Annotated in this window: 107 protein-coding genes, 5 tRNA genes and 1 other RNA gene (2 of these 113 only partly in view); 61 read left to right on the top strand and 52 right to left on the bottom strand. The window is 51.9% G+C overall.

Annotated elements, in window-relative coordinates; genetic code table 11:
- The 6 genes from EL111_RS04355 to ffs form a co-directional block, all read right to left on the bottom strand.
- Positions 1-496: the 5' portion of a M15 family metallopeptidase gene (locus EL111_RS04355; protein WP_123794862.1), read on the bottom strand. It extends 191 nt beyond the left edge of the window; 496 of the gene's 687 nt are visible here — the first part of the coding sequence; its start codon is at positions 494-496; the stop codon falls past the left edge of the window.
- A 288-nt stretch (positions 497-784) separates the two neighbouring features.
- The gene (gene hutG, locus EL111_RS04360; protein ID WP_123794861.1) at positions 785-1,699 is read right to left on the bottom strand and encodes a formimidoylglutamase; all 915 of its coding nucleotides are present in this window, start codon (positions 1,697-1,699) and stop codon (positions 785-787) included.
- Positions 1,700-1,708: 9 nt separating this feature from the next.
- Complete coding sequence (gene gltS / locus EL111_RS04365) at positions 1,709-2,923, bottom strand: sodium/glutamate symporter (RefSeq protein ID WP_123794860.1); 1,215 nt, start codon at positions 2,921-2,923, stop codon at positions 1,709-1,711.
- 102 nt (positions 2,924-3,025) lie between these two features.
- A complete protein-coding gene (locus EL111_RS04370; protein WP_123794859.1) occupies positions 3,026-3,745 on the bottom strand; it encodes an IclR family transcriptional regulator in 720 nt (239 codons plus the stop codon).
- Between the two features lie 547 nt (positions 3,746-4,292).
- A complete protein-coding gene (gene dld, locus EL111_RS04375; protein WP_123794858.1) occupies positions 4,293-5,984 on the bottom strand; it encodes a D-lactate dehydrogenase in 1,692 nt (563 codons plus the stop codon).
- A 191-nt stretch (positions 5,985-6,175) separates the two neighbouring features.
- Positions 6,176-6,272, bottom strand: an RNA gene (ffs, locus tag EL111_RS04380) — signal recognition particle sRNA small type.
- Positions 6,273-6,549: 277 nt separating this feature from the next.
- On the opposite strand from ffs, the gene EL111_RS04385 reads away from it, so the two are divergent.
- The 7 genes from EL111_RS04385 to pepP all read left to right on the top strand — a co-directional run bounded on the left by EL111_RS04385 (position 6,550) and on the right by pepP (position 11,231).
- A complete protein-coding gene (locus EL111_RS04385) occupies positions 6,550-7,431 on the top strand; it encodes a DMT family transporter (RefSeq protein WP_123794857.1) in 882 nt (293 codons plus the stop codon).
- Positions 7,432-7,702: 271 nt separating this feature from the next.
- Complete coding sequence (locus tag EL111_RS04390) at positions 7,703-8,134, top strand: type II toxin-antitoxin system RatA family toxin (RefSeq protein ID WP_123794856.1); 432 nt, start codon at positions 7,703-7,705, stop codon at positions 8,132-8,134.
- Positions 8,127-8,399, top strand: a complete 273-nt coding sequence (locus tag EL111_RS04395; RefSeq protein WP_123794855.1) for an RnfH family protein — start codon at positions 8,127-8,129, stop codon at positions 8,397-8,399. The genes EL111_RS04390 and EL111_RS04395 overlap by 8 nt, the downstream gene beginning before the upstream one ends.
- A 79-nt stretch (positions 8,400-8,478) precedes the next feature.
- Entirely contained in the window at positions 8,479-9,060 is a 582-nt protein-coding gene (gene pth / locus EL111_RS04400) for an aminoacyl-tRNA hydrolase (protein WP_123794854.1), read from the top strand.
- Between the two features lie 71 nt (positions 9,061-9,131).
- Positions 9,132-9,335, top strand: coding sequence for a dioxygenase (locus tag EL111_RS04405; RefSeq protein ID WP_123794853.1), 204 nt, complete (start codon positions 9,132-9,134; stop codon positions 9,333-9,335).
- A gap of 1 nt (position 9,336) precedes the next feature.
- Positions 9,337-9,729, top strand: a complete 393-nt coding sequence (locus tag EL111_RS04410; protein ID WP_123794852.1) for a VanZ family protein — start codon at positions 9,337-9,339, stop codon at positions 9,727-9,729.
- 191 nt (positions 9,730-9,920) lie between these two features.
- On the top strand, positions 9,921-11,231 hold the full coding sequence (pepP, locus tag EL111_RS04415; RefSeq protein WP_123794851.1) for a Xaa-Pro aminopeptidase: 1,311 nt from the start codon (positions 9,921-9,923) through the stop codon (positions 11,229-11,231).
- A gap of 327 nt (positions 11,232-11,558) precedes the next feature.
- Here pepP and EL111_RS04420 read toward each other — a convergent pair whose 3' ends face one another.
- The gene (locus tag EL111_RS04420; RefSeq protein ID WP_123794850.1) at positions 11,559-12,527 is read right to left on the bottom strand and encodes a bile acid:sodium symporter family protein; all 969 of its coding nucleotides are present in this window, start codon (positions 12,525-12,527) and stop codon (positions 11,559-11,561) included.
- Positions 12,528-12,664: 137 nt separating this feature from the next.
- Here EL111_RS04420 and rpe point away from each other — a divergent pair, with 137 nt between their 5' ends.
- The 3 genes from rpe to EL111_RS04435 all read left to right on the top strand — a co-directional run bounded on the left by rpe (position 12,665) and on the right by EL111_RS04435 (position 14,935).
- Positions 12,665-13,342 carry a ribulose-phosphate 3-epimerase gene (gene rpe, locus EL111_RS04425; RefSeq protein ID WP_123794849.1) on the top strand — a complete coding sequence of 226 codons (678 nt, stop codon included), beginning with the start codon at positions 12,665-12,667 and terminating at the stop codon, positions 13,340-13,342.
- Positions 13,343-13,408: 66 nt separating this feature from the next.
- Positions 13,409-14,026 (top strand): riboflavin synthase subunit alpha, encoded by a 618-nt coding sequence (locus EL111_RS04430; RefSeq protein WP_123794848.1) that lies wholly within the window; start codon positions 13,409-13,411, stop codon positions 14,024-14,026.
- A gap of 45 nt (positions 14,027-14,071) precedes the next feature.
- Positions 14,072-14,935: an ATP-binding protein gene (locus EL111_RS04435; protein ID WP_123794847.1), complete on the top strand. Its 864-nt coding sequence runs from the start codon at positions 14,072-14,074 to the stop codon at positions 14,933-14,935.
- 287 nt (positions 14,936-15,222) lie between these two features.
- On the opposite strand, the gene EL111_RS04440 is transcribed toward EL111_RS04435, so the two are convergent.
- Positions 15,223-15,651: a Spy/CpxP family protein refolding chaperone gene (locus EL111_RS04440; RefSeq protein WP_123794846.1), complete on the bottom strand. Its 429-nt coding sequence runs from the start codon at positions 15,649-15,651 to the stop codon at positions 15,223-15,225.
- A gap of 295 nt (positions 15,652-15,946) precedes the next feature.
- Here EL111_RS04440 and EL111_RS04445 point away from each other — a divergent pair, with 295 nt between their 5' ends.
- Positions 15,947-16,834 (top strand): peptidoglycan DD-metalloendopeptidase family protein, encoded by an 888-nt coding sequence (locus EL111_RS04445; protein WP_123794845.1) that lies wholly within the window; start codon positions 15,947-15,949, stop codon positions 16,832-16,834.
- 383 nt (positions 16,835-17,217) lie between these two features.
- Here EL111_RS04445 and EL111_RS04450 read toward each other — a convergent pair whose 3' ends face one another.
- From EL111_RS04450 to purL, 3 genes are all read right to left on the bottom strand, one after another.
- A complete protein-coding gene (locus tag EL111_RS04450) occupies positions 17,218-17,397 on the bottom strand; it encodes a hypothetical protein (RefSeq protein WP_123794844.1) in 180 nt (59 codons plus the stop codon).
- Between the two features lie 217 nt (positions 17,398-17,614).
- Complete coding sequence (locus tag EL111_RS04455; RefSeq protein ID WP_231998417.1) at positions 17,615-17,974, bottom strand: hypothetical protein; 360 nt, start codon at positions 17,972-17,974, stop codon at positions 17,615-17,617.
- A gap of 295 nt (positions 17,975-18,269) precedes the next feature.
- The gene (gene purL / locus EL111_RS04460) at positions 18,270-22,160 is read right to left on the bottom strand and encodes a phosphoribosylformylglycinamidine synthase (RefSeq protein ID WP_123794843.1); all 3,891 of its coding nucleotides are present in this window, start codon (positions 22,158-22,160) and stop codon (positions 18,270-18,272) included.
- Positions 22,161-22,526: 366 nt separating this feature from the next.
- Here purL and EL111_RS04465 point away from each other — a divergent pair, with 366 nt between their 5' ends.
- Positions 22,527-22,865 (top strand): P-II family nitrogen regulator, encoded by a 339-nt coding sequence (locus tag EL111_RS04465; protein ID WP_123794842.1) that lies wholly within the window; start codon positions 22,527-22,529, stop codon positions 22,863-22,865.
- 363 nt (positions 22,866-23,228) lie between these two features.
- On the opposite strand, the gene EL111_RS04470 is transcribed toward EL111_RS04465, so the two are convergent.
- A complete protein-coding gene (locus EL111_RS04470; protein WP_123794841.1) occupies positions 23,229-24,539 on the bottom strand; it encodes a sulfate adenylyltransferase subunit 1 in 1,311 nt (436 codons plus the stop codon).
- A 175-nt stretch (positions 24,540-24,714) separates the two neighbouring features.
- Here EL111_RS04470 and mnmA point away from each other — a divergent pair, with 175 nt between their 5' ends.
- A complete protein-coding gene (gene mnmA / locus EL111_RS04475; RefSeq protein WP_123794840.1) occupies positions 24,715-25,815 on the top strand; it encodes a tRNA 2-thiouridine(34) synthase MnmA in 1,101 nt (366 codons plus the stop codon).
- A 295-nt stretch (positions 25,816-26,110) separates the two neighbouring features.
- Here the strand turns inward: mnmA and murI are convergent, their stop codons facing one another.
- The gene (gene murI, locus EL111_RS04480) at positions 26,111-26,920 is read right to left on the bottom strand and encodes a glutamate racemase (RefSeq protein ID WP_123794839.1); all 810 of its coding nucleotides are present in this window, start codon (positions 26,918-26,920) and stop codon (positions 26,111-26,113) included.
- Between the two features lie 193 nt (positions 26,921-27,113).
- On the opposite strand from murI, the gene tsaE reads away from it, so the two are divergent.
- The 6 genes from tsaE (at position 27,114) to EL111_RS04510 (ending at position 32,504) form a co-directional block, all read left to right on the top strand.
- Positions 27,114-27,584 (top strand): tRNA (adenosine(37)-N6)-threonylcarbamoyltransferase complex ATPase subunit type 1 TsaE, encoded by a 471-nt coding sequence (tsaE, locus tag EL111_RS04485; RefSeq protein WP_123794838.1) that lies wholly within the window; start codon positions 27,114-27,116, stop codon positions 27,582-27,584.
- Entirely contained in the window at positions 27,572-28,825 is a 1,254-nt protein-coding gene (locus EL111_RS04490) for an N-acetylmuramoyl-L-alanine amidase (RefSeq protein ID WP_123794837.1), read from the top strand. The genes tsaE and EL111_RS04490 overlap by 13 nt, the downstream gene beginning before the upstream one ends.
- 76 nt (positions 28,826-28,901) lie before the next feature.
- Positions 28,902-29,537 carry an endonuclease III gene (gene nth / locus EL111_RS04495; RefSeq protein ID WP_123794836.1) on the top strand — a complete coding sequence of 212 codons (636 nt, stop codon included), beginning with the start codon at positions 28,902-28,904 and terminating at the stop codon, positions 29,535-29,537.
- 136 nt (positions 29,538-29,673) lie between these two features.
- Entirely contained in the window at positions 29,674-30,858 is a 1,185-nt protein-coding gene (gene hemW / locus EL111_RS04500; RefSeq protein ID WP_123794835.1) for a radical SAM family heme chaperone HemW, read from the top strand.
- 95 nt (positions 30,859-30,953) lie between these two features.
- Positions 30,954-31,343 (top strand): RidA family protein, encoded by a 390-nt coding sequence (locus tag EL111_RS04505; protein ID WP_123794834.1) that lies wholly within the window; start codon positions 30,954-30,956, stop codon positions 31,341-31,343.
- A gap of 330 nt (positions 31,344-31,673) precedes the next feature.
- Positions 31,674-32,504, top strand: a complete 831-nt coding sequence (locus EL111_RS04510) for a symmetrical bis(5'-nucleosyl)-tetraphosphatase (RefSeq protein WP_123794833.1) — start codon at positions 31,674-31,676, stop codon at positions 32,502-32,504.
- A gap of 265 nt (positions 32,505-32,769) precedes the next feature.
- Here the strand turns inward: EL111_RS04510 and EL111_RS04515 are convergent, their stop codons facing one another.
- Positions 32,770-34,050, bottom strand: coding sequence for a malic enzyme-like NAD(P)-binding protein (locus EL111_RS04515; RefSeq protein ID WP_123794832.1), 1,281 nt, complete (start codon positions 34,048-34,050; stop codon positions 32,770-32,772).
- 323 nt (positions 34,051-34,373) lie between these two features.
- Here EL111_RS04515 and EL111_RS04520 point away from each other — a divergent pair, with 323 nt between their 5' ends.
- Complete coding sequence (locus EL111_RS04520) at positions 34,374-35,627, top strand: glycosyltransferase (RefSeq protein ID WP_123794831.1); 1,254 nt, start codon at positions 34,374-34,376, stop codon at positions 35,625-35,627.
- Positions 35,628-35,881: 254 nt separating this feature from the next.
- On the opposite strand, the gene pmbA is transcribed toward EL111_RS04520, so the two are convergent.
- Complete coding sequence (pmbA, locus tag EL111_RS04525; RefSeq protein WP_123794830.1) at positions 35,882-37,213, bottom strand: metalloprotease PmbA; 1,332 nt, start codon at positions 37,211-37,213, stop codon at positions 35,882-35,884.
- A gap of 144 nt (positions 37,214-37,357) precedes the next feature.
- Between pmbA and yjgA the strand changes: the two genes are divergently transcribed.
- The 6 genes from yjgA to phoU all read left to right on the top strand — a co-directional run bounded on the left by yjgA (position 37,358) and on the right by phoU (position 43,774).
- Positions 37,358-37,897 carry a ribosome biogenesis factor YjgA gene (gene yjgA / locus EL111_RS04530; RefSeq protein WP_123794829.1) on the top strand — a complete coding sequence of 180 codons (540 nt, stop codon included), beginning with the start codon at positions 37,358-37,360 and terminating at the stop codon, positions 37,895-37,897.
- A gap of 77 nt (positions 37,898-37,974) precedes the next feature.
- Positions 37,975-38,685: a YidX family protein gene (locus EL111_RS04535; protein ID WP_123794828.1), complete on the top strand. Its 711-nt coding sequence runs from the start codon at positions 37,975-37,977 to the stop codon at positions 38,683-38,685.
- 77 nt (positions 38,686-38,762) lie between these two features.
- Positions 38,763-40,496: a single-stranded-DNA-specific exonuclease RecJ gene (recJ, locus tag EL111_RS04540; protein ID WP_123794827.1), complete on the top strand. Its 1,734-nt coding sequence runs from the start codon at positions 38,763-38,765 to the stop codon at positions 40,494-40,496.
- 144 nt (positions 40,497-40,640) lie between these two features.
- Positions 40,641-41,567 carry a DMT family transporter gene (locus EL111_RS04545; RefSeq protein WP_123794826.1) on the top strand — a complete coding sequence of 309 codons (927 nt, stop codon included), beginning with the start codon at positions 40,641-40,643 and terminating at the stop codon, positions 41,565-41,567.
- A 169-nt stretch (positions 41,568-41,736) separates the two neighbouring features.
- Entirely contained in the window at positions 41,737-42,933 is a 1,197-nt protein-coding gene (locus tag EL111_RS04550) for an acetate kinase (RefSeq protein WP_123794825.1), read from the top strand.
- Positions 42,934-43,078: 145 nt separating this feature from the next.
- A complete protein-coding gene (phoU, locus tag EL111_RS04555) occupies positions 43,079-43,774 on the top strand; it encodes a phosphate signaling complex protein PhoU (RefSeq protein ID WP_123794824.1) in 696 nt (231 codons plus the stop codon).
- A 450-nt stretch (positions 43,775-44,224) separates the two neighbouring features.
- On the opposite strand, the gene phoR is transcribed toward phoU, so the two are convergent.
- From phoR to pstC, 5 genes are all read right to left on the bottom strand, one after another.
- Positions 44,225-45,514 (bottom strand): phosphate regulon sensor histidine kinase PhoR, encoded by a 1,290-nt coding sequence (gene phoR, locus EL111_RS04560; RefSeq protein ID WP_123794823.1) that lies wholly within the window; start codon positions 45,512-45,514, stop codon positions 44,225-44,227.
- A gap of 48 nt (positions 45,515-45,562) precedes the next feature.
- Positions 45,563-46,252 carry a phosphate regulon transcriptional regulator PhoB gene (gene phoB / locus EL111_RS04565; protein WP_123794822.1) on the bottom strand — a complete coding sequence of 230 codons (690 nt, stop codon included), beginning with the start codon at positions 46,250-46,252 and terminating at the stop codon, positions 45,563-45,565.
- Between the two features lie 104 nt (positions 46,253-46,356).
- A complete protein-coding gene (pstB, locus tag EL111_RS04570; protein ID WP_123794821.1) occupies positions 46,357-47,112 on the bottom strand; it encodes a phosphate ABC transporter ATP-binding protein PstB in 756 nt (251 codons plus the stop codon).
- Between the two features lie 9 nt (positions 47,113-47,121).
- The gene (gene pstA, locus EL111_RS04575; RefSeq protein WP_123794820.1) at positions 47,122-47,958 is read right to left on the bottom strand and encodes a phosphate ABC transporter permease PstA; all 837 of its coding nucleotides are present in this window, start codon (positions 47,956-47,958) and stop codon (positions 47,122-47,124) included.
- The gene (pstC, locus tag EL111_RS04580) at positions 47,955-48,914 is read right to left on the bottom strand and encodes a phosphate ABC transporter permease subunit PstC (protein WP_123794819.1); all 960 of its coding nucleotides are present in this window, start codon (positions 48,912-48,914) and stop codon (positions 47,955-47,957) included. The genes pstA and pstC overlap by 4 nt, the downstream gene beginning before the upstream one ends.
- Here pstC and EL111_RS10775 point away from each other — a divergent pair.
- Entirely contained in the window at positions 48,913-49,044 is a 132-nt protein-coding gene (locus tag EL111_RS10775) for a hypothetical protein (protein WP_269471082.1), read from the top strand. The genes pstC and EL111_RS10775 overlap by 2 nt on opposite strands.
- A gap of 120 nt (positions 49,045-49,164) precedes the next feature.
- On the opposite strand, the gene pstS is transcribed toward EL111_RS10775, so the two are convergent.
- A complete protein-coding gene (gene pstS / locus EL111_RS04585) occupies positions 49,165-50,268 on the bottom strand; it encodes a phosphate ABC transporter substrate-binding protein PstS (RefSeq protein ID WP_123794818.1) in 1,104 nt (367 codons plus the stop codon).
- A 254-nt stretch (positions 50,269-50,522) separates the two neighbouring features.
- Between pstS and rpsF the strand changes: the two genes are divergently transcribed.
- From rpsF to rplI, 4 genes are read left to right on the top strand one after another with little or no spacing between them, the layout of a single operon-like run.
- Entirely contained in the window at positions 50,523-50,894 is a 372-nt protein-coding gene (gene rpsF / locus EL111_RS04590) for a 30S ribosomal protein S6 (protein ID WP_123794817.1), read from the top strand.
- Between the two features lie 3 nt (positions 50,895-50,897).
- A complete protein-coding gene (gene priB / locus EL111_RS04595) occupies positions 50,898-51,194 on the top strand; it encodes a primosomal replication protein N (protein WP_123794816.1) in 297 nt (98 codons plus the stop codon).
- Between the two features lie 6 nt (positions 51,195-51,200).
- Positions 51,201-51,431, top strand: a complete 231-nt coding sequence (gene rpsR, locus EL111_RS04600; protein WP_054599043.1) for a 30S ribosomal protein S18 — start codon at positions 51,201-51,203, stop codon at positions 51,429-51,431.
- Positions 51,432-51,445: 14 nt separating this feature from the next.
- Positions 51,446-51,898, top strand: coding sequence for a 50S ribosomal protein L9 (gene rplI / locus EL111_RS04605; RefSeq protein ID WP_123794815.1), 453 nt, complete (start codon positions 51,446-51,448; stop codon positions 51,896-51,898).
- A 326-nt stretch (positions 51,899-52,224) separates the two neighbouring features.
- On the opposite strand, the gene EL111_RS04610 is transcribed toward rplI, so the two are convergent.
- Complete coding sequence (locus EL111_RS04610) at positions 52,225-52,593, bottom strand: helix-turn-helix domain-containing protein (RefSeq protein WP_123794814.1); 369 nt, start codon at positions 52,591-52,593, stop codon at positions 52,225-52,227.
- Between the two features lie 308 nt (positions 52,594-52,901).
- Between EL111_RS04610 and EL111_RS04615 the strand changes: the two genes are divergently transcribed.
- From EL111_RS04615 to EL111_RS04635, 5 genes are all read left to right on the top strand, one after another.
- Positions 52,902-53,792, top strand: coding sequence for a helix-turn-helix transcriptional regulator (locus EL111_RS04615; protein WP_123794813.1), 891 nt, complete (start codon positions 52,902-52,904; stop codon positions 53,790-53,792).
- Between the two features lie 2 nt (positions 53,793-53,794).
- A complete protein-coding gene (locus EL111_RS04620) occupies positions 53,795-53,992 on the top strand; it encodes a hypothetical protein (RefSeq protein WP_123794812.1) in 198 nt (65 codons plus the stop codon).
- Positions 53,993-54,002: 10 nt separating this feature from the next.
- The gene (locus EL111_RS04625; RefSeq protein WP_123794811.1) at positions 54,003-55,523 is read left to right on the top strand and encodes a hypothetical protein; all 1,521 of its coding nucleotides are present in this window, start codon (positions 54,003-54,005) and stop codon (positions 55,521-55,523) included.
- A gap of 78 nt (positions 55,524-55,601) precedes the next feature.
- Positions 55,602-56,030 (top strand): hypothetical protein, encoded by a 429-nt coding sequence (locus EL111_RS04630; protein ID WP_123794810.1) that lies wholly within the window; start codon positions 55,602-55,604, stop codon positions 56,028-56,030.
- Between the two features lie 32 nt (positions 56,031-56,062).
- Complete coding sequence (locus EL111_RS04635) at positions 56,063-56,911, top strand: type II restriction endonuclease (protein ID WP_123794809.1); 849 nt, start codon at positions 56,063-56,065, stop codon at positions 56,909-56,911.
- Positions 56,912-56,917: 6 nt separating this feature from the next.
- Here EL111_RS04635 and EL111_RS04640 read toward each other — a convergent pair whose 3' ends face one another.
- Positions 56,918-57,823 carry a DNA adenine methylase gene (locus EL111_RS04640; RefSeq protein WP_162842954.1) on the bottom strand — a complete coding sequence of 302 codons (906 nt, stop codon included), beginning with the start codon at positions 57,821-57,823 and terminating at the stop codon, positions 56,918-56,920.
- Positions 57,813-58,055: a DUF6471 domain-containing protein gene (locus EL111_RS04645; protein WP_123794808.1), complete on the bottom strand. Its 243-nt coding sequence runs from the start codon at positions 58,053-58,055 to the stop codon at positions 57,813-57,815. The genes EL111_RS04640 and EL111_RS04645 overlap by 11 nt, the downstream gene beginning before the upstream one ends.
- A gap of 147 nt (positions 58,056-58,202) precedes the next feature.
- Between EL111_RS04645 and EL111_RS04650 the strand changes: the two genes are divergently transcribed.
- The 5 genes from EL111_RS04650 (at position 58,203) to EL111_RS04670 (ending at position 61,673) form a co-directional block, all read left to right on the top strand.
- Entirely contained in the window at positions 58,203-59,243 is a 1,041-nt protein-coding gene (locus EL111_RS04650) for an IS1595 family transposase (protein WP_123794807.1), read from the top strand.
- A 62-nt stretch (positions 59,244-59,305) separates the two neighbouring features.
- Positions 59,306-59,746 carry a hypothetical protein gene (locus tag EL111_RS04655; RefSeq protein WP_123794806.1) on the top strand — a complete coding sequence of 147 codons (441 nt, stop codon included), beginning with the start codon at positions 59,306-59,308 and terminating at the stop codon, positions 59,744-59,746.
- A gap of 82 nt (positions 59,747-59,828) precedes the next feature.
- Positions 59,829-60,230, top strand: coding sequence for a hypothetical protein (locus tag EL111_RS04660; protein WP_123794805.1), 402 nt, complete (start codon positions 59,829-59,831; stop codon positions 60,228-60,230).
- An 11-nt stretch (positions 60,231-60,241) separates the two neighbouring features.
- On the top strand, positions 60,242-61,255 hold the full coding sequence (locus EL111_RS04665) for a hypothetical protein (protein WP_123794804.1): 1,014 nt from the start codon (positions 60,242-60,244) through the stop codon (positions 61,253-61,255).
- 160 nt (positions 61,256-61,415) lie between these two features.
- Positions 61,416-61,673 carry a YkgJ family cysteine cluster protein gene (locus tag EL111_RS04670; RefSeq protein WP_123794803.1) on the top strand — a complete coding sequence of 86 codons (258 nt, stop codon included), beginning with the start codon at positions 61,416-61,418 and terminating at the stop codon, positions 61,671-61,673.
- A 360-nt stretch (positions 61,674-62,033) separates the two neighbouring features.
- Here EL111_RS04670 and EL111_RS04675 read toward each other — a convergent pair.
- The 3 genes from EL111_RS04675 to EL111_RS04685 form a co-directional block, all read right to left on the bottom strand.
- A tRNA-Ser gene (locus EL111_RS04675) sits at positions 62,034-62,124 on the bottom strand.
- A 97-nt stretch (positions 62,125-62,221) separates the two neighbouring features.
- A tRNA-Leu gene (locus EL111_RS04680) sits at positions 62,222-62,308 on the bottom strand.
- 41 nt (positions 62,309-62,349) lie between these two features.
- Positions 62,350-62,436 (bottom strand) — tRNA-Leu (locus EL111_RS04685).
- 89 nt (positions 62,437-62,525) lie between these two features.
- Between EL111_RS04685 and rnr the strand changes: the two genes are divergently transcribed.
- Positions 62,526-65,060, top strand: coding sequence for a ribonuclease R (gene rnr / locus EL111_RS04690; protein ID WP_123794802.1), 2,535 nt, complete (start codon positions 62,526-62,528; stop codon positions 65,058-65,060).
- Between the two features lie 144 nt (positions 65,061-65,204).
- Here rnr and EL111_RS04695 read toward each other — a convergent pair whose 3' ends face one another.
- On the bottom strand, positions 65,205-65,399 hold the full coding sequence (locus EL111_RS04695) for a hypothetical protein (protein ID WP_123794801.1): 195 nt from the start codon (positions 65,397-65,399) through the stop codon (positions 65,205-65,207).
- 32 nt (positions 65,400-65,431) lie between these two features.
- Between EL111_RS04695 and trmB the strand changes: the two genes are divergently transcribed.
- Complete coding sequence (trmB, locus tag EL111_RS04700) at positions 65,432-66,148, top strand: tRNA (guanosine(46)-N7)-methyltransferase TrmB (protein WP_123794800.1); 717 nt, start codon at positions 65,432-65,434, stop codon at positions 66,146-66,148.
- Positions 66,149-66,556: 408 nt separating this feature from the next.
- Here the strand turns inward: trmB and EL111_RS04705 are convergent, their stop codons facing one another.
- A complete protein-coding gene (locus EL111_RS04705; protein ID WP_123794799.1) occupies positions 66,557-67,207 on the bottom strand; it encodes an SEN1982 family lipoprotein in 651 nt (216 codons plus the stop codon).
- A 103-nt stretch (positions 67,208-67,310) separates the two neighbouring features.
- Here EL111_RS04705 and EL111_RS04710 point away from each other — a divergent pair, with 103 nt between their 5' ends.
- The 7 genes from EL111_RS04710 to EL111_RS04740 all read left to right on the top strand — a co-directional run bounded on the left by EL111_RS04710 (position 67,311) and on the right by EL111_RS04740 (position 77,713).
- Complete coding sequence (locus tag EL111_RS04710; RefSeq protein ID WP_123794798.1) at positions 67,311-67,658, top strand: arsenate reductase; 348 nt, start codon at positions 67,311-67,313, stop codon at positions 67,656-67,658.
- 115 nt (positions 67,659-67,773) lie between these two features.
- Entirely contained in the window at positions 67,774-69,591 is a 1,818-nt protein-coding gene (locus EL111_RS04715) for a SurA N-terminal domain-containing protein (RefSeq protein WP_123794797.1), read from the top strand.
- A 300-nt stretch (positions 69,592-69,891) separates the two neighbouring features.
- Positions 69,892-70,674, top strand: coding sequence for a phosphatidylserine decarboxylase (locus tag EL111_RS04720; protein ID WP_123794796.1), 783 nt, complete (start codon positions 69,892-69,894; stop codon positions 70,672-70,674).
- Positions 70,675-70,835: 161 nt separating this feature from the next.
- The gene (gene hflX, locus EL111_RS04725; RefSeq protein WP_123794795.1) at positions 70,836-71,990 is read left to right on the top strand and encodes a GTPase HflX; all 1,155 of its coding nucleotides are present in this window, start codon (positions 70,836-70,838) and stop codon (positions 71,988-71,990) included.
- Positions 71,991-72,080: 90 nt separating this feature from the next.
- Positions 72,081-74,531, top strand: a complete 2,451-nt coding sequence (locus EL111_RS04730; RefSeq protein ID WP_123794794.1) for a heavy metal translocating P-type ATPase — start codon at positions 72,081-72,083, stop codon at positions 74,529-74,531.
- Between the two features lie 161 nt (positions 74,532-74,692).
- The gene (locus tag EL111_RS04735) at positions 74,693-76,090 is read left to right on the top strand and encodes an MFS transporter (protein ID WP_123794793.1); all 1,398 of its coding nucleotides are present in this window, start codon (positions 74,693-74,695) and stop codon (positions 76,088-76,090) included.
- Positions 76,091-76,180: 90 nt separating this feature from the next.
- Positions 76,181-77,713: a phospholipase D family protein gene (locus EL111_RS04740; RefSeq protein ID WP_123794792.1), complete on the top strand. Its 1,533-nt coding sequence runs from the start codon at positions 76,181-76,183 to the stop codon at positions 77,711-77,713.
- Between the two features lie 466 nt (positions 77,714-78,179).
- Here EL111_RS04740 and rpmA read toward each other — a convergent pair whose 3' ends face one another.
- Together rpmA and rplU are read right to left on the bottom strand one after the other, a co-directional pair.
- Complete coding sequence (gene rpmA / locus EL111_RS04745) at positions 78,180-78,449, bottom strand: 50S ribosomal protein L27 (RefSeq protein ID WP_066080875.1); 270 nt, start codon at positions 78,447-78,449, stop codon at positions 78,180-78,182.
- A gap of 29 nt (positions 78,450-78,478) precedes the next feature.
- A complete protein-coding gene (rplU, locus tag EL111_RS04750; RefSeq protein WP_123794791.1) occupies positions 78,479-78,787 on the bottom strand; it encodes a 50S ribosomal protein L21 in 309 nt (102 codons plus the stop codon).
- Positions 78,788-79,026: 239 nt separating this feature from the next.
- On the opposite strand from rplU, the gene ispB reads away from it, so the two are divergent.
- From ispB to EL111_RS04765, 3 genes are all read left to right on the top strand, one after another.
- Positions 79,027-80,001 carry an octaprenyl diphosphate synthase gene (gene ispB / locus EL111_RS04755; protein WP_123794790.1) on the top strand — a complete coding sequence of 325 codons (975 nt, stop codon included), beginning with the start codon at positions 79,027-79,029 and terminating at the stop codon, positions 79,999-80,001.
- Positions 80,002-80,003: 2 nt separating this feature from the next.
- The gene (locus tag EL111_RS04760; RefSeq protein ID WP_123794789.1) at positions 80,004-80,450 is read left to right on the top strand and encodes a DUF441 domain-containing protein; all 447 of its coding nucleotides are present in this window, start codon (positions 80,004-80,006) and stop codon (positions 80,448-80,450) included.
- 9 nt (positions 80,451-80,459) lie between these two features.
- Positions 80,460-80,534, top strand: a tRNA-Arg gene (locus EL111_RS04765).
- 436 nt (positions 80,535-80,970) lie between these two features.
- Here the strand turns inward: EL111_RS04765 and EL111_RS04770 are convergent.
- From EL111_RS04770 to EL111_RS04785, 4 genes are all read right to left on the bottom strand, one after another.
- Complete coding sequence (locus tag EL111_RS04770) at positions 80,971-82,311, bottom strand: MFS transporter (RefSeq protein WP_123794788.1); 1,341 nt, start codon at positions 82,309-82,311, stop codon at positions 80,971-80,973.
- Between the two features lie 77 nt (positions 82,312-82,388).
- Entirely contained in the window at positions 82,389-83,045 is a 657-nt protein-coding gene (gene tenA / locus EL111_RS04775; RefSeq protein ID WP_123794787.1) for a thiaminase II, read from the bottom strand.
- A 90-nt stretch (positions 83,046-83,135) separates the two neighbouring features.
- Positions 83,136-83,972 carry a shikimate dehydrogenase family protein gene (locus EL111_RS04780; RefSeq protein ID WP_123794786.1) on the bottom strand — a complete coding sequence of 279 codons (837 nt, stop codon included), beginning with the start codon at positions 83,970-83,972 and terminating at the stop codon, positions 83,136-83,138.
- A gap of 387 nt (positions 83,973-84,359) precedes the next feature.
- Positions 84,360-85,472: a 4-oxalomesaconate tautomerase gene (locus EL111_RS04785; protein ID WP_123794785.1), complete on the bottom strand. Its 1,113-nt coding sequence runs from the start codon at positions 85,470-85,472 to the stop codon at positions 84,360-84,362.
- Positions 85,473-85,696: 224 nt separating this feature from the next.
- Here EL111_RS04785 and EL111_RS04790 point away from each other — a divergent pair, with 224 nt between their 5' ends.
- The gene (locus EL111_RS04790; protein WP_123794784.1) at positions 85,697-86,599 is read left to right on the top strand and encodes a LysR family transcriptional regulator; all 903 of its coding nucleotides are present in this window, start codon (positions 85,697-85,699) and stop codon (positions 86,597-86,599) included.
- 168 nt (positions 86,600-86,767) lie between these two features.
- On the opposite strand, the gene EL111_RS04795 is transcribed toward EL111_RS04790, so the two are convergent.
- The 9 genes from EL111_RS04795 to EL111_RS04835 all read right to left on the bottom strand — a co-directional run bounded on the left by EL111_RS04795 (position 86,768) and on the right by EL111_RS04835 (position 96,060).
- On the bottom strand, positions 86,768-87,754 hold the full coding sequence (locus EL111_RS04795) for an aldo/keto reductase (RefSeq protein WP_123794783.1): 987 nt from the start codon (positions 87,752-87,754) through the stop codon (positions 86,768-86,770).
- 251 nt (positions 87,755-88,005) lie between these two features.
- On the bottom strand, positions 88,006-88,962 hold the full coding sequence (locus EL111_RS04800) for a Gfo/Idh/MocA family oxidoreductase (protein WP_123794782.1): 957 nt from the start codon (positions 88,960-88,962) through the stop codon (positions 88,006-88,008).
- Between the two features lie 89 nt (positions 88,963-89,051).
- Positions 89,052-89,906: a class III extradiol dioxygenase subunit beta gene (locus tag EL111_RS04805; RefSeq protein ID WP_123794781.1), complete on the bottom strand. Its 855-nt coding sequence runs from the start codon at positions 89,904-89,906 to the stop codon at positions 89,052-89,054.
- Positions 89,907-89,928: 22 nt separating this feature from the next.
- The gene (ligA, locus tag EL111_RS04810) at positions 89,929-90,324 is read right to left on the bottom strand and encodes a protocatechuate 4,5-dioxygenase subunit alpha (protein ID WP_123794780.1); all 396 of its coding nucleotides are present in this window, start codon (positions 90,322-90,324) and stop codon (positions 89,929-89,931) included.
- A 100-nt stretch (positions 90,325-90,424) separates the two neighbouring features.
- On the bottom strand, positions 90,425-91,354 hold the full coding sequence (locus EL111_RS04815) for an amidohydrolase family protein (RefSeq protein ID WP_123794779.1): 930 nt from the start codon (positions 91,352-91,354) through the stop codon (positions 90,425-90,427).
- A 183-nt stretch (positions 91,355-91,537) separates the two neighbouring features.
- Positions 91,538-92,707 (bottom strand): 4-hydroxybenzoate 3-monooxygenase, encoded by a 1,170-nt coding sequence (gene pobA / locus EL111_RS04820; RefSeq protein WP_123794778.1) that lies wholly within the window; start codon positions 92,705-92,707, stop codon positions 91,538-91,540.
- Positions 92,708-92,916: 209 nt separating this feature from the next.
- Positions 92,917-93,615 carry a 4-carboxy-4-hydroxy-2-oxoadipate aldolase/oxaloacetate decarboxylase gene (ligK, locus tag EL111_RS04825; protein ID WP_123794777.1) on the bottom strand — a complete coding sequence of 233 codons (699 nt, stop codon included), beginning with the start codon at positions 93,613-93,615 and terminating at the stop codon, positions 92,917-92,919.
- A 2-nt stretch (positions 93,616-93,617) separates the two neighbouring features.
- Entirely contained in the window at positions 93,618-94,649 is a 1,032-nt protein-coding gene (locus EL111_RS04830; protein ID WP_123794776.1) for an amidohydrolase family protein, read from the bottom strand.
- Between the two features lie 82 nt (positions 94,650-94,731).
- Complete coding sequence (locus tag EL111_RS04835; RefSeq protein ID WP_123794775.1) at positions 94,732-96,060, bottom strand: MFS transporter; 1,329 nt, start codon at positions 96,058-96,060, stop codon at positions 94,732-94,734.
- Positions 96,061-96,366: 306 nt separating this feature from the next.
- On the opposite strand from EL111_RS04835, the gene EL111_RS04840 reads away from it, so the two are divergent.
- The 4 genes from EL111_RS04840 (at position 96,367) to EL111_RS04855 (ending at position 102,582) form a co-directional block, all read left to right on the top strand.
- Entirely contained in the window at positions 96,367-98,163 is a 1,797-nt protein-coding gene (locus EL111_RS04840; RefSeq protein WP_197717774.1) for an FAD-dependent oxidoreductase, read from the top strand.
- A 575-nt stretch (positions 98,164-98,738) separates the two neighbouring features.
- Positions 98,739-99,533, top strand: coding sequence for a shikimate dehydrogenase family protein (locus EL111_RS04845; RefSeq protein ID WP_123794773.1), 795 nt, complete (start codon positions 98,739-98,741; stop codon positions 99,531-99,533).
- 172 nt (positions 99,534-99,705) lie between these two features.
- Complete coding sequence (locus EL111_RS04850) at positions 99,706-101,391, top strand: FAD-dependent oxidoreductase (RefSeq protein WP_123794772.1); 1,686 nt, start codon at positions 99,706-99,708, stop codon at positions 101,389-101,391.
- Between the two features lie 378 nt (positions 101,392-101,769).
- The gene (locus EL111_RS04855; RefSeq protein WP_123794771.1) at positions 101,770-102,582 is read left to right on the top strand and encodes a sugar phosphate isomerase/epimerase family protein; all 813 of its coding nucleotides are present in this window, start codon (positions 101,770-101,772) and stop codon (positions 102,580-102,582) included.
- Positions 102,583-102,721: 139 nt separating this feature from the next.
- Here EL111_RS04855 and cysI read toward each other — a convergent pair whose 3' ends face one another.
- The 4 genes from cysI to EL111_RS04875 form a co-directional block, all read right to left on the bottom strand.
- A complete protein-coding gene (gene cysI, locus EL111_RS04860) occupies positions 102,722-104,494 on the bottom strand; it encodes an assimilatory sulfite reductase (NADPH) hemoprotein subunit (RefSeq protein ID WP_123794770.1) in 1,773 nt (590 codons plus the stop codon).
- 154 nt (positions 104,495-104,648) lie between these two features.
- On the bottom strand, positions 104,649-105,875 hold the full coding sequence (pncB, locus tag EL111_RS04865) for a nicotinate phosphoribosyltransferase (protein WP_123794769.1): 1,227 nt from the start codon (positions 105,873-105,875) through the stop codon (positions 104,649-104,651).
- A gap of 100 nt (positions 105,876-105,975) precedes the next feature.
- Positions 105,976-106,827, bottom strand: a complete 852-nt coding sequence (locus EL111_RS04870; protein WP_123794767.1) for a segregation and condensation protein A — start codon at positions 106,825-106,827, stop codon at positions 105,976-105,978.
- Complete coding sequence (locus EL111_RS04875; RefSeq protein WP_123794766.1) at positions 106,824-107,603, bottom strand: tRNA threonylcarbamoyladenosine dehydratase; 780 nt, start codon at positions 107,601-107,603, stop codon at positions 106,824-106,826. The genes EL111_RS04870 and EL111_RS04875 overlap by 4 nt, the downstream gene beginning before the upstream one ends.
- Before the next feature lie 231 nt (positions 107,604-107,834).
- Here EL111_RS04875 and EL111_RS04880 point away from each other — a divergent pair, with 231 nt between their 5' ends.
- On the top strand, positions 107,835-108,299 hold the full coding sequence (locus EL111_RS04880; protein WP_123794764.1) for a universal stress protein: 465 nt from the start codon (positions 107,835-107,837) through the stop codon (positions 108,297-108,299).
- Positions 108,300-108,558: 259 nt separating this feature from the next.
- On the opposite strand, the gene EL111_RS04885 is transcribed toward EL111_RS04880, so the two are convergent.
- The 4 genes from EL111_RS04885 to EL111_RS04900 form a co-directional block, all read right to left on the bottom strand.
- The gene (locus EL111_RS04885) at positions 108,559-108,726 is read right to left on the bottom strand and encodes a GNAT family N-acetyltransferase (protein ID WP_123794762.1); all 168 of its coding nucleotides are present in this window, start codon (positions 108,724-108,726) and stop codon (positions 108,559-108,561) included.
- A gap of 451 nt (positions 108,727-109,177) precedes the next feature.
- Entirely contained in the window at positions 109,178-110,854 is a 1,677-nt protein-coding gene (locus tag EL111_RS04890; protein ID WP_123794761.1) for an AIPR family protein, read from the bottom strand.
- A 70-nt stretch (positions 110,855-110,924) separates the two neighbouring features.
- Positions 110,925-113,774, bottom strand: a complete 2,850-nt coding sequence (gene uvrA, locus EL111_RS04895) for an excinuclease ABC subunit UvrA (protein ID WP_123794759.1) — start codon at positions 113,772-113,774, stop codon at positions 110,925-110,927.
- Positions 113,775-113,866: 92 nt separating this feature from the next.
- On the bottom strand, positions 113,867-114,427 hold the full coding sequence (locus EL111_RS04900; RefSeq protein WP_123794757.1) for a pseudouridine synthase: 561 nt from the start codon (positions 114,425-114,427) through the stop codon (positions 113,867-113,869).
- Between the two features lie 198 nt (positions 114,428-114,625).
- On the opposite strand from EL111_RS04900, the gene EL111_RS04905 reads away from it, so the two are divergent.
- A tRNA-Ser gene (locus tag EL111_RS04905) sits at positions 114,626-114,718 on the top strand.
- A gap of 359 nt (positions 114,719-115,077) precedes the next feature.
- Positions 115,078-115,343 carry the 5' portion of an NADP-dependent isocitrate dehydrogenase gene (locus EL111_RS04910; RefSeq protein ID WP_123794755.1) on the top strand. 1,966 nt of this gene lie beyond the right edge of the window, so the window shows 266 of its 2,232 coding nt (coding positions 1-266); the start codon lies at positions 115,078-115,080; the stop codon falls past the right edge of the window.

A 115,343-nucleotide genomic window follows, 5' to 3' on the forward strand; every position in this document is an offset into this window, starting at 1 on the left:
AACGGCGGCTGGGTTCGTCAAAAGCCGTACCCATATCCAAAGCCTGCCCGGTTTGCATATCGAATAAAGTCAAATCAACCGAACCGCCGGTACTGTGCGGAGGCGGCATGGTATGGTTGTGCGGGTTGGCCACAAATTGATCGAGTACCGTTGCAATCTCCGCTTCGGAATATTCGGGGTGGCGTGAGACGATTTTGCGGTAAAAATCATTCCGCAATGCTTCTTGAACCGCGACCGGCCGCCAGCCGTCCAACACCTCTATCCCGTATGCTTCGGGAAGCAGGGAAAGAGCGGTTTCCAGCCGGTTTAGGGCTTCTTCCCGCAGATAAATATTGTTTATGGCTCCGGATATGCCGTTTTCAAAATAAAACGGACGAATGCGAAGACGGTTGCCCGGCTCGAGCATTTTGAGCGGCACATGATTTTCGCTGATGGGAATGGCTGCCAGATCGTCCCAATTAAGTTCGGGAGCAGGTGGAATGGGCGGATAAGTCATGTTTATTCTGTTTTTGTAAGATAAGTAGTGAAAAGGTATATTTGAATGGGGAAAGATGTCAAGAGTACGCCGGAATATCCGAGTAATGAGATGTTCCGAGGGGCTTTCGCTATGCTTGGGCTTCAGATTGCTCCTGTTGTGCTGCCGCGTGATTCAGGCTTTTTTGATATGGTTTCCGTTGGGGCATGAATCATGAAAAAGGCCGTCTGCAAAATGCTTTCGGAAATCCTTTGGGTTTGCTGCCTGCCATTTTGCAGACAGCCTTTTGGTCTCAAGAGCGGCGCTGTCTCAGGAAAAAGTTTTTCCGACTTCTTCGGTGATGGTGGCAATCAAACGGGACACCATTCTGGCTCCTTGGGCATCGCGGTCGTAGCGAGGGTTGTATTCCGCTACATCGGCAATGCGGACTTTTTGTGATGAAAATATTTGCCGTACAGCCGTTTCAATCAGGTGCAGCGGCAGACCCAATGCGGCAGGCGCGCTGACGGCGGGGTTGCCTGCTATGCAATCGCTGTCGATGGTCAGGTAGATAACATCTGCTTGCGCGCAAAAATCATCGATGCGTCGGGCGGTGGTTTCCCACGGCTGGGTTAGCAGTTCCGTATCGTAAATCATGCGGACATTCAGTTTGTCGGCGCGGTTGAACAAAGATTGGGTGTTGGCAAATTTGCTGACTCCCAAACATAAGTAATGGAACGGTCTGCCGGATTGTGCGCAGTCGTCCGCAAGCTCACGAAAAGGAGTGCCGGAGCCGGGGCGGCTGTCGATACGGAGATCCAAATGGGGATCGATGTTGATGATGCCGACGGTTTTCTGCGGATATGCCTGATAGAGGGCGCGTCCCGAGGCATAGGCGATTTCGTGTCCTCCCCCGATACCGATGGGGAAGGTGCCGTGTACCATCATATGCAGCAATGATTGTGTGTAACGCTGTCGGGCGTTTTCCAAGTCATCGCCATGGCAGACAATATTGCCGGCATCGGCGGGAACGCTGCCGAATACGGGCAGCCCCGACAGAGATTGGCGCAAAGCGTCGGGCCCTTGCGCGGCACCGGTTCTTCCTTTATTGCGCGCTACTCCTGCATCGCAAGCAAAACCGATGAGGGCAACGGCTTGGCTGCCGTCATAAGTTTGCACTTTTTGGTGCCAGCGAAGACCGTTTTCTCCTTCTTCCTCATCAATACGGCCGTTCCAATATTCCATGTTTTCTCCTTACGGGTTGGATAAGATATTGATTGTCGTGATGATAATCGGCATACCGAAAAGATCGATCAGAAATGCGCCGACCACGGGAACAATAATGAATGCCTGATAAGAATAGCCGTATTTTTGGGCAACAGCATCCATATTGGCAATGGCATTGGGTGTGGCGCCCAAGCCGTGGCCGCAAAAGCCTGCAGCCATGACGGCGGCATCGTAGTTTTTGCCCAATAATTTAAATAACACAAAATAGGCAAACCATACGACAAATAATACTTGAACGGCAACAATCATCATCAGGGAAAGTGCGAGATCGGCAATCTGTATCAGATTAATGCCCATCAATGCAATGGTTAGGAAGACAGCCAAGGAAATATTGCCGATGAGCGTGGTCAGTTTGAAATCGACAATCTCGGTATTTTTCAAATCCAGAAGATTGCGCGCTAATACGGCCAAAAACATGGCAGGAACATAGGCAGGCAGAGAAAAGCCGGTCAGGGAAACAAAACCTTTTGCCAACCATTGTCCCGCTACGCAGCAGGCGGTAATCAACATCAGCATATGTAAAACTTTATCGGCACTCCAACTACTTTTTCCGCCTTGTACGGCATCGATGACCGATTGCGCGTGCTGCTCCTGCCGGAATGTTTCGGGGGTAAGGTTGTATTGCTCAATCAATTTTTTGGCAACCGGCCCGCCGCTCAAGCTGCCTGCAACCAATCCCAAGGTAGCCGCCGCCAAACCGACAGGCATGGCGTTGGCCACGCCGAGCTCTTCGATGGTTTTGCCGAAAGTGGCCGCCGCTCCGTGTCCTCCCTCCATAGATACCGCTCCGGCCAATACGCCGATTAAGGGATCCAAACCGAGTGCGGAAGCCATCGAAACGCCGATAATGTTTTGGGCCAGAGCCAGAAAGCCGCAGGCCAGCCAATAAACCATCAGAATCTTGCCTCCTAATTTGATTAAACGGAAATTGGCTCCCAATCCGACAGTGGTGAAGAAAATCAACATAAAATACGACATCAGGCTGTTGTCGAAACGGATATCGACGATTTGGACGGCAGACAGCAGCGTGATTACCGATGAAGAAAGCAGCCCGCCCGTTACCGGTGCCGGAATGCAGTAATGATTGAGCAGGGCCGTCTGCTTATTCAGGCGGTGCCCCAGCAGATAGACCAGTAAGGCAAACAGCAGCGTTTCAAAACTGCTTAGGCTGATTGGGTTCATGGTACGCTCCTTGTAGAAAAATCGGTAATAAGTTTGATTGATACCGACAGAAAACATTCTGTACGGATGATTGGTATCAGTAACACTTTCCTCTATTTATGTTTAAGCAAGCCGGATTAACTCATTGATGGAGGTGGTGCAGTCCAGTACGGAGCGCACAAACCGCTCCTTCTGCCCGATGGCGCGGTGTTCGGGTACCATAACTGTTACCACGCCGAGTAGGGTGTCTTTTTTAAAGATGGGAGCAGAAACGCCCCAAATGTTTTCATCTACTTCACCCAAGCTGGTTCCGTATCCCTGCCGGCGGATTTCGGACAGATTGCGGTACAGATATTCCTGCTCTTGCGAATCAGATAATGAGAGCTTGATGATTTCCCGACATTTTTCCGGCTCATGGAAGGCAAGCAGGGTTTTGGCACTTGCACCGCGGACGGGAGACTGCACTTCGCCGACAGCAAACGAACAGCGTAAGCGTTGCGGGCTTTCCACCATATCGATGCAAACGGTTTGTACGGGTGTCGAGGTAATCACGGCAACGGTTTCGCGGGTAAGGCCGGCGAGCTTGAGCAGGGACTGCCGTGCGGTTTGCGGCAATAAGCCGTAGCGGAGATACAGGCCGTTATGCAAGAAAACCGGGCCTGAAGTCAGCAAACCTGCCTCCGTACTGTCGGCCACATAACCCCAGTCTTTCAATATCGCTACCAAGCGGTACAGAGTGGATAAGGGAATGGCGAGTGCTTGGGTAATCTCGCGGGGAGAAACGGGCTTTTCTGCCGCATTAATGTATGCGGATACGGAAAATGCACGGTTGAGCAGATGCATGATTGTTTCTCCTGAAAATATGGATTTTTTTATGAGGAGAACATAGCAGAAAAGAATTTTTTAGAAAAATGACTTTCTCATCGGGTGGGAAAGAAGGGAAAATCGGGAATCGGCAGATAAAAACTGCGAAAATGTACGCACCGAAGTGTTTTCGGTAAAAAGCAATTTGACGCGGCACAATACGGCATTGTTGCGTTTTGTTTGAAGAACAGGTTCAGCCAAACTGCCGAAGCAGTAAAGCCGCCGCTTCTCGTACTTCCCGTATTGTCGGCGGTTTGGCTGCCTTGTTTCATTTAGTGTGGTTCGGCTGTATCTTGCATTTTCTTTAACGTTATAGTCGAATAAAATAAGAATGAGACAAGGCAGTGAAGCCGCAGACAGTACACATAGTACGGCAAGGCAAAGCAACGCTGTATCATTCTTATTTTAAATGACTATAAATTTCTTCCGGCATAAATTTCCGTGCGAAAAGGCCGTCTGCAAATATGGATTTTGCAGACGGCCTTGGTCTTAAATACCGGTTATATCAACATATAGTCGGGTAACTTTACTCCGCCCAGTTTTTCTTTTTGGTGGTCTGCCCGATGCCCGGGTTGAAGCTGTTGGTCGGATCGAGTTTGCGGTAAAACTGTTTCAATTCCGGTTTGGCTCGGTAGAGGTGGCCGACGTTGTGCTCCGCCGGATATTGTGCGCCGCGATCATCGAGGAGCTTCCACATTTCGTGTTCCAAATCCAAGCAGTTGTGTCCTTTTTTAACGATGTAGTCTTGGTGGAATACATGGCACATGAAATGGCCGTAGTAGAGCTTGTGGCTGATTTTGCTGTCGATTTCGGGCGGCAGCTTTTCAAACCAGTCGCGGTCGTCGCGGCGCAGGGCGATGTCGAGGGCGACGATGTCTTCCACTTCCTCTTCATGTACGGCGCGGTAGCGGATGGCGGCGGAAGCGACGGCAAAGCGGTGCAGCATCGCCGCTTGGGTTTCTTCGGGGCTGCATTCGAAATATGCACCGCTTTTGCCGTTGAAATACTGTTTCAGAAACGCGCGCGCTTCGTCCACGCCGCTGCCGCCCATTTTCAAAATCAGGTGGTGTTCGTATCTGTCGCGGTATTCGCGCATGGATTTCGGCAGGTGATCGGGCAGCACTTTGCTCAAAAGCTGCAATGCCTTATCGGAAAAATGCTTGGGCAGAAAGCTGATTTTCCGGCTGAAGCGGTCGGCGCGCGCTTTCATGTCAAACAATTTCGGCAGTTGGTGCGTACCGAATTTCTTAATCACATAAAATGTGTCTTTGCCGTAAACATCGGCAATGTCGAAGGCATCGCGGTGGATGTATTCGCCCGATACCGGCAGGTTTTCAAACTCCGCCAGCGCGGTGCGGCGGATATCGGTGAGTTCGTTGATGTCGTTGGTGCCGATGTAGAAAACGGCGGTTTTTTTCTCTTGCGGAAATGTGTCCAGACGCACGGCGAACACCATCAGTTTGCCCGCACAGCCGGAAGCCTCGTAATGGCGCGCCGGGTCGGCGTTGAAACGGGCGGCGGTCGGTTCGTCGACTTGGCGCACATGCTCGCAATAGGCGTGGTCGTGGCCTTTGCCCGCGTTTTGGCTGATGTCTTTGCGCTGATAGTGCCAACCTTGCAGATTGGTCAGGATTTCTTCGGGATCGTCGCCCAAGTCGATGCCCAGATGGTTGACTAAGTTCAGACGGCCTTCCGCATCGATTTCCGCATACAGTGCCATTTCGGTATAAGCCGGTCCGCGCTGCACCAATGCACCGCCCGAGTTGTTGCACACGCCGCCCAATACCGATGCGCCGATACACGACGAACCAATCACCGAATGCGGCTCGCGTCCCAGCGGTTTCAGCAGCAATTCCAGTTGGTTCAGGGTAGAACCGGGCAGGCACACGACTTGTTCGTTATTGTTAATCGGCTGGATAATATCGATGCGCATGGTGTTCACAATCACAATGTCGCGGTCGTAATCATTGCCGTCGGGTGTCGAACCGCCGGTCAGCCCCGTATTGGCGGCCTGTGTAATCACAATCACATCTGCTTCCACGCAAGCCTGCAGAATTTTCCACATTTCCAAAAGCGTACCCGGCCGCACCACCGCCAACGCCCGCCCCTCGCCGAAGCGGTAGCCTTGGCGGTACGGCTCGGTTTTGGCGGAATCGGTCAGAATGAATTTTTCACCGACGGTTTCGGTAAGTTTTTGAATGAGTTGCGAAGCGTTCATGATATGTCTCCTGACTTCAATCGTAACAAACGGTATTATTTGATTGTAATGGTATGCTATGGCTAAGTAAACAAAAGCCGTCTGCAAATCGTGCATTTTGCAGACGGCTTTTGTGCTGATAATCCGATTACACGGCAAACAGCCGAAACAAAAAACACCGAAGATTTCCATCGTTCGGTGTTTTCAAATAGGGCGGCGAGCCAAACCCCCGGCACTGGCGCATCGGAGTGGGCTGCTGGCTTCCGCCCCTGACCCGTTGTTCCGAATAACCATGCGGGGAGACCCGCCGTAAGAGAAGCGCATTATAACTATTTCTTGGAAAAATGCAAGTTTTTCAGATGGGTGTTGTAAGGGGTGGTTTGCGGTGGAAGCCGTCGCGGTTTTGTTATTTTGGTTATTTATGTGGGTTATGCGGGGAGGGCTGTTGTTTTTCTATGGCAGGTTCGCAGAAGCAGGCGGATATGCTAGGATAATCGTTCTATTGATTTTGCAGACGGCATTGCGGTACGGTATGCCGTCTGCAAAATATCGGGCGGCAGGTTGGGGAGGAGTATAAGGGGGGATAATGGATAGACATACCGTGGGAACGCTGCAAATTATTGCGGGTGCGGTCTGCTGGGGTTCGCTCGGCGTGCTGGGTGCGACGCTCAACCGTCTGTCGTTCGGCAGTACGGAGGTGGCGGCATTGCGGATTGTGATTGCTGCTTTTTTGCTGTTGGCGGTGTTGCCGTATTTTCTGCCGTATCTGAAACAGCTTGGTTTGCGTCAGCTTCCGGTGTTGGTGGGGCAGTCGTTTATCGGTATGTTGGGCATGAGTATGCTGTATTTTGCGGCGGTGTCGAAGGTGGGTTCTTCTTTGGCGGTGGCGTTGCTCTATACGGCGCCGGTGTGGAGCTTGATTTTTGCCCGTATTCTGTTGGGCGAGGGTATTACGCAGCGGCAGGCGGTATTGACGGTAGTTGCGGCGGCTGGTGTGGGCTTGACGATGACCGGCGGCGGTGCGGCAGATTGGGCGGGTATTGCGGCGGGTTTGGGGTCGGGTATCTGCTATGCGCTGTATGGTGTATTGGGCAAACGCGCGATGTCGGGCAATCCGCCTATGCTGGTATTTTTTACGTCTATTTGTTGTTCGGCACTGTTGTTGCTGTTTCTGCCGGATACTCATCGGGCATTGCATAAGTTATGGTTTCAGCCGTGGTTTGTATGGTTGTCGGCGGTGTCTTTGTCGCTGGTGGGTACGATTGCGGCGTCTGCTCTGTTTATGCGCGGATTGGAAAAAATGCCTGCGGCGAAGGCTTCGGTGTTTACGATTTTTGAACCGTTGACGGCTGTTTTGCTGGCGGCGTTTTTGCTTGGCGAGCGGCTGGGTGTGTTGCAATATGCGGGTGTGGCGCTGATTGTGGCGGTGGCGGTGTTGAATGCTTTGGGCAGAAAACAGGTTAAGTGATGTTAAGGCGGCAAGGGGCAGGTGTACGGGATAAGCGGGATACGGCGTGGCGCTACTTTGCCGGAATTTGGGTTGCAGAGGTGGGGTTGCTGCGCTTTTTGCGGCGCATGGTTTGGTTTCATGGCTGTGTGCCTGAGGGCGATTGGTAAGGTGTTGGAGTGGAAAAGCCGTTTTGCAGACGGCTTTTTGTATGTTCGGCTGTTGGAATGCCGTCTGAAAAATGCGGCGGTTTCGTTTATAATGGCGGTTTGTGCAAACGTACGCCGGACTTATGAAAAAAGTAGAGAAAAGTATGCTGGTGCTGCACAGCGCGGCGCAGATGTTTGAATTGGTGGACAGGGTGGAAGATTATCCGCAGTTTCTGCCGTGGTACAGCAAAACCGAGGTGATCGAACGCAGCGGCAATGAGTTGAAAGCGCGCCTGTTTATGGACTATATGCGCGTGCAGCAGTCGTTTGCAACGCACAATCATAATATTCCGGGCGAGGAAATCCGTATGGATTTGCTGGAAGGGCCGTTTAAAGTATTGCGCGGCACATGGAAATTTATTGATTTGGGCGGCGATATGTGCAAAGTCGAGTTTAAGTTGGAGTACGACTTTTCCAGCAGCCTGCTGTCCGCGCTGATTTCTCCGGTATTCAATCATTTGAGCAATACGCTGGTAGAGGCTTTTGTTAAGGAGGCAGACCGCCGTTATGCTTGAGATTGAATTGGTTTACGGCCTACCCGACAGGCAGGTTTTGGAAACGCTGCGGGTAGCGGAGGGTACGACTGCTCGCGTGGCTGTGTTGCAAAGCAATATGGCGGCACACTTTCCCGAAGTCGATTTGCAGACGGCCCCTTTGGGGATTTTCGGTAAACGGGTAAAAGACGAAACCGTCTTGCGGGATAAAGACCGCGTCGAAATCTACCGCCCGCTTTTAATCGATCCGAAAGAAGCCCGCCGCCGCCGCGTTCGGGAGCAGTAACTGAGGGTGGTTCGGGCAGAATGCTTGGTTTTACGCCGTTTGCAGACGGCATTTTCATATAAAAATATCTAAAAACATCATGTCAGAAAATAAAATCAAATTGGTTGTCGGCTTGGGAAATCCCGGCGCGGAATATGAACAGACCCGTCATAATGTCGGCTTTTGGCTTTTGGACGAGCTGGCTTGGCAGTGGAAGGCAACATTTAAAGAAGAAAAAAAATTCTTCGGCCAAGTGGCGCGGGTGTCGCACGAGGGCGGTGATGTCTGGCTGTTGAAGCCGACCACGTTTATGAACCGCTCCGGTCAGGCGGTGGCGGCATTGGCTCAATTTTACAAAATCAAGCCGGAAGAAATTTTGGTGGTGCACGATGAATTGGATATTCCGTGCGGCCGCATCAAATTCAAATTGGGCGGCGGCAACGGCGGGCACAACGGCTTGAAAGACATTCAGGCGCGTATCGGTACGCCCAACTTCTACCGTTTGCGGCTCGGCATCGACCACCCGGGTGATAAAAATCTGGTGATAGGTTATGTGTTGAACAAGCCCGGTGCGGCCGACCGGCAGTTGATTGATGACTCTGTCGGCAAATCGTTGCAGGGTCTTCCGAAACTGCTTGCGGGCGAATGGGAAGAAGCGCAGCGGTTTTTACACAGCAAATAAGGTTTTCAGGCTGGTTGGTTCAGGCCGTCTGCAAAAAACCATCGAAAAGATACCCGCGAAAAGAAATCATTATGTCCGAACTTTTAGATTTGATTCAAACCGAGTCTGTCGGCATTGTCGAAGAAACTCTGGATTTTTGGCTGTACGAATGCAGCTTGGACGATGCGCCGACACCTGAAGACGTGGCGCACTGGCGCGAAATATTGCAGCAGCGCGGCGGCAAGTTTGTACGCTTGGCAAACATTTGCCAAACATGGTTGGATGAAGAAGCCTGATATGCAGATACCGCGCAACAAATTTACCCTGCTTGCCGCTTTGTGGCTGGCGGCGGGGATTTACTCGCTGCTTTTTCGGGAGTCGGGAGGCGGTGTGCCGCCGTTTCCGCATTTCGACAAAGTGGCGCATTTTGCTTTGTTTTTCGCACAGTTTTGGTTGTGTGCCAAAGCATTTATGCAGGAAAAACTTGCCATACCGTATCGCACGCTGTGGCTTACCGCGCTGGTGTATGCTGTAGCCGGAGAATGCGCGCAGGCGGTGTGGACGGCAACACGGCAAGGCTCGTTTGCAGACGGCATTGCCGATATGCTGGGCGCTTCAGCCGCTTTGTGGCTGGCTTGGCGGGTTTCGGAAGCCAAAAGCAAACAGGCCGAGTCTGCCAAACGCCGCTAGGCCGTCTGTAAATAGATGGTTTTGCAGACGGCATGATGGGTTTCCGTTTGCGATTTGTTGTGGCATGCAAGCATCAGAACGGCGCAACGGGGCAGGTTGCTGTGATGCCGTCTGCATTTTGCATGGTGTGTATTTGTTGAAATACTGATATGGGCTTGATTGGACAGCTATTGCCTGAACAGGAAAGGTTTATGAACATTACCCCCTTTATCGAACGCCGCCGCCGTGTGTTGGCGCAAATCGGCAGTAATGGCCTTGCGGTATTGTTTGCCGCACCGGAGCAACGCCGCAGCAACGATACCGAATTTCCGTTTCGGCAAGACAGTTATTTTCATTATCTGACCGGCTTTGGCGAGCCTCAAGCGGCGTTGCTGCTGGACGGCGCCAGCGGCAAAAGCATTCTGTTTTGTCGGGACAAAGATGAGTTAGGAGAGATTTGGAACGGCTTCCGTTACGGCCCGCAGGCAGCGGCAGAGGCGTTTGCTTTCGACGAGGCATACAGTTTCGGCGAGTGGGAACAGCATCTTGGCAAAGCCATACTGAACAAAAAAAGTTTGTATGCATTGTGGGGCGTTTATCCCGAATACGACAGCAAAGTCATGGCGCAGTGGCACAAGGTGCAGCAAAGTGCCGGCCGCCGCGTGCAAACCAATACTTATGCGCCGGAATGCTTGGCGGATTTGGCGGCGGTGCTGGATTCGATGCGTTTGGTCAAAGACGAGGCTGAAATCGCCTTGCTGAAAAAAGCAGGCGAAATCAGCGCGATGGCGCATATTCGGGCGATGAAGCAGACCCGACCGGGTATGAGCGAGTTGCAGATTGAAGCGGAGATTCTGCATGAGTTTATGCGGCAGGGCGCGCGCTTTCCTTCTTATAACAGCATCGTTGCCGGCGGTAAAAATGCCTGTTGCCTGCATTATGTTGAGAACAAAGATGTGCTGCGGGACGGCGATTTGCTGCTGATTGACGCCGGCGCGGAATACGGGCTGTATGCGGGCGATATTACGCGGACTTTTCCGGTAAACGGTCGGTTCGGTGCGGTACAGAAAGACGTGTACGAAATTGTATTGGCAGCCAACGAAGCCGCAATCGCCGCCGTGAAACCGCAGGCGGATTGGGGTGAAATCCATATGCTGGCCTTGAAGATACTGGTGCAGGGTTTGCTTGATTTGAAACTGCTGAAAGGCTCTGTGGACGGCAATATCGAATCGCAGGCATATCAGCGGTTTTATATGCACGGGCTGGGGCATTGGGTTGGCTTGGATGTGCATGATGTGGGCAAACGCTGGCAGGACGGCAAGCCGCTGCTGCTTCAGCCGGGTATGACCACCACCATTGAGCCGGGGTTGTATATTGCTGCTGCCGATGATATTCCCGAAGCGTTCCACAACATTGGTATCCGTATCGAAGACAATGTATTGGTAACGGAAGAGGGTTCGGAAAACTATACCTCGCTGGTGCCTAAGAGTGTGGCAGAAATTGAGGCATTGATGCGCGCTTGAAAAGCCGAGATGCGGTAAAGACTGTATTTTGCATGAGTCACATAACAAAAGGCCGTCTGCAAATTGGATTTTGCAGACGGCCTTTTGCCGTATCGGAACATCTTATAGTCGAATAAAATAAGAATGAGACAAGGCAGCGAAGCCGCAGACAGTACACATAGTACGGCAAGGCAAAGCAACGCTGTATCATTCTTATTTTAAATGACTATACATGGTCGGAAAATGCAGTCGGTTTATACAGAATGATACGGTATTACGGCGGCAGCAAGGCCGGATACCAATCGGCATTTTGCAGACGGCGTCAACCGCATTTTCCGCTTCAACAGTTTATCCGTTTAGGGAATGCTCTGCTTTTTGTTCGGAAGTTTCGGCTTTTGCCGCCCAGTAAGAAGCCAATAATGAGCCTGAAATATTGTGCCACACGCTGAACAGTGCGGAAGGTACGGCGGTAACGGGCGAAGCGGCAAAATGCGCGGCAGCCAGAGCCGCGCCCAGACCTGAGTTTTGCATACCGACTTCGATGGCGAGTGTTTTTTGGGCAGCATAAGGCAGCTTGCAGAGCTTGGCGGCCAGAAAGCCCAAAAGATAACCCAAACCGTTGTGCAACACCACTACGCCGAAAATCAACAGCCCGCTTTCGATGATTTTGCCTTTGCTCGCGCCGACCACCGCACCGATAATCAGGGTAATGGCGATCACGGAAACCAAAGGCAGAACGCCCGCTGCCCGTTCGGTTTGCCTGCGGAACAAAACGTGTGCGGCAATGCCTAAAATAATCGGCAGCAACACCATTTTGGCGATGGATACAAACATGGACGCCGCATTGATGTCGAGCATTTCGCCGGCCAGCATCAGAAAGATAACCGGAGTGAGTACGGGCGCAAGCAGGGTTGATACGGAGGTAACGGCTACCGATAAGGCGACATTGCCGCGTGCCAAATAAGTGATGACGTTTGAAGCCGTGCCGCCCGGGCAGCAGCCGACCAAAATCACCCCGATGGCGATTTCCGGCGGCAGATCAAACAGCTTGACCAACGCGTAGGCAACCAGCGGCATGATGACGAATTGTGAAACAATGCCGATAATCACGGCTTTCGGGTGTTTGCCGATGATTTTGAAGTCCGACGGGCTGAGCGTCAGCCCCATGCCGAACATAATCACGCCGAGCAGTAAGGGAATATGGGGCAATACCCATTTAAACATTTCGGGCGAAACAAAGGCCAGCAGCGCGCACAATGCTGCCCACAAGGCAAAGGTTTTGCCGATAAAGTTGCTGATTCGGATAAGTAAGTTCATAATGTTTGAAAGCGTTTGTTATGGGGAAAAAAGCGTAAGCATACACGCCTTTACAAAACGAGGCAAAAGGCCGTCTGCAAAATGGCGGAATATGTCCGGTGTAAAATATCCCGAGCCTGATTTTATGGAGAGTTTTTATGACGCAATTCCGTATTGCCCCCAGTATTTTATCCGCTGATTTTGCCTGCTTGGGTCAGGAAGTCAGCCGCGTGATTGAGGCAGGTGCCGATTTGATTCATTTTGATGTCATGGACAACCACTATGTGCCGAATCTGACTTTCGGGCCGATGGTGTGTGCGGCATTGAAACCTTATGCGAGCGTGCCGGTAGACGTACACCTGATGGTTGAGCCGGTGGACGATTTGATTCAATCGTTTGCCGCAGCGGGGGCGGACATCATTACTTTCCACCCCGAAGCCAGCCGCCATGTCGACCGCAGCCTGAGCCTGATTCGCGATGCGGGCTGTCAGGCGGGATTGGTGCTGAATCCGGCAACACCGGTGCAGATTTTGGAAAACGTACTCGACCGCTTGGATATGGTATTGCTGATGTCGGTGAATCCGGGGTTCGGCGGTCAGAGCTTTATTCCCCATACCTTGAGCAAAATCCGCCAAGTTCGTACCATGCTTGACGAATATCAGGCGCAGAGCGGGCGGCGGATTGCGTTGGAAGTGGACGGCGGCATCAAAATCGAGAATATTGCCGAAGTGGCCAAAGCCGGTGCGGATACTTTTGTTGCCGGTTCCGCGATTTTCGGCCAGCCGGATTATCAGGCGGTTATCGACGAAATGCGTGCGCGGCTGGCTGCTGTTTGAGCAGCGTTTTTGCAGACGGCCTTTGCGGTTTGCTATAAAGCAACATCAAGAAAATAAAGGAAAAATATGTTTACAGGTATTGTGCAGGGCATGGGGCGGATTGTTGAGGTGGAAGAGCCTTCCGAACATTTCCGTACCCATGTTGTAGAGCTGCCGCAGGAAATGGCAGACAACCTGAAAATCGGCGCATCCGTCGCCCATAACGGCTGCTGCCTGACCATTACCCGAATAGACGGCAACCGCATCAGCTTCGATTTGATGCGGGAAACGCTGTTGAAAACCAATTTAGGCCGTCTGCAAAACGGCGATGCGGTAAATTTGGAACGCGCCGCCAAGTTTGGCGACGAAATCGGCGGTCATGTGATGAGCGGCCATGTGATGGCGGTAACGCGGATTACCCGTATCGATGCAGACGGCCTCAACCGCACCGTCTGGTTTGCTTTGCCGGAAGCACTCAAGCCTTATATCCTAACCAAAGGCTTTGTCGGTTTGGACGGATGCAGCCTGACCATCGGCGAAGTAAGCGACAGCGAGTTTAACGTCCATCTGATTCCGGAAACCTTGCAACGTACCCTGTTCGGCAGCAGAAAAGCGGGGGACGAAATCAACATCGAAATCGATCCGCAAACGCAGGCCGTTGTCGATACCGTTATGCGGGTGATGGCGCAGCAGACCAAGCCGTAAACGGTAATGCCGTCTGCAAAATGCCGTCTGCAAAAAGGAAACATCATGAAACTGGCGAAATTTTTGAAAAAAGCCTATTCGGTATTAAACCGTTTGGATTTGGTTTTACCTGCCGAGCAGGGCGAGACCGATTGGCGTGCATTGGCCTACCGCTGGCAGAGTATCGGGAGGAAAGGAGTACTGGAAAGCCTGCCTAATCCGCATACTTTTCCTTTGGACAGACTGGCAGCAGTCGGCAGCCAAACCGAACGCTTGAAACGCAATACCGAGCAGTTTCTCGCAGGCCGTCCGGCAAACAATGTATTGATGAGCGGCGCGCGCGGCACGGGCAAATCCTCGCTGGTCAAAGCCCTGTTGCATGAATATGCAGACAAAGGATTGCGCCTGATCGAAGTAGATAAAAGCGATTTGGTCAGCCTGCCCGCCTTGCTGACATTATTGGCGCAACGCCCCGAAAAATTCATCGTATTTTGCGACGATTTATCCTTTGAAAGCGGCGATGAAACCTACAAAGCCCTGAAAACCACGCTGGACGGCGGATTATCCCAGCGTTGCAGCAATGTGCTGGTGTATGCCACCTCCAACCGCCGCCACCTGATGCCCGAATATATGGACGAAAACGGCGGAACAACCGGTATACGCGGAGAAATCCATCAAAAAGAAGCCGTAGAAGAAAAACTTTCCTTATCCGACCGCTTCGGCTTATGGTTGAGTTTCTATCCGTTCGATCAAAACGACTACCTTCAAGCAGTACAAAACTGGTTGGCCGATTTTGGCGTGGAATATGATGAAACCGCACAAAAAGCCGCATTGCAATGGGCGCAGATGCGCGGCAACCGTTCCGGCCGCTCCGCATGGCAGTTTGCCTGCGATTGGGCCGGGCGGCTTCCCGAAGAGAGAGTTGTGTAGCAAGCAAACGGGCGGGGCAGACCGTTACAGTACGGGCGGGTTCAAAATCAGAACAATACGGTAATGCTGTACACCGCCTGTATAGTCGAATAAAATGAGAATGAGACAAAGCAGCGAAGCCGCAGACAGTACAGATAGTACGACAAGGCAAAGCAACGCAGTATCATTCTCTTTTAAAAGACTATATTTACCCACAATGATTGTTTGCCCGATAAAAAAAGCACTTCATTACGAAGTGCTTTTTTCAAACCGAATATTTGCAGACGGCAAGAGTATGGAAACTGTCTTCAGCGCAAACAGCTCGACAGCCATTGCTGACGTTGCGAAAAATTCAATAATTGGAAAAAGCGGTGTTGGATAGCCAGCTCATCTACTGCAAAATCCATGCTGGCCAGATAACGGCTTTCAACATAATCGCGGGCAGCATTCTGATCGAAATGGGAAGCGGACAAAACCTTGATGATATTCTGCCTGCGCGTACGGTCGATGCGCGAAACCTTGCGGGAAGCACGCTCGTTTGCCTTCTTGTAATCCATACGGATAAGGCGCAGAGATTTTTGCTGCTCGGGAGACAAATTCAGTTGGCGCACATCGCAGTTGGGATAAAAATCATCACGCAGCAACGAGGAATGTGAGGCAGCCTGAACCATGCTGCCGACAGCCAGCAAAAGGCTGGCGAAAGCGAAATGAAGCAAAAAATTGCGTTTGATGATCATCGGTACGGCGTTTCCCTAAATTCAATCTCGGTAGGAATATACTGGATAAGCGTGTCAAAGACGGTATCAGTCGGGTTAACTTTGGTTAATAATCATTTCCCTGTTTTGCAGACGGCCGTGATATGTCAAAAATTTCAAACAGATGTTGATGAAAATAAAAAAGAAAACGCATCATAGGCAAATCAGGCGCGGATTTTTCGATGGGGGAGAAAACACTTGCAGCACTTGAGAATAGGGAATATTTTTATTATGATATGCCCCGAGAGATAATAAAACCCACATAAAGGCTTCCGATATGTTGAAAAAAACCGCATCTTATGCAGCTCCTGCAGCCCTTGCTTTACTGTTGGGCGCGTGTGCCAGCCAACTGCCTGCTCCGGTGATTGCAGGTAACTCCGGCAACGCCTCAAGCGCAAGCGGCACTGCGGCTTCCAATCCTTACGGCGAAACCCCTTACCAACCTTCCGGCTCTGTATCGGATTTGCCTTACACCCCGCAAACAGCCTCAGCTCCGGCAGCAGGCAGTTCCGGCGGTGCCTATATTCCTTCTTATGCGCCTGTCGACATTAATGCGGCCACGCATACCGTTGTACGCGGAGATACGGTTTACAATATTTCCAAACGCTACAATATTTCCCAAGATGACGTACGCTCTTGGAACGGCTTGACCGACAATACCATCAGCATCGGGCAGGTGCTGCGCGTGAAACCGAGCGGTTATGTCGCACCGGCAAGCACACCGGCCGCCGTAGCGGCTACCGCACCAAGCAATACGGCAGCAACCACCCCGACCGTATCAACCGGCGCAACCCGTACAGTCAGCGGCATTACTTGGCAGAAACCGACTGTCGGTAATGTCATTACCCAGTTTGGCGGCAGCAGCAAAGGTGTGGACATCGCAGGTACGGCAGGGCAGCCCGTTGTTGCGGCGGCCGACGGTAAAGTCGTTTATGCAGGTTCCGGCCTGCGCGGTTACGGCAACCTGATTATTGTCCAGCACAATTCTACCTTCCTGAGTGCTTACGGCCATAACGAAAGCCTGCTGGTTAATGAAGGCCAAACAGTGAAACGCGGCCAGACCATTGCCAAAATGGGCAGCAGCGATGCAAGCCGGACACAGCTTCACTTTGAAGTCCGTCAAAACGGCAAACCGGTGAATCCGGCTACCTACGTAGCATTCTGATTCGATAAAACCATAAAAAAGCCGTCTGCAAATTACCGATTATGCAAGCCATCTTGTATGGCCGGTAATTTGCAGACGGCTTTTTCTTGATTTATCGGGAATATGCTCAAAATTTGCTTGAGACCATATTTTATCCGCTACCCATATGATGCTTCATGTATGGAGAAAGTTTGCCCGATACATAGAGTTTGAGTTTTTTGAAGAAACGACAATACACGGTATCGATATATTGAAAATATAGTCATTTAAAATAAGAATGATACAGCGTTGCTTTGCCTTGCCGTACTATGTGTACTGTCTACGGCTTCGCTGCCTTGTCTCATTCTTATTTTATTCGACTATAAATTTTGCGTTAGGGTAAAAGCGGCAGATTTCTTCAACCTTCAGACTTGGCAATGCTCCAGCAGTACCGCCATTTCCCTGTCCAAACCCTTCAAAGCAGACTCAACCACAACTTTATCGACCTCTTTCACATATTCCATAACCTGCAAATGATTGCGGAGGGCTTCGTACTGCCGCTCAAATGCCTGCAACTTGAGTTTCAGGTCTGAGGTGTTGAGCATGGGGACTTGGGTTTGGTTGTTGTTGCTTGAAACCTAAGGTTGTTGAAATTTGGGAACCAGTAGAGTTTTCCTTTTTTGCTTCACCTAGCCTGAAAAATTGGGTAGGAGTTCGCAAGTTCGATTAGCTTTTTATCGGTATTGCGGTTGAAGGATACTGTTTTTTTTCAGGCGGGCGGTGCTTTCGTATTTTGCCTGTGCTTTGTCTAATGGCGTTTTTTCAGTCATCAAATTTCCTTGTTTCTTCATTGGGCATGATGGTATCGGCAATGCAGCGGTTGCAGGCTTCTATAAGCTGTTCGGCGAATTTGGCCAAATCTTCGGGACGGCTGTCGAGAAAGATGAAGTCGGACAGACGGATGTCGATTTTGGAATCAAAAGCAAGTTTGCCATTTTCGGTGTGTTTCATTTCACCTCCGACTGCTCCTGCCGGTAATCCCTCTGAAAAAGTTTCATCGAATGAACGGAGGGCAAGGAAGCGCGGGTAACGAGTATGCAGGACAAATTCATCATTTTCCCCGCGGGCTTCTCCGTGAATGACCGCGGGGTATTTGTTGAATAGGTTATTGCGGCTCATCATTTTTGTTTTCGTCAAAGCAGCCTTGCGGCAGCAGGACTGTGTTGAATGCCTGTGTATTTATTCTATCGAGCACCCCATATCAAATCAAACATTATGAAATTTTTCTATTGATACGGCATAAAAAGTATTCCGCAAAAAATTTTTGCTTATTGATTTAAAAAGAAAAAAACAAGCCCTGAAAGTTGTCTTGCGGAACGCAAATTGACTTTCAGGGTTTTGGGTTAATTGAGGCCGTCTGCAAAATAGGTATTTTGCAGACGGCCTTTTGGTTTGCTTGTTAAGCGGCGGTTACAGCTTAACCCAAAGCCTTACGTGCGCCGGCGAACAGGCGGTACCAGCCGGAGAGTTCGGCATCCTGCCAGTTGTCGGGTGCCCAGCTCATTTGCGCGGTGCGGTATACGCGTTCGGGGTGCGGCATCATGATGGTGACGCGGCCGTCGGCGTTGGTTACGCCCGCAATGCCCTGCGGCGAGCCGTTGGGGTTGAGCGGGTAGGTTTGGGTGACTTGGTTTTGCCCGTCGACGTATTGCAGCGCGATTTCCAGATTGGCGGGGACGGTGCCGCCGGTGCGGGTGAAGTCGGCGCGGCCTTCGCCGTGGCTGACGACGACGGGCAGGCTGCTGCCGGCCATTTCGTTGAGAATCAGCGAGGCGGATTTGGGTACGTTGACCATGCTCAGGCGGGCTTCGAACTGTTCGCTCAGGTTGCGGCGGAAGTTCGGCCAGTTTTCGGTGCCGGGGATGATTTCCGCCAAGTTGCTGACCATTTGGCAGCCGTTGCATACGCCCAAAGTGAGCGTGTTAGGGTTGGCGAAGAAAGCGGCAAACTGGTCGCGCAGGGCGGGGTGGAACAGGATGGATTTCGCCCAGCCTTCGCCTGCGCCGAGTACGTCGCCGTAGCTGAAGCCGCCGCAGGCAGCCAGCATTTGGAAGGTGTCGAGCTTCACGCGTCCGGCCATCAGGTCGGACATATGCACGTCGTAGGCATCGAAACCGGCGCGGGTAAAGGCGGCTGCCATTTCGATTTGTCCGTTTACGCCCTGTTCGCGCAGGATGGCGATTTTCGGTTTCGCGCCGGTGGCGATAAACGGGGCGGCGATGTCTTCTTCCACGTCAAAGGTCAAATCGGCAAAGAGTGCGCTGCGTCCGTTGTCGCCCAGCAGCGCAAATTCGCTGTCAGCGCAGGCGGGATTGTCGCGCAGTTTTTGAATCGCATGGCTGGTTTCCTGCCAAGCGCGTTGCAGGTTCAGACGGCTTTCTTCCAGCACTACATTGCCATTGGCACGGAAACGCAGGGTTTCGCAATCAGCCGGAGCGCCGATATTGGCCACTGCTGCGGCCAAGCCGTTGGCGGCGAATACGGCTTCTACCGCAGCCAAGTCTTGTGCGCGGATTTGGATAACCGCACCCAATTCTTCGTTGAACATCGCAGGCAATACGCCCGCTGCGGACAGGGCGGTCAGATCTACATCCAAGCCGCAACGTGCGGCAAACGCCATTTCCGCCAGCGTGGCAAACAGGCCGCCGTCGCCGCGGTCGTGGTAGGCCAAGAGTTTGTCTTCGGCGATGAGTTGCTGGACGGCGTTGTAGAAGCCTTTCAGACGGCCTGCATCGTCCACATCGGGGGCTTCGCCGGTGAGCTTGTTATAAACCTGACCCAAAGCCGAGCCGCCCATGCGTGCTTTGCCGAAGCCCAAGTCAACCGCCAGCAAAAGGCTGTCTGAAACGTTTTTCAGCTCGGGCGTAACGGTTTTGCGCACGTCTTGCACCGGGGCGAAGGCGGAAATAATCAGGCTCAAAGGCGATACCACGGATTTTTGCTCCGCGCCGTCCTGCCATACGGTTTTCATTGAAAGCGAGTCTTTGCCCACCGGAATGCTCAAATCCAAGGCTTGGCAGATTTTCGAGGTGGCTTCAACGGTGCGGTAGAGTTTTTCGTCTTCGCCCGCATTGCCGCAGGCCGCCATCCAGTTGGCGGAAAGTTTGATGTTGCCCATATCGCCGATGTTGGCGGCGGCGATGTTGGTAATAGCTTCGCCCACACACATACGGCCGGAAGCGGGCGCGTCAAACAGGGCGACGGTTGGTTTTTCGCCCATAGACATGGCTTCGCCGCGATGGGTGTTGAAGCCCATCATGGTCACGGCGCAGTCGGCCACGGGGGTTTGGTATTTTCCGACCATCTGGTCGCGGTGGGTCATGCCGCCCACGCTGCGGTCGCCGATGGTAATCAGGAAGTTTTTCGCGGCAACGGCCGGCAGGCGCAACACGCGGTAGGCGGCTTCTTTCAGGTCGATGCCGTCTGTAACGAATGCTTCGCTTCGGCGGGCGACGGTGTTGTCGCTGCGGGTGGTTTTGGGCGGTTTGCCCAGCAATACGTTGAGCGGCAGGTCAACCGGATTGTTGTCGAACAAATCATCGCGCACCTGCAGGTGGCCGTCGTCGGTAGCGGTGCCGACCACGGCAAACGGGCAGCGTTCGCGCTCGCAGATGGCGCGGAAAGTATCCAAATCTTTTTCCAGAATCGACAACACATAACGCTCTTGCGATTCGTTGCACCAGATTTGCAGCGGGGTGAGGCCGTGTTCTTCCAAAGGCACATCGCGCAGTTTGAATTTCGCGCCGCGTCCGGCATCGTTTACCAATTCCGGGAAGGCGTTGGACAAGCCGCCCGCGCCCACGTCGTGAATCGAGATAATCGGGTTTTTATCGCCCAACTGCCAGCAGCGGTCAATGACTTCCTGTGCGCGGCGTTCGATTTCGGGGTTGCCGCGTTGCACCGAGTTGAAGTCCAAAGAAGCGTCGTTGGTACCGGTGTCCATAGAGGAGGCCGCGCCGCCGCCCAAGCCGATGAGCATACCCGGGCCGCCGAGCTGAACCAGCAACGCGCCTTCGGGAATTTCGTCTTTATGGGTTTGCTGCGCCTGAATGCTGCCCAAGCCGCCGGCAATCATAATCGGCTTGTGGTAGCCGCGCACTTGGCCGTCGAACTTGTCTTCAAAGGTGCGGAAATAGCCCAAGAGGTTCGGACGGCCGAATTCGTTGTTGAACGCCGCGCCGCCGATGGGTCCTTCAATCATGATGTCCAGCGGCGAAGCGATGTGGCAGGGTTTGCCGTAGGCTTGCTCCCAAGGCTGCGCCAAATCCGGAATGTTCAGGTTGGACACGGTAAAGCCGGTTAAGCCCGCTTTCGGACGCGAGCCTTTGCCGGTCGCGCCTTCGTCGCGGATTTCGCCGCCCGCGCCGGTGGCCGCACCCGCAAACGGCGCGATGGCGGTGGGGTGGTTGTGGGTTTCCACTTTCATGATGATGTGGGTGTCTTCTTCGTGGAAGCGGTAGGCTTGGTTTTCACCGGCGTGCGGGTAGAAGCGTTCGATTTTCGCGCCTTCGATGACCGACGAATTGTCTTTATAGGCGACTACGGTGCCTTCCGGATGGGCTTCGTGGGTGTCGCGGATCATGCGGAACAGGGATTTCGGCTGCTTTTCGCCGTTGAGGATGAAATCCGCGTTGAAGATTTTGTGGCGGCAGTGTTCGCTGTTGGCTTGGGCGAACATCATCAGCTCGACATCGCTCGGATTGCGGTTTAATGCCTGATAGTTTTCCACCAGATAATCGATTTCGTCGGCGGATAAGGCCAAGCCCAATTCGCTGTTGGCTTTGACCAAGGCTGCTTTGCCTTGCGCCAATACGTCGACGGTAGAGAAAGTTTCCGACTCGATATGGCGGAATAATTGCGCCGCCGCGCCGATGTCGGCCAACACGCTTTCGGTCATGCGGTCGTGCAGCAGATCCGCCCACTGCTGTTTTTGCCCATCGTTCAGACGGCCTTTCAGCCAAACCGCCGTACCGCGTTCGATGCGCCCGATTTCAGACAGGCCGCAGTTGTGTGCAATGTCGGTGGCTTTGGAAGTCCAAGGGGAAATCGTGCCGATGCGCGGGGTAATCAGAAACAAATGCAGGCCGTCTGAAGCGGCAGGCACTTCAGCCACGCTTTGCGCGTCGAGCAGGGCGTGCAGTTTTTCGACGGCGGCCGCGTCTAAAGCGTTTTCACTGCCGACAAAATACCAAAACTCGCTTTCCAGTTCCACTTCGGGCAAACCGGCTGCGGCGGCTTTTTTCAGCAGTTTTTCAACACGGAAATCAGACAGTGCGGCAACACCGCGCAGGGGCAAAACAACAGACATAGATTCAGCTCTCAAATGCGGTTGGAAAAAGGGGGATTATACGCTGAAACGGCGGGGAACTGTTGATAATTTGTCAGCACGAAAATGACGGCTTGGGGAAGGCGTATCATATCGGAATAGCGGGCGGCTGCTTCTTAATCCGTTTGAATAAAATACTGCATTATGGTAGTTTTCGTTCAGACAGATATAGTCGAATAAAATAAGAATGAGACAAGGCAGCGAAGCCGCAGACAGTACACATAGTACGGCAAGGCAAAGCCACGCCGTATCATTCTTATTTTAAATGACTATAAAATTGCAGACGGCCCGAATGCCTGTAACAGGCCGTCTGCAAAATATCCAATCCCCAAAGAAAGGAACAGGGTAATGAAAAAAATCGAGGCGATTATCAAGCCGTTCAAACTCGATGATGTGCGTGAAGCGTTGACCGAAATCGGCATTACCGGCATGACCGTTACCGAGGTTAAAGGTTTTGGCCGCCAAAAAGGACACACTGAAATTTACCGTGGCGCGGAATATGCGGTTGATTTTCTGCCGAAAGTGAAAGTCGAGCTGGTCTTGGCGGACAACGATGTCGAACGCGCTATTGAAGCCATCATTGAAAATGCCCGCTCCGGTAAAATCGGCGACGGTAAGATTTTTGTGTATCCTGTGGAGGAGGCAATCCGAATCCGCACGGGTGAGCGCAGCGAAGCAGCGGTATAGGCTGCATGATTGAACAAGCGGAAAAGGCCGTCTGTAAAATACCTGTTTTGCAGACGGCCTTTATGGTTTGTTATTCGGCATAAACAGTTGAAATATAGTCGAATAAAATAAGAATGAGACAAGGCAGCGAAGCCGCAGACAGTACACATAGTACGGCAAGGCAAAGCAACGCTGTATCATTCTTATTTTAAATGACTATAATTTGAGTTTTAAAGAATGCGGGTCGGGTTGGTTCAATCGGTATTTGTGCCGGTGTTATGAGGCGTTGGGAAAGGATTCCAAGCGGTTTGTTTGGATAAAAGGCCGTCTGTAAAACAACCAATTTTACAGACGGCCTTTTATCGGTTTGGACGCCAAAGTTCGTTAAATTTCAAAGCTGTCCGCTTGATGATCCGCGCGAATCATGCCGGCGGCGACGGTGTGGTTGGTGGCTTCGTCAATCAGGATAAATGCGCCGGTGGCGGGGTTTTCGCCGTAAGTGGTGGCGGCCAGCGGCTGTTGGGTTTTGAGGCTGACGTGGCCGATGTCGTTGAGCTTGAGTTCGGTGGCGGATTGGACTTGGCTTAAGGTGTTCACGTCCCAAACATAGGCGATTTCGCTGATTTTGACGGCGGTGGTCTGCGTGGTGTGTTTGAGCAGGTATTTGCGGCGCAGATTGAGCGGTGTTTCGTCAAACCAGCAGAGTGCGGCTTGGTATTGCTGGTTGGGAACGGTTTGGCTGCCGGCGGCAACGATGCTGTTGCCGCGCGAGATGTCGAGGTCGGTATCGAGCGTAATGGTCAATACTTCTCCTGCTTCGGCGGTTTCGGTTTTGCCGTCGGGGTTGTAGATTTCGGCGATTTTGGCGGTTTGTCCGCCGGGCAGGACTTTGATTTCGTCGCCGGTTTTCAGACGGCCTGCTTCGAGGCGGCCTTGGTAGCCGCGGAAATCGTCGCTGCTGCTGCCGTCTTGGCGGGCAACGCGCTGTACGGGGAAGTGTGCGGCGAGTGAGGCGGCATCGTTGCGGGAAACGGGCAGGCTTTCGAGCAGGGGGAGCAGTGGCAGGCCGGTGTACCAAGGGGTGCGCGTGCTTTTGTTGACGATATTGTCGCCCTGCAGTGCGCTGATGGGCAGGAAATGTACGGCGGCTTTGAGGCCGATTTGCTGCGCCAGTGCGGTATAGGCTTCGGTAATGGCTTGATATTTGGCTTCGTCGAAATCGAGCAGGTCGAGTTTGTTGACGGCAACGATGATGTGGGGGCAGCCGAGGAGCTTCAAAATGGCGCTGTGGCGTTTGGTTTGCGGCAGCAATACGGGTGTGCCGCTGCTGAAATCGACACGGGTGGCGTCCACTAAAACGATGGCGGCATCGGCGGTGGATGCGCCTGTTACCATGTTGCGGGTGTATTGTTCGTGGCCGGGGGTGTCGGCGATGATGAATTTGCGTTTCGGTGTGGCGAAATAGCGGTAGGCTACGTCGATGGTGATGCCTTGTTCGCGCTCGGCGGCGAGGCCGTCGGTGAGGCTGGCGAAGTCGGGTGTTTCGCCGTTGGCGGCGGCATGGTCGAGTTTGGCGAGTTGGTCGGTCAGCAGGGTTTTGCTGTCGTAGAGCAGACGGCCGATGAGGGTGGATTTGCCGTCGTCAACGCTACCGGCGGTGATGAAGCGCAGGAGCGGGGCGGTGGATGCGGTCATGTGGAGATTCCTTTGTTGCTTGATTGGGCATAACTTTAGCGAGGCCGTCTGCAAATGGGAAAGAATGGTTTGTTTGGTGTAAAGATGTTTTTGTTATATTAAAGTGGATATGGGATGTGGCGGGTGCTAAAATCGTGCTTTAAATCGGCAGTTCTTGCCTTAATATACAGATGTTATGAAAACGGATACTTTGCAAAACATCATCGTCGGGCTCTCCGGCGGTGTGGATTCTTCGGTTACTGCCGCGCTGCTGCAACGTCAGGGGCATCAGGTGCGCGGTGTGTTTATGCAGAACTGGGAAGATGATGATAATGACGAATACTGCAGCATCAAGCAGGATTCGTTTGATGCGATTGCGGTGGCGGATATTGTCGGTATCGATATTGATATTGTGAATTTTGCCGCGCAGTATAAGGATAATGTATTTGCTTATTTTTTAAAGGAATACAGCGCCGGCCGCACGCCGAATCCCGATGTGTTGTGTAATGCGGAAATCAAATTCAAATGTTTTCTGGATTATGCCGTGGAGCAGGGGGCGGATGTGATTGCGACCGGACATTATGCGCGCAAGGAAGTGCGCGACGGTGTGCATTATCTGCTCAAAGGTTTGGATAACAATAAAGACCAAAGCTATTTTCTCTACCGCTTGAAACCGTTCCAACTGGAGCGGGCGATTTTCCCGTTGGGCGACTTGGAAAAGCCGGAAGTACGCCGTTTGGCGGAAGAGTTTGGATTGCCGACGGCGGCAAAAAAAGACAGCACGGGTATTTGCTTTATCGGCGAGCGGCCGTTTCGTGAGTTTTTGCAGAAATACCTGTCTACCAATAACGGTAAGATGGTTACGCCGGAAGGTAAGGTAGTCGGCGAGCACGTCGGGTTGATGTTTTATACGTTGGGACAGCGCAAGGGCTTGGGCATCGGCGGTGCGGGCGAGCCGTGGTTTGTGGCGGCAAAAGATTTGGCCAAAAACGAATTGATTGTGGTGCAGGGGCACGATCACCCGCTGCTTTATACGCGCAGTTTGGTGATGAATGATTTGAGCTTTACGCTGCCGGAGCGTCCGAAAGCGGGGCGTTATACCTGCAAAACCCGTTACCGTATGGCGGACGCGGCGTGCGAGTTGCGCTATTTGGACGATGAAACGGCGGAATTGATGTTTGACGAGCCGCAATGGGCGGTAACGCCGGGGCAGTCTGCCGTATTGTATGATGGCGATGTCTGCTTGGGCGGTGGTGTGATTATTGCGACTGACAAGCCGGTTATCGTTACCGGATAAATGATGGGGCAGGCAGGCGGCATGGTATAACGGCGGCTTGGTGTCGCCTTTTATGCTTGCTTGATTTGATTGTGTGCTGCTGCCTGTAAATATTATTGTTTGTATAGTCATTTAAAATAAGAATGATACAGCGTTGCTTTGCCTTGCCGTACTATGTGTACTGTCTGCGGCTTCGCTGCCTTGTCTCATTCTTATTTTATTCGACTATAAATCAAAAGGCCGTCTGTAATTTTGCAGACGGCCTTTTTTGCGGATACGGGTTCGGGCGTTTGATAATGGTTTGCAAAGCAGCCGATCAGCCCAGCGCAACCATTTCAATCTGTTCCATGCTGCGGCCCAAGAAGCGTTCGCCGATGGTGCGGAAGCGCAGCGGAATGTCGCTGACGTAAAAACGGTAGTCCGGAGACGGGTTGTCGGTATTGAGCAAACCGGCGGAAGCGAGGGCTTTGGCGGTGGCTTCGGCGGTGGTAATGGCGGAGTCAACCAGCGTAATGTCGGGTGCTTCCTGACTAATCAGCGGCTTGAGCAGCGGAAAATGGGTGCAGCCCAAAACCAAGGTATCAATACCGTCTACCAACAGCGGCTTGAGATATTCGCGGACGGTCAGGCGGGTCACTTCATGATCGAGCCAGCCTTCTTCCACCAACGGCACTAAAAGCGGCGCGGCTTGGGTGCGTACCAGCGTATCGGCGTTGCTGCTGTGGATGGCGCGGGCGTAAGCATTGCTGTTTACGGTGGTATTGGTGGCGATGATGCCGATTTTATTGTTGGCGGTAGTGTCCAGCGCTGCTTGCGCGCCTGCGGAAATCACGTCCAGTACGGGCATTCCGCCTGCTTTTTGGCGGATTTTGCTTCCGGCAGTGGCGGCAATGGTGTTGCAGGCGATGACCAAGGCTTTTACATCATGCTCCAGCAGGAAATCGATAATCTGCATGGAAAAGGTTTCGATGGTGGCGCGAGACTTCGTGCCGTAGGGAACGCGGGCGGTGTCGCCGAAATAAACAATGTTCTCCATCGGCAAACGCTCCATCAGGGCGCGGACATTGGTCAGGCCGCCGACACCGGAATCAAATACTCCGATGGGGCGTTGGGTGTTGGTCGTCATGTTGCAGTACCGTAGTGATAATGCAGGTATTTTACACGCTTCGCTCGGCGGTTTCATCTGCTTTGCAAAGGTTCTGATGCAGTATGCTGTATTTTGCAGACGGCATTTAGCGAAACTTTAGCATTTGCGTGGTTTTCAAACTGCCGTGATTGACGGATAATTAACCCTTTATACATCAATAAAAGGCAGGATGATGACCGACAATGCCGCTGTTTCCCGTTTTTTGCCCGATGAAGAGGCCACTTTGGCACTTGGTGCAGAGTGGGCGCAATCGCTCGCCGCGCCGCTGGTCGTGTATCTGCAAGGTGATTTGGGTGCGGGAAAAACCACGTTTACACGCGGTTTGTTGCGCGGCTTGCGGCATGAAGGGGCAGTAAAAAGCCCGACTTATGCCATTGTCGAATCTTATCCTTTCGATGGTTTTACGCTGCATCATTTCGATTTATACCGTTTTTCTATGCCTGAAGAATGGGAAGATGCCGGTTTGGACGATTTGTTCGGAGCAGATTGCGTTTGCCTGATTGAGTGGCCGCAACAAGGCGGAGAATTTACGCCGGCTGCCGATATTACCGTATCATTGGAACACGCCGGAGAAGGCCGCCGTTTCACCGCCGCAGCACATACCGATAAGGGCCGGAAAAGTTTGGAAGCATGGTTAAACTAACAAGAAGGCAGGCAGTACGCAAGGCGGCCGGACTGCTGTTTGCATTAACGCCGATTTCCCATGCGCTGGCAAAAACGGCAACGCCCGCGCAGTTTGTGGCCACCCGTATCTGGCCGGCACACGCCTATACCCGCATTACCGTAGAAAGTTCCCGCGCCGTGCGTTACCAGCATTTTACGCTGGAGAATCCCACACGGCTGGTGGTGGATATTGAAAACGCCCACATCAATCAGGTGTTGCAGGGTTTGTCGGGTAAAGTACAGGCCGACGATCCGTTTATCCGCAGTATCCGTGTCGGGCAAAATACACCGACTACGGTGCGCTTGGTGGTGGATTTGAAGCAAAGCGTCAATCCGCAGGTTTTCACTCTTGCGCCGGTAGGCGGTTTCAAACACCGGTTGGTTATTGATTTGTATCCTCAAGGCATGGATCCCGACGATCCGATGATGGCTCTGCTCAATGCTAATGCGGCAGCATCGTCTTCGGGACGTACCAAGGCAACGGAACAACCGGCGCGTATCAGCAAGCCGACCCAGCAGTCCGACCGCGGCCGCCGCAAGCCGGTAGTGGTGCTCGATCCGGGGCATGGCGGTGAAGACCCGGGCGCAGTCAGCCCGAACGGATTGCGCGAAAAAGACGTGGTATTGTCTGTGGCGCGGGAAACCAAAAAACGCTTGGAAGCGTTTGGTTATACGGTACACATGACGCGCAACGAAGATGTGTTTATCCCGCTGAACGTGCGTGTGGCGAAAGCCCGGACCTTGCAGGCAGATATATTCGTTTCCATTCATGCGGATTCGTTTACCAGCCCGACCGCGCGCGGTACGGGGGTATATATTCTCAATCCGCGTGGGGCAAGCAGCGCGGCGGCACGCTTTTTGGCGCAAACGCAGAATAATGCTGATGCCATCGGCGGCGTTCAGGTCAGCGGCAATGTGCAGGTGGACAATGCGATTTTGGATATGACCCAAACCGCTACCATGCGCGACAGCCGCAAGCTGGCGCAGGCGGTTTTGAATGAGTTGGGCAAGCTCAATAAATTGCACAAAGGCCGTGTGGACGAAGCCAATTTCGCCGTCTTGCGTGCGCCGGATATTCCGTCTGTTTTGGTGGAAACCGCTTTTATTTCCAATCCGATCGAAGAAAAACTGCTGGCCAGCGAAGCATTCCGCAGACAATGTGCACAGGCCATTTCAGACGGTGTGCGGAAATATCTAGGCAGCGCGGTTTTGCGCCGCTAATCTCTGACAATGCCGTCTGAAACTGCAGATTCAGCGGTTTTGCAGACGGCCTTTTTGTTGTTTTTTACTGTTTGTTATGAATAAAGCCATCAGACAAGAAATTTTCGAGCGTTTCCGCGCAGCCAATCCGCACCCGACCACAGAATTGAATTTCAACTCCCCGTTTGAGCTGCTGATTGCCGTATTGCTGTCGGCGCAGGCAACGGATGTCGGCGTAAACAAAGCAACCGACAAGCTGTTTGCCGTGGCCAATACGCCGCAGGCCATGCTGGATTTGGGGCTGGACGGGGTAATGTCTTATACCCAAACCATCGGGCTGTATAAAACCAAATCGAAACACATCATGCAAACCTGCCGGATTCTGCTGGAAAAATACAACGGAGAAGTGCCGGCAGACCGCGCGGCATTGGAAGAATTGCCCGGCGTAGGGCGGAAAACCGCCAATGTCGTATTGAATACTGCATTCGGTGTACCGGTGATGGCAGTGGATACGCATATTTTCCGCGTGGCCAACCGGACCAAAATCGCACCGGGCAAAAATGTGCGCGAAGTGGAAGACAAATTGATGCGTTTTATTCCGAAGGAATTTTTGATGGACGCGCACCATTGGCTGATTTTGCACGGCCGCTACACTTGCAAAGCCCTCAAGCCCCAATGCGGCGGCTGCATGATTCAGGATTTGTGCGAATATCCCGCCAAATTAGTACCTTAATGATGTACATGCCGTCTGCAAATTGCAATAAATGATTTGTGCCGAACCCCCGAAAGTCATCAAAACGGCCGTATCGTGAAGCCGCTCGGTATCTCTCATTTTGCAGACGGCCTTAATCCCAAATCAAAACCAACACATGAACCCCGTCATCTTCCCGCAAGCCGGAAAACTCACCGCGCTGCCGCCCTTGTCGCTTTATATCCATATTCCGTGGTGCATCAAAAAATGCCCCTATTGCGACTTCAACTCCCACAGCATCAAAAACCTGCAAAACGGCCTGCCCGAAGCGGAATATACAGATGCGCTGCTGGCCGACCTGCAAACCGAGCTGCCCCATGTCTGGGGGCGGGCGGTGGAAACCGTATTTATCGGCGGCGGCACGCCCAGCCTGTTTTCCGCCGCAGCGATTGACCGGCTGTTGAGCGGCATACGCGCGTTGGTGAAATTGCAGCCCGAAGCGGAAATCACGCTGGAAGCCAATCCGGGCACGTTTGAAACCGAAAAATTCAAAGGCTTCAAAGACGCAGGCATCACGCGGCTTTCCATCGGCGTGCAGAGCTTTAATGATGAAATGCTTGCCCGCTTGGGGCGCGTGCACAACAGCGGCGAGGCGTTAAAGGCGATTGATACCGCTTTGAATGTGTTTGAAAAAGTCAATATCGATTTGATGTATGCGCTGCCGAAACAAACCGTTCGGACGGCCTTTAGCGATGTCAATAAGGCGATTGCCACCGGCGCAACGCATATCAGTGCCTACCACCTGACGATGGAGCCGAACACCGTGTTCGGCCATACGCCGCCCCAAGGCCTGCCGCAAGACGAAGCCGCGTTGGATATTGAAGACGCGGTACACGCCGCGCTGGCCGAAGCAGGTTTCAAACATTACGAAACCTCCGCTTTCGCCAAAGCGGGCAAAGAATGCCGCCACAACCTGAACTACTGGCAGTTTGGCGACTATCTCGGCATCGGCGCTGGCGCACACGGCAAAATTTCCCATCACGACCGCATCGAGCGCACCACCCGCCGCCGCCATCCGAGCGAATACCTCGCGGCCATGCGGGAAAATCCGACTGCCGCGATTGAGCGCAAAAACATTGCCGCCGATGATTTGGCGTTTGAGTTTATGATGAACGCGCTGCGCCTGACCGACGGCGTACCCGCCGCCATGCTGCAAGAGCGCACGGGCGTACCTACCGCACAAATCATGGCGCAAATCGAAACCGCACGCCGGAAAGGTTTGTTGGAAAACGACCCTGCTATGTTTCGCCCGACCGCACAGGGCAGATTGTTTTTAAACGATTTATTGCAATGCTTTTTGTAATGTTTACAGACGGCCAAGCCGTCTGTAAATCTATTCAAAGCCCATAATTTATACGATAATAACGCTTCTCGAAAAACGCATCTCAGGAGAAAATCATGGCGAAAACCATTATCCACACCGACAATGCCCCTGCCGCCATCGGCGCATACAGCCAAGCCGTCCGCGCGGGCGATACCGTTTACATGAGCGGCCAGATTCCGCTTGATCCGGCAACCATGGAAGTGGTCGGCGGCGGCGATTTCCGCGCCGAAGCCGTGCAAGTGTTTAAAAACCTGCAAGCCGTAGCCGAAGCGGCCGGCGGCACATTGGGCGACATCGTCAAAGTTAACGCTTACTTGACCGACTTGGGCAACTTCGCCATTTTCAACGAAGTAATGGCCGAGTTTATGCCCCAACCTTTCCCTGCTCGCGCCGCCATCGGCGTGGCTTCGTTGCCCAAAGGCGTACAGGTGGAAGCAGAAGCGGTATTGGTCCTGAACGCTTGATGTTGAGCGGTAAGTATAGTCATTTAAAATAAGAATGATACAGCGTTGCTTTGCCTTGCCGTACTATGTGTACTGTCTGCGGCTTCGCTGCCTTGTCTCATTCTTATTTTATTCGACTATAAAACATCATCGTATCCTGCCGATGGGGGCGGTACGGTTTTGCAGACGGCCTCAATACCGGTTGCAGCCTGTTGTCCCGTGTTTTGATTTGACGGCACTTTATCCGCAGGAAATTGATGATTGAAGAAGGGCAGGCTGACGCTGCCTGCATTGTTCAGACGGCCTAAGCCGTCTGAAATTTATTGTTGATAACAGATACTGATAAAAATTATGGCACATTACGCAATCGGCGATATTCAAGGCTGCTTTGACGAGCTTGTCGCGCTGTTACGCAAACTTGATTTTAACCACGGAAAAGATACGCTCTGGCTGACCGGCGATATAGTCAATCGGGGGCCGAAATCATTGGAAACGCTGCAGTTTGCCATGAAACACGACAGCAGCGTGCAGATGGTTTTGGGTAACCACGATCTGCATTTGCTTGCCGTCGGATACGGACACGGCAGCGTCAAACGCAGCGATACCATCAGCCCGATTTTAAAACATCCCGACAGCGGCAAGTGGTTTGACTGGCTGCGCCACCAACCTTTGATGGTGCGGGAAGGCAGTCGTGTCATGGTGCACGCCGGTATACTGCCCCAATGGAGCATCGAAAAGGCGGGGAGCTTGGCGCGCGAGGCAGAGGCCGAATTGCAGGGCGGAAAATATGAAAAATTCTTTGCCAAAATGTACGGCAACAAACCGACCGAATGGCATGAAAACCTTGAAGGGTATGACCGCCTGCGCCTGATTGTGAACGCTTTTACCCGAATGCGCGCGCTGACCTACAAAAATGAGCTGGATTACAGTTTTAAAGCTACGCTTGATAAGATGCCGCTCTATCTTCGCCCGTGGTTTCGCGTGCCGGACAGAAAGAATCTCGACCATACGATTGTATTCGGGCATTGGTCGTCGCTGGGTTATATGAACGAGCACAACATCATTTCGCTCGATACCGGTGCGTTGTGGGGAGGAGAACTGACCGCCATCAATCTGGAAACGCAGGAAGTAACACAAGTTCGCTCGAAAAGCGGTTTGGATTGGAAAACTTTATTAAAATAAACGGTTTATATTCAACTTCCAGATGCAGATATTGAGCAGATGGGCAGTCGGAGAACAGTTTATCTTTATCCAAAATCGGAATGATACGGCGTTGCCGCAAGCCCTAGATGATGCGGAGCAGTGCCGTATCATTTTTATTTTTTTAGAACGATATTTTATCGGGTTTGAAAATAAAAAAAGGCCGTCTGCAAATTTGCATACCGTATCATAGGATAAATCCTTCGGTGTCGGTTTTGCAGACGGCCTTGATGGTTTTAAAACTGCGTTATAACTTCATTTCGCTCAATTTGGCTTGGTAGGCTTCCAAATCGGCAATCGGACGGCTGGCCACGCCGCTTTCCATCGCGGCTTTGGCGGTAGCGGCGGCTACTCGCGGCAAGAGGCGCGGGTCGAAAGCAGTCGGAATCAGATAGTCCGCACCGAATTCGAATTTTTGACCGTAAGCGGCAACCACTTCCTCCGGTACTTCTTCCATCGCCAAATCAGCCAGTGCGTACACGCAGGCCAGTTTCATTTCTTCGTTGATGGTGGTTGCGCCGCAATCCAGCGCACCGCGGAAGATAAACGGGAAGCACAATACGTTGTTGACTTGGTTCGGGAAGTCGGAACGTCCGGTACCGATTACCACGTCGGCGCGGGTTTCTTTGGCCAGCGGCGGCAGGATTTCCGGATTCGGATTGGCCATGGCGAACACAATCGGTTTCTCGTTCATGGTGTTCAGCATTTCCGGTGTCAGCAGGTTCGCGCCCGACAAGCCCAAGAAAATGTCTTTACCGGCAACGGCATCGGCCAAGCTGCGTTGGCCGTTGTCTTCAACCGCGTAGAATTGTTTGGATTCGTCCATGCGGTCTTTGTCTTCTCGGGTTTTGTAAATCACTCCTTTGGAGTCGCAAACGGTGATGTTTTCGCGTTTCAAGCCGACGGCCAAGAGCTGGTTCAGGCAGGCAATCGCAGCTGCGCCCGCACCGGAGCAGACCAAAGTCGCTTCTTCGGCTTTGCGGCCGGTAAAGCGCAGGGCGTTCAATACGGCGGCGGCGGTGATGATGGCGGTACCGTGCTGGTCATCGTGGAATACCGGGATTTTGCAGCGTTTGCGTAGTTCTTGTTCGATGTAGAAGCATTCGGGTGCTTTGATGTCTTCCAAGTTGATGCCGCCGAAAGTCGGCTCTAAGGAAGCGATGATGTCCACCAGTTTTTGCGGGTCTTTTTCGTCGATTTCGATGTCGAACACGTCAATGCCGGCGAATTTTTTAAACAATACGCCTTTGCCTTCCATCACGGGCTTGCCGGCCAATGCGCCGATGTTGCCCAAGCCCAATACGGCAGTACCGTTGGAGATGACGCCGACCAAGTTGCCTTTTGCGGTGTATTTGTAGGCATCTTGGGGATTGGCTTCGATTTCCAAGCAGGGGAAGGCAACGCCCGGAGAGTAGGCCAGTGCCAATTCTTCTTGGGTGGAAAGCGATTTGGTCGGTGTTACCGATACTTTGCCGGGCACGGGAAATTCATGAAATTTGAGTGCGGCTTCTTTTAATGTGTTTGACATTTTTATATCCTGTTGCAGTAAGTTGAGCGTAAATAACAAAAGGCCGTCTGAAAAAAAGAGAATATCCGGCGGCAGGCGTTACCGAAAGACTGTTGTTGGCTGCTTCTTGTAACGGTTTGTAATTTTATCATGAAATCTGTCGGAACGGTATGAATAACGGTATGTTGCCTGAATGTCCGGCGGGGAGAAAGTTGCGATGAAAAGGGTAATGCCGTCTGCATATGGCATATTTGCAGACGGCATTTGTATGTTTGAGCTATTTGGAGCGGGTAAAATTTGTTAATATACGATTTTGATTGTTTATTTTGTGTTGCTGAAACATTATGTCCACCATTTGTTTAAATATGATTGTTAAAAACGAAGCGGAGATTATCGAAGAAACGCTTTGCAATATCCTTGAGTATATTCCGCTGGATTATTGGGTCATTGCCGATACCGGTTCGACCGATGATACGCCTGAGCGGATTTGCCGTTTTTTTGCCGAAAAAGGGATTAAAGGCGAATTGGTGCATCACGAATGGAAGCATTTTGGGCATAACCGCCAACTGGCGATGGAGGCGGCACACGGCAAGGCGGATTATCTGTTCTTTTTCGATGCGGACGACAGGCTTGTCGGCGATATCAATCTGAAGCCGAGTGCAAACCTTGTTTCCGATGCTTATTTTTTCAAAATGCGGAACCAGTATTCGACAGACCGTTTTTATACGCGCCGCCTGTTGATTAAAAACGATCCGCAATGGAAGTGGCGCGGTGCGGTACACGAACAGCTCCATATCGAACGCCCGAGCGTGCAGACGCTGATTGAGGGGGATTATCACGTGGTGTCGGGGCGTTTTGGGGCGCGCAGCCAAAATCCGAAAAGATATTATGAAGATGCGCTGATGTTGGAGAAATATTTCAGCGAAGATGACGACAGGGTTTTATGTGCCCAAAACGCTTTTTTCTGCGCGCAGTCATACCGTGATGCCAAAATGCATGAGAAAGCGGCAGAGTGGTATGCCAAAAGTTTAAACTATGCAGACGCAGGTTCGGAACATCGCCGTTATACATTGATGTCTTTGGCGGGCGAATATGTGCGGCTCGGACAAATAGAAAAAGCGGTTTACCAGTGGCAGTTGGCGTTTGACAATTCGCCCGAAAACGCCGAATCGCTGGTACACCTTGCCGAACACTTTCTAAGCGAAAATGCCAGCCGTTTGGCTTTGGTTTATGCCGAACAAAGTTTGCCTTTGAAACTGCCGAGCCTGCAGCAATCGATAGCCGTTGATGAAGTGGTGTACAACTATGGGCGGCACAATGCCTATCTGCGTGCAAGCATTGCGCTGAATCAGCCGGAAAAGGCGTATTCGGCATTAAGACATTTATTGCAGTTGCCGGAATTGAAGTCGGATTTGAATCTGTATCTGCTGGAAGCCTTGCTGCTCGAACCCATGAAGCAGCGGTATCTTCAAGATACACCCGAGATGCAGGCTAAAATTCATGAACAGATTGCTGCTATGCAGAAGTTTGACAATGACCAAGCAAAAGCATGGCAGGCCAAAGCACTGGCATGGCTTGAAGAAGTGAATAAGGGCTAAGTGCGGCGACGCCGGAATGCCGGCCTGAAAGTGCTTGGCTGTTTGAATGGAAGGCGGTTTTTTCGGTAAATCAGCCGTTCTTCGTATGGTGTATGGTCATTTGACACGGATTGTGTTGAATGGCCATATTTTATTCAAGCCATGAAAATTGCTGGCAGTGAAACAGTTTTTGCACCGGTAAAAGCCGTCTGCAAAATCGGATTTGCAGACGGCTTTTCAGGTTTGTCGGCGCAAAAGTGTGCGGATATGTCCGGTTACGAGCCTGCTACGGTCATTTGGCTGACGAGAATCGAACCGATTTTGTTGGACGAACGGCGTAATGCGTCGTCGGCGATGCCGGCGATGTTGCGGTACATATCCTGCAGGCGGCCGGCAATGGTGATTTCGTGGACGGGATAGGCAATGATTCCGTTTTCCACCCAAAATCCCGCCGCGCCGCGCGAGTAGTCGCCGGTGATGGTGTTCACGCCCTGACCCATCAGTTCGGTAACCAATAGGCCGCTGCCCATTTCTTTCAGCAGGGCGGTTTGGTCGGGATGGGTGGAATCAAGGTAGAGGTTGTGTGCGCCGCCTGCATTGGCGGTGGTGGTCATGCCGAGTTTGCGCGCACTGTAACTGCTCAGAAAATAGCCCTCGACCACGCCGTTGCGGATGACGAAGCGCGGTTGTGTGGCTACGCCCTCGGAGTCGAAACAGGTGCTGCCGAAGGCGCGGGGGATGTGCGGTTCTTCGCGCAGGTTGGCAAACTCGGGCAGGATGGTTTTGCCGATGCTGTTAATGAGGAAACTGCTTTGGCGGTAGAGTGCGCCGCCGCTGAGTGCGCCGACCAGGTGGCCGATTAAACCGCCCGATATGGTTGTGTCGAACAATACGGGATAAGTGCCGGTGGGGATGCTGCGGCTGCTGAGGCGGCGCAGGGCGCGTTCGGCGGCGGTGCGTCCGATGGATTCGGGGCGGTCTATGTCGGGGTGGCGGCAGGAGGTGTCGTACCAGTAATCGCGCTGCATACCTTGCCCGTCGGCGGCGACTACGCTGCATGAGATGCTGTGGCGGGTACCTTGCTGGTGTGCCATAAAGCCGTGGGAGTTGCCGTAAACGTATTGGTAATGGCCTGTGTGCACGCCCGCGCCTTCTGAGTTTCCGATGCGTTTGTCGGTATCGAGTGCGGCCTGTTCGCAGGCTTTGGCCATTTCCACCGCTTGTTCCGCACTCAAATCCCATTCGTGGTAGCGGTCGAAGTCGGTGATGTGCCGCGCCATCAGTTCCGCATCGGCCAAGCCCGCGCACTCGTCTTCGGCGGTGTAGCGGGCGATGTCGATGGCGGCTTTTACCGTGTCGCTTAAGGCCTGTGCCGAAAAGTCGGCGGTGGAGGCACGGCCTTTGCGTTGGCCGACGTACACGGTGATGTCGAGGGATTTGTCCTGCTGGAATTCGATTTGTTCGATTTCGTTCAGGCGTACGCTCACGCTTTGTCCGAGTGATTCGCTGAAGTCGGCTTCCGCCGCCGTTGCGCCGTATTGCTCCGCCAGCGACAGCGTGTCCGCGCATAATTGGATCAGTTCGTTTTGGGTATGGTTGAACAGCATGGTGCTTCCCGTTGATTGTTTCGCGCATTTTAACTGTTTTCAGACGGCATCGGTAGAAATGTGCCGATTACCAAAATATATCGGCATAATACGGTGTGGCGTTACCGTGTTAGAATACGGCGGTTGAAACGAAGGTTTAGAAAAATGTTTGAAAACCAAGACGAATGGGTCAGCAAAACCCGCATGAAAAAGCAGATGAACGATTTGCAGGATTTGGGCATGGCACTGACCAAGCTCTCGACCGATACCTTGAAAAAAATCGGTTTGTCCGAAGAATTGTTCGAAGCGGTGCAGACGTATAAAAAAATCACTTCCAACGGCGCACTCAAACGGCAGGCGCAATTTATCGGCCGTCTGATGCGCGACACCGATCCCGAGCCTATCGAGCAGTTTTTGGCCAAACTGCGCGGCGACAATGCGGCACACAATGCCTTTTTGCAACGGGTGGAGCAGGCGCGCGGACGACTGATTGCCGATGATGGCGCGCTGACCGCCTTTATCGCCGATTATCCCCTTGCCGACGCGGGTAAGCTGCGCACTTTAATCCGCAACACCCGCAAAGAGCAGGAGCAGGGCAAACCGCCGAAAAACTTCCGAGCCTTGTTTCAGGAAATCAAAGCCGTGATGGAAGACCAGCAGGACGGCGGCGATGAGGCGGACTTTGCGGAAGAGGGTGAGGAGTAAGTCTTTTTGTTTTCAGACGGCCTTGTGATGAACAGATAGGCCGTCTGAAAAATACCCAATCGACAGGAGGCATGACCATGAAAGCAATGAAAACTACCGCTGCGCTTGTAGCGGCAACGGTGTTGTTAAACGGCTGTACTTGGATGATGTGGGGGATGAACGACCCGTTTGGCGAGACCACGACTTTTCCGTTGGTTGGTAAAGACAATATCCACGCCTTCGGTACGGTTAAAGAAAGCACCGCCCAACTCGAGCGCGGCAGTTTGGTGATGATGGGCGGCAAATATTGGTTTATCGTCAATCCCGCCGATTCTGCCAAGCTGGTTGAAATTTTAAATATCAAGTTGGACAAGCAGTTCCAAATGGTGCAGCATAATCCGCGTTACCGCTACGAAGCATTGCCCGTTACCCTGAAGAAAGCTGACAGCGCGGAATTTTCCAGCAATTTCTGCCTGCGCTACGATACCGAAAAAGCATCGGAAATCAAGCAATTGCAAGCTTTATCATTTAAAGAAACCAAAATTGACAAGCAAACCGCGTATGTACGCTGCATCGAAGCGGCAGGTAAATATTACAACGTGCCGCAGCAGATGAAAGCCGATTACCGCTTCGATCAAAGCGTACCGGTGGCAATCCGCTATGAAGTGACCACCAAGCAAACCGATTACTACAAATTGACCAGTAACATCATCATGACCCCGCTGACTTTGGCGGGCGACGCGGCGGTGGCGGTAACCGCGATTGCTTTGTCACCGCTGAATCTGCTGGTAAAAGCCGTCGGTAACTAACCTGTTGTTACTCACTTTTTCAGACGGCTTTATTACTTAATCAGGCCGTCTGAAAATCCTTTCAGAAAACCCAGAGTATGTCAGTCAAAATCCAAACCCGCCCCGTCAACCAAACCGTTTGCGATACCTTAATCCACGCCGGTGCCGATCCTTTAATCGCCCGCCTGTGTGCCGCGCGTGACGTACAAAGCCCGCAGGAGTTGGACGACAAACTCACCGGCCTGCTTCCCTACCAAACGCTGACCAACTGCGAAGCCGCCGCCGCACGCCTGGCGGATGCGGTGGAGGGCGGTGAAAAAATCCTGATTGTCGCCGACTACGATGCCGACGGTGCAACCGCGTGCAGCGTGGGTATGGGCGGCTTGGGCGCAATGGGGGCGAAAGTGGATTTTCTTGTTCCCAACCGTTTCGAACACGGCTACGGCCTCACGCCGGAATTGTCCGAAATCGCAGCCGCCCAAGGCGTGAAGCTGCTGGTAACGGTGGATAACGGCATTGCCAGCCTGGCGGGCGTGGCGCGGGCGCAGGCTTTGGGATTGGACGTGGTGGTGACCGACCACCACCTGCCCGCCGAACAAGTGCCCGATTGCATTATCGTCAACCCGAACCAGAAAGGCTGCGGTTTTGCCAGCAAGAATCTGGCAGGTGTGGGCGTGATTTTTTATGTATTGATGGCATTGCGGGCGGAATTGCGCCGGCGCGGCTATTTTTTGCGCCGCGCAGAAAAGCCGTTTTCAGACGGCATGGAACGGATTGCCGAGCCGAACCTGGCGGAATTTTTGGATTTGGTGGCACTGGGTACCGTGGCCGATGTGGTGCCGCTCGACCACAACAACCGCATTCTGGTGTCGCAGGGGCTGAAGCGGATGCGTTCGGGAAAAATGCGCCCGGGCATCCGCGCACTGTTTGAAGCAGCCCGGCGCGACTGGCGCAAGGCGCAGCCTTTCGATATGGGTTTCGCGCTGGGGCCGCGCATCAACGCGGCAGGGCGGCTTGACGACATGTCGGTCGGCATCGCCTGCCTGCTGGCGCAAAACGAAGCAGACGCGCAAATGCTGGCGGCGCAGCTGAATGATTTGAACACCGAGCGGCGCGAAATCGAGCAGTCTATGCTGCAAGACGCACTTGACAGTTTTCCCGACATCCTGCCCGCAGGCCGAACCACGCTGGTGGCCTACCGCGACGATTTCCACCAAGGGGTGGTCGGCATTGTCGCCAGCCGCCTGAAAGACCGCTTCTACCGCCCGACCATTGTGTTTGCACCCGCCGACAACGGCGAAGTGCGCGGCTCGGGGCGTTCGATTCCCAATCTGCACCTGCGCGACGCACTGGACTTGGTCAGCAAACGCCATCCCGATTTGATTTTGAAATTCGGCGGTCATGCGATGGCCGCGGGTTTGAGCATATTGGAACAAAATATCCCCGCTTTTCAGACGGCCTTCGAAGCCGCCGTGCGCGACATGGTGGGCGACGACGATTTGTCGCAGACCTTCGTTACCGACGGCAGTCTGCCCGCCGCCGAAATCACGCTGGAACAGGCGCAGAATCTGGCACGCCACGTATGGGGGCAGGGTTTCGCACCGCCGAGCTTTACCGACAAATTCCATGTGGTGCGCCAGCAGTTTATGGGAGCGGAGGGCAAGCATAAAAAAGTATGGCTGCAAAAAGACGGTTATGAATTTGAGGCCATGTTTTGGCGTTGCAGCGAAGACCTTCCCGAATACATCCGCACCGTTTACCGCCCCGTTGCCAACGAGTGGCGCAATAATGTGGAATTGCAGCTTTATATCGATTATTGGGAAGCAGCGTAAAAGATTTATCAGGTGCAGGATTTGGGAAAATCCGTGTTGGCGCATTATCGGATTGCCTCTTACGGATTTTCTGCCGCCGATTATTTAACCGTCTAAGCAGGCTGAGCGTTTTGCAGACGGCATTTGCAGAACAGAGGAAACACCATGCAGCAAAAACCGCTTTTAGGCTTCTCCCTCGCGCTTTTAGCAACCGCTACTTTGGGTTCGCTGCCGATTGCGGCGCAGCAGGCACTGAAAGCGGTGGATGCGCCGACTTTGGTTTGGGCGCGCTTTGCAGTGGCGGCGGGAGCGGTGCTGGTACTGCTGGCAGCGGCGAAAAAATTACCCGGGCCGTCTGAATTTTCTTGGCGTACCGCAGGCTTGATTTTGCTCGGCGTAGCCGGTATTTCCGGTAATTTCCTGTTGGTGGCGGAAGGACTGCATTATGTATCCCCGACCGTTACGCAGATATTGTGGCAGCTTGCCCCGTTCGGCATGATTTTGGTCGGACTTTGGGTGTTCAAAGAGCAGTTCGGCCGCTGGCAGAAAATCGGACTGTTGTGTCTGCCGGTCGGATTGGTGATGTTTTTCAACGACAAATTCGGAGAGTTGTCGGATATGGGCAGCTATGCGCTGGGGGTGGCGTTGTGCGCGTTCGGCAGCCTGGTTTGGGTGTGCTACGGTGTGGCGCAGAAGCTGCTGTCGGAAAAATTCAATGCCCAGCAGATTTTGCTGCTGATTTATTTTTCGTGTGCGCTGGTATTGGCACCCGCGGCTGAACCGGAGCAGATTGCGCGGATTGATGATGTCTTCCTGATTGGCTGTTTCGTGTACTGCTGCCTGAATACGCTGATCGGCTACGGTGCTTACGGCGAGTCGCTCAACCATTGGGATGCCTCCAAAATCAGCGTGGTCACCACCATGATTCCGATTTTTACCATGCTGTTTTCCCATCTCGGCCATGCCGTTGCGCCGCAGGTTTTCGCCGCGCCGGATATGAATTTCTTAAGCTATCTCGGTGCGCTGGTGGTAGTGGGCAGCGCGGTGTCTGCGGCTGCGGGGGATAAGCTGTTTTCGCGGAAAAGCGGCTGAATGCCGTCTGCAAAAGCGGACATTTCCATATTAATGTAAAATCTTTGCGGCATTGGACTTAATGCCGACAATGCGGACGGATTTTTGGTAGAATGTCGGTGTTGTTTGATTAACCTGTTTCAGACGGTGCTTCTGCAAGGCCGTCTGAACGATTAGGAGTATTCTTTACATGACTCAAAAACTGATTTTGGTTTTGAACTGCGGCAGCTCGTCTTTGAAAGGTGCTGTTTTGGATAACGACAGCGGCGATGTATTGCTGAGCTGTCTGGCGGAAAAACTCGGTTTGCCCGATGCCTATATTACTTTCAAAGCCAATGGCGAGAAACACAAAGTCGAGCTGACTGCCAATCCGGATCATACCGGTGCGGTCGGTGCGATGCTGGAAGAGTTGAAAGCGCGCGGTTTGGAAAGCCAAATCGCCGCCATCGGCCACCGCGTGGTAAGCGGCGGCGAGGTGTACAGCGAATCGATTCTGATTACCGAAGAAGTGATTGCCGGTATCGAGAAATGTATTCCGCTTGCTCCGCTGCACAATCCTGCCAACCTGCTGGGTATCCGCGCCGCGCAAGACATTTTCAAAGGTCTGCCGAACGTGGCTGTATTTGATACCGCGTTCCATCAAAGCATTCCGGAACACGCCTATACTTACGCTGTGCCGCGCGAATACTATCGCAAATTCGGTTTGCGCCGCTACGGTTTCCACGGCACAAGCTACCGTTTCGTGGCCGACGAAGCCGCCCGTTTCTTGGGCAAGGATAAAAACAGCCTGCGTATGGTGATTGCCCACTTGGGTAACGGCGCGTCTATTTCGGCTGTGGCCAACGGTGTATGCCAAGACACCAGTATGGGTCTGACTCCGCTGGAAGGTCTGGTAATGGGTACACGCAGCGGCGATGTCGATCCGAGCATTTTCTCGTTCTTGGCTGAAAACGCCAACATGAGCATTGCACAAGTAACCGATATGCTGAACAAAAAATCCGGTTTATTGGGCATTTCCGAATTGTCGAGCGACTGCCGTACCATTGAAGAAGAAGCGGCAAAAGGCCACGAAGGTGCGAAACTGGCGCTGGAAGTGTTTGTATACCGCTTGGCCAAATACATCGGCAGCATGGCTGTAGCAGCAGGCGGCTTGGATACTCTGGTATTCACCGGCGGTATCGGTGAAAACTCCGACTTGATCCGCAGCAAAGTCATCGGCTATCTGGGCTTCTTGGGTCTGACCGAAGATGCGGCCGCCAATACAGCAGCGCGTTTCGGCAATGCCGGCGTGATTACGACTGCGGACAGCCGCGCACAAGCCTTGGTTATTCCGACCAATGAAGAGTTGATGATTGCCCATGATACTGCCCGCTTGAGCGGTCTGTAATCTGCAATACGCTGAAAGCCGTCTGCAAAACGCGATACTGCCGTTTTGCAGACGGCTTTGTTATGCCTGAAATTCCCGGTTTGTCAAAATCCTGTCATCAAGATTTGATATGGTGAGGCTTCAGTGTATTTTTGGAGCAAAAATTATGGCGGAACACATTTCCTCGCATTTCCATCAGGAGTTGGAACAGGTGCGGACTGATGTTTTGGGTATGGGCGGTTTGGTCGAGCAACAGCTGGTGCGGACCTTGGAGGCATTGGGCGGCGGCAATCGGGAAGTATTGGCGCAGATTGTGCAAAACGATGAAACCATCAATGCGTTGTCGGTTGCCGTGGACGACGACTGCCAAACGATTTTGGTGCGCCGCCAGCCGACAGCCGGCGATTTGCGGCTGGTGTTGGCCGTCAGCCGCATGATTACCGATTTGGAGCGGATGGGTGATGAAATTAAAAAAATCGCACAGCACGCCGCCAATCTGATGGTGCGGAACAATGTCGGCTTCCCGCAGCTTTACGATACGGCACGGTTGTTGGAAATGACCGCACCGATGTTGAAGGCCGCGCTGGACGCATTCGCCCGGCTTGATGCACAGGAAATATTGCGGTTGAACGAATCGGACAAGTTGTTGGATTTGGCATACCGCAACCAGTCGCGTACTTTGCTGACTTATATGATGGAAGATCCGCACTTTATCGGTACGGGCATGGAGCTGATGCTGATGAATAAAGCAGCAGAGCGTATCGGCGACCATGCGAAAAATATCGGCGAACATATTGTCTATCTGGTGCGCGGAATCGATGTGCGCCATATGTCGTATGAAGAGATGGAAAAAGGCATCTGAAACGGATTTCATCAAACAAAGGCCGTCTGCAAAATCGACATTTGCAGACGGCCTTTTTCCGTTTTCGGAAGATTTGCATGAAGCGGAGCGTTGGTTGGATTTCGGGCAATCCCCGACAGGTGCGGCAAGCAGGCAGATAACGCGAAGTACCGTGATTTGACACAGAATTACGGCATGGTTGCGTTTTATAGTCATTTAAAATAAGAATGATACAGCGTTGCTTTGCCTTGCCGTACTATGTGTACTGTCTGCGGCTTCGCTGCCTTGTCTCATTCTTATTTTATTCGACTATACTTAAAAAGGTTTGGCTAAATTGCTGAAGCAGTCGTCTGCCGCCTCGTGTTATCCGTATTGTCTGCGGCGTGGCTGACCGGTTTTATTTTGTATGATTTCAACGATACCGCCTGATTGTTATTCGGTATGGATAAGTATGGAAACGAAATTCTTGCGTTATTCTGCCGGCGTAAACAAAACTGAAAATTCGCTGCCCCGACCGACTTCGCTGCTGATTTCCAGCTTGGTTTGATGGACGGCCAAGGCGTGTTTGGCAATGGCGAGACCAAGCCCCGTGCCGCCGCTTTGCCGTGAGCGGCCGGTATCGGCACGGTAGAAGCGTTCGGTCAGATGGGGGAGGTGTTCGGCAGCAATGCCGCAGCCGTTGTCGGTTACGCTGAAGCGGACATGGCGTGCGCCTTCGCGAATCAGGCGGATTCGGATATGTCCGTTTTCAGGGGTGTAGCGGACGGCATTGAATGCGAGATTGCTCAAGGCGCTGTATAAAACGGTTTGAATACCGTCGATGTATATTTCGGGCGTGATTTCGTCTTCAATGTGGTGCTTGCCGTCCGAAAGCGTGCGGGTATCGCTGCTGATTTGCCGGGCAAGCAGGCTGAGGTTCACGCGGGTTTTGTCCTGCTGCTGGTGACCGCTTTCGAGTTTGGAAAGGGTCAGCAGGTCGTCGAGAATATTTTGCATCCGACTGCTTTCTTTCTGCATCAGGGCGAGAAACGATGTGCGCTGGGATTCGGGCATATCGGGCATATCGTGCAGGGTTTCCAGAAAACCGCTGATTACGGTCAGCGGCGTACGCAGTTCGTGCGAAACATTGGCAACAAAATGGGTTTTGCTGGTTTGGTATTGCTCAAGCGTGCTGATGTCTTGGCTGATGAGTATCTGAGTATTTTTCTCGAAAGGCGCGCGCGTAACCAGCAGGGTGCGGGGAATCGGGTGTTGTTGGGGAATGGACAGGCGGATTTGATGGTTTGCCGACTGCGCCATAAAGTCGTGAAACTCGGGCAAGCGGATAAGGTTGGTCAGAATGCTGTCTTTGTCTTGGTGGCGGTTAAGGTTGAAGTGTTCGGCAGACAAACGGTTTTGCCATTCGATACGCATTTCTTTGTCGAGAATCATCACGCCGTTGGGCAGTGCTTCGGAGGCTCGGTTGAAACGGGTAAGCGCGCTGCTGAGCTTGCGCTTTTGTTTGCGGCGGTTGCGGCTTTGTTTGAGTAGGGTGGTAAAGACTTCGTCCCAAATACCGCCGGCATAGGGAATGTTTTCCGGTTCGGGGTTTTCCAGCCATTTCAGGAGCTTACACATTTGGCGGAAATGCAGCAGGGCTGTGATGACCAAAGCGGCAACGGCAGCCGCCAGTGCGCCGATTGTGCCGGCATAGGCGTAACCGGCGGTGGCGGAGAAGAGCGTGCCGAGCGCGGGGGGAATCAGATAAGTCAGCTTATTCATGTGTTTTTTAGGAAGTTTTTGCGGTTTTGCAGACGGCTTCGGACACGGTTATTCCGAACCGAAACGGTAACCGCTGCCCCGGACGGTTTGTACGAGATGGGCAAGGTTGGCTTTATCCAAGCCTTGCCGCAGACGGCGGATATGAACGTCAACAGTACGCTCTTCGATAAAGACGTGGTCGCCCCAGATAAAGTCTAAAAGCTGGCTGCGGCTGTACAGGCGGTCGGGGTGAGCCATGAAAAAGTGCAGGATTTTAAATTCTGTGGGGTTGAGGCTGAGCTCGATGCCGTCTGCAGTGGCGGCTTTGCGGTTTTCCGCATCGAGGCGGATACCATGGCTTTCGATGATTTGACGGCTTTTTTGCGGCGCGGCACGACGCAGCAGGGCGTTGATGCGGGCAATCAGTTCGCGCGGGGAAAAGGGTTTGGTGATGTAGTCGTCGGCGCCGGAGTTGAGGCCGAGTTCTTTGTCGCTTTCTTCGCTGCGGGCGGTCAGCATAATCACCGGCAGGTTGCGGGTGCGGCTTTGTCCGCGGAGTGTGCGGATATAGTCTATGCCTGAGATGTCGGGCAGCATATAGTCCAACAGCACGAGATCGGGCAACTCGTTTTTCAGGAGCCGGTCTGCTTCTGCCGTATTTTCGGCGGTGGCGGTGCGGTAGCCGGCGGCTTCGAGGTTGAAGCGGATCAGTGTGGCAATCGACGGCTCGTCTTCGACTATCAGGATATAGGCAGACATGGGTTTCCTTTTTTATTCCGGCTGGGTGATGTTATGCCGTCTGCAAATGCGGGCATACGGATAATAGGCATTTTGCAGACGGCCTTTGGGGTTGGGTTGGCAGTTTAACCGAACTTTCCGGTGATGTAGTCTTCGGTTTCTTTTTTTTGCGGTTTGGTGAAAATGGTTTTGGTATCGCCGACTTCGACCAGCTCGCCCAGATACATATAGGCGGTGCGGTCGGATACGCGCGCGGCCTGCTGCATATTGTGGGTAACGATGGCGATGGTGTAGTCTTTTTTCAGCTCGGTGACCAATTCTTCGATATAGGCGGTGGAAATCGGATCGAGTGCGGAAGTCGGCTCGTCCAGCAGCAATACATCGGGTTTGGTGGCGATGGCGCGGGCGATGCACAAACGCTGCTGTTGGCCGCCTGAAAGCGAATTGCCGCTTTGCTTGAGTTTGTCTTTGACTTCGCTCCACAGTGCGGCTTTCTGCAATGCCCACTCGATACGGTCGTCCAGCTCGCTGCGGCTCGGTTTTTCGTACAACTTTACACCGAATGCGATGTTGTCGTAAACCGACATGGGAAACGGGGTGGGCTTTTGGAAGACCATGCCGACTTTGGCGCGCAGTAAGTTCAAATCGACGTTTTTATCGAGAATGTTTTGCCCGTCCAGCAGGATTTCGCCTTCGCTGCGGTTGCCGGGATAGAGGTCGTGCATACGGTTGAGTGCGCGCAGCAGGGTGGACTTGCCGCAGCCGGAGGGGCCGATAAAGGCGGTAACTTGCTTTTCGGGAATCTCCAGATTGATGTTTTTCAAGGCATGGAACGAGCCGTAGTGGAAGTTGAAATGTTTGGTTGCGATTTTGGCAGTCATGATGTTTCCTTATTTGGCCGTTTTGCCGAGATAGCGGGCTGAAATATTTGCCGCCAATACGGTTGCGGCGATAATCAGTGCGGCCGCCCATGCCAGTTTGTGCCAGTCTTCATAAGGGCTCATGGCAAATTGGTAGATAACGTTGGGCAGGTTGGCAATCGGTTGGTTCATGTCGGTACTGAAAAACTGGTTGTTCATGGCGGTAAACAAAAGCGGGGCGGTTTCGCCGGTGATGCGGGCAAACGCGAGAATGATGCCGGTAAGTACGCCTGCCTTGGCCGATTTGAGTGTTACTGCCGATACCAGCTTCCACTTGGGCGCACCCAATGCAAATGCGGCTTCGCGCAGGCTGTCGGGAACCAGTTTGAGCATGTTTTCAGTTGTCCGCACGACAACGGGAATGACCAAAAGCGACAATGCCAGCGACCCCGCCCAGCCGGAAAAATGCCCTTGTCTGATGACCACCAGCTCGTACACGAACAAACCGATTACGATGGAAGGGGCGGAAAGCAGAATATCGTTCATGAAACGCACGGCCTGTGCAAGCCTGCCGTTCCGCCCGAACTCAGCCAGATAAATGCCGCACATCAGGCCGACCGGCGTACCGATCAGCAAACCGGACAGGGTAATCAGCAGGCTGCCGAGAACGGCGTTGCGCAGACCGCCTTCGACATTCGGCGGCGGGGTGTCCAGCGTGAATATTTGTGCGGAAATGCCGCCCAAGCCATTGGCAAGCAGGGTATAGAAAATCCATGCCAGCCAAAACAGGCCGAAAGCCATCATGCAGTAAGCCAGACCGAGGTAAAAGCGGTTTTGCCGCAGACGGCGGCGGTAAATCCCGTTCATGACTTTCTCCCTTCAGACTGCTGCATTTTCAATAAAAGGATTTTCGCGCAGCATAAAACCACAAATGTGATGAAAAACAGAATCAGACCCAAATAAAGCAGCGAGGACAGGTGCAGCGGATCGACGGCTTCGGCAAATTCGTTGGCGAGTGCGGAAGTAATCGACACGCCGGAATGAAACAGACTCGGAGTGATATTGAAGGTATTGCCGATAACAAAGGTAACGGCCATGGTTTCGCCCAGCGCACGCCCCAAGCCTAAAATAATACCGCCGACAACACCGGCTTTGGTGTAAGGCAGGACAACGTTGCGGATAACTTCCCATTGCGTACAGCCCAAACCGTAAGCCGCTTCTTTTAAGGTTTGCGGAGTGATTTCAAATACATCGCGCATGACGGATGCGATAAACGGAATAACCATAATGGCGAGAATCAGCGATGCGGTAAAAATACCGATGCCCATGGGCGCACCGTCGAACAGCGTGCCGACAAGCGGTACGGCACCCAAATATTCAATCAGGTAAGGTTGGATATGCTCTGCAAAAAACGGGGCGAAAACAAACAAACCCCACATGCCGTAAATAATCGACGGAATGCCTGCCAACAGTTCCACGCAGATTCCCAGCGGTTTGCGCAGCCAGACAGGACAAAGCTCTGTGAGGAAAACAGCAATGCCGAAACTGACGGGTACGGCAATCAGCAGTGCGGCAGCAGAAGTTACCAAAGTACCGAAAATCGGAGCCAGTGCGCCGTACTCTCCGGCTACGGCATCCCATTCGGAAGAAGTGAGAAAGCTCAAGCCGAACTTTTCGATGCTGGGCAGCGCGCCGATAAACAACGACAGCAGAATGCCACCCAAACCCGCTAATACCAAAATAGCGAAAAAACGCGTCGAACCGACAAAAAGACAGTCGAGCCGCTGTTGGGTTTTGAGCCGCCGTGCAGAAAAAGAATACATGGGGAAACCTTTCGGAGGTGGTGTGGAGTGTATGGGCATAAAAGGCCGTCTGCAAAACGTAAAGCCCCGGTTTGGGGTTATGCCGTCTGAAAACCCAAACGGCCGGAGGCGGGATTTGCTGCGGGAGTAAAACGGTTAAGGAAACAGCTTGCCGCATTATGAGCGCGGCCTGCATCTGCCGTTTCGCATCAGTAACCGCCCCTCCGCATATATCCGCCCCCCGTTTTTCAGACGGCATCTGCCTTCAAGATTACAGTTCCAAAACCGGTTTGCCTTGTCCGTCCTGAATATTGGCCCATTCTTGGCGCACCAAGTCTTTTACTTCGGCAGGCAGCGGTACATAATCCAGTTTTTGTGCGGCGGTATCGCCTTCTTTATACGCCCAGTCGAAAAACTCCAGTGCGGCTTTCGCTTTGGCGGCATCGGCATTTTTCTTGTGCATTAAAATAAAGGTGGCGGAAGCCAGCGGCCACGCTTCGGCATCGGGCTGGTTGGTCAGAACAAGGCTGAAACCTTTCACGCTCTTCCAATCTACTTTAGAGGCGGCGGCAAATGTTTCTTGGGAAGGTTGGACGAAATTGCCGGCTGCATTTTGCAGCCGGATGTGCGTCATGTTGTTTTGCTTGGCATAAGCATATTCCACATAACCGATAGAATTGGCCACGCGGGAAACATAATTCGCCACGCCCTCATTGCCTTTCCCGGCCACGCCGCTGGCGGCGGTCGGCCATTTCACCGTATTGGCCGCACCGACCTGTTCTTTCCAATTTGCCGATATTTGGCTCAGATAAGTGGTAAAAATAAAGCTGGTGCCGGAACCGTCCGAACGGAATACGGTAGTGATTGCGGCATCAGGCAATTTGGTTTCAGGGTTTAAAGACTGGATTTTCGGGTCGTTCCATTTGGTAATATTGCCCAAATAAATGTCAGCCAATACTTCGCCGGTCAGTTTTAATTCTCCCGCAGCAATTCCGTCCACATTGATAACCGGTACAACACCGCCGATAACGGTCGGGAATTGCACCAAGCCTTCCGCTTCCAATCTATCTGCTGCCAAAGGAGAATCGCTTGCACCGAAATCCACCGTTTTTGCCGTAATTTGTTTCACACCGCCGGAAGAGCCGATAGACTGATAATTCACGCGGCTGCCGTTTGCCTGTTGGAAAGCCGCTGCCCACTGTACATAAACAGGTTGGGGAAATGATGCACCGGCACCGGTTACATCCAAACCGACAGGCTGCTGTTGGGCAGCGGCGGCAGAAGCATTTTGCGCTTGGGGGGCGGATTGTCCGCCGCCGCAGGCAGCCAAAGCTAAAACCGCAAGAGTTGCAACGGTCAGTACGGATTTATTCATATATTCTTCCTTCTTGAATACAGACCCTGAAAGGGCAGGTTGTTGGGATAACGCCGCCAGTTTATCCGCCGAGTGTTACAGCTTCATGACAACTGTAACGAAACCCTTTATCAATAATTACCGCATTTTGCAGACGGCCTGATGATAATCTGCTTGTAATGAAATCCGCTTAAGGTTATAATCTCGTGTTTTCCAACCTTGCCTTTTACTTTTCGCATGGTAGAAGGCTGTTTATTCATCCATAAGGAGATAACATGCGTCATTACGAGATCGTGTTTATCGTTCATCCGGATCAAAGCGAGCAAGTGCCTGCTATGGTTGAACGCTACAAAACCATGATTGCCGAAGCCAACGGTACGATCCACCGTTTGGAAGACTGGGGCCGCCGCCAACTGGCTTACCCGATCAACAAAATCCACAAAGCACACTATGTTTTGATGAATATCGAAACAACCCCCGAGGTTGTCGAAGAGCTGGAAACTGCCTTCCGCTTCAATGATGCAGTATTGCGCCACCTGACCATCAAAACCAAACATGCCGTAACCGAAGCTTCCCCGATGTTGGGCGGCGAAAAAGCAAAAAACCTGCTGAACGGTGCGGCTGAAGAAGCTGCGGCAGCCGAATAAGATTTGAACAATCTTCTACACCTTACCGCGCAGACCGCCGAAATCGGCACACTGCGTTACACGCCGGCAGGCATTCCCGTTTTGGATTTGTTGCTCAGACACGAATCCTGGCAGGAAGAAAACGGACAAAGATGTCTGGTAAAGTTTGAAATGCCCGCCCGCTTGTTGGGTAAACAGGCTGAAGAGTGGCAGTACCGGCAAAATGTCATGGTGGAAGTCGAAGGTTTCTTAGCGCAACGCAGCCAACGGTTCCCCCGTCCGGTACTGCGGATACAGAACATTAAAGAATATAAAGGTTAAACGACAATGGCTCGTCAATCATTCAAACGTAGAAAATTCTGCCGTTTTACGGCTGAAAAAATCCAAGAAGTCGATTACAAACAAGTTGATCTGTTGAAAGACTTCATTTCTGAAAACGGCAAAATCATTCCTGCCCGTATTACCGGTACTAAAGCACACTACCAACGCCAATTGGCGGTAGCTGTGAAACGTGCCCGTTTCCTGGCTCTGTTGCCTTACACCGACCAACACAAATAATTGGAGCTTGAATCATGCAAATTATTCTGTTAGAAAAAATCGGCGGTTTGGGTAACTTGGGCGACATCGTAACCGTAAAAAACGGCTACGCCCGCAACTTCCTGATTCCGACCGGTAAAGCAAAACGCGCTACCGAAGCGAACATGAAAGAATTCGAAGCACGCCGTGCCGAATTGGAAGCCAAACAAGCCGAAATCTTGGCAGATGCCAAAGCGCGCCAAGAAAAATTGGACGGTCAAACCATCACCATCGCACAAAAAGCAGGTGTTGACGGCCGTCTGTTCGGTTCCGTTACCAATGCGGACATTGCTGCTGCAGTAGTTGCTGCCGGTGTGGAAGCTGTTAAAGCAAACGTACGTCTGCCTGAAGGCCCGCTGAAAGCCGTTGGCGAATACGAAGTAGAAGTAGCCCTGCACACTGATGCAGTTGCTAAAATTACCGTTGCAGTCGTAGCAGCTACCGAATAATCCGTAGCGATTGAAAAAAGGCCGTCTGTAAATATTTGCAGACGGCCTTTTTCTTTTTTAAAGATAGTCAAACAACACAAAATGTTCCATAAAAGGGTACGGAAGTAAACTAAGTTTTCTCAGCCGTCGGAGTATGAACATTTTACATCCAACCGTTTCCGCTTTTGGGAAATAGCGTTCAAGTGGTTTGCCGGTGTTTTTAAACCTCTAACATCTTATGCTATTTCGGTATCTTAGTTTTTTGAACATTCCAAAATAAGTTTTCCAAAGCAAATGCCGAAATCAAAGACATCAAAAATTTCTACACCTTATTTCCCTTGCTTCCATTATCTATCAGAGCGTCTGATTCCCCGTTCGTACAGCTTTACCATCTGCTCCACAATATCCATCAACTCCATTCTTGCCTCTTCGTCCAGCCTGCCCAGCAATGCCGCCAGCCGCTTGGATTGATCATTTACCAGCGGGCTGCTTTCCGTCAGCAAATCCGTTACCTCGCAACCGAAAATCTCCGCCAGCTTAATCAATCTGGCCACTGTAGGCATGATTCCGCCGCGCTCCATCCGCGACACCGCATCATTACTCACGTCCAAAATTTCCGCGACCTGCGCCTGAGTCAAACCCGCCGCCATGCGGTATTTGGCAATCGTCTTGCCGATATTGCCGCCCAGTTCCCGATTACTGCTGCCAAGTGCCATATTTGTTCCTCAAAAACCAAGGAACAAATGGTTAGCCATAAACTTGCTTACTGACAGAGCATAATATTCGATACTAGACCTAAAATCTTTACAAATATTGTAAATACGTTAAAATAAGTCGAAATACATACTCAAATGCCGTCTGCAAAAAAATATCGCCAATCAACATTCAGGTGACCTAAAGATAAGAATAAAGTTTTAACAAAACAATAAATTATAAAAAAATAAAAGCAGCAGCATTTCAAATGACAATACCTGTCGCACAGCACGCATATACTGGACTTATTTGACAAACAGGGAAAGTAAACATGGCTGCCCGCAGTAAATCCCAAGAAGCACTCGGCATCCGTCTTGCCGACATGCTCAGCCGTCTGAATAACGGCGAAACCCTCGACATCACCACCTTGCCCGACGATTACGGCATTTCCCTGCGCACCGCACAGCGCGACATCAGCCGCCTGCTGCCCCTACTGTCCACCACCGGCAAACGCTACTACCGTCTCGACCAAAACAAACACGGCTATCTCAGCCAAGACGAAATCCAACGCTTCTGCCGCTTCGCCAGCATTTCCGAACTCTTTCCCGAGGCCGACCGTCGCTTTTTTCATGAAAAGCTCACCCAAAGCATTACCGTAAAAGGCTTCCAATACGAAGACATCAGCAGCAAACGCCAAGAATTCGACCTCATTACCCAAGCCATAGCCGAACGCCGTCTTATCCTGTTCGACTACACCAAAGTCAGCGGCAGCGACAGCAAAAGCTACACCATCGCCCCTTACCGCCTCGTCAACAAAAACGGCATCTGGTACCTCATCGGCTTGGATAACGGCAAACAAAAAACCTACTGCTTCACCCAAGTCCAAAACCTGCACATCCAGCCCGAAACCTTCGAGCCGGACGAAACCCTGCTGCAACAAATTACCGAAACCGACAGCATCTACCACGGCAATCACATCAGCGAAATTATCGTCAAAGTCAGCCCTGCCGCTGCCGGCTACTTCACCCGCCGCGCCCTGCTGCCCAACCAAGAAACCGTCCGCCGTCTCGAAGACGGCACCCTGCTTCTGGCCAGCAAAAACATCAACCCGCAGGAAATCCTGCCCATCGTGCAATACTGGATTCCCCACCTGAGCATCGTCAGCCCCGCAGAATTGCAGGAAAAACTCAAGCAGCAACTGGCCGGCTATCTGGAGGAATAAACATGGAACAACTCATCGGACTGGCTCTTCTCTTGTGCGTTACAGCAGGCGTATGCAGCAAACTGATTCAAAACAGGCCGTCTGCAAAAACCGCTTCCCTGCCCGAAGATTGGCAGCAGCAACTGCAAGCAGCATACCGGCAGGGATTTGCAGACGGCATAAAGCACGCAAAAACCATACCGCACGGCAAAATCAGCTGAGGAAAACAAAATGAGTAATCGGAAAAGCAATATTCAAAACTACGCCATCGGAGCGGGGCTTTATGAAACCACGAGCCGTTACGGCTCGGCAGGGGCAGAGTTTTTAAAAGGTTTGCGCGGTGTGGATAACGAGACCGGAAAAGTGTTCAACCGCAGCTTGTTGAAGATTTCCGAAGGAAAAATCAATCCTGATTATGCAGAACAGAATATCAAACAGCAGGCAGGTTTTTCGGCAGAAGTAGCCGGTGTTTCCAAACGCAATGCTGAGGCGATTATCGATGGCAGGAAAAACCGTTTTTCCCGAAGTGAAGATTTGAGCGGTTACGGCAGTGACAACACAACGGTTGACATCATCGAGTTGCTGGACGGTAAGGAAATCTCCAATTCGCAGATGAAATTTGTCAGTAATCCTGATGGATTGCTAAAGAAAATTGCGCGCGGAGAAGGTGGCGGAAAAAACGATTTGTCTCGTTATATGAAAGTGGACAAATTGGAAGTGCCGACCGAGCAGGTTGAGCAAATGAAAGCAACCTGCCGTACGCAGGCTGAAAAATTGCAACAGCAGGCGGAGAAAGCACGCGAGCGCGGCGATACGGCTCTTGCTGAAAAACTGCAAAAGCAGTCGGATAACTATAAAAAATTAGAAACCAAAATTGCTGATTCCGGCATGACTACGGAAGAGGCCATCCGTTACCGCAACAACCCGCGTTGGGAAACCGCCAAAGACATTGCCGGCGTCAGCCATCGGGCAGGCATAGAAGGAGCGAAATTCGGCGCAGCCATCGGTGGGGGAATTTCTGCTTTAAGCAATATTGTTGCGGTTTGGTCGGGAGATAAAGAATTTGGCGAGGCTGTAGCCGATACTGCCGCAGATACCTTGGTTTCTGCCGGAGTCGGTTACGGTACGGCTTTCGCAGGTTCGGCAATAAAAGGTTATATGCAGCAATCTGCCAATGTAACGGCAAGGGCTTTATCCAAAACCGGGTTGCCCGCCATGATTGTTTCTTCCTGTTTGGCGGCAACCAAGAGCATTACCCGCTATGCAAAAGGAGAAATTGATGAATTGGGCTTGACCGAGGAGATGAGCATGGTGGCTGCCGCGGCATTATCCGGATCGGCTTTTACCGTTCTCGGACAAATAGCGATACCGATTCCCGTATTGGGCGGTTTGATTGGCGGCATGATCGGTTATGCCGTCACCAATGCGTTTCATCAGGGCTTTTTTGCCGCATTGCGGGATGCGAAATTATCGGCGGAAAGGCGGCAGATGGTTGAAATGAAATGTGCGGCAGCGCGCGAATTGGCGCAACGCTACGAGCAAGCCATCAATGAAACGTTCGAGCGTAAGCTGACCCGGCTCGGTATGGAAAGCCGGGCGATGTTTGCTTTATTGGATAACCCGGATATTTCCGCTGATGATTTTTGTGCGGGAATGAACCGTTTTGCCGAAATGCTGGGCAGAAAAATCAGCATTAACAATATGGCCGAATTGGATGCGGCCATGCTTACAGACGACCCGTTGGTCATTTAACAGGAGATAAACTATGTTTTGAATCAAATAACAAAACCTCTGCACAAAGCCTTATTTTTGGAATTGGCGGCATTGATTATGATGGCGCACCATAGCAGTGAAATAAGTATTCCTGCGAAGGAAGATATTGAAAAAGAAGAGTCGACGGCTTTGTTATCTTTTTTGAGGAAAATTGATGTTAATGAAGCAAATATGTTAGAAGAATATGCAAAAGAGAGTGGAGCTGTAAAATTTTTCAACAAAATGTTGTTTAATTCTGCTGATTTTCATTATTCTATCAGTAAGGGAAAAGCAAAAAAAGTATCTTTGGCACAATCTATGTGGATTAATGGCGATGGTAGCATACTTTATAGTGGAGATGGTTTTGAGCGTTATGATGCTAAGCTTGAGGGAAATAATGATAAGAAAAAAGGTTTTCTTACCTTATTAACTTTAATGAAAGCAAACATTAGGAGGGTTTTGGCGCCATTATGTAGCACTTGCACAAATCGAAATAACTTGCTATAAATATACTGAATTGGAAACCAAAGGGGTATATTATGCAACAAAACACCGATTTAATCATTGATACAATTACCAAATACATACCCAAAGAGCTATCAAGATGGGAATTGGTCGGTTTTTTAAATAAACGGAAAGAGATATTTGCCTTTGGTAGCGATTCCAAAATTATAGGAAGATTGTTTGAGGTTCTTGCGTTTGACATTCTTTATCAAACGGCAGAAGAATTGGGGTATATATTATGTGAATCCGAAAAACAAACTGTATACCCCGATTATTTTTTTATAAAACCAGATGGTAGAAAGATAGCAATCGATATTAAAACAACATATCGCGATGACAAGAAAGGCCGGATTAAATTTACGGCGGGAAGTTTTACTAGCTACCTAAGAAATGGTACAAAAAATATCACGGGGAGTTATGATGAATACGACGCTCACTATATTCTGGGTGTTGTATATACTCGAGAAAGCAAAGCCACCAAAGGAATGACTCCACTAGACGGATTGAGCGACATAACAGCTGCTTATAAAGATGTGGAGGTTTTTATACAGGAGAAATTTAGAATTTGTGGTGACAAAAAAGGCAGTGGAAATACGGATAATATAGGAACAATAGCTGCCACGAACATTAAACCATTTATTTTTGGTGCTGGCCCATTTGCATTTCTTGGCAAGGAAATTTTCCATGATTATTGGTCAAACCATCCTAGATACACGGACAGCAAGGAAATCAAAGCTTCTTTATATAATGATTTGCTGGGATATATCAATTGGATTGGCCAAAAAGATGATGTTAAAGCGCAAGAATTAATAGAGCTCTATAATAAATACTTGGATGAATACAAAAAAGAATTTCTAACTACGCCTTACACTACAGAGAAATGAAAGCGGTTATCCGCTTTCATTTCTTAAATTAAAATTCGCCTCACTAACCACCAGAGCTTCTGTCATTTTGCTCCTATTAGCCTCTTTTGCACCAACATGGTAAAAATGCTCGGTCGTTACAAGAACGCCGTTCGTCCACTCCTGCATATGAGTATTTTTTCGGTACTGGTTCTCATACCACATGCTAAATGCATAGCCAGCCGGTCCGTTTTGGGCAAGTTTAGCCAAAAGACTTGCAGAAGATTCACACCATGCATCGTAATAACCATCATAACGACCGATATACGGCGGGTCTAAGTAGACAAAGTCACCTTTTTTCATCATAGCAAAAGCATCTGTGAAAGGTGCATGAACAAACAGCCATTCTTTACCCTTTAAAATACTCTCAACCCACGCTACTTGATTAACGATTTTTGTAATAAGTGCTTTTTGAAATCTTTCAGGCTTTCTACCAAAAGGCACGTTGTACATCCCTTTGTTGTTAAATCTCATCATGCCATTAAAATTAGACCTTTGCAAAAACAAAAAATCCAATGAATTTGGGCTCTCATTGAATCTATCCCTAACCTCATAATAATAAGAGTTTTTATCCGCTGGGGTGCGCGCTAATTTACGAGATTCAGCCTCTAAGAAGCGTCGAACATCTTCAGATGTTATGTTTTGAGTTTGAATATCCTGATAAAATTTGATGATATGTGGGTTAGTATCGCTAAAAACAGCTTTTTGTGGCTCCAGATTAAAACCGACGACACCAGAACCCATAAAAGGTTCGAAGTAGGTCCCCGCACCATCCCATTTAACTGATTCTGCAATAAAAGGAACTAATTTTGTTTTAATCCCCTGTATTTTAAGTGGGGGAACTTTTGCTGTGGTAATTTTCTTTGGCAACACTAGGTTTTCTCTATTTAACATTTAATTCTTCACACCCAATCACTCTAAGCACCTGCACCATAAAAATCGCCCCAAAAGTACCTCTGGCGATTTTATTGCTGATGTTTTGTGGGCTTTCATGGATGCCTTGTGCTGCTAGTCTTTCTGAAATTTCGACATAGCTGATGTTACGTCGGGCGATTTCTGCTTTTAAAAGACCGCGTACATAACCTTTCCAATAAGCGTCATCTAAAACTGTTGTTTGCTCAGTCATAATTATTTCTCTGAATAACACTAAATATATGTTTTCATTATACATGATGAAAAAAGTATTTGCAAATATATATTATTGTGATATAATCATCGTATATGATGATATAAACACATATTGGTTGCTAATTAATTATTATTGGAGAAACCCATGCCACAACACTTCCTCCTCTCTGCTGAAGCACGCAATCTATCACCGATTGCTATTGCTCGCATGAGTGAATATGAGGCGGTGATGACAATGAAGAAATTGCGTTGGGGTGAGGGTAAGGATGTAATATGCCCTCGTTGTGGCAAAAAGCATGAGGCTTATTACATTAAATCTCGTAAACAGTGGCAATGCAAGGAATGCAATTACCGCTTTTCAGTGACAGCGGGTACGTTATTTGCCCATCACAAATTGCCACTTCGTGATATTTTATTTGCCTGTAGCTTGTATGTGAATGCAGCCAAGGGTATTTCTGCCTTACAGATTGCTCGTGATTTAAATGTACAATACAAAACCGCTTTTGTATTACTGCATAAAATCAAAGAAGCATTAAAGGTACATAAACAGCGAGAAACGATGCAGCTGAGTGGCGTGGTACACATGGACGCTACTTATGTCCATTCCAGCCAAAAACCCAAGAACAAAAAGAGTGAGCGTGTTGATAGACGTTTAAAACAACACGAAAACCCGCTAAAACGTGCGATTTTGGTTATACGGGATAGTTTTGCCAAGCAAGATGATGAACAAAACACCAAACAAATTGGCGCAAGAAACACCATTGCCTTTATCGCCAAATCTGAAAACAGCAAGGTTGTTAATCAGCTTGCCAACAAGCATATCACCAAAGGCAGTACCATCCATACCGATGAAAGCCCAGCTTATGACAACCTGATTTATTTTCACGACCTAAAGCGCGTCAACCATCAAAAGGAATATCGCTCTGATGCTGGTGTGACCAATAACTTAGCAGAAAGTTATTTTAGTCGCTTTAAGCGTATGTACTACGGGCAAGTTCATAAAATGAACAACACCTACCTATACGAATACGCCAATGAAATTGCTTATCGTGAAGATACTCGCCGTCTTAGTAATGGTGTCATTTTTAATGATGTGGTATCCAAATGCCTAACCAGTTTACCTTCTGATGATTGGCGTGGCTACTGGCAAGGCAATAAAAAGCGCGTGGAAACTTTAGCGGCGTAGTTTTATGATTTCGATAGATTGCAATAACTTACGATAAATAACAATTCATTATTGGAGTATATATGGCTCAATCTCATGTTACAAGCGGTATCGCCAACAAAATCAATCTCCTAAATAAACACAAGCAAGCTTTACTTAAGCAAATCCAAGATATCGATCAACAAATCAGCATTCTCACCCAAGCAGCTTACATCATGGGTGAGGCCGAACAACTACCAAGGCTACGCAGCTCAGTGTTTAATCAAAGCATCAAGACACTTGTTGTACAGGTGCTTAAGCAAGCAACACAGCCCTTATCCGCCAATGAGATTACAGAACAGGCGGTGTCACTTGACAACCAACCACAATCAAACCAAGAGCCCATAGAAATCACTGCCAAACCCCTAAAAGCTACTCGCAACGCACTGAATTTTTTAATCAGCGACGGTGTTGTTAGTAAAATTGGCTTAAAGCGGGGTGAAGTAAAGTATCTATGGGCATCAAATCAACAAAACCTTGAATAATCAGCTACATTCACAAATAAAAGCAGCCGTTTGGCTGCTTTTTAGTGGTAGTTCTTGTGCAGGTGCTACATAATGGCGGGTTTTGGCGTCGCATACGGAAGATGAAGCCATCCGTAAAGAAGTAATGATGAAATTGGTTGGGGAAGGGTTTGATATTCTTAAAATTACGCCCGATGTTATCCGCTACATGATGGTTTCCTTGCCGACAATCAGTGAAGGGATTTTGCTGAAAACTGCTGAGGACGTTATTTCATATAAGGGAAAAGAAGCAGATGACTTGACCGAACGTGATAAAAAAATCATCGTCTTTGAATTAATCGGGGCTGGCTTCAGCAGCGGTGCATTTGAAGACAGCGAACGCAAACTGCTCGAACATATCTGCCAATTATTGAAAGTGGATAGTGAGTATATCGAAGAGTTTACCGAAGTGATGGGTAGATTGGCTGCAGTCAACAAAGAAGTAGCGGATTTGATTAACGAATAAGGAGCGGAATCATGGCAATTCCATTAGTAGTGGGTATCGGTTTGGCGGCGCTTGGCGCGTATAAAGGCGGTAAAGCGGTGATAGACAATAAAGAAGCCAACCGCATCAACGACAGCGCTAACGACATTATCGAAACTGCCAAAGAGCAGGTGGAAAACTCGCGTAAGCAGTGCCAGGCGGCTTTGGAAAATCTGGGGCGCAAGAAAGCAGAGACCATAGAGAGCAGCGTACAGAAAACTCTGAAAGTATTCGGTTTGATTAAAAATATCGATTTCAGGCATGACGGAGATTTAGGTAATCTGCAACTGCAGGAAAACAGTTTTGAAGTTTTAACGGAGATGAAGGAACACGTTTCTTTTGTTCTTTCCTCAGGGCTGGGCGCAAGCGGCGGAGCAGTAGGCGGTGCATTAACCGCTTATGGCGCATACAGCGGTGTGATGGCTCTGGGTACGGCAAGTACGGGTACTGCTATCGGCTCGTTAAGCGGCGCGGCGGCAACCAATGCGACATTGGCATGGCTGGGCGGCGGTACAATTGCAACGGGAGGTGGGGGTATTGCAGCGGGTACAATGGCATTGGGCGCATTGGCTGCAGGCCCTGCTTTGCTGGTTGCAGGCTGGTATATGGGCTCGAAAGCTTCGGCAAAATTGGATGATGCATACAGCAATCAGGCAGAGGCCAAAAAATTTGCCGATGATATGAAGGCAGCTTCCGCATTAACCAACGGCATACGCAAAGTAGCGGTTATGGCGACCGATATTTTATCCGGCTTGCGGAAACATGCCCGTCGAAGTCTGAAAGCATTGGAAGAAGTCATCGCGGAGCAGGGTACGGATTATGCAGCTTATAATCAGGAAGCCAAACTGATTGTGATGAAAAATTTGAAAATCCTGCAAGTTATCAAAGTAGTGGTCGATACGCCGATTCTGGATAAAGAAGGTAATCTGTTGGGCGATGCCTCAGAGAATCTGTCTAAGATTCGGGGTGTAATAGTGCATGATTTTCAGGGTGCTTTGGAAGGCTGATACTTACCCGGTACGGTTCGCTGCCGTACCGGATTTTTAAAAGGTATAGTCGAATAAAATAAGAATGAGACAAGGCAGCGAAGCCGCAGACAGTACACATAGTACGGCAAGGCAAAGCAACGCTGTATCATTCTTATTTTAAATGACTATAGTAAAGCAGATGGTTTTTACGCCCTTTCCTTGTACGGCTTGCGGTAAATGCTGCCGTTTGGTCGGCAATAATGAGCAGACGGCATTTCTCGACCGCGGCGACGGAGTTTGCCGACATTTTGACGAGGCAACGAATCTGTGCGGCATTTATGCCGATCGTCCGTTGGTTTGCCGGGTAGAGGATTATTATCGTACTTATTTTTCCGAACAAACCACTTGGGAGGATTTTGTGCGGATAAATGTGGAGATTTGCCGGAAGTTGCCATGAATTGTTGTTTAAAAGCCGTCTGTATATTTTGCAGACGGCTTGCGTTTTGGCTTGAAGAGAAGAAAGGGGGCTTGATAAGACTGGCTATGATTTTTGATGGTAAATTGTATTGGATAAATAATTTACCATTTATAGTCATTTAAAATAAGAATGATACAGCGTTGCTTTGCCTTGCCGTACTATGTGTACTGTCTGCGGCTTCGCTGCCTTGTCTCATTCTTATTTTATTCGACTATACTTTGCCACTAAAACAATGTTACGGAAAGTAATTAAAAGTAACGGGGTTACATGCTAAAATATTGATTTTTCGGGAATTGGATAATAAAAAATCCCAAGCTTTAATAGCTTGGGATTGGCATTTGGCAGAGAGGAAGGGATTCGAACCCTCGATACGCTATTCACGTATACACGCTTTCCAGGCGTGCGACTTAAACCACTCATCCACCTCTCTGTGGAAAATATGAATTGTAGCCGGAATGTCATCATCCTGCAATATTGGCAGAATATTATCGGCTAACAAAAAATCCGGCTCGCTAACCGGATATGTTTGGTGCCCAGGAGAAGACTCGAACTTCCACACCCGTGAGGATACTAGCACCTGAAGCTAGCGCGTCTACCAATTCCGCCACCTGGGCAATTCCAAATTTTAAGCAAAGCAACCCAATCAAAACTGATTTGGTGCCCAGGAGAAGACTCGAACTTCCACACCCGTGAGGATACTAGCACCTGAAGCTAGCGCGTCTACCAATTCCGCCACCTGGGCTTTGCTTTGTTTGCTTTTTTGAGTTACAGTATTGCTTCTCAAAAGAAGACGCTATTATATATTTCCAAGAAAGATTGTCAAGACTAAAAATGAAGAAAAATACTAAATCATTAAATTTGCGGGAAAAAGATCCATATTTAAGCAGGGAGCGGCAGCGGTACGAATATCCTTTACCCAGCAGGGAATGGATTATCGAGCTGCTGGAAGAGCGGGGTGTGCCGCAGAAAATGGAGAATTTGGCGCGCGAGCTGTCGATTAACGAGGAGGAGTATGAGTTTTTCGAGCGCCGTTTGAAAGCCATGGCGCGTGACGGTCAGGTTTTAATCAACCGTCGTGGTGCGGTGTGTGCGGCTGATAAATTGGCGTTGGTAAAATGCCGTGTGGAAGCGCATAAAGACGGTTTTGGCTTTGCTGTACCGCTTGAGCCGACGGGCGACGGTGATTTTGTGCTGTACGAGCGGCAGATGCGCGGCGTGATGCATGGAGATATTGTTACGGTCCGTCCTGCGGGTATGGACCGCCGCGGCCGCCGTGAGGGGGTTGTGCTGGATATTGTCGAACGTGCCCAAAAGCAGGTGGTCGGACGTTTTTATGCTGAACGCGGTGTGGCGATTTTGGAAGCGGAAGATAAGCGGCTGACGCAAAGTATCGCTTTGGAGCCGGAAAGTGTAGCGGCGTTTAATCCCAAGCCGGGTCAGGTAGTGGTGGCAGAGATTGAAAGCTATCCCGAACATCACCGTCCTGCTGTGGCAAAAGTCATCGAAGTGTTGGGCGATTATGCAGACAGCGGTATGGAAATTGAAATTGCGGTACGCAAACATCATCTGCCGCACCAATTTAGCGATGCCTGCCTGCAGACGGCTCGGAACATTCCCGACCATGTCCGTAAGGGCGACTGGAAGGGGCGTGTGGATTTGCGTGATTTGCCGCTGCTGACGATAGACGGTGAAACGGCGCGGGATTTTGATGATGCGGTGTATGCGGAAAAAATCGGCAGAAATTACCGTTTGGTGGTAGCGATTGCCGATGTCAGCCATTATGTGCGCCCGGGTGACGGAATTGATGCCGATGCGGTTGAGCGCAGTACGAGCGTGTATTTTCCGCGCCGCGTGATTCCGATGCTGCCGGAAAATCTGTCGAACGGTATTTGTTCGCTCAACCCTGATGTCGAACGGCTCTGCATGGTATGCGATATGGTGGTAACTTATGCAGGCAACATTAAAGAATATAAGTTTTATCCGGCTGTGATGCGTTCTCATGCGCGGCTGACCTATACGCAGGTTTGGAACTGGATTGCAGACGGCATTGACCATCCGCATAAAAAAGAAATCGATACGCTGTATAAATTATTTAAAATTTTGCAGAAAAAACGCTTTCAGCGCGGCGCGGTCGAGTTTGAAAGTGTCGAAACGCAGATGATTTTCGACGATAACGGCAAAATTGAAAAAATCGTACCTGTTGTCCGAAACGACGCGCATAAGCTGATTGAAGAATGTATGTTGGCGGCAAATGTTTGCGCGGCAGAATTTTTGCTGAAAAACAAGCATGCGGTATTGTTCCGCAACCATTTGGGGCCGACGCAAGAGAAGCTGACGGCTTTGCGCGAGCAGTTGGGCTTGTTGGGACTGCACTTGGGAGGCGGAGACAGCCCTACGCCGAAAGATTATGCAAAACTGGCCGAGCAATTTAAAGACCGCCCCGATGCGGAGCTGCTACAGGTAATGCTGCTGCGCTCCATGCAGCAGGCGGTGTACGAGCCGGACAACGACGGGCATTTCGGCTTGGCCTATGAATCTTATGCTCATTTTACTTCACCCATCCGCCGTTATCCCGATTTGCTGGTGCATCGTGCGATTAAAGCCGTTTTGCAAGGCGAAACTTACCGGCCGGGTAAAACTTGGCAGGCTTTGGGCGTGCATACTTCGTTTTGCGAACGCCGTGCCGACGATGCCAGCCGCGATGTGGAGAGTTGGCTGAAAACTTATTATATGCGCGACAAAGTAGGCGAAGTGTTCAGCGGTAAGATTTCCGGCATGACCGGCTTCGGCATATTTGTTACCCTTGACGATATCCATATCGACGGCTTGGTGCACATTAGCGATTTGGGCGAAGATTACTTCAACTTCCGCCCTGAAATCATGGCAATCGAAGGCGAACGCAGCGGTATCCGCTTCAATATGGGCGACCGCGTAGTGGTGAAAGTAGCGCGTGCCGACTTGGATACCAGCAAGATTGATTTGACCCTGATCAGCGGGGGAGAAGCAGGCAAAAAACGCCGCAAAGCCAAAGAGAAAGCGGCGGGAAAACAGCCGAAAGCTGTCCAAAATCCGCAGGAAAAAGGTGTTAAAACTAAAAAGCGCAGCAAGAAATTGTCGGCAAAAGAGGTTGAGCATTATCTGAATACCGCTGCCAAGCCGTCTGCTTCCCGTAAGAAAACGGTTGAAACAGCGGTTCGGAAAAAGTCTGCCGAGCCTGAAAAGTCAGCCTTGGAGGCAGACAAGCCCAAGCCTATCAGCCAATTATTGAAAAAGCAGACGGCCAAGGGCAACAGCGTGAAAATTAAGATAAAACAAAAAGCGGAAACGCCGGCCAAACGCAAGGGCAGGAGCAAGGCAAAGTCCTGATTTCGGGTGCAGATGCCGTCTGCAAAATGGTGCAATCGGGTATATAGTCGAATAAAATAAGAATGAGACAAGGCAGCGAAGCCGCAGACAGTACACATAGTACGGCAAGGCAAAGCAACGCTGTATCATTCTTATTTTAAATGACTATAATGCCGCCACCGCGTGCCATTGCGCGCCCTGTTGGCTGTGTTGGTTTTGCCGTTGTGGTAAAATCCGACCGCCGGAGAGGGATAAGATAACCACCGGCAGATTCGGATGGTGCGTCGGCATCTGCACCTTATCGCTTGTGCGCCGCAACAGGCCGTCTGAAAATAAACCTGTTTGGTTTTCAGACGGCATTTCCTATTTTACTGAAAGATTGATGGTTGAATATGACAGATTCTATCCAAACCCCCGAAACAGCCGATGTTCCGCAGGAGCATTTGCGTTCTATCCGCAGCTTCGTATTGCGTCAAGGCCATATGACGGCGGCACAGCAGCGGGCGATTGATACCTTGTGGCCGCAGTTCGGCGTGGATTATCAGGCGCAGGTTGTGGATTTGAACGAGTGTTTCGGCCGAAGCAACCCTAAGGTTTTGGAAATCGGTTTCGGCATGGGAACGGCTACGGTAGAGATTGCCAAACGTCTGCCGGACAGCGATTTTTTAGCAATTGATGTTCACGGGCCGGGCGTGGGCAATATCCTCAAGCTCATCGGCGAAGAGCAGGTCGGCAATATCCGCGTGATGCGGCATGACGCGGTGGAAGTGGTGGAAAATATGCTGGCAGACGGCGCATTGTCGGGCATTCACATTTTTTTCCCCGATCCGTGGCATAAAAAACGCCATAACAAACGCCGTCTGGTGCAAACGCCGTTTGTGGCAAAACTGCTACCAAAGTTGAAAACAGGCGGTTATATCCATTTGGCAACCGATTGGGAAGAATATGCGGTGCAGATGCTGGAAGTATTGAGCGGTTTTGAAAATTTGCAAAATACGGCAGCAGACTACGCGCCCACTCCGTCTTACCGGCCTGAAACCAAATTTGAAGCACGCGGCAAACGCTTGGGTCATGGCGTGTGGGATTTGGTGTTTGAAAAAATCGGTTGAATGGGCGGATATTGCCTCTGAATATAGGCTAAAGGCCGTCTGCAAAACGGTTTAATCATCGAACAAACGGCAGGTATCAAAGCGGTTGGCGCAAACCTTGGGTAAGGTTTCGATATGCTAATCCTTCGATGTCTGCCGTTTGTTTTGGCGGTCTGATACTTTGGTGTGATTTGCAGACGGCCTGACTGCGTATCAATCATCACATGATTATAAGCCTGCCGTGCTGCTCAAAAGAAACAGCCTTCTTGAGCAGCCCGGTCGACCGCTCCGCGCACCGCGCAGGGTTTGCGCCTTGCAGTGTTGACAAGCCGTTTATGACTGCACAAGGCAAAATCGCACAATGAAGCAGGGCGGCAAAAGCAACATATTATGGCGGTACGGTAAAGCGGCCGGTTGTTCAGGCTGTGGTCAGCGTACTTCGCGGCTGTCTTTCCAGCCGTCGTCCGTTTCCACCAAAACAGCGGTTTGTGTTCCCGGCAGGTTGATCGGCAGGGTTTTTAAACCGCCGATTTCCAACAGCTCGGGCAGCCACTCTTCACCGACAAACCGGCTGTCGTAATCAACGCGGGCGGTCAGCGGGCCGCCGGTTTGTTGGGAGAGGGCGGCGGAGTGGATATGGGTAACTTCCATGCGTCCTACGCAAAACAGCGGCGGTTCGTCTTTTTGCAGACGGCTTCGCTGCTTACCTTCTTCTGTGAGCGTATAGATAACGATGGGTATGCTCTCGTCGCTGTCTTTGGCAACGGGCTTGTCTTCTTTGCTTCTTTTATAAAAGCCCTCGTCAGCAAGAATGTCCAACTGCTTCAGCGCGGTTTTGTTGATGTCTTCACCCCGGCGGCTTTGCGAAGCGATTTTGATTTCGCTGCTGCCCAAAGCCAAAGGGACGAGTACGTTTCGGTCGGAAGAGTGCCGGATATTCAACACCAAAGGCAGGCAGACGGCTTGTTTTTCGGCAAAGCGGTTGATGGCTTGCGTATAGTGTTCGTTGCTTGGCATGCCGTCAGAACAGGCAGCAAGCATGGCAGAGTATGCGAGTGCGGCGGATAATTTTTTATTCATTGATGGATGTGTTTTTTAATCATGACGTTATTTTACCGTATTTTGTAGCAGTTCGGCGTACTTGTGGTTAAAATGGATATTTTGCGGACAATAAAGGACAAAAATGATTAAGCTCTACGGCATTCCGAATTGTGATACGGTAAAGAAAGCGCGTACTTGGTTGGTCGACAACGGCATCGACTATGAATTTGTCGATTTTAAAAAACACGCGCCCGATGAGGCATTATTAACGGCATGGTTGCAGCAGGTTTCGTTGGAAATCCTGCTCAACAAACGCGGTACGACTTGGCGGAAATTGAGCGAGGCAGAGCAGCAGGAGGCGCAGACACAGCAAGGGGCAATCCGTTTGCTGGCGGCCAATCCGAGTATGATCAAGCGGCCGGTTTTGGAGAAAGACGGCAGCGTACGAGTAGGATTTTCTGCCGAAAATTATCAAAATGTCTTCAAATAAGTATTTTGCAGACGGCATTGCCGTCTGCAAAAAGTGCCTGAAAGGTGCATAAGGCGGGAAAACACGTTACAATGTGCGACTGCTTATTTTTATTAACACTTTTTGTTGAATCGATATGTTTCATACCGTAGAGAAATACAAAGGCCCGGCAAAAATCATGCTGGGTCTGATTGCGCTGACTTTTGTCGGTTTCGGCGTCAGCACGGCCGCCGCGCCGGGTTCGGACTACATCGTCATGGTTGGCGATCAAAAAATCAGCGAACATTCTTTGAATAACGCCATGCATAATGTGCAGGGCGAATCACGCGATGCTGTTTTCCAATCGCTGGTGCAGCGCGCTTATCTGACGCAGGGTGCCAAGCTGATGGGCATCGCGGTGTCGCAAGAGCAAATCAAGCAGATTATTGTTGACGACCCGAATTTTCACGACTCTACCGGTACGTTCAGCCAAGCGCTGCTGACACAATATTTGGATCAACGCCGCATGAGCGAGGATCAGTTTGTCGAAGAAATCCGCGAGCAGTTTGCCTTGCAAAACCTGTTGAACTTGGTGCAGAGCGGTACATTGGTCAGCGATGTTCAGGCAGAGCAGTTGGTCAGCCTGACCCAAGCGGTGAGAACCATCCGTTCGGTTACCTTCAATCTGGAAGAATTTGCCGGAAAAGTGAAAACCGATGATGCCTCGTTGCAGCGTTATTATGAAGCCAACAAAAAAGATTATGTGATTCCGCAAGCGGTAAAAATCGAATATGTCGCGCTGAATATGCATGATTTGGCGGAAAAACAAACCGTCAGCGCAGAAGAAGTCCGCAAAGCATTCGACGAGCAGGCGGCCAATGCCGGCCCGCGCCGAGAAATCGCCCACATCTTCTTCCCGACCGTACATATCCAAGACGAAGCGGGACGTGCGGCAGTTAAAGCAGAAGCAGAAAAAGTGTTGGCACAAGTGAAAGCCAAGCCGTCTGCATTTGCCGCACAAGCGAAAAAATATGCCCAAGACGGGCAAGATGCCTCCTCCCTTTGGGTGTCGAAAAACGGCGCAATGGGCGCAGCCTTGGAAAATGCCACCTTCGCATTGGAAAAAGGGCAAATCAGCGACTTAATCCAAACTGAAACCGGCTATTACATCGTCCGCGTTCTCAATATTCAGGACAAACCGGATTTCGAACAGGAAAAGGCTTATCTGGAAACTGAGCTGAAACAGCGTAAAGCCAATCTTGAATTTAATGCAGCCAAAGAAAAATTGGCCGAAGCCGCGTTCAACAACCCGAACAGCCTTGCCGAAGCCGCCAAAGTATTAGACTTGAAAGTTGTCTCGCCCGACGAATGGCTGAACCGCGAAAACGGTAAAGCCGCCGGTATGTCTGATGAACTCTTGGATACGGTATTCAGCGATGAAGTGTTGAATAAAAAACACAATTCCGAGCCGATTAACATCAGCAACGATACCGTGTGGGTGGTGCGCGTTAAAGAAGTGCGCGAAGAGAAAACCGCACCGTTTGCCGAAGTAAAAGAAGATGTTCTGATGAGCTATCTGCGGAGCGAAGCCGGCCGTCTGGCTGCCGACAAAGCAGACGAAGTATTGGCGGATTTGAAATCAGGCCGCCAAACCGATGTCAAATGGTCGGCGGTATCTGATTTGAACGCACAACAGGCGCGTCAGTCCATGCCGCCCGAAGCCTATGCGGAATTGCTGAAGGCACGCCCCGAAGACGGAAAACCGGCTTATGTTTTGCTGAAAGGGCTGCCCGCACCGGTTATTTTGGAAGTGCAGAAAATCAGTACGCCCGAAAATATTGCAGAGCAGATTCCTGCCGCCAAACAAGCCATGCTGCAAGAGCAGGCGGGCAATACCTTTGATTATCTGCTGCAATATCTGTACCGGAAAGTATCTCAAAAAACCGGCGCACAGAAAGTCAATCCTGCCGAATAAGGCGGAAAGTCTGAAAGCCGTTAAAAGGCCGTCTGCAAATGCCGAATTTGCAGACGGCCTTTTTGGTGTTTTGCACCCGTATAGTCATTTAAAATAAGAATGATACAGCGTTGCTTTGCCTTGCCGTACTATGTGTACTGTCTGCGGCTTCGCTGCCTTGTCTCATTCTTATTTTATTCGACTATATAACCGGTTCGTGCGGCTTGGTTCTTATGAACGGGGGCTAATTCTGCACGTAGGTATGCTTTTTCCGCTATAATAGCGTCCGTTTAACATCAAACCGTTTTGAAGGACGCAGTTATGAACCGCAATTATCCCCATCCGATTATTGCCCGCGAGGGCTGGCCGATTCTCGGCGGCGGCCTGATTGTCAGCCTGTTGGTTACGATGTGCGGCGGCTGGTGGTCGTTGCCGTTTTGGATTTTTACGGTGTTTGCGTTACAGTTTTTCCGCGATCCCGAACGCCCCGTACCGCAGGATGCCGATGCGGTTTTAAGCCCTGTGGACGGCAGGATTGTAGTGGTGGAGCGTGCCGAAGATCCTTACCGTCGGGTAGAGGCTTTAAAAATCAGTATCTTTATGAATGTATTCAACGTCCATTCGCAAAAATCGCCGGTTGACGGTACGGTTACTGCGGTCGAATACAATAAAGGCAAATTCTTAAATGCGGATTTGGATAAGGCCAGTGTGGAAAACGAGCGCAATGCGGTGCTGGCAACCACTGCTTCGGGACGTGAAATTACTTTTGTGCAGGTTGCCGGATTGGTGGCGCGCCGTATTTTGTGTTATACCAAAGTCGGCGACAAGCTGGCGCGTGGCGAACGCTATGGCTTTATCCGCTTCGGTTCGCGCGTGGATGTGTACCTGCCTGTGGACGCTCGGGCAATGGTTGCCATCGGCGAAAAAGTAACCGGTGTTCAAACGGTTTTGGCGCGTCTGCCGCAACAGGCGGAGCAGGATTCTGAAAGCGACCGCGCTGAAGAAGCAGTATCGCACGCCCCGTCTCAAGCGGACAGCGAGCAGGAAATGATTGCTCAGGCGGCAGAAAAAATCCGCCAAGCCGTGCAAAAAGTTGCAGAATAAAAGAGATGTATCCCAATTAGCATATGAAGCCGTCTGGAAACCATTTTTCAGGCGGCTTCGTTTTTTGCGTCGGCGGCGTGGTAGAATATACGCTTTTGCAGACGGCTTTTTCGGGAAGAATGCAGCCCGAAACGGCAGCAGTAACAGAATGGCGGCAGAGTATGGGCAGACATACCGTGTTTCAAGTAGACAAATCATTAGAACGCCCCGAGCGCGTGATGCTGGTCGGGGTGATGTTGAGTGCCGACTATTCCGGAGCGAACGAAACGCGGGAACGTTGTTTTCAGACGGCTTTGGCGGAGGCGGCGGAGCTGGTGTCGGCGGCGGGCGGTGATTTGCAGTTGGTTGAAACGGCCAAGCGTGATAAAGCGCAGACGGCATTGTTTGTCGGCACGGGAAAGGCGGAGGAGCTGGCGCTTGCCGTGAAAGCAAACAACATCGAGCTTGCGGTATTCAACCACGAGCTTACGCCGACGCAGGAGCGTAATTTGGAAAAAATCCTGCAATGTCGGGTGCTGGATCGGGTGGGGTTGATTTTGGCCATTTTCGCCAAACGCGCCCAAACTCAGGAGGGCAAACTTCAAGTGGAGTTGGCCCAGCTCAACCATTTGAGCGGACGGTTGGTGCGCGGCTACGGACATATGCAGAGCCAAAAAGGGGGCATCGGCTTGAAAGGGCCGGGGGAAACCCAGTTGGAAACCGACCGCCGTCTGATTAATCAAAAAATTACCGCCTTGAAAAAACAGCTCCAACAAGTGAAGAAACAGCGTGCCACCCGCCGCAAATCCCGCATGGACAGCCGTCTGAAAACCTTTGCCATTGTCGGTTATACCAATGCAGGCAAATCAAGCCTGTTCAACCGCCTGACCAAAGCCGATGTTTTGGCGAAAGACCAACTTTTTGCCACGCTCGATACCACTGCCCGCAAGCTGTTTCTGGCACCGGAAGCCAGCGTGGTGCTGACCGATACCGTGGGTTTTGTCCGCGATTTGCCGCACAAGCTGGTTTCGGCATTTTCGGCAACATTGGAAGAAACCGCTTTGGCAGATGTCTTGCTGCATGTTGTCGATGCTTCCAATCCTGATTTCGAGCGGCAGATAGACGATGTGAATACTGTATTGGAAGAAATCGGCGCACATGAAATCCCTCAACTTCTGGTGTACAACAAAATCGATTTGCTGCCCGAAGGCAAGCGGGAAGCCGGTATTCTGCGCGACCATCAGGGCGTGGCGGCGGCCGTCAATATTTCGGTCGTGCAAAATAGCGGTTTGGAGGCTTTGCGGGAAGCCATGACCGAGCACGTATTGATGCAGTAGCCATATATTGGCAAAACTGCTTTTTTATTGGCCGGACTGCTGATTTACAGACGGCCTTTTCCTGATTGAAGGACTGAACGGATTGCAATCATGACCCGACACACCTGTTTCCATTGCGGATTGGACGTTCCCGAATCCGTGCATTTACCCGTTGTCTTTGAAAATCAGGAGCGCGAAACCTGCTGCGTGGGCTGTCAGGCTGTGGCGCAGAGCATTATCGAAGCAGGATTGGGCAGCTATTACAAACAACGTACCGCCGATGCGGAAAAGGCCGCGCTGCCGCCCGACGAAGTGTTGGCACAGCTCAAACTTTACGATTTGCCGGAAGTGCAGGCGGAGTTTGTGGAAAGCGGTGCGGACAACCAAAAAGAAGCGGTATTGATGCTCGGAGGCATTACCTGCGCGGCGTGCGTATGGCTGATTGAGCAGCAGCTTTTGCGTTTGGCCGGGGTAGTGCGTGTGGATTTGAACTACACCACTCAGCGCGTGCGGGTAGTATGGCATGACGGGCAGGTTGCGTTGTCGGATATTCTGCTGCGTATCCAATCGACCGGCTACACGGCCGCGCCGTACGATGCACACAAAGTCGAAGCGCAGCACCAGCAGGAGCGCAAGCAGTTTATTGTGCGGCTGGCCGTAGCAGGGCTGTGCATGATGCAGACCATGATGTTTGCCATTCCCACTTATCTTTACAGCGAGGGCGAAATCGAACCGCTGTATTTGGGTATTTTGCATTGGGGGGCATTTATTATGGTCTTGCCGGTGGTGTTTTACTGTGCCTTGCCGTTTTACAAAGGCGCGTGGCGGGATTGGAAAAACCGCCGTGCCGGTATGGATACGCCGATTGCCATTGCGGTGGTGATGACGTTTATTGCCGGCATTTACAGCTTGGCCACCAATGCAGGGCAGGGAATGTATTTCGAGTCCATCGCCATGTTGCTGTTTTTCCTGCTCGGCGGCCGTTTCATGGAGCAAATTGCGCGGCGAAAAGCCGGAGACGCGGCGGAGCGTTTGGTCAAACTCGTTCCCGCGTTTTGTCACAAATTAAGCCGTTATCCCGAAAGCGAGGAAATCGAGGAAGCGGCGGTGGTCAAATTACAGCGCGGCGATGTGGTGCTGGTCAAGCCGGGTGAGGTCATTCCGGTGGACGGTATCGTGCTGTCGGGAGAAAGCGAAGTTAACGAAGCCATGCTGACGGGAGAAAGCCTGCCGGTAGCGAAGCGCACCGACGACAAAGTAACGGCCGGTACGCTGAATGCCGTTGGTCCTTTGGTGGTGCGTACCGAGCAGGCGGGCAGCGATACGCGGCTGTCGCACATTGTCAAGCTGCTCGATCGCGCTTTGGCTCAGAAACCGCGTGCGGCGGAGTTGGCGGAAAAATATGCTTCCCATTTCGTTTTGGGAGAGCTGCTGCTTGCCGTACCGGTGTTTATCGGCTGGACGCTTTATGCAGATGCCCATACCGCATTGTGGATTACCGTGGCCTTGCTGGTCATTACTTGTCCGTGTGCTTTATCTCTGGCCACACCGACTGCTTTGGCAGCAGCTACCGGCAAATTGGCGGGCAGCGGCGTATTGGTCGGCGGCCGGCAGAGTTTGGAAACGCTGGCGCAAATCAGCGATGTGGTGTTCGATAAAACGGGAACGCTGACCCGGGGCGAATTGTCTGTCAGCCGGCTGATTGCTTTAGGAACATGGAAGGAAGCGGATTGTCTGGCTGTAGCCCGCGCATTGGAGGCACAATCGGAACATCCGGTCGCGCAAGCGATTTTGCGCGGCGGAAATCAGGATTTTGCAGACGGCCTTCAGGTGGCGCAAAGGATAAACCGTGTCGGTTACGGAGTCAGCGCGCACATCACGTTTAAAGGGGAAACCCAAATTTGGTCGCTCGGCCGTGCAGAATTTGTTGCCGAAACAGCGGGCAGCATACCCGATCTGCCGTTGGCAGAACATCGGGGCAGCATGGTGTTTCTCGGCAATCAACAAGGTTTTCAGACGGCCTTTCTGCTGGAAGATGAAATTAAAGAGGGTGCGGCGGAGATGGTTGCCGATTTGAAAGCAAAAGGTTTGCGCCTGCATGTGTTGAGCGGAGATAGGGATACCGCCGTTGCCCATCTTGCCGCTGCTTTGGATTTGGACGCATACCGCTCGGAGGCGGTACCGGAAGACAAGCTGGCTTATGTGGAGACTTTGCAGAAGCAGGGTTGTAAGGTGTTGATGGTAGGAGACGGCATCAATGATGCGCCGGTTTTGGCACAGGCTGATGTATCGGTTGCCGTGGCGGGCGGTGCGGATATTGCGCGGGACGGTGCGGACGTGGTGCTGCTGAATGACGATATGCGCGTATTGCCGCAAATGCTGGAGCAGGCGCGGCGTACCCGGGCGGTTATCGGACAGAATCTGCGCTGGGCAAGTGCGTACAACCTGATTGCCGTGCCGCTGGCGGTGTTTGGTTTTGTGACCCCGTGGATTGCCGCATTGGGCATGAGTTTAAGCTCGTTGCTGGTGTTGGGGAACGCATTGCGGCTACTGAAAAAATAGTCAAGGCCGTCTGCAAAATGAAACAGTTCAAGCTGTCTTTATTTTGCAGACGGCTTTTAAACGGCTTCATCAGGTGGTTAAGCCGTCGGATATTCGGGACGGTTGCGAACAGATACCGGCAGTTGCCCCAAGCAAACGGTTAAGGTAAGACGAAACAGAAGATGACGACAGAAATCCCCAAGCCTTCGCGCTGGCTGCCTTTGCTGCTGGCGATAGCGATTTTCATGCAGATGCTGGACGCGACGATTTTGAATACCGCGCTGCCGGCGATTGCCGAAGATTTGCATGAGTCGCCGTTGAACATGCAGTCGGCAGTGATTGCTTATGCGCTGACGGTGGCATTGCTGATTCCGTTGAGTGGTTATCTGACTGACCGCTTCGGTACGAAAAAAGTATTTTTGGTCTCGGTGGCGCTGTTTGTGGCGGGGTCGTTATTGTGTGCGGCAGCGCCGAATCTGACTTCGTTGGTGTTGGCAAGGGTTGTTCAGGGCGTGGGCGGTTCTATGCTTGTTCCCGTGCCGCGCCTGACCATCTTGCGCGTTTACGACAAATCCCGACTGCTGAACGCCATCAATTATGCCGTTATGCCCGCGCTTATCGGGCCGGTACTCGGGCCGTTGGTCGGCGGCTATCTGGTGGAATATGCAACATGGCATTGGATATTCCTGCTGAACGTACCGATAGGATTGGTCGGTTTGCTGGTCGGTATGAAAATCATGCCGGATGTGCGCGGCGAGCAGAACCGCTTGGACGTGGGCGGTTTTCTGTTGTTTGCTTCGGCTGCTGCGGCTTTGACTTTGGCGGTGGATATTGTTTCTTATCCGAATGCGGCGGTTTTTTCCCTGCTGCTGGCTTCAGGTGGCTCATTGTTGCTGTGGCGGTATTACCGGCACGCGCAAACGTATCCCCAACCTCTGTATGCGGGGCATTTGTTTAAAGTTCGGACCTTCCGCTTGGGGTTGGGCGGCAATTTGTTCAGTCGCTTGGGCATCAGCTCCGTACCGTTTCTGCTGCCTTTGTTGTTTCAGGTGGCGTTCGGATACAGTGCTAGTGTGTCGGGTTGGCTGGTTGCGCCGATTGCCTTGGCTTCTTTGGCGGTAAAACCGGCCATCAAACCGCTGATGGCGCGTTTCGGTTATCGTGCGGTGTTATTGTGGAATACGAGGCTGTTGGCCGTATTGATTATGCTGTTGGCCTTGCCTGATGCGGGTACGCCGTGGCCGGTGTGGACGATGTTGCTGTTGGCAATGGGCGCTTGCAACTCGGTACAGTTTTCTGCAATGAATACGCTGACACTTGCCGACTTGCGCCCCTATCAGACCGGCAGCGGCAACAGCTTGATGGCGGTCAACCAGCAACTGGCTATCGGTTTGGGCATTGCGGTGGGCGCGTTGATGTTGCAGCTTTGGCGCAACAGCAGTATCGTCGGGCAGGATTTGCACGCGGCATTCCAATATACTTTTATCGGTATCGGCATGATTACGCTGGCTTCCAGTATGATTTTCAGAAGGCTGCATATGTCAGACGGCAGTAATCTGACCACGCGGGCGGAAAAATAGAGTAATCACGGAAAATCGGTTAAAATGCCGCTGTTTTATTATAAATAAGCGGTAAATATTACAGTAAGGCCGTCTGCAAAACCACACCACATGAACAAATACCATCTTGTGCTTATGATACCCGCATTTCTTTCGGGCTGTGCTTCGCTGCCGCCGCTTGAAGAGCGAAGCGAAAGCCGCTATCTCAAAGTAGAATCCTCTCCGCGCTTGGATGCAGTGTTACGGTCTGATGAAAATACGGAAATCTCAGCCGATACCGATATTTCCGGCGTATACCTGCTCAATGACGCGCACGAAGCATTTGTTGCCCGGGCGGCACTGATTGAATCCGCCGACCATGCACTGGATATCCAATACTATATCTGGCACAACGACATTTCGGGACGGCTGCTGTTTAACCTGCTGCACCGTGCTGCCGAGCGGGGTGTTCGCGTACGTCTGTTACTGGACGATAACAATACCAATGGGCTGGATAACGTCCTGTTGGCACTCGACAGCCATCCGAATATTGAAATCCGCCTGTTTAATCCCTTTGTATGGCGGAAATGGCGCGCACTCGGCTATTTAACCGACTTTCCGCGCCTCAACCGCCGTATGCACAATAAATCCCTTACTGCAGACAACCGTGCGACCATACTCGGCGGCCGCAATATCGGCGACGAATATTTCAAAGTAGGGGACGATACCGTCTTTGCCGATTTGGATATTTTGGCAACCGGTCGCGTTGTTACCGAAGTATCCGAAGATTTCGACCGTTATTGGGCCAGCCATTCCGCTTACAACGCAACAGATGTGATTAAAAAAGGCAATGTTGAAAAAGGTTTCGACGAGCTCAGTTACAGCGATTCCGATAAAAACAATACGCTCGACCGATACCGCAGGGAGGTAGAAAATTCCGCCTTATACCGCGCTATGTCGGACAAACGTATCCCGTTTCATCATGTCCGCACCCGCCTGATCAGCGACGATCCGGCCAAAGGGCTGAACCGCGACCGTCATAAAACGCCGATTCTCGACCGCATGGTTGAAGCACTCCAAAAACCTGAAAAAAGTATGTATTTGGTTTCTCCCTATTTTGTCCCCACAAAATCCGGTACGCAGGCATTGGGAGAAATCGCGGCAGACGGCGTGGACGTAACCATATTGACTAACTCGTTACAAGCCACCGATGTTGCCGCCGTGCATTCCGGTTATGCCAAATACCGCAAGCCGCTGCTTAAAGCAGGGGTAAAATTGTATGAGCTCCAACCTAATCATGCTGTGCCCAAGAGTAAAGACAGAGGCTTGACCGGCAGCTCGGCCACCAGCCTGCACGCCAAAACCTTTATCGTTGATGCCAAGCGCGTATTTATCGGCTCGTTTAATCTGGACCCGCGTTCGGCACGCCTGAATACGGAAATGGGCGTAGTTATCGAAAGCCCGACCATCGCAGGGCAAATGCAGCGCACGCTGGAAACCACTACGCCGGATTATGCTTATAAAGTAACATTGGATAAGCATAAAAAATTGCGCTGGCAGGATCCGGCAGACGGAAAAATCTATGCCAAAGAGCCTGAAGCGGGATTTTGGAAGCGTGTAACCGCCAAAGTATTATCGTTTTTACCGATTGAAGGATTGTTGTGAAGATGACTGTTAACAGGCCGTCTGCAAAATAAGGCCGTCTGCGAAATTTATATGGCGGTTGCTGATTAATATTCGGAGTCTTTGTTGGACGCAGCGGGGCAGGAGATAATCAGACAAGCTGATGAACCGGAGCGGGCATGGCCATCGAACACAGAACGATACAGCGTTCTTACCTTGTTCAAAGAGAAAGGCAGACTAAGCTGCTGAAACAGTAAGGCTGCCGATTCGTACTGTTTGTACTGTCTTCGGTTCTTGTTCTCATTTATTCGACAATAAATAACGGATAATCAAAAAGCAAATATAGTCATTTAAAATAAGAATGATACAGCGTTGCTTTGCCTTGCCGTACTATGTGTACTGTCTGCGGCTTCGCTGCCTTGTCTCATTCTTATTTTATTCGACTATAAAAGCGGGCAAACAAAAAAACCGTACTTCATGAAGAAGTACGGTTTTGGATTGAATCAGCTTATTCTTCGCCGGTGTAAGGGCGGATGCTTACGGTTTTGCGGTTCAATGCACCTTTGGTTTTGAACTCAACGTAGCCGTCCACTTTGGCGAACAGAGTGTGGTCTTTGCCCATGCCTACATTGTCGCCGGCGTGGAATTTGGTACCGCGTTGGCGGACGATGATAGAGCCTGCCGGAATCAGTTCGTTGCCGTAGGCTTTAACGCCCAAGCGTTTGGCTTCTGAATCGCGACCGTTGCGGGTGCTACCGCCTGCTTTTTTACTTGCCATTTTTAATACTCCTAAACTTGATTAAAAAATTAGGCGATTGCCACGATTTCAATTTGGGTGAAATTTTGGCGGTGGCCTTGGCGTTTTTGGTAGTGTTTGCGACGACGCATTTTGAAAATGCGGATTTTTTCGCCACGACCATGAGCAACTACTTTAGCAGTTACTTTCGCGCCTTCGATAAAAGGTGCGCCTACTTTTACAGAATCGCCGTCAGCAATCATCAAAACTTCAGTCAGTTCGATTTGGCTGTCGAGTTCGGCTGGTATCTGTTCTACTTTCAATTTTTCGCCAACGGTAACTTTGTATTGTTTACCGCCGGTTTTTACGACCGCGTACATACTCAACTCCATGAGAATTTTGGTTTAAACAACCGCACACCATTGTGCGGAATTTCGCATTATGCAGGTATTTTGCTGTTTTGTCAAAACTTATTTGAAAAATGTGGTACAGAATGCGGTTTTGCTTTTTGAAAAGCGTGTTTAATGTGCCGGTTGCTGATATAATCCGACGATTGACCGGAAACATGGTCTGCCTCGTGCTTAAATAAACTGTTTATTTTTTGCTAAAGACAATCATCATGCTCGAAAACCTGCCTTATTTCCAACGCCATTTGCCGGATGATCTTGCTAAGGTTAATGCGGTCATCAGCAGTGCGGTTCAATCGGATGTCGCATTGATTTCGCAAATCGGTACCTATATCATCAGCGCGGGAGGCAAGCGTTTGCGCCCGATTATGACGATTTTGGCCGGCAAGTCGGTGGGTTACGATGATGAAAAGCTGTATTCTCTGGCGGCGATGGTGGAATTTATCCATACTTCTACTCTGCTGCATGATGATGTGGTTGATGAAAGTGATTTGCGCCGCGGCAGGGAAACGGCAAATAATTTATTCGGTAACGCAGCGGCGGTATTGGTGGGCGACTTTCTCTATACGCGCGCGTTTCAGCTGATGGTTGCTTCGGAAAGCATGAAGATTTTGGAAGTGATGGCTTCTGCCACCAATATCATTGCTGAAGGCGAAGTCATGCAGTTGATGAACATCGGCAATACCGATATTACCGAAGAGCAGTATGTTCAGGTTATCCAATACAAAACCGCCAAGTTGTTTGAAGCGGCGGCGCAGGTTGGGGCGATTTTGGGCGGGGCAACTCCCGAACAGGAACAAGCCTTGAAAGATTACGGTATGTATGTCGGTACGGCATTCCAAATTATCGATGATGTGTTGGACTATTCGGGTGAAACCGAAGAAATCGGTAAAAATGTCGGCGACGATTTGGCAGAAGGCAAGCCGACGCTGCCGCTGATTTATCTGATGCGTAACGGCAGTGAGGAGGCGGCAAATGATGTGCGTTATGCTTTGGAAAATGCCGACCGCAGTTTGTTTGAAAAAATCCACGCTCATGTAGTCAATTCGGAAGCATTGGAATATGCGACAAGCGAAGCCCGCAAGGCGGTAGAAAAAGCGGTGGCCTGTTTGGATGTGCTGCCCGATAACGATATTACCCAAGCGATGCGCCAGTTGGCTCAGGAATCATTGGTACGGGTGTCGTAAACGTGAATTTCAGTTTGATTCCGCTGTTTTTGGTATCGCTTATTTTTCTCGGCGTATTGAGCAACAATAATACGATTACCATTTCTGCCGCAGTATTGCTTTTGATGCAGCAGACGGCCTTGGTAAAATATGTTCCGATGGCAGAGAAGTACGGCATGACGTTGGGTATTATCTTCCTGACCATCGGCGTACTCAGCCCGCTGGTATCGGGAAGGGTTCAAATACCGGGTTGGTCGGAATTTGTTAATTTGAAAATGTTGGCAGCCGTGGCAGTCGGGATTTTTGTGGCATGGGTAGCCGGATATGGTATTCCGCTGATGAGCAGTCAGCCCGTTTTGGTTACAGGCTTGTTGATCGGTACCATTATCGGTGTGGCCTTTATGGGCGGTGTTCCCGTGGGGCCGCTGATTGCTGCCGGATTGTTGTCGTTTGTTGCCGGAAAGATTTAGTTTTGGTGTCCCGCCGTAGTTCAACGGATAGAACGTATGCCTCCTAAGCGTAAAATACAGGTTCGATTCCTGTCGGCGGGGCCACACTAGATAAGTGCAGTTATTGGATATGCAAATGATACGGCGTTGCTGTGTCCGGCTTTCCAAAGGGGTTAAGCCGCTGAAGCAGTAAGTTTTCCGATTGGTATTATGGTCATTTAAAATAAGAATGATACAGCGTTGCTTTGCCTTGCCGTACTATGTGTACTGTCTGCGGCTTCGCTGCCTTGTCTCATTCTTATTTTATTCGACTATATTTGGTATCGTTTGCGCTTTTGCTGCTTTATATTATGCTGTGTTATTCAATAAAAAAAGCCTTGAGACCGGATTGCTCAAGGCTTTTTTGTATCAATATGGTTGAAAAGCCGTCTGTAAAATAGCTTGTTTGTTCATATTCAAGTATTTACAGACGGCTTTGTGCGGTTTAAACGGTGAACTGTTCGTTCAGGGAAAGCGTATGCTTTTACCGGCTTGATATAAATTACGAGGTTTTGTTTTCCCGATACACGAAATATTTCAAGGTCAGCGCAGCGGCAATCAAAACGGCAGGGACGGTCAGTGCCATGGCGACGGTGGAGAAGTTCCAGCCCGCGTTCAGCATCCATGCGCCTGCGAAGGCGGAGATGATGGCTCCGGTGCGGCCGATGCCGTGCATCCAGCTGTTGCCGGTGGCGCGTGCGGCCAGCGGGAAGAAATTGCTGGAAAGCGCGTTCATGCCGGTGCCGCCGCCGTTAAACGCCGCACCGATATAGAACGATGTGATGCAGAGCAGAAGGTATTCCGGCCCCAAAGTGCTCATCCATACCAAAACCGCTGCGCCGCTCAGGTATGACAATGCCAAAACGCGGTGCGGTTCGAAACGGTCCATAAACCAGCCGAGCATGATGGAACCCAGCGGGCCGCCCAGTTGGAACATCGCTGCGATGATGGAGGCTTGCGCGGTATCCATGCCGGATTCTTTAATCATGGTCGGCATCCAGCTTCCCAGCAGGTATACGAGGAAGAGATGGCTGAAATAGATAATCCAAAGTAATACCGTGCCTTTGGCGTAGTGGCGGTTCAGTACGGTTTTAATCGGATTTTCATCACTTTTTACCGTGGCGGGAGAGGGGATGTAAAAAGTGCTGTGTTCTGTGGTCGAACCGGGGGCGCACCATTCGACGATTTGGCGGATTTTTGCGCGATCTGCGCCTTTATGCACCATATATGCCAGCGATTCGGGCAGTTTGAATACCATAAAGATGCTTAATAAAACCGGCATGATGCCGCCGAATACGAAAACGCTTTCCCAACCCCATTGCGGAATCATCCATGCGGCCAGAAAGCCGCCGCCCGCCGCTCCGACGGTAAAGCCTGCGAAGACGATGGTTACCAGCAGCGAGCTGCGTTTTTCCGGCGAGTATTCTTTTGCCAAAGTTGCCACCATCGGCATGATGCCGCCCATGGCAAAACCGGCGATAAAGCGGAAGGCAATCATGTGCCAGATTTGGGTGGCGTAAGCGACCAGCCATGTGAACAGGCCGAAAATGAAGACGCTGGCAATCAATACTTTGCGGCGGCCGAAGCGGTCTCCCAAGGGGCCTGCGGTGAGTGCGCCGAAGGTCAGGCCGAAGAGGGCGGCACTGAGTACCGGAGCCAAGTCGTTATTGGAAAGGTTCCATGCCTCTTTTAGAGAAGGGCCGACAAAGCCCATGATGACGACGTCGAAGCCGTCCATGACCACAATCAGAAAGCATAGGAAGACCACCAGCTTCTGATAAGTGCTGACATCGCGGCTGTCGAGCAGCTCGCGCACATTGATTTCATGAGAAGGTTGCGGCATGGTTTTCTCCTTTGTATTGAGGTGGTTGTGTTATTTTGCAGACGGCCTGTGCGGTTGCGGAGCCGTAGTTTCGGGGCTTACAGCGAACAGTTCAGACCCATATCCCAAAAAGCGGCTTCCATACGGGTTGCCGTGGTGAAAATATGTCCGGCTTTTTCGAGTTGTGCGGGGGTGAGTGGTTGGCAAAGGTTGTCTATAAAATGTGTCATTTCGACGGCACTTTGTTGGAACGCACTGTCCGCGTAAGTATCAATCCATGCGCGGTAGGGGTGGTTTTCATCAATCTGCCGCTCTTCTTTGATCCAGCGGCCGATTTCCGCATAACCCAGCATACAGGGCGCGATGGCGGCATAAAGTTCCGCCAGAGAACCGGTTAAACCGCAGTCCAATACATAGCGCGTATAAGCGATGAGTGCGCTCGATTCCTGCTCGGCAAACAGCTCTGCTTCGCCAATGCCCCATTCGCGGCAGAAGGCGATGTGCAGTTGGATTTCGTCCAATACGGCGTTCAGGCTGTCGCGCGCCGTCTGCATTTGCGTAAAGTTTTCCGACTTGTACATTGCCAATGCAAACATTCGGCTGTAATGGAACAGATAAATGTAATCCTGTTTCAGATAATGCCGGAAACAGGCTTGGGGCAGCGTGCCGTCTGCAAGCCGGCATACAAAGTCATGGCGGACATAGGCTTGCCAGTGCGGTTCGGATTGTCGGATAAATTGTGCGGTACTCGACATTTTTTTCTCCTGTAAACGGGAAATACGTTAAACATGAAATAAGATTCCGGCAAAACAGTTGGTTTGGATACGGTAATGCCGTCTGAAAAATCAATATTCGATTCGCGCCACTTCGCGCAGGTGTTCGGCGGTGGTAGCCGGCAGGCCGAAGTATTCGAGATACACGGGAATTTGTTCGAACAGCATGTCCGTACCGATTTGGGTGGGGCAGCCTTTGGCTTGCGCCGCTGCTAAAAACGCGGTGGTTGCGCTTTTGAGCACGACCTCGCCGACAAAGGTTGACGGAGCGATGCGGCCAACATCCACAGGCATGGGATCGCCTTCGTACATGCCCAACGGCGTGGCGTTGACAACCAAATCGAATCCTGCCGGATCATTGCCGCCGGTTTCGACGGTCAAAGCGGGGTAATGCTGTTTCAGACGGCCTGCCAGACTTTCCGCCGCAGCGGTGTTGACATCGAATAAGGCCAAACGTGCCACGCCTGCGGCAGCCAAAGAGGCCGCAATCGCCGAGCCGACCCCGCCGCTGCCGACAACCAGTGCGGATTTGCCTTCAGGGGCGAAACCTTTCCGGCGCACGCCGCGCACAAAACCTTCACCGTCGAACATATCGCCTTCGAGTTTGCCGTCGGCCCCGCGGCGGACGGCGTTGCACGAACCGGCTATTTGCGCGGTGGGTGTCAGGCGGTCGGCCAGCGCGGTGGTGGTGACTTTGTGCGGCATGGTAACCAATGCGCCGATTACGTTGTCACAAGTAAAGACGGAGCGCAGGAAATCGGGATAAACGGGAGCTTGGGAGGAGAAAGGAACCACCAGGGCATTGATGGAGGCATGCTCGAAATAAGGGTTGTAAATCATCGGCGATTTGAAAGTGTGGGTGGGGTAGCCGATGTGTGCGATGACCCGGGTGTTGCCGTCGATGTTCATGAAACAGCTCCTTATGCAGATAAAATGTTGTTGATATTTGAAATTTTTCAGACGGCCTCCGGCTGGCAGGCCGACTCTTGCAGGTATTGGATTTCATACCGTCAGTTACGGTATTGTAATACAGTATGCAAGGAATGTTTCGTGCCATTTGTTGACAAAAAACACCATGTTTGGTTTCAAAAGCCTGCGGAGGCCGTCTGAAAAAACGGACGGTATCCGCTTTACCCGCGCCGGTGCGGCAAACCTTTTTGTTCGAACCCACACGCTGTAGCGTTATTTAACACGGAATGATACGGCCTTGGTGTGTCTTGCTTAAAGAGGGCTTGACTGAACTGCCGAAGCAGCAAGTCTGCCTGCCCGTACTGTCTGCGGCTTTGCGGCTTTGTCTCATTTTGTATCATCCGACGGTTTTCCGTTCCAAATACGGCTTGGAATCATGATTTCTCCACGCATAATGTTGCGCGCCGTCCGGATTAGTGCGGCTCCTGTCACCCTGCCTCCGGCATCGGTTTCCAGCGCAACACTAAATTCGCCGCCCGGGTGTTCGATGGAAAGGGAGGCGGGATTGCCGACGGCGGCCAAACCGTCGGCAACGCTGTTTTCCATCACGCAGGCGGTGGCAATGGTAACGGCGGCCAAAACGCCGATGGCTTCATGGCAGACATGTGGAATGAAGCAGCGCGTATGGACGGCTCCGCCGTGAAGCGGGGCATTGAGCAGGCACATTTTCGGGTAGTTTTTGGCGGAAACATCGCCCAATCCCATTTTTTCTGCGGCAATCAGGCGCAGTTTTTCCAAGGTGGCTTTCAGGGTTTCGTTGCTGTTGAGGTCTGCAACCCCTTCGTAGGCGGTGCAATCCAAATCGGCTGCGCGGACCAGCACCATCGGCATGCCGTTGTCGATGCAGGTGGCTTCCAATTTGCCGAAACCCTCGATATCGAAAACATCACTGATACTGCCGGTAGGCAGCAGGCTGCCCGCAACCGAACCCTCCGTATCGAGAAAGCGGATAAGGACGGGTGCGGACGTGCCGGGCACGCCGTCGATTTTGGCGGAGCCTTCATAGCAAACCACACCGCCGGGCGTTTGCACGGTAATATCGCTGAGCATGCCGGTGTTTAAGGTGAGCACGCGCAAAGTCGTTTCCTCACCCCGCGCCCGAACCATACCTTTTTCGAGTGCGAACGGCACGGCGGCGGCCAGCATGTTGCCGCAGTTGGGTTTGGTATCGACTATATCGTTTTGCGGCTGGAGTTGGGCAAACAAAAATTCCAAATCCACACCTTCCCTTTCGGAAACGGAAACAATGCCGACTTTGCTGCTCAGCGGGTGCGCGCCTCCCGCACCGTCAATTTGGCGCGGATCGGGCGAGCCGACTGCCGCCAGCAAAACCCGATTGCGTAAGTTTTCATCGGCAGGTAAGTCGGACTGTGCGAAAAAAAGCCCTTTGGAGCTGCCGCCGCGCATCAGCATGGCGGGAACGGGGGTTTGGGCGGACATCGGCATTCCTTTTTTAATGTGGTGGGTTGTTGAGAATTATTGACGGTAAAATTTTGTTTAGAAAGAATAGGGCAAGACTATCAGTTATAACAAAAACGCATAGAATAGTGTTTTGTGATATAGTCATCTTGTATCGGACAAGGTAAAGCTAATATAAACAAACCGGTATAGGCAGTTGGCCGTTATGTATTGAGCAGGTATTAATCTTAAGTTAGAGAAAAAGCATGAATCTAAAACAGCTTCAATATTTTCAATCTATCGCTCGCTCCGGCAGCTATACTCGTGCTGCTGATGAACTTGGTGTAGCACAGCCGGTTTTGAGTCGCCAAATACGTTTGTTGGAAATCGAGCTGCGTCAAAATCTGCTTACTCGGCATGGACGCGGTGTTACTTTAACTGAATCCGGCCGTATTTTGCTTGAGCATTGCCGTATTATTTTGCAACAAATCGAGTTGATAAAAGAGGATTTGAACCATAACAGCGGCAAATTGGGTGGACATATTGTTTTGGGATTGCCTCCTACCCCTGCGAAATTGTTGTCTCTACCTTTGATTAAACGCTTCCGCAACGAGCTGCCGGATGCACAATTAAGGATTACTGAAGGGCTGAGCAACCAACTGCAAGACCGCCTGCAACAGGGAAAAATCGATATGGCGTTGCTGTACGATCCGCAATATTCGCCGGATATCGACAAATTGTTGGTGCATGAGGAGCGTTTGTATTTGGTTGCTCCGAAAAGTGATACAGAAATCGATGAACAAGGTATTCAGACAGCACAGGAGTTGGCTGAGTTACCACTAATTATGCCTTCGGCACCGAATACTTTCCGGGTTTTGGTAGAAGATGAAATGGCGAGGCATAACAGTCAACCCAATATTATCTTGGAAATTGACAGCGTGGAAACCATGCTGCAATTGGTTGCAGAAGGTATGGGTTATTCGATTTTGTCGCAATATTCGATTGAGCTGATGAATTACCGTGACCGTATCCGTTTTATACCGATTGAACAGCCGAAATTTACCAGCCGTTTGTTTTTGGCAACTTCCTCCAAGCGTGCGCTGACACGTACTCAAAGAGCAGTTATTTTGATGTTGAAACAATTGCGAACAGATTTAGTAGGTAAATGAAAAAGCCGTCTGTAAAACAAGACTCTGTTTTGCAGACGGCTTTTTATTGTGTTTTGCTGACATTAATCTAAAAAATATAGTCATTTAACACGGAGTGGCAAGATTTTGCCGGTTCGGGTTTCTAAATGGGGTTAAGCCGGTGGAGCAATGAGTTTGCTGTATTGATGTTTAATATTCTTCCGTATCAATTTCAGCTTGGGTGTTTTCCGGATAGCGGGCACCTTTGACATTGCTGGAGCAGATAATTTGACCGGCCTGCCGTAACAACTCTAAGGGAATGTCTAAAGCAGCCGCTGCGATATTGTCGGTCAGGTGTTGCAGATTGGTAGTACCCGGAATCGGCAGGATATTGTCGGACTGAGCCAGCAGCCATGCCAAACCGAGTTGCGCGACAGTGCAGCCTGCTTGATTGGCAAGAATTTGCAGTTGGTCACGCAGTTGCAGGTTGGACGGATAATTTTCTGCACTAAAACGTGGCATAGAACGGCGGATGTCTTTTTCAACCAATGTTGAGATGTCGCGTAAATTTCCTAAGAAACCACGGGCAATCGGGCTGAAGGCAACAAAGGCAATGCCCAAATCTTGCGTTTTTTTCAATACGGCGATTTCGGGATTGCGCGTCCATAAAGAGTATTCGGTTTGTACTGCGGCAATAGGATGTACAGCATGGGCTTTGTGCAAGGTGTCGGCAGAGACTTCCGATAAGCCGATGGCACGGATTTTGCCTTGTTCGACCAAGCGGGACAGTGCGCCGACACTTTCTTCAATCGGCACGTTTTTATCCCAGCGGTGCAGGTAATAAAGGTCAATCACATCGGTTTGCAGACGGCGTAGTGACTCATCAGCTTGGCGGATTAAGGTTTCTGGGCGACCGTCGATGACACGTTTGCCGTTTACACCGCCCATGCCGCATTTGCTGGCGAGCAGAATTTGGCTGCGGTAGGGCTTGAGGGCTTGGCCGACTAGGGCTTCATTCGCTCCGAAGCCGTAAAGAGTGGCGGTGTCGAAATGGTTGTAGCCCAAATCAATGGCATGGTGCAGCAGGGTCACGGCATCATTTTCGGACGGCGGTGTACCGTAGGCGTGGCTTAAATTCATGCAGCCGAGACCGATGGGGCGGACAGAGGTGTTGTGCAGGGTACGGTTTTGTGGCATGTGGATTCCTTTGGGAGATGTTTGTCCGAAAAGGGTTGGCATCATTATAGTTATGTAACACAGACTGATACATTATTACTGCCTTATCTTAATTCTGTGTTGTTCGACCATGGTAGGTTGAGCTTTGGTTTAGCAAGCTCTGTGAGTCCAAAGTTATTGAGTCATGGTTAGAATTTTGGACTATATGCTTCATCAAACATTAAAAGGCCGTCTGAAAATATCTAAAATTTGCAGACGGCCTTAAAAGAAATTCAACCTTCCAGCTGTTTTTCCAATTCGTCCAATACTTTGTAGCAGTTGATTACGCTTTCTACGCTGGAATTGGGTTGGCGGCCTTCGCGGATGGCGGCGAAGAATTCGCGGTCTTGCAGCTCGATGCCGTTCATGGATACGGCGGTTTTGCTCACGTCAATCGGTTCTTCTTTGCCGTTGACCAAGTCGTCATAGCGGGCGATGTAGGTGCCGTTGTCGCAGATGTAGCGGAAGAAAGTGCCCAAGGGGCCGTCGTTGTTGAACGAGAGCGACAGGGTGCAGATGGCGCCGTTTTCAGCCTGCAATTGGATGGACATATCCATGGCGATGCCCAATACGGGGTGTTTCGGGCCTTGGATGGCGTTGGCTTTCACCACTTTGCTGCCGGTTTGGTATTGGAACAAATCCACGGTGTGGGCGGCGTGGTGCCACAGCAGGTGGTCGGTCCAGGAGCGCGGCTCGCCTTTGGCGTTGGTGTTGGTGCGGCGGAAGAAATAGGTTTGCACGTCCATTTGCTGGATATTCAATTCGCCTGCGCTGATTTTGTTGTGCACCCATTGGTGGCTGGGGTTGAAGCGGCGGGTGTGGCCGACCATGGCAACCAGGCCGGTTTCTTTTTGTACGCGCAGCACTTCTTCGGCATCCGCCCAAGAGTCGGCCAGCGGGATTTCCACTTGCACGTGTTTGCCGGCTTTCAGGCATTGCAGGGTTTGCGCGGCGTGCATTTGGGTGGGGGTACACAAAATCACGGCATCCAATTCGGGCAGTTCGAGTGCTTTGGCCAAGTCGTCGGTAACGAAGCCGATGCCGTATTTGTCGGCTACGGCTTGGGTTTTGGCCATGTCGCGGCCGATGAGGGCGACGACTTCCACATCGGGGATGTTTTTGATGCCGTCGAGGTGTTTTTCGCCGAACGCGCCGGCACCGGCGAGGGCGGCTTTGATGGTTTTGCTCATTGGGTTTCCTTTCAATGGGTGGTTGTTGTTGGCGGGGCTTGGGGAGGCCGTCTGAAAACCATGATGGCGTTTTCAGACGGCCTGACGCATTATTTCTCCGGTGCTTCCAAAATCAGATGGCCGACCGCGGTGTTGGATGCGGGAACGTGGTAGAAGCGGTGTTTCACCACCGGCTCTTCGCCTTCTTCGCACATGGCGGCGCGGGCAATCAGCCACATCACCAGCTCGATGCCTTCGGAACCGGCTTCGCGCACATATTCCACATGCGGTTTTTCCGCCAATTCTTTCGGGTCGGCAATCAGGTCGTCCAAGAACCGGTTGTCCCATTCTTTGTTGATCAGGCCGGCGCGCGGGCCTTGCAGCTGGTGGCTCATGCCGCCGGTACCCCAGATGTGGACGTTCAGGTCTTCGTCGTAGCATTCCACGGCTTTTTTGATGGCGCGGCCCAAATCGTAGCAGCGTTGGCCGCTGGGCACGGGGTATTGCACCACGTTTACATGCAGCGGAATCACTTTGACCGGCCATTTTTCCACGTCGCCGAACATCAGCGTCATCGGCACGGTTAAGCCGTGGTCGACTTCCATTTCGTAGCACAGGGTCAGGTCGAAGCCTTGTTCGATAACGGAATGCGCCAGATGCGAGGCGAATTTCTGGTCGCCTTCCACAGCCGGTACGGGGCGCGGGCCCCAGCCTTCGTCGCTGGGTTGGAAGATGTGGTTCATGCCCAGGGCAAAGGTGGGAATCAGGCTGAAGTCGAAGTTGTTGGTGTGGTCGTTGTACACCAGAATAATGATGTCGGGGCGGTTTTCCTTCTGCCATTCTTTGCTGTAATCGTAGCCTGCGAACACGGGTTTCCAGTAGTCTTCGCCGGTTTTTTTCAAGTCTGCGGCCACGCCGATGGCGGGAACGTGCGAGGTGTAAACGCTTGCGGTGATTTTTGCCATGATGTCTCCTTTCAGACGGCCTTCATTCGGATTTTTGTTCGTGCAGATAGCGGTTGCCTTCGATGCTGCGGCCGCCGTTAATCATCATGTCGCGGTATTCCTGCTCGCTCATGCCGGTCATGCTGCCCGCCATTTGCTGGAAGGTCAGGCCGTCGGTGGCACCGATTTTCGCCAACACATAAATATTGCCGCCCAAATCAATCAAGCGGTTCAAATCGCGGGCGATAACGGCGTCTTTCTGTTCTTCGGTCATCGGCCACTGATCCATATAGGCGCGTTGGTCGGTTTTGAAGCGTTCGCGGTTTTCAGCTTTCATCAGCGACATACAGAATTGGTTTAAATGATAGCCTTGGCTGGCGCGTTCGGAATCGAAAATGCGCGTGCCCGGAATGTCTTTGTAAGGCTTGTCGAGTGCCATGAGATTCTCCTTTTGTATGGTCGGGTTTCAGACAGGCTTGCCATGCACGGTAATGTGAAACTGCAGCATCGTTGTGCCGTAAAAAGCCTGTCTGAAAGATTTATGCCTGACTGCCGGACTCTTCCGGCCAATACAGGCGCATCGGATTGTCTGCCAGCAGTTTTTGGCGTTCGGCTTCGGTGGGCGCGATTTGGGCAACCCAGTCCACCAGCAGGCCGTCGTCGGGCATGTGGTCTTTCAGGTTCGGATGCGGCCAGTCTGTGCCGAACAAAACGCGGTCGGGAAATTCCTGCATCAGGCGGCGGGCAAACGGCACCACGTCGGTATAGGCCTGCTGTTCTCCGTTTAAGGCTTTGGGGCCGGTGTTGCTCAAACGCTCTGGGCAGGAGAGTTTGCTCCAGAAATTCGGGTTTTCGCGCATCAGTTTGACGAATAATTCGAAATCGCCGCCGTGCGCGGGCTGCGATACGTCGGGTCGGCCCATATGGTCCACCACCACGGTGGTCGGCAGCGAAGTAAAGAAATCATAGTATTCAGCCAAGTCTGCCGCTTCAAAATAAATCACGATGTGCCAGCCCAAAGGGGCGATTTTGTCGGCGATGGCGCGCAGGGTATCGACCGGCGCGGTGTCAACGAGCCGCTTGACGAAATTGAAGCGCACGCCGCGCACGCCCGCTTCGTGCAGCCGCTGCAATTCTTCCTGCGTAACACCGGCTTTTACCGTGGCTACGCCGCGCGCCTTGCCGCCCGCAGCCTGCAATGCGTCGACCAGGGCGCGGTTGTCCGCACCGTGGCAGGTGGCCTGCACGATGACATTGCGTGAAAAACCCAGATGGTCGCGCAGGGCAAACAGTTTTTCTTTGCCCGCGTCGCAGGGGGTGTATTTGCGCTCGGGGGCGTAGGGGAATACGTCTCCCGGCCCGAAAACGTGGCAGTGCGCATCCACCGCGCCTTGCGGCAGTTGCAGCTTGGGTTTGGACGGGTTGGGGTGGAAATCCAGCCAGCCCGGCGTTTTTTCAAATGAACTCATGCGTTATCCTTTTTTCGGAACAGGTTTTTTCAGACGGCCTTTTGTTTCGGCATCCGTAGCATTTGTAGGCCGGGTTTCAACCCTGCACCGTCAGATTGAATGTGTTGTTCCGGTTTTGCCGGACTGAAGCCCGGTCTGCGGCTTTCTTTTTTCCGGCGCAAGTTTTTTCAGACGGCCTTCCCGTCAATACGGCAGGCCGACGTAGTTTTCCGCCAGCGTTTTTGCGCCGTTTTCCGTGAGTACCAGCTGGTTGAATTCGGCTTCCTGCATTTTTTGTTCGAAGTCGTCGCTGTCGGGGAAGGTGTGCAGCAGCTTGGTCATGTACCAGGAGAAACGCTCGGCCGCCCACACGCGCTTGAGGCAGCGGGCGGAATAGCCGTCGATGCCCGCCGTGCTGCGGTTGTGGTAATAATCGGCCAGCGCGTCGGCCAGACATTGCACGTCTCCCGCCGCCAGATTCAGACCTTTCGCGCCGGTAGGCGGCACGATATGTGCGGCATCGCCCGCCAGAAACAGCTTGTGGTAGCGCATCGGCTCGCTCACAAAGCTGCGCAGCGGGGCGATGCTTTTTTCCAGACTGGGGCCGGTTACCAAACGCCCGGCTGCTTCCGGATAAAGGCGGTTTTTCAGTTCCGCCCAAAAACGCTCGTCCGGCCAGTCCTCCACTTTGTCGGTCAGCGGCACTTGCAGGTAGTAGCGGCTGCGGGTTTCCGAACGCTGGCTGCACAGGGCGAAGCCGTCGGGGTGTTTGACGTAAATCAGCTCGTGCGACACCGGCGGCGTGTCGGACAAGAGGCCGAGCCAGCCGAAGGGGTATACGCGCTCGTAGGTTTTCAATACGTCGGCGGGAATGCTTTGTCTGGATACGCCGTGGAAGCCGTCGCAACCGGCGATAAAGTCGCAGTCGATGCGGTGCGTTTGGCCGTCTTTGGCGTAGGTAACATAAGGCGCGTCGGTGTCGATGCCGTGCAGGGCGACGTCTTCCGCTTCGTAAACGGTCAGTCCGCCTGTGGCCGCACGCGCGTCCATCAAATCGCGGGTGACTTCGGTTTGCCCGTACACCACCACGCTTTTGCCGACGGCTTCGGTGAAATCCACGCGGTATTTCTCGCGGTCGAACACCAGCTCTACGCCTTCGTGCACCAAGCCTTCGCGGTGCATCCGCTCGGCTGCGCCCGCTTTTTCCAAACCTTGCACGGTGGTGTGTTCCAATACGCCCGCGCGGATGCGCCCCAGCACATATCCGCTGCTTTTACGCTCCAGAATGATGTTGCTGATGCCTTGTTTGTGGAGCAATTGGCCGAGCAGCAGGCCGGAAGGGCCGGCACCGATAATCGCAACTTGGGTTTTCATGGGCTTTCTCCTTTGTTTTTTTGTGTGAAACGGTGTGGTGAAGCGTTTCAGACGGCCTGTTTGGTTTCGGCCTTGTTTTTATGGTGTTTGGGGGCAGGCCGGGGATTTTGCCCGGCATGTTGTTTTGTCAGGGTATTGCCGGACTGAAGTCCGGTCTGCGGGGTTGCTGCTTTTCAGACAGGCTTTTATCCCAACCTGTCTGCATACCGTCAGTCAATATATTTCAAACCGGCTTTTTCCAAGCCCTCGCGCATTTTGTAGTAGTCCAAACCGAGTATGCCGGAGGCGAACAACTCGCGCTTGCTGCCTTCGCCGGCTTCGCGCGCTTCGGCTTTGTCGGCCACTTCCTGTGCACGTTCGGCCGGTACGACCACTACACCGTCGATGTCGGCAATTACGACATCACCCGGGTTGACCAACGCGCCCGCACACACCACGGGTACGTTGACCGAACCCAGTGTAGCTTTGATGGTGCCTTTGGCGTGGATGGCTTTGGCGAATACGGGAAAACCCATGGCTTCCAAGTCGGCCACGTCGCGCACGCCGCCGTCGATAATCAGGCCTTTGCAGCCTTGCGCTTTGAACGAAGTGGCCAGCAGGTCGCCGAAAAAGCCGTCTGTGTTTTCGGTGGTGCAGGCGGCAACGGCCACGTCGCCCGGGCGCAACTGCTCGGCAGCCACGTGCATCATCCAGTTGTCGCCCGGTTGCAGCAGGATGGTAACGGCGGTGCCGCAGATTTTCGCGCCGCTGTAGACGGGGCGCATATAGGGTTTCATCAGGCCGGTGCGCCCCATGGCTTCGTGGATGGTGGCTGTGCCGAAACGCGACAGTTTTTCTACCGCGGCCGGGTCGGCGCGCTTGATATTGCGTTTGACCACGCCTAATTGGTTCGGATATACGTCGGTCATGTTTACATTCCTTTCGATTTGAGCAGGGCATCCAAGCGCGGGAAGACGCGGCGGGCGTTGCCTTCGTATATTTGGTGTTTGTCTCCGGCGGAAATGTTTGCCGCTTCGATGTAGCGTTTGGTGTCGTCGAAGTAGAAGCCGGTGCGCGGGTCGATGTCGCGTACCGCGCCGATCATTTCGGAGGCAAACAAGATATTTTTGTTCGGCATCACATCCAGCAGCAGGTCGATGCCGGGCTGGTGGTAAACGCAGGTGTCAAAGAAGATGTTGTTTAAGAGATGTTGTTCCAACTCGGGCTTTTTCAGCACCATTGCCAAGCCGCGGAAGCGTCCCCAGTGGTAGGGCACTGCTCCGCCGCCGTGCGGAATGATGAAGCGCAGGGTGGGGAAGTCTTTAAACAAATCTCCTTGCAGCAGCTGCATAAACGCGGTGGTGTCGGCGTTCAGGTAGTGCGCGCCGGTGGTGTGGAAGCAGTGGTTGCACGAGGTGGAAACGTGAATCATGGCGGGGATGTCGTATTCCGCCATTTTTTCGTAAATCGGATACCAGTATCTGTCGGTCAGGGGCGGGGAAGTCCAATGGCCGCCGCTGGGGTCGGGATTGAGGTTGATGCCGACGTTGCCGTATTCGTTGACGCAGCGTTCCAGCTCGGCGATACAGGTTTCGACCGGCACGCCGGGGCTTTGCGGCAGCATGGCGACGGGAGCGAAATTGTCGGGGAAGAGCTGCGATACGCGGTAGCACAATTCGTTGCAGACGGCAGCCCAAGCGGAAGACACTTCAAAGCCGCCGATGTGGTGCGCCATAAAGCTGGCGCGCGGAGAAAACAGGGTCATGTCCGCGCCGCGCTCTTTCATCAGGCGCAGCTGGTTTTTCTCGATGGTTTCGCGCAATTCGTCGTCGCTGATTTTGAGTTCGCCTGCTTTGGGCATTTGCGACGGGTTGCCGATGGCGGCGATTTGCTTGTTGCGCCAGGCTTCCAATGAAGGCGGCGCGGTGGTGTAGTGGCCGTGGCAGTCGATAATCAGGCTCATGTTTTTTCTCCTGTGGTGTTTTTCAGACGGCCTGCTGATGAAAAGAATGAGGCCGTCTGAAAAGGTTGGATATGAAACGTGTTCAGCTGTTGCCGTAAACTTTTTGTTTCACCAGCAGGCAAACGGCCATGATGACTGACGGTATCGCCAAGATGATGAAAATGCTACCGAAATCCAGTTTCCATTGCAGCAGCAGGCCGGTCAGGAAAGTGCCTGCAATCGCCCCAAAGCGGCCGATGCCCAGCATCCAGGATACGCCGGTGGTGCGGCACTCTGCCGGGTAAAATTTGGCGGCCAGCGCAGGCAGCGAGGATTGGGCGGTGTTTTGGAATACGCCGGCAATCAAGACCACGGCAACCAGCATGCCCAAGCCTTGGCCGATCGACCAGCCGATAAAGGCTACCGACACGGCGGTTAAAAGGGACAGCAGCGCAATCAGTTTGTTGCCGTTGAATCTGTCCATCAGGTAGCCGTTGGCAATCGCGCCCAAGCCGCCCAAGGCGAACAGGCCGGAAATTTTCGGGCCCAAATCGGCAGGCATACCGGCTTCGCGGAAAATCACCGGCATCCAGTTAATCATGGCATAGAAAATAATCAGACCCATAAAGTAGCTGATCCACAGCATAGTCGAGCCTAAGCGGAAGTGGCTGCCCAGCACCATTGCCATCGGGTTGCTGCTGACCGCTACGGCTTTTTTACCGTCGATCACAAATTCGGCGTTGTCCAAATTGGCCTGCGGATTGATGCGGTGCAGAATCCGGCGGATTTCTCCGGCCGGTTTTCGGGTTACCGCCAAATAGGAAACAGAACGCGGCATGATGAAAATCATCAGCACCCCCAAAGCCAAGGGCAGCAGGCCGCACCACATAATTGCGGTTTTCCAGCCGTAGGCCGGAATCAGCCATGAAGCGAAAAAACCGCCGGCGGCCGCGCCGATGGGAAAGCCGGTATACATGGTGTTGACGATAGTGGCGCGGCGGTGTGTCGGGCAGTATTCGGTCAGCAGGGTAACGGCGGTCGGCATGGCCGCGCCCAAGCCCAAGCCGGTGATGAAACGCAAAACCGACATCTGCGCGATATTTTCCGCCCAAGCCGAAGCGGCGCAAAAGCCCGAAAACAACAGCACGGAAGCGGTTAACACCAATTTGCGCCCGAACTTGTCGGCCAAGGGGCCGGAAGTCATCGCGCCGATGGCCAGACCGAACAGCGCGGCACTCAACACCGGCGCGAGCTGGCTTTTTTCAATACCCCAGTCGTCGAGCAGGCTGGGGGCGATGTATCCGATGGCGGCGGTGTCCATGCCGTCGAAAAACGCCACCAGAAAACAGATGATGAAAATCATCCATTGATAGGGGGAAAATTTGTTTTCGTCCAAAAAATGCTGGACGTTTATTGTGCGCGTCGCACTCATGATGTTTCTCCTCGCAGTCCCGGATGTAGTCTTGAGAAATCCGTATATAAATGTTTTAGTTTGTCCGACAGATTATTGGCGATATTGGTGTTAAGTAAAAGCATGTCTTTCTACTAAGAGTTATAACAAAACCGTATAGGCAGAATATACCGAGGCCGTCTGAAAATAATATTCAGACGGCCTTTTGAATCCGAATATAGCACAAATGCCGTTTCCGCATATGAGTTATAAGCAAAACAATATGGCTGTTCTCCGTCAGCCCGTTACAATTTGAACGGTTACAACCCGCTATAAAAGGTACGGATGATGACGCACACGAAGACACATACCGAATGGCAGTGCGACGTTTTGATTGCGGGCAGCGGTGCGGGCGGTTTGGCGGCTGCGGTGACGGCGGCGCACCACGGCTTGAAAGTCATCGTGGCCGAGCGTGCGGCGGTTTGCGGCGGTGCAACGGCGCGTTCGGGCGGTTGGGCTTGGGTGCCGGGCAATCCGCTGGCGAAGGCCGACGGCGTAAACGAGCCGCGCGACGATTTCCGCAATTATCTGAAAGCCGTTATCGGTGAAGCCGGCTACGACCACGAGCGCATTGAAGTGTTTCTGGAAAACGCGCCGCATATGGTGGGCTTTTTTGAAAACTTCACGCCGCTGAAATTCACGCCCGGTGCGAAAATCTGCGACATCTACGGCAAGCTGCCCGGCGCGGGTACGGGACACCGTTCGGTGGCCGCCACGCCGTTTTACGCCGCGTCGCTGCCCAAACACCTGCTCGGCATCCTGCCCGACCAGTTCAAAATGACTTCCTTCTGGGGCATGGGCATCATGGCCGGCCCCGACCTCGGCCATTTCCTCAATGCCATGAGAAATCCGCGCAGCTTCGCTTATGTTGCGCGGCGCACGGCGGTGCATATCTGGGACAAAATCGTCCACCGGCGCAATATGCAGATGGTGAACGGCTTGGCACTGATTGCCAAGCTGGTTCAGGCTGCCGACGAAAAAGGCGTGCAAATCAAGGTCAATTCCCCTGTTGGCGAATTATTGTTTGACGAAGGCGGCCGCGTGTGCGGCGCATTGCTCGACACGCCCGAAGGCAAGGTCAAAGTGCATGCCGCACGCGGCGTGGTGTTGGCTACCGGCGGCTATCCGGCCAATATCGGACGGCGCAAAAACTTCCCGCGCAATCCCGACGGCCGCCACCATTGGACGCTCGCGCCCGACGAAGCAGACGGCGCAGGCTTGGCGTTGGCCGAAAGCGCGGGCGGTTATTTGGACGACAGCGGCCGCTCGCCCGCCGCGTGGTGTCCCGTATCGCTGGTGGACTTCAAAGACGGCAGCACGGGCGTGTTTCCGCACATTGCCGACCGCGCCAAGCCCGGCGTAATCGGCGTGCTGCAAAACGGGCGGCGTTTTGTCAATGAGGCCGACGGCTATTACGACTACGTTTCCGCCATGATACGGGCGGTGCCGGAGGGCGAAACCGTGCAGTCGTGGCTGATCGGCGACGCACGCGTCATCCGCCGGTATATGTTCGGCTACGCCAAACCGCGCCCGATTCCGCGCCGACTCTACACCCGCCGGCTCAAATGCGTGGTGCAGGCCGATACTTTGGACGGATTGGCGGAGCAATGCGGCATCGATCCGGTCGGGCTGATGAACACCGTCGCCCGTTTCAACCAAAACGCCAAAAAAGGCATTGACCCCGATTTCGGCCGCGGCGAAACGCCGTTCAACCGCTACGGCGGAGACGCGTCCGCCGGTTTTCCCAATCCCTCGCTCGCCCCTTTGGGTAAAGGCCCGTATTACGCCGTGCGCGTGCTGCCCGGCTCGTTCGGCACTTTTGCGGGCATCGCCGTGAACGCGCGCTCGCAAGTCATCCGCGCCGACGGCGGCACGGTGGACGGCCTCTACGCCATCGGTCTCGACCAGAAATCGGTATTCGGCGGCAACTACCCCTGCGGCGGCATCAACATCGGTCCCGCCATGACTTTCGGCTACGCCGTTGCCCGCGATTTGGCCGGTGCGCGGCGTTACGAAGACGACAACAGCGCGGCACCGTCGCCCGATTACCAAGGCAGCCTGCATGTTGATACGCAGGCCGTCTGAAAATCCGGTTGAAACAGTTTTTCAGACGGCCTTTCGGATACCGAAGAATAAAAGCTGCAAGGATTGCGGCATGGATTTTAGTTAATTGTCGGATTGGCTTTACGCTTCGTCGCCATGCAGCTGCGCACCGTATGTTTTGAAGCACACTTGTCGCAGAAAAGGTAAGTTGGTTTTGATGCAATATTTTGAAATTATTGAATATTGTGTTGGATTTTCAACCCAATCTACAGCTTGTTTGCCATTCGGTAGGGTGCATGCCGAAGCATGCACGCGTTGCATAATGGGACAGGGAAAGGTTCAAACCGAAGGTGGCAAATCAAATCGGCAAGTCATTTAAATCAAAACAAATATGCCGTCTGAAAATGTTTCAGACGGCATAAGAGCCAAGCCCGACCGACGCATGCATGCAAGGGCATGCGCCCTACGCGGGGAATTTGGCGTTCCATGCAGGCTGCGGCGTGTTGATAATGCTTGATTGTTTTAATGGTATCTGCGCCTGTGGATTATTTTATCGAAAAAACTTTTCAGGCAGCCTGAAATCCTGATAAGCAACCGTTCAAACAAAGGAAAATACGATGAAACTGACACTCAACGGCTCAACCCGTTTGTATTTCGTGGTGGGCGATCCGATTGCCCAAGTCAAATCTCCCGAAGGCATGACTGCTGCGTTTCAGGCAGCCGGCATCAACGGCGTGTGCCTGCCCGCCCACGTTGCGCCCGAGGATTTGGAAGACTGGGCTGCCGGTATCCGCCGCATGAAAAACGTCGACGGCCTGATGGTTACCGTGCCGCACAAAATCGCGTTTACCGGATTGTGCGACAGCATTTCCGACACCGCCCGTTTTTTGAATACCGTCAACGTGGTGCGCTTCGATGGCAGCGGCTGGCACGGCGATATGTTCGACGGACGCGCCCAAGTGGAGGCTTTGCTGAAAAACGGCGCGGTGCTGCAAGGCAAAAAAGCTATTCAGGCAGGCGCGGGAGGCGCGGGTACGGCGATCGCCCATGCGCTGGTGATGGCGGGCGTGTCCGAGTTGGCCGTCGTGGAAACCGACGCGCCGCGCCGCGACAGCCTGATTGAGCGTTTGAACAGCTTGGGCAGGGCGAAAGTGTATGCCGGAACGTCCGATCCGGGCGGTTTCGACATTGTGGTCAACGCCACGCCGATGGGTATGAAAGAAGGCGATCCTCTGCCGTTTGACGGTGACAGGCTCACGCCGCAAATGTTTGTCGGCGATGTCGTGACCTATCCCGACACCGCATGGATTGCCAAAGCCAAAGCGCAAGGCTGCCGCACCGCCACCGGCTTGGATATGTATGCGGCGGTACGCGATTTGATGGCGGCGTTTTTATTGGAAGGCAAGGTTTAGGCCGTCTGAAAAACCGCATGGGATGCATTCCTGCGTATCGTTAAGAAAGCCGGTTTTCAACAGCCGGGTTGTTTGCCGGCCCAACGATAAGCTCGAATCATCAGGCCGTCTGAAAAAACTGTATGGGATACGCCCCGGCGCATCAGGCTGTATTCCTTTATCGGAGAAGCACATGAATACCACACAACAAGTTGATTTGCTCGTCATCGGCGGCGGCGCGGCAGGCATGACGGCCGCGCTGACGGCCAAACTCGAAGGTTTGAATGTTTTATTGTGCGAAAAAGAGCCGTATGTCGGCGGCATTACCGCCACTTCCGGCGGTACGACCTGGGTGCCCGGCACGCATTTGAGCGTGAAGGCGGGCGTGCCCGACACGGTAGAAGCCGCACGCGAATTTTTAAGCCATGTCTGCCAAGGCAAAAACGGCGAAGCGTTGCGCGAAGCCTTTCTCGCTTCCGGCCCCGAGATGATTCGGGAGCTGGACGAAAAAACCGAAGTGAAATTTGTGGCGGCGCAGGCGCATCCCGACTACATCGGCCCGCTGCCCGGCGAAGCCTACGGCGGCCGCGCACTCGCGCCGGTAGCGTTTGACGGCAAGCTCTTGGGAGAAGACTTCGACCGAGTGCGCCCGCCGCGCCGCGAATTTATGGGCTTGGGCGGCATGATGGTGAACCGCAACGAATTGGGTGCGCTGCTCAATCCCTTCCAATCGGCCGGCAATTTCAAAACCACCCTGAACGTGGTGCTGCCTTATTTCAAAGACCGCCTGAAATACAAGCGCGGTACGCGGCTGGTGATGGGCAATGCCTTGGCCGGCCGCCTCTATTACAGCCTGAAAAACGCGGGTGTGCCGGTGTGGTTTGATTCGCCCCTGAAGGAATTAATCGTGGAAAACGGCAAGGTTTGCGGCGCGGTGATTCTGCAAAACGGCCGCGAAGTGCGCGTATCCGCCGCCAAAGGCGTGGTGCTGGCCACCGGCGGCGCGGGTTGGAACAAATCGCTGCGCGAACGCTTTTTCCCGCAGGGTACGCCGGATTCGTTTGCCCCGCGCAGCAACAGCGGCGACGGCATCGCAGCGGGCGAAGCGCTCGGCGCGGCATTGGAAAACACCGACAGCCCCGCGCTCTGGTTTCCCACTTCGTTCAAACAGGAGCGCGACGGCTACCAAGCCATGTGGCCGCACATCATTCTCGACCGCGCCAAACCCGGCCTGCTGGCAGTAGCATCCGACGGCAAACGTTTCGTCAACGAAAGCGACTCCTACCACGACTTTTCCACCGCCCAGCTGCAATACAACAAGCACACCCCCGCGCTGCCCGCCTATCTGATTGTGGACGAAGCCTTTATCCGCCAATACGGCTTGGGCTTCATCATGCCCGGCGGCAAAAGTCTGGGCAGTCATCTGGCACGCAATTATCTGACCCGCGCCGACAACTTGGACGAATTGGCACGCCGCATCCGAGTGCCTGCCGACGCACTCAAAGCCACCGTGCGGCGTTACAACGAACAGGCCGTACGCGGCGAAGACAGTGATTTCGGACGCGGCACCAGTGCGATGAACCGTTTCAACGGCGATGCCGCCGTGCAGCCCAACCCCTGCCTGCGTCCGCTGGCGCAGCACGGTCCCTATTTCGCTCTGGCGGTGCGCCCTGCCGATTTGGCGGGCAGCGTCGGCCTGTCGTGCAATGAATACGGTCAAGTCTTGAAAGCAGACGGCAGTACCATCGAAGGCCTGTTCGCCTGCGGCAACGATTTGGCCTCCATCTTCCGCGGCACCTATCCGGGGCCGGGTACCACCATCGGCCCGGGCATGGTGTTCGGCTGGCGGATTGCCAAGTTTGCGGCGGGGAAGCTGTAAACCGTCAAAGTTTCAGACGGCCTTGCCGTACACGATAAAGATTGGACGGGTTGCCGGAAACAATTGTCCGGCAGCCATCCATTCCACGGGGCAGAAAGGGGGAGGATGGTTGCTGGTGGAACAATATTGGTTATATCCGAAAGCCCGGCCCACTCCCCAGCCCTCTCCCGTAGGAGGGGGAGTGGGTTTCAGGCTGCATTAAGGAGATGTGGCTTGGGTTGCAAACCTAAAGGAATCTTTAATGATTTCAAAATGTCGGGCATAAACACAACCTGCCTTTTCCCTATGCCGTAAGGCCGTCTGAAAGGAAAAATATCGTTTTGCAAAGTTTCAGACGGCCTGAAAAAACTTCAAACCGATTATTTAAGGAGAAACATCATGACACGCCCCATCGGCATCGCACCGCTCAGCGTATTGGGCACCGAGCCCGTCGAGTTCATTCAGGCAGCCGCCAAAGCAGGCTATGACTTTATCGGCCTGCGTACCCGTCCGGTAACCGATACCGAAAAAGACTTCAACCTGCTGCACGGCAACCAACGCCTGAAAGAAGTGTCGGCGGTTTTAAAAGACACCGGCATGAAAGTAGTAGACACCGAATTTCTGGCCATCGGTGAGCAGACCAACGCCGACACCTGGCTGCCGATGCTGGAAGCCGCCCAAGCCCTCGACGCACAAACGCTCACCGCCACCATCGTCGATCCCGACTTGGCACGCGCGACCGCCGTGATGGCAAAGCTGGTTGAAGATGCAAAAGCCTTTCAGTTGAACATCACTTTGGAGCCGATTTCCTACCAAACCGTCAAACAGCTCGCCGAAGGTGTCGAAGTGGCCAAACAAACCGGCTGCCAAGTGCTGTTCGACACCCTGCATTTCCACCGTGCCTTCTGCGGCTTGGAGCAGATTACCGCCGCCCAACCTTATTTGGCTGATATGATCCAGCTGTGCGACGGTATTCTGGCCGACCGCGCCGACACCCGCGAAGGCTTGATTGAGGAATCGCGCGCCAAACGCTATGTGCCGGGCGAAGGCGATTTCAAACTCGCCGAATGCGTGGCACTCCTGCCTGAAACCATGCCCGTCAGCATCGAAGTGCCGAACCCCAAATTCGCCGAGCTGGGCTTGGAGGGTTGGCTGAAATATTTGAAAACTGCAACCGAAAGTGTTTTGAAAAGGGCGGATAAATTGCGTTGATTGGTAAGGAGTAGATGTTTTAAGCTATTACTATTATTTCGAATAACGACAACACCAGAAAGGCCGTCTGCAAAATTAAGAATTTTGCAGACGGCCTTTGTTTTTTTCCCTTCTATTTTTCTAATTGCCGACTTGGCGGTTATGCCTGCGCTATCCAGAAATCGCGCGGGGCATCGAGCACGGGTTGGACGATGCCGGTGCGGACGGCGAAATCGCCGAAGCCTTCGCCGGTTTCGCGGTTTTTTGCCCAAGCGGAAATCCATTCTTTCAGAATGTCCAAAATCTCCGGTTCGGTGATGTTTTCTTTAAACAGCCGCGGCAGCCGGGTACCTTGGCGGTTGCCACCGGTGTAGAGGTTGTAGCGGCCGACGGCTTTGCCGACTAAACCGATTTCGGCCAGCATGGAGCGGCCGCAGCCGTTCGGACAGCCGTTGACGCGCAACACGATGTAGTCGTCGCTCAAGCCGTTTTCTGCCATGATTTCATCGATTTTGTCGGAGAATGCGGGCAGGAAGCGTTCGGCTTCGGCCATGGCCAGCGGGCAGGTCGGCAGGGCGACGCAGGCCATGCTGTTTTCGCGCTGGCGGCTGACTTTATCGCTGATGAGGCCGTGTTCGCGGGCGATTTGCTCGATTTGGGCTTTTTGTGCTTCGGGTACGTTGGCGACAATCAGGTTTTGGTTGGCGGTAAGGCGGAAGTCGCCTTTGTGGACTTTGGCGATTTCGCGCATGCCGGTTTTCAGCGGGCGGCCGGGATAGTCGAGCAGACGGCCGTTTTCAATGAATAAGGTCAGGTGCCAGTTGCCTTCTTCGCCTTGCACCCAGCCGATGCGGTCGCCGCGCGAGGTGAAACGGTACGGGCGCAGCGGTTCGAATTTGGCTCCCATGCGGTTTTCTACTTCGTCGATGAATACTTCCAAACCGACACGTTCGATGGTGTAGCGGGTTTTGGCGTTTTTGCGGTCGCTGCGGTTGCCCCAGTCGCGTTGGACGGAGACGACGGCGGCGGCGCAGTCGAGTACTTTGTCCAAGCCGATAAAGCCGAATTCGCGGGCGGTATTGGGGTAGGTTTTGTGGTTGCCGTGCTCCATCGACAGGCCGCCGCCGACCAGTACGTTGAATCCGGCCAGTTTGCCGTTTTCTTCGATGGCTATGAAGTTTAAGTCGTTGGCGTGCAAATCAACGTCGTTGTGCGGCGGAATGACGACGGTGGTTTTGAATTTGCGCGGCAGGTAGTTTTTGCCCAATACCGGTTCGGTAGCGTCGCCGCTTTTTACGGCATCGGCAAGCGGTGTTTCTGCCAAATCTTCGGTGGAGTGCAGCTTTTTCCCGTCCAGCCAGATTTCGGCGTAGGCACGGGTTTTCGGCAGCAGGTGTTCGCTGATTTTTTTCGCCCATTCGTAGGCTTCTTTGTGCAGGCTGCTTTCAACGGGGTTGCTGGTGCAGAGTACGTTGCGGTTGACATCGCCTGCGGTGGCGATGGAATCCAGCCCCAGTTCGTTGAGCCATTGGTGCATGGGTTTGATGTCGTCTTTCAGTACGCCGTGGAATTGGAAGGTTTGGCGGTTGGTCAGACGGATGGAGCCGTAGAGGGTTTTTTCTCCGGCAAATTGGTCTATGCCCAGCCATTGTTCGGGTTTGATGATGCCACCGGGCAGACGGCAGCGCAGCATGACGTTTTTGAGGTTGTCGAGTTTTTGTTCGTTGCGTTCGGCGCGGATGTCGCGGTTGTCTTGTTCGTACATGCCGTGGAAACGGATGAGCTGGAAGTTGTCGCCGTTGAAACCGCCGGTCAGACCGTCTTGCAGGTCTTCGGCGATGGTGCCGCGCAGGTGTCGGCTGTCGCTTTTCAGGCGTTCGTTGTCGGCAAGGGGTGCGTCGGGCAGTTTGGCGCGTGGGTCGTTGGTGGTCATGGTCGCTCCGGTTTGTTTTGATAGTGGGTCGGACGATACTGTACCGATGCCGTCTGCAAATGGGAAAGAATGGTTGGTTGTAATTAAAGATGATTTTGTTATATTGTTTTGGCTGAAATGGAAAACGGCATACTGTGGTATGCCGTGGTGGGGGTTATTCGGATTGTCCGGGGTCGGTAACTTCAAATACTTGGCGCAGGTAGGCGAGGAAGGTGCTGTTGTTGGTCATGGTTTTTCCGGGGCTGTCGGAGAGTTTGGCAACGGATTGGCCGTTGCATTCTACCAGCTTGAGGACGATGTTCAGCGGGGTATGACCGACATCGTTGGTCAGGTTGGTGCCGATGCCGAAGCTGGTTTTGAAGCGGTCTTTGAAATATTGGTGTAATGCCCATGATTTGTCGAGGTCGAGGCCGTCTGAAAAAGTGAGCATTTTGGTGCGGCTGTCGATTTTGAGCTTTTGGTAATGTGCGTGTGCTTTGTCGCCCCATGTATAGGGGTCGCCGCTGTCGTGGCGCAGGCCGTCGAAGAGTTTGGCGAAGTAGAGGTCGAAATCGCGCAGGAATGCATCGATGCCGACGACATCGGTCAGGGCAATGCCGAGGTCGCCGCGGTATTCGTGCACCCATGCTTCGAGGGCGGCTTTTTGGAAGTTTCTCAGGCGCACGTCTAGGGCTTGGAATGCTTGTAAAAATTCGTGTGCCATGGTACCGATGGGGAAAATGCCGAGTTGTTTGGCAAGGTAGACATTGCTGGTGCCGCGGAAGATGTCGGGCGCTGCTTGGTGCAGGGTGCGGACGACGTGTTCCTGCCATGAGCGGTTGTAGCGGCGGCGTGTGCCGAAGTCGGAAACGAGAAAGGGCGGGTCGTTGGGGTTTTGTGTGGCGGCGATTTCTTTCAGGCGTGCGGCTTTGATTTGCAGACGGCGTTCGCCTTCTTTGAGGATTTCGGGTGTTTCGAGACGGCGGAAGTAGAGTTCGTTGACGATGGCTAAGATGAAGATTTCAAAGAACATGGCTTGAATCATCGGGCCTTCGATGCGGATGTTCAGACGGCCTTTGTCGTCGCTGCCGACATGGACGAAGCGGCGTTGCAGTTGGAAGAGTTCGAGGTAGTCGACAAAATCGCTTTTGATGAAACGCAAGCCGCGCAGGTAGGCAAGTTCGTCTTCGGTAAAACGCAGACGGCATAAGGCATCTAATTCGCGCTCGAAATCTTCCTGTATGTCGGAAAGCGGGTAGGGCATTTCGGCATTGCGGCAGCGGAATTCGTACACGCTGTGGGTTTGCGGAAATTGGTGCAGTACGACTTGCAGCATGGTGAATTTGTACAGGTCGGTGTCGAGCAGGGACTTGATAATGGGTGTGTGTACGCTTGGATTCATAGTGGTCTCGTTTGCCGGATAAGCAGTTGCGGTATGCTTTATTAAACCATGTTTGCGGTGTGTGGTGTGTGAGACTGTGTAAAAGCCGTCTGCAAAATGATTAGGAGGACTCTGCTTCTTCGGTTAATGTAGTGTCTGTTTCTTCCTGTTTGATGTGGATTTCGATTTCGCCGAAATGATCGGGTTGGACAATCCGTACCAAACCTTCTTTGGCCAACTCGAGCAAGGCGATAAAGTTGACGACGACATAAGCAGCCCCTTGTTCGGGTTTGAATAGTGCGGAGAAACAGCAGAAACCCCGTTCGTTCAGCCGGCGCAGAATGCTGCTCATTTGGGCGCGCACGGAAATGGCTTCGCGCACGACAGAATGGTTTTGGGTATGTTTGGCGCGGGAAAGGATACCCAGCCACGCTTGGGTTAAATCCGCTACATATACTTCCGGCAGTTTGGCTTCGACGGCGATTTCCAGCGGCAGGTGCGCCCATGCGAAATCCCGCCCGGCGCGAGGCAGCGCATCCAAACCTTGTGCGGCCAGTTTCATTTGTTCATACGCCAGCAGACGGCGCACCAGTTCGGCACGGGGGTCTGCTTCCTCCTCTTCGATTTCTGCCGGGCGGGGCAGCAGCAGCCGCGATTTGATTTCAATCAGCATGGCGGCCATCAAAAGATATTCCGCTGCCAAATCAAACTGATAGGCTTCCATTTGCGCGATATAGTGCAGATATTGCTCGGTAATCTTTACCATCGGAATATCCAACACATCAATATTCTGCTTACGAATCAAATACAACAGCAAATCCAGCGGCCCTTGGAAGCTGCTTAATACGACTTCCAAGGCATCAGGCGGGATAAACAGGTCTTGCGGAATATCGGTAACAGGCTGCCCGAATACCCATGCTACGGTATTTGCAGACGGCATTGAAGACGGATTGGTGTGGACGGCGGTATTCATTTTTTATCCGCTGCAATATGGTCAATGGCTGCTTGCGCGCAATACAGGCCGAAAGTTGCGGTAACCAGCATACTGGCACCATACCCGGCACACGACAAGCCCTGCGGCGAGGTATCGGCGGCACAGGCTTCTCCCGACTGGGGCGGAGTAATGTTTTCGGTGGAATACACACAAGGCACGCGCATTTTGGCTTGGGTGTCGCGGGTAAAACCGTAGCGTTTGCGTAAAGTGTAGCGCAGATTGGCGAGCAAGGGATCGTGGGTAACGCGGCTTAAGTCGGCAGTTTGAATCAGCGACGGATTTTTTTGTCCGCCCGCGCCGCCACTGAGAATAAAGGCTTGGCGGTGTCGGACAAAATAAGCCGCCATCGCCGCTTTGACACGCACTTGGTCGATGGCGTCAATCACAAAGTCAAAGCCGTCTGCAAACAGCGCATCGAGATTGTCTTCAGTTACAAAATCTTCGATTTCGGTAACGCGGCATTGAGGATTGATTTGGGTAATGCGCTCATTCAATGCAGTAACCTTCGCCTTACCGAAATCATTTGTCAGCGCATGCAGTTGGCGGTTGACATTGGATTCGGCAACATTGTCCAAGTCGATTAACGTCAGCTTGCCGATGCCGCTGCGGGCCAAGGCCTCAACCGCCCAAGAACCGACACCGCCCACGCCGACCACGCAGACGTGTGCTTGGGCAAAACGCTGTAAGGCAGAGTCGCCATATAATCTGGCAATACCGCCGAAGCGGCGCGAGGAAGTAAAATCGGTTTCAGACATGGTAGTTTGTGCTAAATCAATAAACAGACGGATAATCCGCACACACCGCAGAAAAACGCTGTACGGACAGATAAGGCGTATTATACTTGAAAGCTGGAAGACTGTTGTGTATAGTCAGTGCCAATGTCCGCCCGCATGGAGCGGTTTGAGCGGATAAAGCAGTTCAGTATCGGAATTTCCGCCTTCAATCCCATTCAGCCGTTCAGTGCGGCGTATAAAAGGAGAACAAATATGTACAAGCATTTAGTTGTTGCCGTTGACGGTAGCGAAACTTCTTTGAATGCATTGAAACACGCCGCAGACTTGGCGCGTACCAATGCAGCCCGCCTGACCTTGGTACACGTTGCAAACCCTGCCGAATACATGGCTTTGGCACCTGAATTTTTACAACACGAAAGCTACGAAGCAGCCGCCGTCGCACAAGGTACGGAAGTATTGGAAAGCGCAGAAGCAGCCGCCCGTGAAGACGGCGTGGAAAACATCGTCAAACACCTGCTGGTTGCCAACAAAGGAGCTCGCGAAATGGCGCAGGAATTGGTGGACTACGCCGATGAAAACGGCGCGGATCTGCTGGTGTTGGGTACGCACGGCCGTACCGGTCTGATGCACCTGCTGATGGGCAGCTTTGCCGAAACCGTTATGCGCCAAAGCCATCTGCCCTTGCTGATTATCCGCAGCAAAGGCGAAGATGCCTGATTATTTCTGTTGAATAAACCAAAAAGGCCGTCTGCAAATATTTGCAGACGGCCTTTTTGGTTTGGATTTGAGCCTGAATAGGATTATTAAGAGAGCAGGAAAGATCAGGGTTATACCGTCTAATCATTATTTAAAAAAACAAATATATAGAATGTTTTTCAGCGGCTGATTACATCATAATCTGATTATTGAGTAATGCACCTGAGGTAAGACTTGGTTTCAGAAAGCGGTAACCGGTGTTGGATTGCCTGCGACGCGCTTACTTTTGCAGACGGCCTACACGCGCCAAAACGCCGTGCGCATAATCACAACTTGCCGCCATCGTCCAGCCGGACTGCTCCGCTTCGGCCATTGCCGCCTCCACCAACACCCGCGCCAAGCCCCGACCTTGATAGGCAGGGTTGACACCCGTGTGGGTGATGTCCATCACCTCACCGCTCAAACGTTAATCCAATTCACTGATTTCGGTATCGCTATCCGATAAAACAAAACGGCGGAACTCAGGATAATGGCGGACGGTCGGCATGGCGGAGATCCTTATCAATAGGGAGAACAAGCAGTATAGGGCGTTTGCAGGAGCAGGGCAAGGCCGTCTGAAAAGCCCGCGCCGGTATAGTCAAATGCAACCTACAGCTTGTTTGCCATTCGGTAGCGGCATGCCGAAGCATGCACGCGTTGTATGATGGAACAGCGAAAAGTTCAAACCGAAGATGGTAAATGCAATCGACAAGCCATTGAAATCAAAATAAACATGCCGTCTGAAAGTATTTCAGGCGGCATAATCACAAAGCCCGACGAACGCGTGCATGCAGGGGCATGCATCCTACGCGGGGAATTTAGCATTCTATGCAGGCTACGGCTTGCTACGGTTTGCTTGCTTAGCGATTTAATAGTTCTATCAAATCTGCACGACGAAATGTTGCAGACAGTTGCTGTAATGAAACTTGGCTTTCATAGGATGGGTTGTATAAATCTTTCAATGCTGTATCAATGTCCTGAACAGCCTGGTCAAAATATGCATCAATATTAGCATCCAGCATATCTTTGACCTGTTGAAAATTACGATGATCGATGTCTTTAAATGATGCCAATTCCTTTTGTGTTACCAATTTTTTTGCCATTTGCATGGATAAAAAGCAAGATGCATAACGTACAAACAGTTTATCTGCATCCAATAATTTTTTGCGTCGGGCTTCGGTAAAACGATAGATTTGAACAGCAATAATGGTTTGTGCGGCATTTAACTCTTTAAAGAAAATTTTTTCATAAAATTTGCCAAAATGTTCCGATGTTCTAAATTTGGCTTGATGTGGAAGTTGTACGATAACTGATAAAATAGCTTCGGCCGCAGTACCAGAAGTAATATCGCCTGCACGGACATTGGTGGTGCTGCGCTTGCGGTGATATGCATAGCCTAAGCCTTGGATACCTTCTTCTAATTGAAGTTGTTTTTCATCATTGGCACGCAAATCTTTTAAATCTACAGGATTCTGGTTATTGGTTGCATGGGTAATTTTATTAACGTAATTTTCATATTGTTCATCAGGCAAAGCATAAATTCGCACTAATACCGAAGCATTATCAGAAAGTACGCCATGAGTTTGCAGATAGCGATGTAGGGTCATGGAAGTCTGGCCGCCATTTACAATCTGCAAATCTTTAACTTTAATAGTAAAATTATCTTGCTGTAATGCGTTGTAATTAAAATTTTTGCATACCAAAGTTAACCCATTATTCAGAAAATAAAAATTATCGGGGTCTTTTTCTAACGTGGTGTGAATATCGTTATTGACCCGATTGCCTTGTAAGCCCAAATAGCGGCGTACGTTTCTCTCTAATAGCCTATCTCCGTATTGCTCAATCAAAGATGCCACCTTATTCACAGACATCCGACCAATACACACACGGCTAAAATTCATGTCTTCCACAATTGCTTTACCGATTAAGGGCAAATCAGCATCTACTTTTTCTGTATTTTTAAGTAGATTAAACAAAGTATCGTGATTAACGTGTTCCCAAGTAACTTGTTGGTTAAACGACGATAAGTTGATTTGCTCTTGGGCAGCGTCATTCCATTTTAGACCATTGTTTAAGGCAATCGCCCGAATTTTTGGAATATTGCCATCGCGTATCATAGAACGGATTTGTTCTATTTTGGTGCGTAAACGGTTATTTACCGCACCCAACTCAATATAAGGATCAAACAAATAACGTAAAGCATTCAGCATGTCTTTGATGCCATTTTCAGGAAAATTGCTGTTGCCTGCTAAGTTTTGCGTATATTTGGCTTGGATAATCGTAATAGGTAATTCACTTTCTTCGGGCGAACTCACATAAATAGCATCCACACCAAAATCTTGTCCACCATCTACAATACACTCTATGATTTCTTCTCTGTCCAAATCCAATAAGGCTCTAACCGAATAATAGAGAAAATAGATAGATTTTAATTTATTTTCATCTGTGCCTAGATTGAGCTCATCACGTAGCATTTGTTTGGTTTCATCATCTAAACCTAAAATTTGTTGTTCAATAATAGATGCAGTAAAGTCCATTTTTAAATTCCTTAATAAAATGATAATTAAGATAATGAAAAATTTCTTTCAATTTCAGGCCGTCTGAAAATCACTTCAAGACCATTTTCAAATACTTTCCAGTATAGCTAAATTTATTCTTTGCTACCATTTCAGGAGTGCCAGATACTAAAATCTTCCCCCCGCCGTCGCCGCCTTCCGGCCCTAAATCCACAATCCAATCCGCGGTTTTAATCACGTCCAAGTTATGCTCGATAATCACAATCGAGTTGCCTTTGCCTTTCAGACGGCCTATTACTTCCAATAATAAAGCGATGTCGGCAAAGTGGAGGCCGGTTGTCGGTTCGTCCAAAATATATAAAGTGCGGCCGGTATCGCGTTTGGAGAGTTCTAGGGCGAGTTTGACGCGTTGGGCTTCGCCGCCGGAGAGGGTGGTGGCGGATTGGCCGAGGCGGATGTAGCCGAGGCCGACGTCTTCTAGGGTTTGCAGTTTGCGGGCGACGGTGGGGACGGCATCGAAGAATCGGCGGGCTTCTTCGACGGTCATGTCGAGGACTTCGCTGATGTTTTTGCCTTTGTATTGCACTTCGAGGGTTTCGCGGTTGTAGCGTTTGCCGTGGCAGACTTCGCAGGGGACGTATACGTCGGGCAGGAAGTGCATTTCGACTTTGATCACGCCGTCGCCCTGGCAGGCTTCGCAGCGGCCGCCTTTGACGTTGAAGGAGAAGCGGCCGACGTTGTAGCCGCGTTCGCGCGAAAGAGGTACGCCGGCGAAGAGGTCGCGGATGGGGGTGAAGAGGCCGGTGTAGGTGGCGGGGTTGGAGCGGGGGGTACGGCCGATGGGGGATTGGTCGACGTTGATGACTTTGTCGAGGTGTTCGAGGCCGCGGATGTCGTCGTAGGGGGCGGGTTCTTCGCTGGCGCGGTTGAGCTCGCGGGCGGTGATTTTGGCCAGCGTGTCGTTGATGAGGGTGGATTTGCCGCTGCCGGATACGCCGGTGATGCAGGTGATGAGACCGAGCGGCAGCTCTAGGGTGATGTTTTTAAGGTTGTTGCCGCGCGCTCCGGTTAAGACCAGCATTCTCTCGGGGTTGACAGGCGTTCTTTCAGACGGCACGGCGATGGATTTTTTGCCGCTGAGGTATTGGCCGGTAATGGAATCTTTGCAGGCGGCGACTTTGGCGGGGGTGTCGGCAATCAGTACGCTGCCGCCGTGTTCGCCCGCGCCGGGGCCCATGTCGACGACGAAATCGGCTTCGCGGATGGCGTCTTCGTCGTGTTCCACCACAATCACGCTGTTGCCCAAATCGCGCAGGCGTTTGAGGGTGGCGAGCAGGCGGTCGTTGTCGCGCTGGTGCAGGCCGATGGAGGGTTCGTCGAGCACATACATCACGCCTGTCAAGCCGCTGCCGATTTGGCTGGCGAGGCGGATGCGCTGGGCTTCGCCGCCGGACAGGGTTTCGGCGGAGCGGGAAAGGTTGAGATAATCGAGGCCGACGTTAATCAGGAAGCCCAAACGCTCGGTAATTTCTTTGAGGATTTTTTCGGCAATCTGTTTTTTGTTGCCTTCCAAATCGAGGGTTTCGAAGAAGCGGTGGGTTTGGGTGAGCGGCCATGCGGAGATTTCGTGCAGCGGCTGTTTGCCTACATACACATAACGCGCCTCTTTGCGCAAACGTGCGCCGCCGCAGCTCGGGCAGGCGCGGTGGCTTTGGTATTCGGCCAACTGTTCGCGCACGGTAGGCGAATCGGTTTCGCGGTAGCGGCGTTCCAGATTGGGCAGGATACCTTCGAAGGCGTGGCTGCGGTTGAAGGTGGTGCCGCGCTCGGAAAGGTAGGTAAAATCGACCACTTCCTTGCCGGAGCCGTGCAAAACGATTTTGCGGATATTTTCAGGCAGGCTTTCAAACGGCGCATTGACATCGAAACCGTAATGCTTGGCCAGCGACTGAATCATTTGGAAATAAAACTGGTTGCGCTTGTCCCAGCCTTTTATCGCGCCGCCCGCCAGCGACAATTCGGGGTGGGCGACCACTTTTTCGGGGTCGAAGAAATTCATGCTGCCCAAGCCGTCGCAACTCGGGCAGGCACCGACGGGATTATTGAAGGAAAACAGGCGCGGCTCCAGCTCGGGCAGGCTGTAGGAACACACCGGACAGGCGAAGCGGGCGGAAAACCAATGCTCTTCGCCGCTGTCCATATCCAAAGCCAGCGCACGCTCGTCGCCGTGGCGCAGCGCGGTTTCAAAACTTTCCGCCAGCCGCTGTTTGATGTCGGCACGCACTTTGACGCGGTCGATGACCACATCGATATTGTGTTTGAAATTCTTTTCCAGCTTAGGCACTTCATCCAGCGTATAAACTTCGCCGTCCACGCGCACGCGGGCAAAACCCTGAGCCTGCAAATCGGCGAAAAAGTCCGCAAATTCCCCTTTGCGTTCGCGCACCGCCGGTGCCAGAATCATCACGCGCGTGTCTTCCGGCATTTTCAACACGGCATCCACCATCTGCGACACGGTTTGGCTGGAAAGCGGCAAATCGTGTTCCGGGCAATACGGCGTGCCGACGCGGGCATACAACAAGCGCAGGTAATCATGGATTTCCGTAACCGTGCCCACTGTTGAACGCGGGTTGTGGCTGGTGGATTTCTGCTCGATGGAAATCGCCGGCGACAGACCCTCAATCAAATCCACATCGGGTTTGTCCATCATCTGCAAAAACTGGCGCGCATAGGCGGAAAGGCTTTCCACATAACGCCGCTGCCCCTCGGCATACAGCGTGTCGAACGCCAGCGAAGATTTGCCGCTGCCCGACAAACCCGTTACCACCACCAGCTTGTGGCGGGGGATATCGAGGTCGATGTTTTTCAGATTATGCGTGCGCGCGCCGCGGATGCGGATGGTGTCGTTGTCGTGTGGGTGTTTGTGGTCGTGGTTGCACATGATGGTAGGCCGTCTGCAAAATAAAAATCAAAACGCCGTATTGTAGCACTTTTTAAACAGACGGCACTTTAACAACCATGCTTGGAAAAGGGTTAAGGCAGCTTTGGCGCGGGCTGCCAGCGGCCCGGCTGCAAGCCTGATTCAAAAATGTTCAGACGGCCTACCGCTATGCGTACCAAGCGCAGACAGGGATAGCCTGCTTTGGCGGTCATTCTCCGTACCTGACGGTTTTTGCCTTCGGTAATTTTGATTTCCAGCCAAAAATCGGGAACGGTTTTGCGTTCGCGAATCGGCGGATTGCGCGGCCACAATTTATCTGCTTCGCCTGTTGGCAAAACGCGGACTTTGGCGGGGCGGGTAATAAAGTCTCCCAAATTTACACCGTTTCGCAACATATCCAGTTTGGTTTCGTCGGGAGAGCCTTCCACTTGTGCCCAATAGGTTTTTTCCTGCTTGAATTTCGGATCGGCAATCCGAGCTTGAAGTTTGCCGTTGTTGGTCAGCAGCAGCAGTCCTTCGCTGTCGGTATCCAAACGCCCGGCAGGGTAGAAGTTGGGCAGATGGATATATTCTTTCAGACATGGATGTTTCTCGTGGGCGGAAAACTGGCAGATTACCCCGTAAGGTTTGTTGAATATAATCAAATCATTCATTTTGCAGACGGCATTTGGTCAAATTGTGCTTATTGTAGCGTAGAACCGTATCATTGCAGTACCTGCTTTTGAGAAATTAAGACGGTTGTGCCGATATTGCTTGAAGTGTTTTTATTGGTAATTCAGTTGTTTAATAAATTAGCTCAAATTCATGCTTGACGATAAAAGCCGCAACCAGTATAGTTCGGGCTTCCCTTAGGAGTAATGGCTGAGAGGCTGAAGGCACTTCCCTGCTAAGGAAGCATGTGGGGTCAACCTGCATCGAGGGTTCGAATCCCTCTTACTCCGCCACAATACGGTAAAACCTGTCGGTAAACGGCAGGTTTTATTTTTTATTTATAGCCGAATAGCAAGGAGTGAGGTAAAGCCGCAAGCCGTACAGACATACGGGCGGAGGACTTATTGCCTTAACAGCTTGGCCGAGCTTCCTTTCTGAGCAAGGTGCGGCAACGCCGTATTATCCCGTGTTATTTGACTGTATCTCTTAAATTTACCTGAAAAGGCCGTCTGCAAAATACGCATTGCTTGCATTTTGCAGACGGCCTTTTTACATACTTTTGTTCACAATCCGTTAAAATATGCCATAATAGGGATTGTGTGGAATGAAAGCCGCAAGTTTAAAAGAAAAACCAACCTAGAAGAGAAGATCTATGACTAACAAAGCCACCATTATTTACACCCATACCGATGAAGCCCCTGCGCTGGCTACCAAATCCCTGTTGCCCGTCGTGCGCGCGTTTACGCAGTTTGCCGACATCGATGTAAAAACCAGCGATATTTCGTTGGCAGGACGTATTTTGGCTCAATTTCCGGAATATTTGAGCGAGGAGCAGCGCGTGCCCGATGCTTTGGCGCAACTGGGCGAGCTGGTCAAGCAGCCGGATGCGAATGTAATCAAACTGCCGAACATCAGCGC

The organism is Neisseria animalis (genome assembly GCF_900636515.1).
GTDB lineage: Bacteria > Pseudomonadota > Gammaproteobacteria > Burkholderiales > Neisseriaceae > Neisseria > Neisseria animalis.

Coding starts and splice junctions, on each gene's coding strand:
- hutG (WP_123794861.1), bottom strand. CDS start 1,699: ATGGAATATTGGAACGGCCGTATTGATGAGGAAGAAGGAGAAAACGGT.
- gltS (WP_123794860.1), bottom strand. CDS start 2,923: ATGAACCCAATCAGCCTAAGCAGTTTTGAAACGCTGCTGTTTGCCTTA.
- EL111_RS04370 (WP_123794859.1), bottom strand. CDS start 3,745: ATGCATCTGCTCAACCGTGCATTTTCCGTATCCGCATACATTAATGCG.
- dld (WP_123794858.1), bottom strand. CDS start 5,984: ATGAACGCTTCGCAACTCATTCAAAAACTTACCGAAACCGTCGGTGAA.
- EL111_RS04385 (WP_123794857.1), top strand. CDS start 6,550: ATGGATAGACATACCGTGGGAACGCTGCAAATTATTGCGGGTGCGGTC.
- EL111_RS04390 (WP_123794856.1), top strand. CDS start 7,703: ATGAAAAAAGTAGAGAAAAGTATGCTGGTGCTGCACAGCGCGGCGCAG.
- EL111_RS04395 (WP_123794855.1), top strand. CDS start 8,127: ATGCTTGAGATTGAATTGGTTTACGGCCTACCCGACAGGCAGGTTTTG.
- pth (WP_123794854.1), top strand. CDS start 8,479: ATGTCAGAAAATAAAATCAAATTGGTTGTCGGCTTGGGAAATCCCGGC.
- EL111_RS04405 (WP_123794853.1), top strand. CDS start 9,132: ATGTCCGAACTTTTAGATTTGATTCAAACCGAGTCTGTCGGCATTGTC.
- EL111_RS04410 (WP_123794852.1), top strand. CDS start 9,337: ATGCAGATACCGCGCAACAAATTTACCCTGCTTGCCGCTTTGTGGCTG.
- pepP (WP_123794851.1), top strand. CDS start 9,921: ATGAACATTACCCCCTTTATCGAACGCCGCCGCCGTGTGTTGGCGCAA.
- EL111_RS04420 (WP_123794850.1), bottom strand. CDS start 12,527: ATGAACTTACTTATCCGAATCAGCAACTTTATCGGCAAAACCTTTGCC.
- rpe (WP_123794849.1), top strand. CDS start 12,665: ATGACGCAATTCCGTATTGCCCCCAGTATTTTATCCGCTGATTTTGCC.
- EL111_RS04430 (WP_123794848.1), top strand. CDS start 13,409: ATGTTTACAGGTATTGTGCAGGGCATGGGGCGGATTGTTGAGGTGGAA.
- EL111_RS04435 (WP_123794847.1), top strand. CDS start 14,072: ATGAAACTGGCGAAATTTTTGAAAAAAGCCTATTCGGTATTAAACCGT.
- EL111_RS04440 (WP_123794846.1), bottom strand. CDS start 15,651: ATGATCATCAAACGCAATTTTTTGCTTCATTTCGCTTTCGCCAGCCTT.
- EL111_RS04445 (WP_123794845.1), top strand. CDS start 15,947: ATGTTGAAAAAAACCGCATCTTATGCAGCTCCTGCAGCCCTTGCTTTA.
- EL111_RS04450 (WP_123794844.1), bottom strand. CDS start 17,397: ATGCTCAACACCTCAGACCTGAAACTCAAGTTGCAGGCATTTGAGCGG.
- EL111_RS04455 (WP_231998417.1), bottom strand. CDS start 17,974: ATGATGAGCCGCAATAACCTATTCAACAAATACCCCGCGGTCATTCAC.
- purL (WP_123794843.1), bottom strand. CDS start 22,160: ATGTCTGTTGTTTTGCCCCTGCGCGGTGTTGCCGCACTGTCTGATTTC.
- EL111_RS04465 (WP_123794842.1), top strand. CDS start 22,527: ATGAAAAAAATCGAGGCGATTATCAAGCCGTTCAAACTCGATGATGTG.
- EL111_RS04470 (WP_123794841.1), bottom strand. CDS start 24,539: ATGACCGCATCCACCGCCCCGCTCCTGCGCTTCATCACCGCCGGTAGC.
- mnmA (WP_123794840.1), top strand. CDS start 24,715: ATGAAAACGGATACTTTGCAAAACATCATCGTCGGGCTCTCCGGCGGT.
- murI (WP_123794839.1), bottom strand. CDS start 26,920: ATGACGACCAACACCCAACGCCCCATCGGAGTATTTGATTCCGGTGTC.
- tsaE (WP_123794838.1), top strand. CDS start 27,114: ATGACCGACAATGCCGCTGTTTCCCGTTTTTTGCCCGATGAAGAGGCC.
- EL111_RS04490 (WP_123794837.1), top strand. CDS start 27,572: ATGGTTAAACTAACAAGAAGGCAGGCAGTACGCAAGGCGGCCGGACTG.
- nth (WP_123794836.1), top strand. CDS start 28,902: ATGAATAAAGCCATCAGACAAGAAATTTTCGAGCGTTTCCGCGCAGCC.
- hemW (WP_123794835.1), top strand. CDS start 29,674: ATGAACCCCGTCATCTTCCCGCAAGCCGGAAAACTCACCGCGCTGCCG.
- EL111_RS04505 (WP_123794834.1), top strand. CDS start 30,954: ATGGCGAAAACCATTATCCACACCGACAATGCCCCTGCCGCCATCGGC.
- EL111_RS04510 (WP_123794833.1), top strand. CDS start 31,674: ATGGCACATTACGCAATCGGCGATATTCAAGGCTGCTTTGACGAGCTT.
- EL111_RS04515 (WP_123794832.1), bottom strand. CDS start 34,050: ATGTCAAACACATTAAAAGAAGCCGCACTCAAATTTCATGAATTTCCC.
- EL111_RS04520 (WP_123794831.1), top strand. CDS start 34,374: ATGTCCACCATTTGTTTAAATATGATTGTTAAAAACGAAGCGGAGATT.
- pmbA (WP_123794830.1), bottom strand. CDS start 37,213: ATGCTGTTCAACCATACCCAAAACGAACTGATCCAATTATGCGCGGAC.
- yjgA (WP_123794829.1), top strand. CDS start 37,358: ATGTTTGAAAACCAAGACGAATGGGTCAGCAAAACCCGCATGAAAAAG.
- EL111_RS04535 (WP_123794828.1), top strand. CDS start 37,975: ATGAAAGCAATGAAAACTACCGCTGCGCTTGTAGCGGCAACGGTGTTG.
- recJ (WP_123794827.1), top strand. CDS start 38,763: ATGTCAGTCAAAATCCAAACCCGCCCCGTCAACCAAACCGTTTGCGAT.
- EL111_RS04545 (WP_123794826.1), top strand. CDS start 40,641: ATGCAGCAAAAACCGCTTTTAGGCTTCTCCCTCGCGCTTTTAGCAACC.
- EL111_RS04550 (WP_123794825.1), top strand. CDS start 41,737: ATGACTCAAAAACTGATTTTGGTTTTGAACTGCGGCAGCTCGTCTTTG.
- phoU (WP_123794824.1), top strand. CDS start 43,079: ATGGCGGAACACATTTCCTCGCATTTCCATCAGGAGTTGGAACAGGTG.
- phoR (WP_123794823.1), bottom strand. CDS start 45,514: ATGAATAAGCTGACTTATCTGATTCCCCCCGCGCTCGGCACGCTCTTC.
- phoB (WP_123794822.1), bottom strand. CDS start 46,252: ATGTCTGCCTATATCCTGATAGTCGAAGACGAGCCGTCGATTGCCACA.
- pstB (WP_123794821.1), bottom strand. CDS start 47,112: ATGACTGCCAAAATCGCAACCAAACATTTCAACTTCCACTACGGCTCG.
- pstA (WP_123794820.1), bottom strand. CDS start 47,958: ATGAACGGGATTTACCGCCGCCGTCTGCGGCAAAACCGCTTTTACCTC.
- EL111_RS10775 (WP_269471082.1), top strand. CDS start 48,913: ATGGGGAAACCTTTCGGAGGTGGTGTGGAGTGTATGGGCATAAAAGGC.
- pstC (WP_123794819.1), bottom strand. CDS start 48,914: ATGTATTCTTTTTCTGCACGGCGGCTCAAAACCCAACAGCGGCTCGAC.
- pstS (WP_123794818.1), bottom strand. CDS start 50,268: ATGAATAAATCCGTACTGACCGTTGCAACTCTTGCGGTTTTAGCTTTG.
- rpsF (WP_123794817.1), top strand. CDS start 50,523: ATGCGTCATTACGAGATCGTGTTTATCGTTCATCCGGATCAAAGCGAG.
- rpsR (WP_054599043.1), top strand. CDS start 51,201: ATGGCTCGTCAATCATTCAAACGTAGAAAATTCTGCCGTTTTACGGCT.
- rplI (WP_123794815.1), top strand. CDS start 51,446: ATGCAAATTATTCTGTTAGAAAAAATCGGCGGTTTGGGTAACTTGGGC.
- EL111_RS04610 (WP_123794814.1), bottom strand. CDS start 52,593: ATGGCACTTGGCAGCAGTAATCGGGAACTGGGCGGCAATATCGGCAAG.
- EL111_RS04615 (WP_123794813.1), top strand. CDS start 52,902: ATGGCTGCCCGCAGTAAATCCCAAGAAGCACTCGGCATCCGTCTTGCC.
- EL111_RS04620 (WP_123794812.1), top strand. CDS start 53,795: ATGGAACAACTCATCGGACTGGCTCTTCTCTTGTGCGTTACAGCAGGC.
- EL111_RS04625 (WP_123794811.1), top strand. CDS start 54,003: ATGAGTAATCGGAAAAGCAATATTCAAAACTACGCCATCGGAGCGGGG.
- EL111_RS04630 (WP_123794810.1), top strand. CDS start 55,602: ATGATGGCGCACCATAGCAGTGAAATAAGTATTCCTGCGAAGGAAGAT.
- EL111_RS04635 (WP_123794809.1), top strand. CDS start 56,063: ATGCAACAAAACACCGATTTAATCATTGATACAATTACCAAATACATA.
- EL111_RS04640 (WP_162842954.1), bottom strand. CDS start 57,823: ATGTTAAATAGAGAAAACCTAGTGTTGCCAAAGAAAATTACCACAGCA.
- EL111_RS04645 (WP_123794808.1), bottom strand. CDS start 58,055: ATGACTGAGCAAACAACAGTTTTAGATGACGCTTATTGGAAAGGTTAT.
- EL111_RS04650 (WP_123794807.1), top strand. CDS start 58,203: ATGCCACAACACTTCCTCCTCTCTGCTGAAGCACGCAATCTATCACCG.
- EL111_RS04655 (WP_123794806.1), top strand. CDS start 59,306: ATGGCTCAATCTCATGTTACAAGCGGTATCGCCAACAAAATCAATCTC.
- EL111_RS04665 (WP_123794804.1), top strand. CDS start 60,242: ATGGCAATTCCATTAGTAGTGGGTATCGGTTTGGCGGCGCTTGGCGCG.
- EL111_RS04670 (WP_123794803.1), top strand. CDS start 61,416: ATGGTTTTTACGCCCTTTCCTTGTACGGCTTGCGGTAAATGCTGCCGT.
- rnr (WP_123794802.1), top strand. CDS start 62,526: ATGAAGAAAAATACTAAATCATTAAATTTGCGGGAAAAAGATCCATAT.
- EL111_RS04695 (WP_123794801.1), bottom strand. CDS start 65,399: ATGCCGTCTGAAAACCAAACAGGTTTATTTTCAGACGGCCTGTTGCGG.
- trmB (WP_123794800.1), top strand. CDS start 65,432: ATGACAGATTCTATCCAAACCCCCGAAACAGCCGATGTTCCGCAGGAG.
- EL111_RS04705 (WP_123794799.1), bottom strand. CDS start 67,207: ATGAATAAAAAATTATCCGCCGCACTCGCATACTCTGCCATGCTTGCT.
- EL111_RS04710 (WP_123794798.1), top strand. CDS start 67,311: ATGATTAAGCTCTACGGCATTCCGAATTGTGATACGGTAAAGAAAGCG.
- EL111_RS04715 (WP_123794797.1), top strand. CDS start 67,774: ATGTTTCATACCGTAGAGAAATACAAAGGCCCGGCAAAAATCATGCTG.
- EL111_RS04720 (WP_123794796.1), top strand. CDS start 69,892: ATGAACCGCAATTATCCCCATCCGATTATTGCCCGCGAGGGCTGGCCG.
- hflX (WP_123794795.1), top strand. CDS start 70,836: ATGGGCAGACATACCGTGTTTCAAGTAGACAAATCATTAGAACGCCCC.
- EL111_RS04730 (WP_123794794.1), top strand. CDS start 72,081: ATGACCCGACACACCTGTTTCCATTGCGGATTGGACGTTCCCGAATCC.
- EL111_RS04735 (WP_123794793.1), top strand. CDS start 74,693: ATGACGACAGAAATCCCCAAGCCTTCGCGCTGGCTGCCTTTGCTGCTG.
- EL111_RS04740 (WP_123794792.1), top strand. CDS start 76,181: ATGAACAAATACCATCTTGTGCTTATGATACCCGCATTTCTTTCGGGC.
- rpmA (WP_066080875.1), bottom strand. CDS start 78,449: ATGGCAAGTAAAAAAGCAGGCGGTAGCACCCGCAACGGTCGCGATTCA.
- rplU (WP_123794791.1), bottom strand. CDS start 78,787: ATGTACGCGGTCGTAAAAACCGGCGGTAAACAATACAAAGTTACCGTT.
- ispB (WP_123794790.1), top strand. CDS start 79,027: ATGCTCGAAAACCTGCCTTATTTCCAACGCCATTTGCCGGATGATCTT.
- EL111_RS04770 (WP_123794788.1), bottom strand. CDS start 82,311: ATGCCGCAACCTTCTCATGAAATCAATGTGCGCGAGCTGCTCGACAGC.
- tenA (WP_123794787.1), bottom strand. CDS start 83,045: ATGTCGAGTACCGCACAATTTATCCGACAATCCGAACCGCACTGGCAA.
- EL111_RS04780 (WP_123794786.1), bottom strand. CDS start 83,972: ATGAACATCGACGGCAACACCCGGGTCATCGCACACATCGGCTACCCC.
- EL111_RS04785 (WP_123794785.1), bottom strand. CDS start 85,472: ATGTCCGCCCAAACCCCCGTTCCCGCCATGCTGATGCGCGGCGGCAGC.
- EL111_RS04790 (WP_123794784.1), top strand. CDS start 85,697: ATGAATCTAAAACAGCTTCAATATTTTCAATCTATCGCTCGCTCCGGC.
- EL111_RS04795 (WP_123794783.1), bottom strand. CDS start 87,754: ATGCCACAAAACCGTACCCTGCACAACACCTCTGTCCGCCCCATCGGT.
- EL111_RS04800 (WP_123794782.1), bottom strand. CDS start 88,962: ATGAGCAAAACCATCAAAGCCGCCCTCGCCGGTGCCGGCGCGTTCGGC.
- EL111_RS04805 (WP_123794781.1), bottom strand. CDS start 89,906: ATGGCAAAAATCACCGCAAGCGTTTACACCTCGCACGTTCCCGCCATC.
- ligA (WP_123794780.1), bottom strand. CDS start 90,324: ATGGCACTCGACAAGCCTTACAAAGACATTCCGGGCACGCGCATTTTC.
- EL111_RS04815 (WP_123794779.1), bottom strand. CDS start 91,354: ATGAGTTCATTTGAAAAAACGCCGGGCTGGCTGGATTTCCACCCCAAC.
- pobA (WP_123794778.1), bottom strand. CDS start 92,707: ATGAAAACCCAAGTTGCGATTATCGGTGCCGGCCCTTCCGGCCTGCTG.
- ligK (WP_123794777.1), bottom strand. CDS start 93,615: ATGACCGACGTATATCCGAACCAATTAGGCGTGGTCAAACGCAATATC.
- EL111_RS04830 (WP_123794776.1), bottom strand. CDS start 94,649: ATGAGCCTGATTATCGACTGCCACGGCCACTACACCACCGCGCCGCCT.
- EL111_RS04835 (WP_123794775.1), bottom strand. CDS start 96,060: ATGAGTGCGACGCGCACAATAAACGTCCAGCATTTTTTGGACGAAAAC.
- EL111_RS04840 (WP_197717774.1), top strand. CDS start 96,367: ATGACGCACACGAAGACACATACCGAATGGCAGTGCGACGTTTTGATT.
- EL111_RS04845 (WP_123794773.1), top strand. CDS start 98,739: ATGAAACTGACACTCAACGGCTCAACCCGTTTGTATTTCGTGGTGGGC.
- EL111_RS04850 (WP_123794772.1), top strand. CDS start 99,706: ATGAATACCACACAACAAGTTGATTTGCTCGTCATCGGCGGCGGCGCG.
- EL111_RS04855 (WP_123794771.1), top strand. CDS start 101,770: ATGACACGCCCCATCGGCATCGCACCGCTCAGCGTATTGGGCACCGAG.
- cysI (WP_123794770.1), bottom strand. CDS start 104,494: ATGACCACCAACGACCCACGCGCCAAACTGCCCGACGCACCCCTTGCC.
- pncB (WP_123794769.1), bottom strand. CDS start 105,875: ATGAATCCAAGCGTACACACACCCATTATCAAGTCCCTGCTCGACACC.
- EL111_RS04870 (WP_123794767.1), bottom strand. CDS start 106,827: ATGAATACCGCCGTCCACACCAATCCGTCTTCAATGCCGTCTGCAAAT.
- EL111_RS04875 (WP_123794766.1), bottom strand. CDS start 107,603: ATGTCTGAAACCGATTTTACTTCCTCGCGCCGCTTCGGCGGTATTGCC.
- EL111_RS04880 (WP_123794764.1), top strand. CDS start 107,835: ATGTACAAGCATTTAGTTGTTGCCGTTGACGGTAGCGAAACTTCTTTG.
- EL111_RS04885 (WP_123794762.1), bottom strand. CDS start 108,726: ATGGACATCACCCACACGGGTGTCAACCCTGCCTATCAAGGTCGGGGC.
- EL111_RS04890 (WP_123794761.1), bottom strand. CDS start 110,854: ATGGACTTTACTGCATCTATTATTGAACAACAAATTTTAGGTTTAGAT.
- uvrA (WP_123794759.1), bottom strand. CDS start 113,774: ATGTGCAACCACGACCACAAACACCCACACGACAACGACACCATCCGC.
- EL111_RS04900 (WP_123794757.1), bottom strand. CDS start 114,427: ATGAATGATTTGATTATATTCAACAAACCTTACGGGGTAATCTGCCAG.